Source organism: Elizabethkingia miricola (assembly GCF_001675285.1).
GTDB lineage: Bacteria > Bacteroidota > Bacteroidia > Flavobacteriales > Weeksellaceae > Elizabethkingia > Elizabethkingia miricola.
Genome location: NZ_LSGQ01000029.1, coordinates 1 through 115,343 on the forward strand (window position 1 = coordinate 1; position 115,343 = coordinate 115,343).

96 protein-coding genes and 1 other RNA gene are annotated in these 115,343 nt (G+C 36.1%); 52 read left to right on the top strand and 45 right to left on the bottom strand.

Annotated elements, in window-relative coordinates; translation table 11 throughout:
- Positions 1–30: 30 nt before the first annotated feature.
- Both ATE49_RS13825 and pnuC read right to left on the bottom strand, forming a co-directional pair.
- Positions 31–681, bottom strand: a complete 651-nt coding sequence (locus tag ATE49_RS13825; RefSeq protein ID WP_034871214.1) for a hypothetical protein — start codon at positions 679–681, stop codon at positions 31–33.
- A 7-nt stretch (positions 682–688) separates the two neighbouring features.
- Positions 689–1,378 (bottom strand): nicotinamide riboside transporter PnuC, encoded by a 690-nt coding sequence (gene pnuC, locus ATE49_RS13830; protein ID WP_059156295.1) that lies wholly within the window; start codon positions 1,376–1,378, stop codon positions 689–691.
- Between the two features lie 183 nt (positions 1,379–1,561).
- Between pnuC and ATE49_RS13835 the strand changes: the two genes are divergently transcribed.
- From ATE49_RS13835 to ATE49_RS13845, 3 genes are read left to right on the top strand one after another with little or no spacing between them, the layout of a single operon-like run.
- Complete coding sequence (locus ATE49_RS13835; RefSeq protein ID WP_065082660.1) at positions 1,562–3,076, top strand: amino acid permease; 1,515 nt, start codon at positions 1,562–1,564, stop codon at positions 3,074–3,076.
- A 40-nt stretch (positions 3,077–3,116) separates the two neighbouring features.
- Positions 3,117–4,127 carry a WD40/YVTN/BNR-like repeat-containing protein gene (locus tag ATE49_RS13840; protein WP_065082661.1) on the top strand — a complete coding sequence of 337 codons (1,011 nt, stop codon included), beginning with the start codon at positions 3,117–3,119 and terminating at the stop codon, positions 4,125–4,127.
- Between the two features lie 11 nt (positions 4,128–4,138).
- The gene (locus ATE49_RS13845; protein ID WP_065082662.1) at positions 4,139–5,272 is read left to right on the top strand and encodes a lactonase family protein; all 1,134 of its coding nucleotides are present in this window, start codon (positions 4,139–4,141) and stop codon (positions 5,270–5,272) included.
- A gap of 8 nt (positions 5,273–5,280) precedes the next feature.
- Here ATE49_RS13845 and ATE49_RS13850 read toward each other — a convergent pair whose 3' ends face one another.
- The gene (locus tag ATE49_RS13850; RefSeq protein WP_065082752.1) at positions 5,281–5,763 is read right to left on the bottom strand and encodes a lipocalin-like domain-containing protein; all 483 of its coding nucleotides are present in this window, start codon (positions 5,761–5,763) and stop codon (positions 5,281–5,283) included.
- A gap of 125 nt (positions 5,764–5,888) precedes the next feature.
- Here ATE49_RS13850 and ATE49_RS13855 point away from each other — a divergent pair, with 125 nt between their 5' ends.
- From ATE49_RS13855 to ATE49_RS13870, 3 genes are all read left to right on the top strand, one after another.
- The gene (locus ATE49_RS13855) at positions 5,889–6,725 is read left to right on the top strand and encodes a 1,4-dihydroxy-2-naphthoyl-CoA synthase (RefSeq protein WP_016198645.1); all 837 of its coding nucleotides are present in this window, start codon (positions 5,889–5,891) and stop codon (positions 6,723–6,725) included.
- Positions 6,726–6,797: 72 nt separating this feature from the next.
- The gene (gene menA / locus ATE49_RS13860; RefSeq protein WP_065082663.1) at positions 6,798–7,718 is read left to right on the top strand and encodes a 1,4-dihydroxy-2-naphthoate octaprenyltransferase; all 921 of its coding nucleotides are present in this window, start codon (positions 6,798–6,800) and stop codon (positions 7,716–7,718) included.
- 366 nt (positions 7,719–8,084) lie between these two features.
- Entirely contained in the window at positions 8,085–8,771 is a 687-nt protein-coding gene (locus ATE49_RS13870; protein ID WP_065082665.1) for a metal-dependent hydrolase, read from the top strand.
- 8 nt (positions 8,772–8,779) lie between these two features.
- Here ATE49_RS13870 and ffs read toward each other — a convergent pair.
- An RNA gene (gene ffs, locus ATE49_RS13875) (signal recognition particle sRNA small type) lies at positions 8,780–8,877 on the bottom strand.
- A gap of 157 nt (positions 8,878–9,034) precedes the next feature.
- Here ffs and ATE49_RS13880 point away from each other — a divergent pair.
- The 9 genes from ATE49_RS13880 (at position 9,035) to ATE49_RS13920 (ending at position 16,858) form a co-directional block, all read left to right on the top strand.
- Positions 9,035–9,622, top strand: a complete 588-nt coding sequence (locus ATE49_RS13880) for a DUF4199 domain-containing protein (protein ID WP_059322398.1) — start codon at positions 9,035–9,037, stop codon at positions 9,620–9,622.
- Positions 9,623–9,637: 15 nt separating this feature from the next.
- Entirely contained in the window at positions 9,638–10,588 is a 951-nt protein-coding gene (locus ATE49_RS13885) for a glycosyltransferase family 2 protein (RefSeq protein WP_065082666.1), read from the top strand.
- A gap of 38 nt (positions 10,589–10,626) precedes the next feature.
- Positions 10,627–11,328 (top strand): GIN domain-containing protein, encoded by a 702-nt coding sequence (locus ATE49_RS13890; RefSeq protein ID WP_059345504.1) that lies wholly within the window; start codon positions 10,627–10,629, stop codon positions 11,326–11,328.
- 3 nt (positions 11,329–11,331) lie between these two features.
- Positions 11,332–13,077 carry a phospho-sugar mutase gene (locus ATE49_RS13895; RefSeq protein WP_065082667.1) on the top strand — a complete coding sequence of 582 codons (1,746 nt, stop codon included), beginning with the start codon at positions 11,332–11,334 and terminating at the stop codon, positions 13,075–13,077.
- A 45-nt stretch (positions 13,078–13,122) separates the two neighbouring features.
- Entirely contained in the window at positions 13,123–14,376 is a 1,254-nt protein-coding gene (locus ATE49_RS13900; RefSeq protein ID WP_065082668.1) for a pyridoxal phosphate-dependent aminotransferase, read from the top strand.
- Positions 14,377–14,406: 30 nt separating this feature from the next.
- Complete coding sequence (locus tag ATE49_RS13905; RefSeq protein ID WP_065082669.1) at positions 14,407–14,763, top strand: four helix bundle protein; 357 nt, start codon at positions 14,407–14,409, stop codon at positions 14,761–14,763.
- Positions 14,764–14,793: 30 nt separating this feature from the next.
- Positions 14,794–15,528, top strand: coding sequence for a 3-deoxy-manno-octulosonate cytidylyltransferase (kdsB, locus tag ATE49_RS13910; RefSeq protein ID WP_045178945.1), 735 nt, complete (start codon positions 14,794–14,796; stop codon positions 15,526–15,528).
- Positions 15,529–15,558: 30 nt separating this feature from the next.
- The gene (locus ATE49_RS13915; RefSeq protein WP_034871228.1) at positions 15,559–16,221 is read left to right on the top strand and encodes a hypothetical protein; all 663 of its coding nucleotides are present in this window, start codon (positions 15,559–15,561) and stop codon (positions 16,219–16,221) included.
- 103 nt (positions 16,222–16,324) lie between these two features.
- Positions 16,325–16,858 (top strand): glutathione peroxidase, encoded by a 534-nt coding sequence (locus tag ATE49_RS13920; RefSeq protein WP_034871229.1) that lies wholly within the window; start codon positions 16,325–16,327, stop codon positions 16,856–16,858.
- Positions 16,859–16,964: 106 nt separating this feature from the next.
- On the opposite strand, the gene ATE49_RS13925 is transcribed toward ATE49_RS13920, so the two are convergent.
- Positions 16,965–17,972: an acyl-ACP desaturase gene (locus tag ATE49_RS13925; RefSeq protein WP_045178950.1), complete on the bottom strand. Its 1,008-nt coding sequence runs from the start codon at positions 17,970–17,972 to the stop codon at positions 16,965–16,967.
- Between the two features lie 268 nt (positions 17,973–18,240).
- Here ATE49_RS13925 and ATE49_RS13930 point away from each other — a divergent pair, with 268 nt between their 5' ends.
- Positions 18,241–20,319, top strand: coding sequence for a glycoside hydrolase family 2 protein (locus ATE49_RS13930; RefSeq protein ID WP_065082670.1), 2,079 nt, complete (start codon positions 18,241–18,243; stop codon positions 20,317–20,319).
- Between the two features lie 103 nt (positions 20,320–20,422).
- Positions 20,423–21,928, top strand: a complete 1,506-nt coding sequence (locus ATE49_RS13935) for an alpha-L-fucosidase (RefSeq protein ID WP_065082671.1) — start codon at positions 20,423–20,425, stop codon at positions 21,926–21,928.
- 39 nt (positions 21,929–21,967) lie between these two features.
- Here the strand turns inward: ATE49_RS13935 and ATE49_RS13940 are convergent, their stop codons facing one another.
- Positions 21,968–22,888, bottom strand: a complete 921-nt coding sequence (locus ATE49_RS13940) for a bifunctional riboflavin kinase/FAD synthetase (RefSeq protein ID WP_065082672.1) — start codon at positions 22,886–22,888, stop codon at positions 21,968–21,970.
- Between the two features lie 102 nt (positions 22,889–22,990).
- Here ATE49_RS13940 and atpD point away from each other — a divergent pair, with 102 nt between their 5' ends.
- The 4 genes from atpD to ATE49_RS13960 all read left to right on the top strand — a co-directional run bounded on the left by atpD (position 22,991) and on the right by ATE49_RS13960 (position 29,018).
- Positions 22,991–24,499: a F0F1 ATP synthase subunit beta gene (gene atpD, locus ATE49_RS13945; protein WP_065082673.1), complete on the top strand. Its 1,509-nt coding sequence runs from the start codon at positions 22,991–22,993 to the stop codon at positions 24,497–24,499.
- A gap of 56 nt (positions 24,500–24,555) precedes the next feature.
- A complete protein-coding gene (locus tag ATE49_RS13950) occupies positions 24,556–24,840 on the top strand; it encodes a F0F1 ATP synthase subunit epsilon (RefSeq protein WP_009090662.1) in 285 nt (94 codons plus the stop codon).
- Between the two features lie 169 nt (positions 24,841–25,009).
- Positions 25,010–27,538 carry a DUF5686 family protein gene (locus ATE49_RS13955; protein WP_233174319.1) on the top strand — a complete coding sequence of 843 codons (2,529 nt, stop codon included), beginning with the start codon at positions 25,010–25,012 and terminating at the stop codon, positions 27,536–27,538.
- 166 nt (positions 27,539–27,704) lie between these two features.
- Positions 27,705–29,018: a GDSL-type esterase/lipase family protein gene (locus tag ATE49_RS13960; RefSeq protein WP_065082674.1), complete on the top strand. Its 1,314-nt coding sequence runs from the start codon at positions 27,705–27,707 to the stop codon at positions 29,016–29,018.
- Positions 29,019–29,133: 115 nt separating this feature from the next.
- Here ATE49_RS13960 and ATE49_RS13965 read toward each other — a convergent pair whose 3' ends face one another.
- From ATE49_RS13965 to ATE49_RS13995, 7 genes are all read right to left on the bottom strand, one after another.
- Positions 29,134–29,568, bottom strand: a complete 435-nt coding sequence (locus ATE49_RS13965) for an FKBP-type peptidyl-prolyl cis-trans isomerase (RefSeq protein WP_078764418.1) — start codon at positions 29,566–29,568, stop codon at positions 29,134–29,136.
- A gap of 45 nt (positions 29,569–29,613) precedes the next feature.
- On the bottom strand, positions 29,614–31,269 hold the full coding sequence (locus ATE49_RS13970) for an MBOAT family O-acyltransferase (RefSeq protein WP_034870242.1): 1,656 nt from the start codon (positions 31,267–31,269) through the stop codon (positions 29,614–29,616).
- A 9-nt stretch (positions 31,270–31,278) separates the two neighbouring features.
- Entirely contained in the window at positions 31,279–32,610 is a 1,332-nt protein-coding gene (locus ATE49_RS13975) for an SGNH/GDSL hydrolase family protein (protein WP_065082675.1), read from the bottom strand.
- Between the two features lie 82 nt (positions 32,611–32,692).
- Positions 32,693–33,154: a glucosaminidase domain-containing protein gene (locus tag ATE49_RS13980; RefSeq protein WP_034870244.1), complete on the bottom strand. Its 462-nt coding sequence runs from the start codon at positions 33,152–33,154 to the stop codon at positions 32,693–32,695.
- A 74-nt stretch (positions 33,155–33,228) separates the two neighbouring features.
- Entirely contained in the window at positions 33,229–34,044 is an 816-nt protein-coding gene (locus ATE49_RS13985; RefSeq protein WP_065082676.1) for a hypothetical protein, read from the bottom strand.
- Positions 34,045–34,122: 78 nt separating this feature from the next.
- Positions 34,123–35,394, bottom strand: coding sequence for an aminotransferase class I/II-fold pyridoxal phosphate-dependent enzyme (locus tag ATE49_RS13990; protein ID WP_065082677.1), 1,272 nt, complete (start codon positions 35,392–35,394; stop codon positions 34,123–34,125).
- Positions 35,395–35,468: 74 nt separating this feature from the next.
- Complete coding sequence (locus tag ATE49_RS13995) at positions 35,469–36,506, bottom strand: PLP-dependent cysteine synthase family protein (protein ID WP_059156315.1); 1,038 nt, start codon at positions 36,504–36,506, stop codon at positions 35,469–35,471.
- 242 nt (positions 36,507–36,748) lie between these two features.
- On the opposite strand from ATE49_RS13995, the gene ATE49_RS14000 reads away from it, so the two are divergent.
- The 5 genes from ATE49_RS14000 to kdsA all read left to right on the top strand — a co-directional run bounded on the left by ATE49_RS14000 (position 36,749) and on the right by kdsA (position 42,744).
- Positions 36,749–40,234, top strand: coding sequence for a glycosyltransferase family 117 protein (locus ATE49_RS14000; RefSeq protein ID WP_065082678.1), 3,486 nt, complete (start codon positions 36,749–36,751; stop codon positions 40,232–40,234).
- An 87-nt stretch (positions 40,235–40,321) separates the two neighbouring features.
- Positions 40,322–40,885: a Crp/Fnr family transcriptional regulator gene (locus tag ATE49_RS14005; RefSeq protein WP_065082679.1), complete on the top strand. Its 564-nt coding sequence runs from the start codon at positions 40,322–40,324 to the stop codon at positions 40,883–40,885.
- Between the two features lie 67 nt (positions 40,886–40,952).
- Complete coding sequence (locus tag ATE49_RS14010) at positions 40,953–41,279, top strand: DMT family transporter (protein WP_009085924.1); 327 nt, start codon at positions 40,953–40,955, stop codon at positions 41,277–41,279.
- A gap of 70 nt (positions 41,280–41,349) precedes the next feature.
- On the top strand, positions 41,350–41,883 hold the full coding sequence (locus ATE49_RS14015) for a DUF1697 domain-containing protein (RefSeq protein ID WP_065082680.1): 534 nt from the start codon (positions 41,350–41,352) through the stop codon (positions 41,881–41,883).
- 51 nt (positions 41,884–41,934) lie between these two features.
- Positions 41,935–42,744 (top strand): 3-deoxy-8-phosphooctulonate synthase, encoded by an 810-nt coding sequence (gene kdsA / locus ATE49_RS14020; RefSeq protein ID WP_034870384.1) that lies wholly within the window; start codon positions 41,935–41,937, stop codon positions 42,742–42,744.
- 213 nt (positions 42,745–42,957) lie between these two features.
- On the opposite strand, the gene ATE49_RS14025 is transcribed toward kdsA, so the two are convergent.
- The 4 genes from ATE49_RS14025 to ATE49_RS14040 form a co-directional block, all read right to left on the bottom strand.
- On the bottom strand, positions 42,958–43,599 hold the full coding sequence (locus ATE49_RS14025) for a TetR/AcrR family transcriptional regulator (protein ID WP_065082681.1): 642 nt from the start codon (positions 43,597–43,599) through the stop codon (positions 42,958–42,960).
- A gap of 102 nt (positions 43,600–43,701) precedes the next feature.
- Positions 43,702–45,351, bottom strand: a complete 1,650-nt coding sequence (locus ATE49_RS14030; protein WP_065082682.1) for a M1 family metallopeptidase — start codon at positions 45,349–45,351, stop codon at positions 43,702–43,704.
- Positions 45,352–45,366: 15 nt separating this feature from the next.
- Positions 45,367–46,221, bottom strand: a complete 855-nt coding sequence (gene tatC / locus ATE49_RS14035) for a twin-arginine translocase subunit TatC (RefSeq protein WP_065082683.1) — start codon at positions 46,219–46,221, stop codon at positions 45,367–45,369.
- Between the two features lie 3 nt (positions 46,222–46,224).
- A complete protein-coding gene (locus ATE49_RS14040; RefSeq protein WP_065082684.1) occupies positions 46,225–47,184 on the bottom strand; it encodes a KpsF/GutQ family sugar-phosphate isomerase in 960 nt (319 codons plus the stop codon).
- A 73-nt stretch (positions 47,185–47,257) separates the two neighbouring features.
- Here ATE49_RS14040 and recQ point away from each other — a divergent pair, with 73 nt between their 5' ends.
- From recQ to ATE49_RS14055, 3 genes are all read left to right on the top strand, one after another.
- Positions 47,258–49,465 (top strand): DNA helicase RecQ, encoded by a 2,208-nt coding sequence (gene recQ, locus ATE49_RS14045; RefSeq protein ID WP_059156324.1) that lies wholly within the window; start codon positions 47,258–47,260, stop codon positions 49,463–49,465.
- Between the two features lie 12 nt (positions 49,466–49,477).
- The gene (locus tag ATE49_RS14050) at positions 49,478–50,569 is read left to right on the top strand and encodes a glycosyltransferase (RefSeq protein WP_065082685.1); all 1,092 of its coding nucleotides are present in this window, start codon (positions 49,478–49,480) and stop codon (positions 50,567–50,569) included.
- Positions 50,570–50,674: 105 nt separating this feature from the next.
- A complete protein-coding gene (locus ATE49_RS14055) occupies positions 50,675–50,956 on the top strand; it encodes an RNA recognition motif domain-containing protein (protein WP_009085940.1) in 282 nt (93 codons plus the stop codon).
- A gap of 150 nt (positions 50,957–51,106) precedes the next feature.
- Here the strand turns inward: ATE49_RS14055 and ATE49_RS14060 are convergent, their stop codons facing one another.
- Both ATE49_RS14060 and ATE49_RS14065 read right to left on the bottom strand, forming a co-directional pair.
- Positions 51,107–51,571, bottom strand: a complete 465-nt coding sequence (locus ATE49_RS14060) for a BlaI/MecI/CopY family transcriptional regulator (RefSeq protein WP_065082754.1) — start codon at positions 51,569–51,571, stop codon at positions 51,107–51,109.
- 27 nt (positions 51,572–51,598) lie between these two features.
- On the bottom strand, positions 51,599–52,165 hold the full coding sequence (locus ATE49_RS14065; protein ID WP_065082755.1) for a phosphatase PAP2 family protein: 567 nt from the start codon (positions 52,163–52,165) through the stop codon (positions 51,599–51,601).
- Between the two features lie 233 nt (positions 52,166–52,398).
- Here ATE49_RS14065 and gcvP point away from each other — a divergent pair, with 233 nt between their 5' ends.
- From gcvP to ATE49_RS14080, 3 genes are all read left to right on the top strand, one after another.
- Entirely contained in the window at positions 52,399–55,257 is a 2,859-nt protein-coding gene (gcvP, locus tag ATE49_RS14070; RefSeq protein WP_065082686.1) for an aminomethyl-transferring glycine dehydrogenase, read from the top strand.
- Between the two features lie 483 nt (positions 55,258–55,740).
- Positions 55,741–60,237, top strand: a complete 4,497-nt coding sequence (gltB, locus tag ATE49_RS14075; protein WP_065082687.1) for a glutamate synthase large subunit — start codon at positions 55,741–55,743, stop codon at positions 60,235–60,237.
- A gap of 5 nt (positions 60,238–60,242) precedes the next feature.
- Positions 60,243–61,676, top strand: a complete 1,434-nt coding sequence (locus ATE49_RS14080) for a glutamate synthase subunit beta (protein WP_065082688.1) — start codon at positions 60,243–60,245, stop codon at positions 61,674–61,676.
- A gap of 93 nt (positions 61,677–61,769) precedes the next feature.
- On the opposite strand, the gene ATE49_RS14085 is transcribed toward ATE49_RS14080, so the two are convergent.
- Positions 61,770–62,699, bottom strand: coding sequence for a TIGR01777 family oxidoreductase (locus tag ATE49_RS14085; RefSeq protein WP_065082689.1), 930 nt, complete (start codon positions 62,697–62,699; stop codon positions 61,770–61,772).
- A 350-nt stretch (positions 62,700–63,049) separates the two neighbouring features.
- On the opposite strand from ATE49_RS14085, the gene dgt reads away from it, so the two are divergent.
- Positions 63,050–64,414 (top strand): dGTP triphosphohydrolase, encoded by a 1,365-nt coding sequence (gene dgt, locus ATE49_RS14090; protein WP_065082690.1) that lies wholly within the window; start codon positions 63,050–63,052, stop codon positions 64,412–64,414.
- A 152-nt stretch (positions 64,415–64,566) separates the two neighbouring features.
- Positions 64,567–65,475, top strand: coding sequence for a DUF6268 family outer membrane beta-barrel protein (locus ATE49_RS14095; protein ID WP_065082691.1), 909 nt, complete (start codon positions 64,567–64,569; stop codon positions 65,473–65,475).
- A gap of 8 nt (positions 65,476–65,483) precedes the next feature.
- On the opposite strand, the gene ATE49_RS14100 is transcribed toward ATE49_RS14095, so the two are convergent.
- From ATE49_RS14100 to ATE49_RS14150, 11 genes are all read right to left on the bottom strand, one after another.
- Positions 65,484–66,224: a LytR/AlgR family response regulator transcription factor gene (locus tag ATE49_RS14100; RefSeq protein WP_065082692.1), complete on the bottom strand. Its 741-nt coding sequence runs from the start codon at positions 66,222–66,224 to the stop codon at positions 65,484–65,486.
- On the bottom strand, positions 66,214–67,275 hold the full coding sequence (locus tag ATE49_RS14105) for a sensor histidine kinase (RefSeq protein WP_065082693.1): 1,062 nt from the start codon (positions 67,273–67,275) through the stop codon (positions 66,214–66,216). Before ATE49_RS14105 ends, ATE49_RS14100 begins: the two co-directional genes overlap by 11 nt.
- A gap of 78 nt (positions 67,276–67,353) precedes the next feature.
- Entirely contained in the window at positions 67,354–67,950 is a 597-nt protein-coding gene (locus tag ATE49_RS14110) for a porin family protein (RefSeq protein WP_065082694.1), read from the bottom strand.
- Between the two features lie 123 nt (positions 67,951–68,073).
- The gene (locus ATE49_RS14115; RefSeq protein WP_065082695.1) at positions 68,074–69,126 is read right to left on the bottom strand and encodes a phosphotransferase enzyme family protein; all 1,053 of its coding nucleotides are present in this window, start codon (positions 69,124–69,126) and stop codon (positions 68,074–68,076) included.
- A 3-nt stretch (positions 69,127–69,129) separates the two neighbouring features.
- A complete protein-coding gene (locus ATE49_RS14120; RefSeq protein ID WP_065082696.1) occupies positions 69,130–70,050 on the bottom strand; it encodes a nucleotidyltransferase family protein in 921 nt (306 codons plus the stop codon).
- Positions 70,037–71,425, bottom strand: coding sequence for a Gfo/Idh/MocA family protein (locus ATE49_RS14125; RefSeq protein ID WP_059156338.1), 1,389 nt, complete (start codon positions 71,423–71,425; stop codon positions 70,037–70,039). Before ATE49_RS14125 ends, ATE49_RS14120 begins: the two co-directional genes overlap by 14 nt.
- Before the next feature lie 101 nt (positions 71,426–71,526).
- The gene (rplT, locus tag ATE49_RS14130) at positions 71,527–71,871 is read right to left on the bottom strand and encodes a 50S ribosomal protein L20 (protein ID WP_009085968.1); all 345 of its coding nucleotides are present in this window, start codon (positions 71,869–71,871) and stop codon (positions 71,527–71,529) included.
- Between the two features lie 122 nt (positions 71,872–71,993).
- Positions 71,994–72,191, bottom strand: a complete 198-nt coding sequence (gene rpmI / locus ATE49_RS14135; RefSeq protein WP_009085970.1) for a 50S ribosomal protein L35 — start codon at positions 72,189–72,191, stop codon at positions 71,994–71,996.
- A 119-nt stretch (positions 72,192–72,310) separates the two neighbouring features.
- Entirely contained in the window at positions 72,311–72,835 is a 525-nt protein-coding gene (infC, locus tag ATE49_RS14140; protein WP_009085972.1) for a translation initiation factor IF-3, read from the bottom strand.
- Positions 72,836–72,872: 37 nt separating this feature from the next.
- A complete protein-coding gene (gene thrS, locus ATE49_RS14145) occupies positions 72,873–74,804 on the bottom strand; it encodes a threonine--tRNA ligase (protein WP_065082697.1) in 1,932 nt (643 codons plus the stop codon).
- Positions 74,805–74,850: 46 nt separating this feature from the next.
- A complete protein-coding gene (locus ATE49_RS14150) occupies positions 74,851–76,395 on the bottom strand; it encodes a hypothetical protein (protein ID WP_065082698.1) in 1,545 nt (514 codons plus the stop codon).
- Positions 76,396–76,541: 146 nt separating this feature from the next.
- On the opposite strand from ATE49_RS14150, the gene ATE49_RS14155 reads away from it, so the two are divergent.
- The 4 genes from ATE49_RS14155 to leuB are packed head-to-tail and all read left to right on the top strand — an operon-like array spanning position 76,542 to position 80,802.
- On the top strand, positions 76,542–77,717 hold the full coding sequence (locus ATE49_RS14155) for a 2-isopropylmalate synthase (protein ID WP_065082699.1): 1,176 nt from the start codon (positions 76,542–76,544) through the stop codon (positions 77,715–77,717).
- Entirely contained in the window at positions 77,704–79,086 is a 1,383-nt protein-coding gene (gene leuC / locus ATE49_RS14160) for a 3-isopropylmalate dehydratase large subunit (protein WP_059345646.1), read from the top strand. Before ATE49_RS14155 ends, leuC begins: the two co-directional genes overlap by 14 nt.
- A 4-nt stretch (positions 79,087–79,090) precedes the next feature.
- Positions 79,091–79,681: a 3-isopropylmalate dehydratase small subunit gene (gene leuD / locus ATE49_RS14165; protein ID WP_034870299.1), complete on the top strand. Its 591-nt coding sequence runs from the start codon at positions 79,091–79,093 to the stop codon at positions 79,679–79,681.
- Positions 79,681–80,802 (top strand): 3-isopropylmalate dehydrogenase, encoded by a 1,122-nt coding sequence (gene leuB, locus ATE49_RS14170; RefSeq protein WP_065082700.1) that lies wholly within the window; start codon positions 79,681–79,683, stop codon positions 80,800–80,802. Before leuD ends, leuB begins: the two co-directional genes overlap by 1 nt.
- 447 nt (positions 80,803–81,249) lie before the next feature.
- On the opposite strand, the gene ATE49_RS14175 is transcribed toward leuB, so the two are convergent.
- The 6 genes from ATE49_RS14175 to ATE49_RS14200 form a co-directional block, all read right to left on the bottom strand.
- Positions 81,250–81,858: a DUF4230 domain-containing protein gene (locus ATE49_RS14175; RefSeq protein ID WP_065082701.1), complete on the bottom strand. Its 609-nt coding sequence runs from the start codon at positions 81,856–81,858 to the stop codon at positions 81,250–81,252.
- 36 nt (positions 81,859–81,894) lie between these two features.
- A complete protein-coding gene (locus ATE49_RS14180) occupies positions 81,895–82,431 on the bottom strand; it encodes a TlpA family protein disulfide reductase (RefSeq protein WP_065082702.1) in 537 nt (178 codons plus the stop codon).
- 180 nt (positions 82,432–82,611) lie between these two features.
- On the bottom strand, positions 82,612–83,751 hold the full coding sequence (locus tag ATE49_RS14185; RefSeq protein WP_059156345.1) for an acyl-CoA dehydrogenase family protein: 1,140 nt from the start codon (positions 83,749–83,751) through the stop codon (positions 82,612–82,614).
- A 76-nt stretch (positions 83,752–83,827) separates the two neighbouring features.
- Entirely contained in the window at positions 83,828–85,258 is a 1,431-nt protein-coding gene (locus ATE49_RS14190) for an ATP-binding cassette domain-containing protein (RefSeq protein WP_065082703.1), read from the bottom strand.
- Between the two features lie 73 nt (positions 85,259–85,331).
- A complete protein-coding gene (locus ATE49_RS14195) occupies positions 85,332–86,606 on the bottom strand; it encodes a helix-hairpin-helix domain-containing protein (protein WP_065082704.1) in 1,275 nt (424 codons plus the stop codon).
- A gap of 251 nt (positions 86,607–86,857) precedes the next feature.
- Complete coding sequence (locus tag ATE49_RS14200) at positions 86,858–87,196, bottom strand: MerR family transcriptional regulator (protein ID WP_045179023.1); 339 nt, start codon at positions 87,194–87,196, stop codon at positions 86,858–86,860.
- A 210-nt stretch (positions 87,197–87,406) separates the two neighbouring features.
- Between ATE49_RS14200 and ATE49_RS14205 the strand changes: the two genes are divergently transcribed.
- From ATE49_RS14205 to ATE49_RS14225, 5 genes are all read left to right on the top strand, one after another.
- Positions 87,407–88,123 (top strand): outer membrane beta-barrel protein, encoded by a 717-nt coding sequence (locus ATE49_RS14205; protein ID WP_065082705.1) that lies wholly within the window; start codon positions 87,407–87,409, stop codon positions 88,121–88,123.
- 30 nt (positions 88,124–88,153) lie between these two features.
- Complete coding sequence (locus tag ATE49_RS14210) at positions 88,154–89,821, top strand: S41 family peptidase (protein ID WP_065082706.1); 1,668 nt, start codon at positions 88,154–88,156, stop codon at positions 89,819–89,821.
- A gap of 195 nt (positions 89,822–90,016) precedes the next feature.
- Positions 90,017–91,729 carry a hypothetical protein gene (locus ATE49_RS14215; protein ID WP_065082707.1) on the top strand — a complete coding sequence of 571 codons (1,713 nt, stop codon included), beginning with the start codon at positions 90,017–90,019 and terminating at the stop codon, positions 91,727–91,729.
- Between the two features lie 11 nt (positions 91,730–91,740).
- Positions 91,741–92,142, top strand: a complete 402-nt coding sequence (locus ATE49_RS14220) for a hypothetical protein (protein ID WP_065082708.1) — start codon at positions 91,741–91,743, stop codon at positions 92,140–92,142.
- Complete coding sequence (locus ATE49_RS14225; RefSeq protein WP_065082709.1) at positions 92,139–92,699, top strand: hypothetical protein; 561 nt, start codon at positions 92,139–92,141, stop codon at positions 92,697–92,699. Before ATE49_RS14220 ends, ATE49_RS14225 begins: the two co-directional genes overlap by 4 nt.
- 69 nt (positions 92,700–92,768) lie before the next feature.
- On the opposite strand, the gene ATE49_RS14230 is transcribed toward ATE49_RS14225, so the two are convergent.
- Complete coding sequence (locus ATE49_RS14230; protein WP_065082710.1) at positions 92,769–94,076, bottom strand: DEAD/DEAH box helicase; 1,308 nt, start codon at positions 94,074–94,076, stop codon at positions 92,769–92,771.
- A 328-nt stretch (positions 94,077–94,404) separates the two neighbouring features.
- Between ATE49_RS14230 and rpsA the strand changes: the two genes are divergently transcribed.
- Complete coding sequence (gene rpsA, locus ATE49_RS14235) at positions 94,405–96,189, top strand: 30S ribosomal protein S1 (protein ID WP_034870317.1); 1,785 nt, start codon at positions 94,405–94,407, stop codon at positions 96,187–96,189.
- 329 nt (positions 96,190–96,518) lie between these two features.
- Here rpsA and ATE49_RS14240 read toward each other — a convergent pair whose 3' ends face one another.
- Positions 96,519–98,687, bottom strand: a complete 2,169-nt coding sequence (locus ATE49_RS14240; protein WP_065082711.1) for a M60 family metallopeptidase — start codon at positions 98,685–98,687, stop codon at positions 96,519–96,521.
- Between the two features lie 233 nt (positions 98,688–98,920).
- Between ATE49_RS14240 and ATE49_RS14245 the strand changes: the two genes are divergently transcribed.
- Positions 98,921–99,895, top strand: a complete 975-nt coding sequence (locus tag ATE49_RS14245; RefSeq protein ID WP_065082712.1) for an EamA family transporter — start codon at positions 98,921–98,923, stop codon at positions 99,893–99,895.
- 114 nt (positions 99,896–100,009) lie between these two features.
- Here ATE49_RS14245 and ATE49_RS14250 read toward each other — a convergent pair whose 3' ends face one another.
- Positions 100,010–101,350, bottom strand: coding sequence for an ammonium transporter (locus ATE49_RS14250; protein ID WP_065082756.1), 1,341 nt, complete (start codon positions 101,348–101,350; stop codon positions 100,010–100,012).
- A gap of 315 nt (positions 101,351–101,665) precedes the next feature.
- On the opposite strand from ATE49_RS14250, the gene ATE49_RS14255 reads away from it, so the two are divergent.
- Both ATE49_RS14255 and ATE49_RS14260 read left to right on the top strand, forming a co-directional pair.
- Positions 101,666–102,907 carry an MFS transporter gene (locus ATE49_RS14255; protein WP_065082713.1) on the top strand — a complete coding sequence of 414 codons (1,242 nt, stop codon included), beginning with the start codon at positions 101,666–101,668 and terminating at the stop codon, positions 102,905–102,907.
- A gap of 39 nt (positions 102,908–102,946) precedes the next feature.
- A complete protein-coding gene (locus tag ATE49_RS14260; protein ID WP_065082714.1) occupies positions 102,947–103,945 on the top strand; it encodes an alpha/beta fold hydrolase in 999 nt (332 codons plus the stop codon).
- Positions 103,946–103,959: 14 nt separating this feature from the next.
- Here ATE49_RS14260 and ATE49_RS14265 read toward each other — a convergent pair whose 3' ends face one another.
- A complete protein-coding gene (locus ATE49_RS14265) occupies positions 103,960–105,105 on the bottom strand; it encodes a multidrug effflux MFS transporter (protein ID WP_065082715.1) in 1,146 nt (381 codons plus the stop codon).
- Positions 105,106–105,183: 78 nt separating this feature from the next.
- Between ATE49_RS14265 and ATE49_RS14270 the strand changes: the two genes are divergently transcribed.
- Positions 105,184–105,966, top strand: coding sequence for an AraC family transcriptional regulator (locus ATE49_RS14270; RefSeq protein ID WP_065082716.1), 783 nt, complete (start codon positions 105,184–105,186; stop codon positions 105,964–105,966).
- An 82-nt stretch (positions 105,967–106,048) separates the two neighbouring features.
- Here ATE49_RS14270 and ATE49_RS14275 read toward each other — a convergent pair whose 3' ends face one another.
- A complete protein-coding gene (locus ATE49_RS14275) occupies positions 106,049–106,450 on the bottom strand; it encodes an NUDIX hydrolase (protein ID WP_065082717.1) in 402 nt (133 codons plus the stop codon).
- Between the two features lie 86 nt (positions 106,451–106,536).
- On the bottom strand, positions 106,537–106,893 hold the full coding sequence (rplS, locus tag ATE49_RS14280; protein ID WP_009086043.1) for a 50S ribosomal protein L19: 357 nt from the start codon (positions 106,891–106,893) through the stop codon (positions 106,537–106,539).
- A gap of 347 nt (positions 106,894–107,240) precedes the next feature.
- On the opposite strand from rplS, the gene ATE49_RS14285 reads away from it, so the two are divergent.
- A complete protein-coding gene (locus ATE49_RS14285) occupies positions 107,241–109,295 on the top strand; it encodes a glycosyl hydrolase family 95 catalytic domain-containing protein (RefSeq protein ID WP_065082718.1) in 2,055 nt (684 codons plus the stop codon).
- Positions 109,296–109,408: 113 nt separating this feature from the next.
- On the opposite strand, the gene ATE49_RS14290 is transcribed toward ATE49_RS14285, so the two are convergent.
- Together ATE49_RS14290 and ATE49_RS14295 are read right to left on the bottom strand one after the other, a co-directional pair.
- Complete coding sequence (locus ATE49_RS14290) at positions 109,409–109,957, bottom strand: helix-turn-helix domain-containing protein (protein ID WP_065082719.1); 549 nt, start codon at positions 109,955–109,957, stop codon at positions 109,409–109,411.
- An 816-nt stretch (positions 109,958–110,773) separates the two neighbouring features.
- Positions 110,774–111,856: a TerC/Alx family metal homeostasis membrane protein gene (locus tag ATE49_RS14295; protein ID WP_065082720.1), complete on the bottom strand. Its 1,083-nt coding sequence runs from the start codon at positions 111,854–111,856 to the stop codon at positions 110,774–110,776.
- A 357-nt stretch (positions 111,857–112,213) separates the two neighbouring features.
- Here ATE49_RS14295 and ATE49_RS14300 point away from each other — a divergent pair, with 357 nt between their 5' ends.
- From ATE49_RS14300 to lpdA, 3 genes are read left to right on the top strand one after another with little or no spacing between them, the layout of a single operon-like run.
- The gene (locus ATE49_RS14300; protein WP_065082721.1) at positions 112,214–113,320 is read left to right on the top strand and encodes a M14 family zinc carboxypeptidase; all 1,107 of its coding nucleotides are present in this window, start codon (positions 112,214–112,216) and stop codon (positions 113,318–113,320) included.
- Entirely contained in the window at positions 113,320–113,865 is a 546-nt protein-coding gene (locus ATE49_RS14305) for a shikimate kinase (RefSeq protein ID WP_065082722.1), read from the top strand. The genes ATE49_RS14300 and ATE49_RS14305 overlap by 1 nt, the downstream gene beginning before the upstream one ends.
- A 52-nt stretch (positions 113,866–113,917) precedes the next feature.
- Positions 113,918–115,321: a dihydrolipoyl dehydrogenase gene (lpdA, locus tag ATE49_RS14310; RefSeq protein ID WP_009086051.1), complete on the top strand. Its 1,404-nt coding sequence runs from the start codon at positions 113,918–113,920 to the stop codon at positions 115,319–115,321.
- Positions 115,322–115,343: the final 22 nt, after the last annotated feature.

The window sequence follows — 115,343 nt, forward strand, 5'->3', positions numbered from 1 at the left end:
GTGGCTGTTTTTTGTATAAAAATATTTAAATTATCTTCTTCCTCCGGTATTGGAATTGTTATTCTCATTACTGGATCTTTGTTCTGTAGATCCTGAGTTTCTGAAACCATTATTGTTCATGTTATTATTAGAACGGGTTTCTACACGAGTTTCAGGACGTGGCTGGTAATTGTTGTTATTCTGGAAACCATTGTCTCTTCTTCTGCCATCATTGTTTTCGGCTCTGTAACCCTGGTTATTGTTGTTACCATTTCCGTATTGGCTGTTTCGGAATCCATTATTGTTATTAGTATTACCCCAGCTGTTTCCTCTGTTGTTATTGTTCCATGAATTGTTATTTCGGAATCCATTATTCTGGTCTCTTCCGGAAACAATTCTTTTCTCTACGTATATTTTTCTTCTGTTATTATTATAGAAGTATGGTCTTCCACCATCGTAATAATAGGAAACACCTCTTCTGTAGTAATAACCATCATTTCCCCAGTAGCCGCCAGGACCATAATAATTATAGTTAGGACCACTGTAGTATACGTTATTCATATAATAACCTCCGTCATAATATGGATTTCTATTATTGTTATAATATCCGTCGTTATATCCATATCCGTCTGTATAAACACCACAGGAAGCTAAAGTTCCTATAGTGAAGAGGCTTAGTGCTATTTTTGATAAAAGTTTCATGATGTGTTTAATCTAATTGGTTTGATTTATTTTCTTCTTTCTCTTTAATGCTTTTTGACCAGTCGATGTAACCCTGTATGGAGATTATAGTAAAGACAATATATTGTATTGCTGTTATACCTAGCTCTTTATAAATCATCATAGGAATACATATTAAATCTCCTATAATCCAGAACCACCAGCTCTCTACCTTTTTCTCCGCCATTAGCCACATTCCTGCTAAAAATATAGAAGTCGTTAGAATATCCATATAATTAGCCCAGTCTAAATGACTTAAATCCAAAATGATGCCAATCATTGAAAAACCATTGTTAATGTATGGTTTGTAATAGTAAACAAGTGTTACAAGTGCCATACTAAGGGCAAAAAGAATCGCGCAGATTTTCCATTCTCTTTTTGCAGCGCGGGAAACTTCAACATGAATATGATCTTCCGAGCTCTTGGCCCACTTAATCCACCCATAAATACTCATGCTGGTATAATAAAAGTTGATGAGCATATCCCCCCATAATCCGAAATGATATAGAATATATACGTATATAGTTGTACTGATAATACCAGTAGGATAGACCCAGATATTTTTCTTAGCCGAGAAATAGACACTTAATAAGCCAAATATTGCGGCAATAGATTCCAGTAATATTTGTTGCCATGAATAGCTGAGATAGGGCGCAATAAGATAATTGAGAATGTCCATAATGCCCAAAGATAAAGCTTTTCCGGCCTATTATTTATAGAGGGGATTGAAAAATGAAAATTTACATTTTAGTCTTATGTGAGAGGGGAAAGACAAAAACAATGAGTTTTTATTGCTAAAAAAATGTTAACATATTGTAAAAAATTTCTACTTTCGTAAATCTAAAAAAAACTGAAAAAATATATGGCGAGTATTTGGGCAAAGAAGCCGCTTAGTGCCTACGAGGCAGATATGAAGAAAAGTGGACTGAAAAAAGTCCTTGGAAAATGGAGCTTAACAGCAATAGGGGTTGGCGCTATTATTGGCGGCGGAATCTTTGTTCTTACAGGAACCGGAGCGTATTATCACGCAGGACCTGCACTGGCAATATCCTTTATTATAGCAGGGATTGCCTGTGTTTTTGCTGCATTATGTTATGCAGAATTTGCATCTATAATCCCGGTTGAGGGATCTGCGTATGCTTATGCTTACGGAACTGTAGGTGAAATTTTTGCATGGGCCATGGGATGGTGTCTCATTCTGGAATATGCTATGGCAAGTATGGCCGTGGCAGTAAGCTGGTCCGGGTATTTCACTAAATTTCTAAAGATATTCGGAGTACATCTGCCGGCATATCTTACATCGGATCCGGCAAGTTATACGGGAACAGGCTTCTCTATGAATTTACCGGCATTTATTCTGGTATTATTACTTACAGCACTATTGGTAAAAGGAACTAAAGAAGCTGCGGGAGCAAATAACCTAATTGTATTATTAAAAACGGCAGCTGTAATTTTCGTAATTATTTCCGGAGCTTATATCATCTTCTCTAATACTGATCTTTATAGTGCAGTAGATGGTGTGAAAAACTGGAAACCTTTTATTCCGGATGAAACCCTGATTAAAAACTCTGAAGACAAGATGGTCTCGGCCTACGGTATTAAAGGAATTATTTCCGGAGCTGCAGCAATATTCTTTGCATATATCGGTTTCGATGCCGTTTCTACCCAGGCAGGTGAGGCAATTAATCCTAAAAAGGATGTTCCTTTTGCAATTATCACATCATTATTAATCTGTACAGCATTGTACATTTGTGTGTCTTTAGTACTAACAGGGATGATGAATTATACAGACTTTAATCCAGCAGGAAAATATCCTGAGGCAATTAAAGCTCCTGTAGCATATGCATTCGAAATTGCAGGTAAACACTGGGCTAGTAATATTGTAACGATTGCAGCTACTGTTGGATTGATCTCTGTAGTAATGGTAATGATGATGGGGCAGTCTCGTATCTTTATCGGTATGGCAAAAGACGGATTGATTCCTAAATTCTTCGGAGAACTTCATCCAAAAACAAGAACACCATACAAAGGTATTATCATATTAGGATTCGTTGTAGCTTTTGTAGCAGCACTTACACCAATTTCTACTTTGGCAGATATGACCAGTTTCGGGACCTTGTTTGCCTTTACACTGGTATGTATTGCAGTATGGGTAATGAGAAAGAAAGAACCAAACCTGAACAGACCATTCAAAGTTCCTGCTTACAAATTAGTTGTAGCATTAGGGGTAATTATCAATATCTATCTGATTTTTAATCTTAGTGCCCACGCTTTGGAATTATCTGCAGGATGGTTAGTGCTTGGTATTTTTGTCTATATATTCTATGGTAAAAATAATAGTAAACTAAATAATCCGGATAAAATAACGGAAGACTAATTAACGTAACCCGCTCCGGCGGGTTTTTTATTGAATTATTATGAGAAAAATATTGTCTTTGGGACTATTATCTGTCTCTTTTCTGGGGTTTTCCCAGCAGATTGAATTCACAACTTTACTGAAAGATAAAATCAGTATCCGAGCTCTGGAGGTGTCAAACGGTAAAGTATGGTATTCAGGTACAGGATCTAAGTTTGGTTTTGTAAGCGTAAACGATACATTGGATAAAAAACAAATCAGGCTTTCTGATAAAAATCTTCAGTTTCGCACGCTGGCACAGGATAAAGAGTATTTATATGCTATTAATATTGAAAGTCCGGCTAACTTTTTCAGAATAGAGAAGAAAAGCCTGAAGGCAGAAAATGTTTTTCAGGATAATGTACCAACAGCATTTTATGATGCTCTGCATTTTACAGAAGGCGGAACAGCATATGCATTTAGTGATACTGATGAAAGTCTGAATCTGAAACTGGCGCAGATGGATAAAAAAGGGGTATGGAGTATACCTGATCATAAAATTCAGTTAAATAAGGGAGAAGCAGCATTTGCGGCAAGCAACACCAATATAGCATCTTCTAAAAACTATTTATGGATAGCAACTGGGGGGATGTCTTCCAGAATTTTGAGACAAAATCTAAAGACTCAAAAATGGGAAATCTTTAATACACCTTTTGTACAGGGGAAATCGTCTCAGGGAATGTATTCTGTAGATTTTTATGGAGATAAATTTGGAATTGCTGTTGGTGGAGATTATACAGCGCAGAAAGAAAATCAGAACAATATAGCGACTACAACTGATGGTGGAAAAACCTGGGAAATACAAGCTTCCGGCAAAAATGGAGGCTATATGACTTGTGTTAGAATTAAACCGGGATCGGGAGGTAAAGAAATTGTAGCAGTAGGAGATCAGCATATTAGCTATTCTGCCGATTATGGAAAGACCTGGAAAGTTATTTCTGAAGAAAAAAATCTGTATGTTTGTCAATGGCTGGATAAGAATACTGTAGTTCTTGCGGGAAATAATAAGATTCTGAAAATGAAATTCCAGTAATATATTTAAAAATGAATACAATTTATAAAAGTTTATTGGTACTTACTTCTACTGTTGTAATATGGAGTAATTGTACAGCTCAGAAGACAAAGACAAATAATGAAATGTATATGTTGGCCGGGACATATACAGCAAAAGGAAGCAAAGGTGTTTATGTTTATAAGCTAAATACAGAAACAGGAGCTTCCAAGTATGTAAGTGAAGTTGCTGTGGAAGATCCTTCCTATCTGGCAATTAGTAAAAATGGTAATTATGTATATACGGTTACCGAGAAAGAAGATCAGCAGAATTCTAAGGTCAATGCATTCTCTTTTGATAAAAAAACAGGTAAGCTAAGCTTTATCAATAGTAAGCCTGCTGGCGGCGGAGCACCTTGTCATATTAATATATCGCCGGATGGTAAGCATGTTGTAACGGCTAACTATATGGGCGGAAGTGTTACGGAATATACGATTAATAATAATGGAAGTTTAGGTGATGCTTCACAGAATATTGTGTTTTCCGGAAACGGAACCGATAGAGAACGACAGACCCAGCCTCATCTTCATTATGTAGAGTTTTCACCGGAAGGGAAATATCTGTTTGCTGATGATCTTGGTACGGATAAAGTCTATAAATATCAGGTGAATAAAGATGCTTCAAAGCTTTTGACTTCTGATAACTCGTCTTCGGTTAAAGTAAAAGATGGTTCAGGTCCGCGACATTTAGCATTTCATCCTAATGGAAAATATGCATATCTGATTACTGAAATCTCAGGAGATGTTATTGCTTTTAATTATAAAAACGGTACACTGGAAGAATTTCAGACTGTAAAAGCAGATTCACTTAATGCTAAAGGAAGTGCTGATATTCATATCAGCCCGAACGGAAAATACCTGTATGCTTCCAATAGATTGAAAGGTGATGGAATAGCTGTTTTTTCAATTGATCAGAAAAACGGAAAGCTTACAAAAGTAGGGTATCAGCCAACGGGTATTCATCCGCGTAATTTTGCAATCACCCCCAATGGTAAATTGTTATTGGTAGCTAACAGAGATAGCGACCAGATTCAGGTTTTTAAAATCGATGCTAAAACAGGTTTACTGAATAATACAAATCAGGATATTAAACTCAGTATGCCGGTTTGTATAAAATTTACAAAATAGAAAGAAAATCAGTGGAGTAGCTGTTGTTGCAGCTGCTCTTCTGTTATTTTCTCCAAATTTTCATAGTGTACTGTTTGCAGTATCTTTGCAACAACCTGATCTTTTTCATTAGCGGCATCCATCGGAATAGAGTTGAAAACCATTTTTTGTGAGTCAAAGTTGGTTATTTTTTCCTCCTGATATATTTCATTTCCGATAAAGAAAACTAGTTTGTCATCGGTAATTTTCCAGTATGTTTCTCTGGGCTCACTTTTGTAACAGTTCTCAACAGAGCCTTCGTAGTAATTATAAATTGCGGTTCCATCTGCTTTTATGATGTAATGTCTTTGCAGGCGGCACGCATCAAAATCCTTTTTTACTTTTTTATTATTTTCATAAAATCCAGCTTCTTTAAGTTTCCATATTCCGGTAATAGCTTCAGGGGAAATTACTTGTTGCGCAAAACTAAACAGACTAAATCCGGTAATTAAAAAACTCAAGGTTTTCTTCATAAATTGTGTTTTAAAAAAGGATCTCCAAAAATACATTAATTTTATAAATTACAGTAAATCATTGTGGATGTTCGGCTCTTAAAATTCCTAATTTAACCGTATCTTTGAGGAAAATTTTTCAGACTATGATCGAGTGGAAAACCGCAAAAGAATACGAAGATATTACTTATAAAAAATGTAATGGTGTAGCAAGGATTGCTTTCAACAGACCAGAAATTCGCAACGCTTTCAGGCCAAAAACAACTTCAGAATTATATGATGCTTTTTACGACGCATATGAAGATCCATCAATAGGGGTAGTTTTACTATCCGGTGAAGGTCCGAGTCCAAAAGATGGAGGATGGGCTTTCTGTAGTGGTGGAGATCAAAAGGCACGTGGTCACCAGGGTTATGTTGGAGAAGACGGAAGACATCGTTTGAATATTCTGGAAGTACAGCGTTTAATCCGTTTCATGCCTAAAGTCGTTATTGCGGTTGTTCCGGGATGGGCTGTAGGCGGAGGACACTCACTACACGTTGTATGTGATCTTACTTTAGCAAGTGAAGAACATGCGATTTTCAAACAAACAGATGCCGATGTTACCAGCTTCGATGGTGGTTATGGTTCTGCATACCTGGCTAAAATGGTTGGGCAGAAAAAGGCTCGTGAAATTTTCTTCTTAGGGAGAAATTACTCTGCACAGGAAGCTTTTGAAATGGGAATGGTAAATAAAGTTGTTCCTCATGCCGAGTTAGAAGATACTGCTTATGAATGGGCGCAGGAGATTTTAGCGAAATCACCAACTTCTATTCGTATGCTGAAATTTGCAATGAACCTTACTGATGATGGTATGGTTGGACAGCAGGTTTTTGCAGGTGAGGCTACTCGTTTGGCTTACATGACAGATGAAGCTAAAGAGGGAAGAAATGCCTTCCTTGAAAAAAGAAAACCAGACTTTGGAGAAGATCAATGGATCTCTTAAATAAGAAGTTGGAGGTTAGAAATTGGATTTAAATAACCAGATTCTAACCTCTACCTCTAATATCTAAATATTATGATTGAATGGATAAAAGCAGCTCGTCTGCGAACATTACCACTTTCCCTTAGTGGTATTATTTTAGGCTCCCTTATTGCAAAATGGAAGCTTAATTCTGTAGGAGAAAGCTGGGATGTATGGGTTTTTGTACTGGCTTTAGTGGTGACGCTTTTGTATCAGGTGTTATCTAATTACGCGAATGATTACGGTGATGGTGTAAAAGGTACAGACAAAAAAAGAGCAGGAGAAGCGGAGGCACGTGCAGTGGCTTCGGGGAAAATAACAGCAAAACAAATGCGTAATGCAGTCATTTTGTTTTCCGTATTGTCATTGGCTTTTACTGTTTTATTATTATATAAAGCATTTTTTCCGGGGCATATTCAGGCATTTTATGTTTTCATAGGTTTAGGGATTGCCTGTATTTTTGCAGCAATTGGTTATACAGTAGGAAAAAGACCTTATGGTTACATGGGGCTGGGAGATGTATTTGTATTTATATTTTTCGGACTGGTATCTGTAATGGGCTCATATTATCTGTTTACTAAAACATTCGACTGGCAGATGATTTTACCGGCAACAGCTGTAGGGTTGTTCAGTGTAGCTGTTCTTAACCTGAATAATATGCGGGATATAGAAAGTGATGCAGAGAGCGGAAAGCATACTCTTGCATTAAAAATGGGCTTTAAAAAGGCTATGATTTACGAGATCATCTTGCTACAGTTACCTCTTATTCTGATTTTAACTTATATGATGGTGTATGAAATCAGAAGTTATTATGCCTACATATTTATTATTCTTTTTCTGCCTTTAATGGCCTTAAGAAGAAGGATAATGGAAACTAAGGAACCCAGAAATCTGGATCCTTACCTGAAGCAAGTTGCTATCATGTGTTTTGCAATGAGCCTGCTTACAGGGATAGGTTTGAACCTGATTAGATAAAGAGAAATAGAATGAGCAGAAGGCTTACTATAAAATTAATTTTCTTTCTGTCCGTTCTGGTTGGATTAATTTTCCTTTATTTATTATTAAGGGAATTTATAGAAGGGTTAACAATTTCGGAACTTGAAATTTTCCCTTCTGTTCTAATGTTTGTTGCAATAGGAAATGTGTATGTTTCGGTCTTGCTTTTAAGAAAAAAGATTAATCCATACGCCTGGCTTTTAGTAATACAGATTTTATTGAATATATTTTTTCTGCTTAATTTTTACTATTATTTCTATTACGGAATAAAAGTATGTAGATAATGCAGATTATTTTTTAGTACTCATAAGATCAATATTTGTTTAAATAAAAAAATAAGAGAATATGAAATTCACTTTTTTAGGACAAAACTGTTTTTTGTTCACTTACAAAGGAAAAAATATCCTTTCAGACCCTTTCTATAATTATCAGAAAGAACAGTCTGGATTTGATATTAAAGCACACAAAATTGACTATATTTTGTTAACGCATGCACACGGCGATCATATTGCGGATGTGGAAGAGGTATTGGCTCATTATCCGGAAGCAACTATTATTGGGGTGCCAGAAGTATGCGGTTATTTTAAAAACGCGAAAAATACATGTGATATTAACCTGGGAGGATCTGCAAAAGTTGAAGATCTTAAGATCTCTATGGTGCCTGCTCATCATACCAGTTCTTTTCCGGATGGTACTTATGGCGGTGTACCGGTAGGTTATATTTTCAGACTTCCTGAAGGAAAAAATATGTATTTGGCAGGTGATACTGGAGTAATGGCCGATATGGAATTGTTCCCAAGGCTTTTTGGTAAAATCGATTTATCTATTCTGCCGGTAGGAAGTCACTATACAATGTGTCCGAGAAAAGCTGCATTTGCTGCAGGCGAATTATTGAAATCTCCGAAAGTAATTGGATGTCACTTTGATACTTTTCCTCCAATTGCAATTAATCACGACAGTGCAATGAAGCATTTTGAAGAGAAAAATGTGGAGTTGGTTTTACCGAAACTGGGTGAGGAATTTGAATTTTAAGAAATAAAAAATGGCAAGCTACCTACATCACACCGCTACGACCAATTACCTTTGCTGTGTTCCCACCCTGGAGGATTCTCAGGAGCTGGTTGTGTAGGACTTGCCAGTGCAAATATAGAAATTATTTACGAATCCGGAAGAAAGATCCAAGAAAAAAAGTGTAATGATCCCCGTAAAATGGGGTAAATAGCTGATTTATAAATTAATATTTTTATTATTTTTTTTCTGAAATCGGACTTCCAACATCTATTATTATTAAAAATATGACGAAAAATCCTGTAGCTATCGGGTTAGTGTTGTTCGGAATTACCATGTTGGCGTTCTTTGTAGTGTACTATTTTTTTGCAAATGCCAGTTATTATAGTACCTCTATGAAGGTAAATGCATTTGGAATGCCTTTTTTGTATGCAGTTGGAGGATTTCTCTCTGTATATTGGTATAGAGGAGCTGGGAAAATAACTTATCCACAGGCTTTTAAGCAAGCTTTTGTAACATTATTTATAGGAGGTTTCCTTTCTGTAATGTCCATTTTTGCTTTTCTTAATTATGTAGATACTGATGCCAGAGATTTACTCAATCATCAGTATATTCAGACCGAATTAACCAATCTGGATGAAGCTTATGCTAAGCAAAAGTCTGAAGCAGTACATCTTAAAGATCAGAGTAAAATTGGTGAATTAGACAAAAATTATAACGATGCAAAGCTTGCAAGAGAAGCTGCAATAAAGGAAAATAGAAATTATTTTTCATTTAGTTTTCTTTCTGCCGTTTTTGGAGGCTTTATGTTATTTTATCTACTTTTGTCAATCGTAATAGCAGCGTTTTTGAAGAACAAAAAACGCTACGAATAAAATTAAAAATACTGAATGGATCTTTCTATTATTATCCCGCTTCTTAATGAAGAACAATCTCTTGAAGAGCTTTTTTCCAGAATAGACAATGTATGTAATGAGAATGATTTCTCTTATGAAGTATGGTTTGTGGATGATGGTTCTACCGACAATTCATGGGGCGTTATACAACTACTTTCTGCATCACATCCGCAGGTGCACGCTATAAGATTTACCCGTAATTATGGTAAGTCTCAGGCTTTACATGCTGCTTTTGAAAAAGCTAAAGGCGAAGTTGTAATTACTATGGATGCCGACCTTCAGGACTTCCCGGAAGAAATACCAGGACTTGTAGAAAAATTAAGAGAAGGGAATTACGATATTGTAAGTGGCTGGAAAAAGAAGCGTTTTGATAATGTAATGACTAAGAATATCCCATCCAAATTATTCAATGCTTCGGCAAGGAAAGTTTCGGGTGTTTTCTTACACGATTTCAACTGCGGATTGAAGGCTTACAAAAAACAAGTTGTTAAAACTGTTGATGTATACGGGGATATGCACCGTTATATTCCGGTGTTGGCAGCTCATGCAGGATTTAAAAATATCACTGAAAAAGAAGTAAAACACCAGGCTCGTCCTTATGGTACTTCCAAATTTGGGGCGAACCGTTTTATCAGAGGATTTTTGGATCTGATAACTTTATGGTTCGTAAGCAGATTCGGCGGACGCCCGATGCATTTCTTTGGTGCCGCAGGTACAGTAATGTTTATTATAGGTTTTCTTTCAGCTTTATGGTTGGGGATTTCTAAGCTAATAGATGTTGCAAGAGGAATGTACGGACATCTGATTGCAGATAATCCTTGGTTCTATATCGCATTAACAATGATGGTCCTTGGAACTCAGTTGTTTATTGCAGGATTCCTTGGTGAGATGTTGATCAGAACAAATCGCGAGCGCAAAAATTATCATATTGAAGAGATAATTTAATTAAAAATAGCTAAATTCAAACTTCAATTTTTAAACGGATGAAAAAATTACTTTATATATTTCTTGTCATCGGTTTGGTTTCATGTTCCAAAGTGAGACCAAAGGGAGAGATCGCAACAAAAGATGTGAATATTCAGGATTTTAACAAATTGGATGTCAGTGGGAAATTTAAAATTTTCTATGTACAAAATCCTAAAAATATGGTTTCTGTAGAAACCTATCCGAATGTCTTTGATAATCTTAAAATTGAAGTAAAAGATAAAACGCTTTATATTTCAGAGAAAAGCAAGACAGAAGGTGTGGATATGTACAATATTATGCTATACTCTAAAAATAACTTAGAAAGTATAGCAATGGCAGATTCAACAGATATTACAATTTCCAGCCAGATGTCGGTGCCGGCATTTAAACTGAAGATTAAAGACAATGCTAAATTTATGGGTTCTGTTTTAGCTAATAAAGCAGATGTAACTATGACTAACAAAGCAAAAGCAAATCTTTTAGGCAGAACGCTGGATGCAAATATTGCGATTAGTGACACTGCGAGTATTATTTCTCCTTACTGGTACATTAATAATCTGAATATAACTTCTAAAAATGGAAATTATTCAGAATTTTCAGTGGATGATGAACTAAACGGAAGTTTGGGAAATACTGCAGAATTAGTATACTACGGTAATCCGCAGAAGAAAATTAAAGTAACTGATAAAGCTAAATTAGAACAAAAACAAAAACCTTAATATATGACGTCATTAGATAAAGCAAAATTGTGGCTAGGAGAAGGTTTCGATGATGAAACGAAAAAAGAAGTTCAGGCATTAATAGATAATAATCCAGCTGAACTGGATGATGCTTTTTATAAAAATCTGGAATTCGGAACAGGAGGTATGCGCGGAATCATGGGCGTTGGCACCAACCGTCTGAATAAATATACATTAGGACAGGCTACACAGGGATTAGCAAACTACCTTCATCAACAATTTCCGGGTGAAGAAGCTGCAGATTCGGCGAAGACGGAGGCGAGCCAAATTAAAGTTGCTATCGCTTATGACGTTCGCCACAACTCTCCGGAATTCGGAAAGTTAGTTACAGATGTTTTAACAGCAAATGGTATTAAAGTTTTATTATTTAAAGAACACAGACCAACTCCTGAATTGTCTTTTACTGTAAGAGATAAAAAATGTAATGCTGGGATTGTACTTACAGCCTCACATAACCCACCGGAATATAATGGTTATAAAGTATACTGGAATGACGGAGCACAGGTAGTTCCGCCAAACGATAACGGAATTATTTCTGAAGTAGAAAAAACTCAGTTTAATGAAATTAAATTCGACGGAAACGACGATTTAATTGAATGGATAGGCGCAGATCAGGATGATGTTTATATCGATGCTTGTATTGAAAATTCATTATATCAGAACGTTGGTAGAGATCTGTTGAATATAGTTTTCACTTCTATCCACGGAACAACATATACAACTATTCCTAAAGCTCTAGCAAAAGCGGGCTTTACAAGAGTAGATCTGGTTACGGAGCAAATGATTCCAAGCGGAAACTTCCCGACAGTAGAATCTCCAAATCCTGAAGAACCAGCTGCACTTTCTATGGCAATGGATCTGGCTAAGGTCACCAATGCCGACATTGTAATAGGAACGGACCCGGATGGTGACAGATTGGGAATTGCTGTAAGAAATCTGGATGGAGAAATGCAGTTGTTAAACGGAAATCAGACCAATACATTCCTTACTTATTATATTTTAGATCAGTGGAAAAAACAAGGTAGAATTACCGGAAAAGAATTTATCGGATCTACAATCGTAACTTCTGATATTTTCTATGATATTGCAAAGAAATTCGGCGTTGACTGCAAGGTTGGATTAACCGGATTCAAGTGGATTGGTAAAATGATCCGTGAAGCAGAAGGACAGGAGAAATTTGTTTGCGGTGGTGAAGAGAGCTTTGGATTTATGACCGGAGATTTCGTTCGTGATAAAGACTCTTGCGGAAGTATTCTTTTAGCTTGCGAAATTGCTGCATGGTGCAAAGCCAACGGTAAAACAATCTATGAGTACCTTATCGATATCTACAAAGATCTTGGAATGTACTATGAAGGATTGGTAAATATTACGAAAAAAGGCAAAGATGGTGCAGATCAGATTAAGCAGATGATGACAGATTTCCGTCAGTCTCCACCAAAAACTTTAGCAGGATCGGCTGTAGCAGAAGTAAAAGATTTCCAGGAGCAGACAAGTCTTGTAATTGCTACGAACGAGAAGTCTGTAATGAATGATATTCCGAAATCTAACGTATTAATCTATTATACAGAAGACGGAACAAAAGTATGTATTCGTCCTTCCGGAACAGAACCAAAGATTAAATTCTACGTATCTGTGAAAGAACAAATCTCTTCGGAACAGGATTTTAAAGATAAATTAGTTTCTCTGGAAGCTAAAATCCAGCAGATTAAAACAGACTTGAATTTATAATCAACCAAATAAAAGACCGTTAATCTATAACTGTCCACTAAAAATATGAAAGTATCTAAACTAGCCGCAAATCTTATAGGCTCAGAAATTGTAAAAATAGGAAATGAAGTTAATGATATGAAGGCTAAAGGAGCCGAAATCGCTAACCTTACTATTGGAGATTTGAATTCCAATATTTATCCAATCCCTGCGGGATTAAAAGACGAAATTCAGAAAGCTTATCAGAATAATCTTACCAATTATCCGCCAGCAAACGGATTATTGGGACTAAGAACGGCTGTTTCAAAAGATCTTAAATCAAGATGGGGATTAGATTATGCGGCAGGTGATATTTTAATTACTGCAGGGTCACGCCCCTTAATTTATGCAGTTTATAAAACGATTGTAGATGAAGGTGATAAAGTGATTTATCCTACACCATCTTGGAATAACAATCATTATGCATACCTTACTTCAGCTAATGCAGTAGAAGTAAAAACGACTCAGGAAAACAATTTCCTGCCAACAGCAGATGATTTAAGACCACACTTATCAGGTGCAGTTTTATTAGCTTTATGCTCTCCGCTTAATCCTACAGGGACAATGTTTACCAAAGAGCAGCTTTCCGAAATCTGTGAAATGGTATTGGAGGAAAATAAAAAACGTGGTGCAGGCGAGAAGCCTTTATACCTGATGTATGATCAGATTTATTCTAATCTTACTTTTGAAGCAGAACATTTTAATCCGGTTTCTTTATTCCCGGAAATGAAAGAATATACAATCTATATTGATGGTATTTCTAAATGTCTTGCTGCAACAGGAGTACGTGTAGGATGGGGATTCGGGCCAAGTCTTATTATGGGCAAAATGGCAGCTTTGTTAACGCACGTTGGGGCATGGGCTCCAAAGCCCGAGCAGGAGGCTACAGCTAAGTTTTATGAAAACCAGGAAAATGTAGATCATTTTGTTACGGATTTCAAAGATAAATTACAGGCAAGCTTGAAAGTTCTACACGAAGGAATTCAGGAGATTAAAAATAAAGGATTGGCAGTAGAGAGTATTCAGCCTATGGGTGCTTTATATCTTACAATTAAGCTTGACTTTATTGGTAAAACAAAACCAGACGGAACTAAAATAGAAAACTCTTCAGATTTAGTATTCTATTTAATTCAGGAAGGCGGCGTTGCATTAGTACCATTCTCTGCTTTCGGTTGTGAAGTTACAGAACCATGGTTCCGTGCATCGGTAGGAGGTCTTTCTCTTGATGAGATCAAGAACATGTTACCAAAACTGGAGCAAGCACTTGCTAAATTAGTATAACATTCAGTTATAAGTTATGAATGATGAGTTATGAGTGAAAACAGCATCATTGGACAGAAGAGTTTTGAGTTTGCCATTTGCATTGTAAATTTTTATAAGAAATTTACTGCAGAAAAGAAAGAATTTATAATTTCTAAACAAATTATGCGTTCAGGAACTTCTATAGGTGCAAATGTCAGAGAAGCTCTAAATGGACAAAGTAAAGCTGATTTCATTCATAAACTTTCAATCGCTCAGAAGGAATGTGATGAAACTATTTATTGGCTAGAATTGCTAAAAGCAACCGATTATATAGAAGAATCAGAGTTCACCAATTTACATTCCCGAGCATTGGAATTACTTAAAATTATTAGAAGTATTATTATCACAAGCAAGAAGAACTCATAACTTATAACTCATAATTTATAACTTTAAAACATGAAAGTAATCGCAGTTATTCCTGCACGTTATAATTCTACCAGATTTCCCGGAAAATTAATGGAAATTCTGGAGGATAAAACTGTAATCTCTACAACCTATAAAAATGTTGAAGAAACAGGTTTGTTTGATGATGTTTTTGTAGCTACAGATTCAGAGATTATCTTTGAAGAAGTAACAAGAAACGGAGGCAAGGCTGTAATGACAGGTGAGCATGAAACGGGAAGTGACAGGATAGCAGAGGCGGTTCAGAATATCGATTGCGATATTGTGATTAACGTTCAGGGGGATGAACCTTTTCTGAAAAAAGAACCTCTTGGCCAACTGATAAAAGTATTCGAAAACGATCCTAATGCAGAAATTTCATTAGCTTCGCTGAAAATAAAACTTCATCATTTTGAAGAAGTACAGAATCCTAATAATGTAAAAGTAATTACCGATAACAATGGTTTTGCTCTTTATTTTAGCCGTTCTGTAATTCCTTATCCAAGAGAAGAATCTTTTCAGGCAGAATATTTTAAACATATTGGCGTTTATGCTTTTAGAAAACAGGCATTACTTAATTTTGCCAGACTTCAGCAAAAGCCTTTGGAAATAGCTGAGAAAATTGAATGTATCAGATATCTGGAATACGGGATGAAGATAAAACTTCTCGAAACCGATTTTATCGGCGTAGGTATCGATACTCCGGATGATCTGAAAAAGGCTAAGGAGATTATAGCTAATAAAGGCTAATCTCCGGAAATATTAACTTTAAAAATATTTATGAAGAAACTTATTTTAGTTGTACTTGTTGGTGTCTGCCAAATGTTTTTCTCCCAGACAGCGGAGCAAATTATTGAAAAAAACATTCAGAGTACAGGAGGATTAACACAGTGGAAATTGCTTAACTCTATAATGTTACAGGGGAAAGTAGTTCTGGGTGTTAGTGAAGAATATCCTGTGAAAATATTCCAGCAAAGACCTAATCTGAAAAAAACAAGCTTTACCATAAAGGGAAAAGAATATGCGATTGAAGGTTTTGACGGAGAGAAAGGTTATTCTATGAATTTTGCAACGAATAAGCTGGTAGAAGTAAAAGATTATGTTGCAGAAAGTTTCGATACGGACTTTATAGACTATGATTCTAAAGGGTTTGTAGCAAACTATCTGGGCAAAGAAAAAATAGGTAATGTAGATTGCTTTAAAGTAGAATTGGTAAAGAATGTAAACAAAACTGTTTATTACTTCGATGCCAATACGTATATGCTGGTAAGAGAGATTAACAAAACAGATATTCTTACTTATTATGATTACCGTAAAGTAGGGAATCTGTTAATGCCATTCAGAATTGAATCTTCATCTCAGAAAAAAGAAGGAGATTATGTACTTTTGTTTAGCAAAATAGAAGTGAATAAAGTATTCCCAAATAATACTTTTAAATTCTAATAAAATATAGATATTATAAAACGAGCATGATTCGTTAATAATTTCAAGGATGAAGACTATCATGCGGGTTCCATCCGACCAAATTTTAAAAAAATATTTACAGATGAAAAAGTTCTTATTATTTGCATTGTCTGTGGCAGGAGTTCTTTTTATTGCAGCACAAAGCAAGACTATCTATAGCTATAAAGTGGAAGGACTTACAGGTGACGAAATTGATTTCTCTAAGTTCAAGGGGAAAAAGATTCTTGTGGTAAACACTGCTTCTAAATGTGGTTTCACACCTCAGTATGCAGACCTGGAGAAAATCTACCAGGATTATAAAGATAAACTGGTTATTGTTGGTTTCCCGGCAAATAATTTTGGGCAGCAGGAGCCAGGAACGAATGAAGATATCCATAGCTTCTGTGAGGCTAATTACGGAGTATCTTTCCCTATGGCTGCTAAAGTTTCTGTAAAAGGAGAAGATATTGCACCAATATTTAAATTCCTTACAGAAAAGAAGCTAAATGGAGTAAAAGACACTGATATTGCATGGAACTTCACGAAGTTTTTACTGGATGACAAAGGAAAGTTAATTAATTCATTCCCGAGTAAAGTAAAACCTACAGACGAGGCTATTGTAAAATACCTGAAATAGTAAAAGCAGGGCTTTTAAAAAATTACAAACAGCAGATTCAATTGGTCTGCTGTTTTTTTATTATTAATATGAAAAATGCAGCCCTTAGAGCTGCATTTTGTATTTCTTAGAATGAGAATTTAGGGTTACTTAACCAATGTAAGTTTATTTCCTCCGGAACTTTCATTCTTTCAGCGATCTTTTTATAACGATCAGACAAACGACACAGATAGTCCTGAGCCTTTGTAAATCCATCCTGTAAACCAGTTAAAGTTTCAATTTTCCAATACTTAACAAGGTGGTCTATAATAGCAGCATAATCCCATGTAGTATATACACCAATTTGCTGAGTAATAGCCGAGAAATCGATAAATATATTGCTCTTTGAAGCCTGGTCATCCATTAGCATAGCCGGCATAGAGATCTGCTTACGCATCATTCTTTCAAAAGCGGCAATAGCACCATTAGGATCTTTCTTGAAGATTTCTGTCATAAAAGACTTATAGGCATTTTCATGTCTTGCTTCATCACCTGCAATCTGCTTACAGATTTTTGACAGAACACTATCTCCAGCCTTATCAGCCAGTTTCCCTGTATTTACGTGAGATATTTTTGTAGCTCTTTCCTGGAAAGAAGTATAGATAATAGACTGATATGGATCTTTCTCTGCATCCGGATCGAATCCGTTGTAGATAAGGCGGTGAATTGTTTGCTCTACCTTTTTCATATCACAACGTCCACTCAGGTACAAGTATTTATTCAGAAGATCACCATGACGGTTTTCTTCAGCTGTCCATGCTCTGGACCATCTTGCCCAGCCCTTATCGGAAGTTACTTCTTTATCTTCATTGAAAATTAAACTGAAATAAGTCTGGTAGCTAGGTAATGCCTCTTCAGTGATCATATTTCCTACCAATGAGGTGATTACAGTATTGGGAATGTTAGCCGCTCTTTCGCGTAATTTTTTAATCTCGTCCAATGCATCCTCCCTTTCCATATCTGGTAAAAAGTCATTAGGCTGCCAACAATCATCCGGGTCCATTAATTTATCATCAACGGCCTCTGAAACAAAACTATCCATGGATCTGATCACGTCAAATCTATCATGGTATTCCTGCAATTCTTTCGTATTCATTTTCCTCTTTTCTTTAATGCAAATTTATCTATTATAAATTAATATAGCTATTAAAATTTCCATTATTTGATTGGATATCATTTTTATATTCTGTGTTTAATTTTTATTTTGTTAAAAAAGAAGTCTTATGATTATTTATATTTCAATAATTATGTTTTGCATACAGTTTTTAATTAAAACTTTATAGATATTTATAATATAATTAATTAGCAGAAAATGCTGGATAAAAATTCCTATTTTTGGAAAACTAATAACCAAAACAAACATCATGTTGAATCATTTTAACAAGGCACTGTTGCTTACAATGCTTTCATCTGCCTCTGTAGCTTATGCTCAAAGGGTTACAGAAGATTTCAATAAAGACTGGAAATTCTTTCAGCCCAGAAACGAAACTTTTAATTTTAACTTCGACAATGGACAGGATTTTAAGCCTTCCAATATTGATCTGTGGGAAAGTGTTACACTTCCTCACACTTTCAACAAAGATGATATGCAGCGGGATAATAATTTTTATACAGGAAATGTATTATACCAGAAGAAATTTACAGTAAGCGATGCGCAAAAAAGCAAAAGAACATTTTTGAAGTTTGAAGGAGTAGGGAGCGTTGCAAAGCTTTATATCAACAATAAATTTATTGGTGAGCATAAAGGAGGATATTCTCAGTTTGCCTACGAAATTACCAATTCGGTAAACTATGGTAAAGAAAATGTACTGACAGTTATTGCCAACAACCAGGCTCGTAAAGATGTTATTCCCGTTAATCAGTTTTTATTTCCTATTTATGGTGGTATTTATCGTCCTGTAAGCATGATTACGACTAATAAAACCAATTTTGTGGTAACAGATTATGCTGCACCCGGAATATTTGTTAGTCAGAAAAAAGTTTCCTCCAAGAGCGCAGATATAGAAATAAAAGCAAAACTGGAAACTACTGAAAAAACGGTTCAGAATGCTATACTGGAGACTTCTGTTATTAATAAGGAAGGTAAAGCCGTAGCGGTAGTAAAAAATCCTGTGAACATAAGTCCGCAGGGGACTACTTACATTACCCAGAATATTAATCTGAAGAATCCGCATCTTTGGGATGGTGTGCGCGATCCTTACTTATATACAGTATCTTCCAAAATTATTGTTAATGGTACCGATACAGATGTTCTAAAGCAAAACCTTGGTGTAAGAACTGTAGAGGTGATTCCTGGAAAAGGTTTTTTTCTAAACGGAAAACATTACCCAATGCACGGCGTTTCACGCCATCAGGATGAATGGGGATATGGTTCGGCATTGTCTTACGAACAGCATAAAAGAGATATGGACCTGATGAAAGAAATGGGTGTTACAACTATCCGTTTGGCTCATTACCAGCAAGCTCCGCAGATGTATGAACTGGCAGACCAGTATGGATTTCTTGTATGGGCAGAAATTCCTTTCGTAAATGCTGTTTCTTATCAGGAGAACGACAATGCGAAACAACAAATGACGGAATTGGTGAAGCAAAATTACAATCATCCTTCTATATATATATGGGGTGTACATAATGAGGTCTATTCCAAGACCAAAGACGAACAGGTTCCTGTATTATCGCGCCAGCTAAGTGATATTGCAAAGACAATAGATCCATACCGAATGACAGGAGCTGTAAATGGTTATAATCAGGTAGACAGACCGGAAAACCTGACAACTGATATTCAGGGAATCAACCATTACTTTGGTTGGTATGGCGGTAAAATTGGTGACCTTGAAAACTGGGCACAAGGACTGGAAAAGAATTTTGCACAGTATAAAGTAATCCTTACCGAATATGGGGCAGACGGAAATATGGATATCGGTGCTGAAGAAGTAAAACAACCTGCAGATGTGGTTTCCGGGAAATCATTTCCGGAAAATTATCAGACAGAGACCCATATTCAGCAATGGGCAATTATAGAAAAGCATCCGCAGATTGCCGCTTCTTATGTATGGAACATGTTTGAATTTGCAGTTCCGATGTGGAACCGTGGTGGTGTAAACTCCCGAAATCTGAAAGGGCTGATTACCTTTGACCGCAAACGTAAAAAAGATTCTTTCTATTGGTATAAGGCCAATTGGAACCCGGAACCAATGATATATCTGGCGAACAGAAGAGATAATATGCGTAAGAATCCGGTTTCTAAAATTCAGGTATTTTCTAATCTGAAAGAAGTTAAAATATTGGTTAACGGAAAAGAATATCAGGCTAAAAATGGTGTGAATGCGAAACATTGGGTAATAGAAAACGCTCAGCTTCAAAAAGGAACAAACACCATTAAAGCTATTGGTAAATCCGGTGGAAAAGAACTAACCGATGAAATGACATGGACTTTAGAGTGAGATAATGTAGCAATGTAACAATGTTACAGGACTAGTATATACTCTATTACATTAAAATATTGTCTGACAACCAATAACCAAAAACTAACAACCAACTAATACCATGAGAAAATCAATGTTTAATTTAAGTCTTCTGACCGGGCTTTGTATGAGCGCTATAATGCAGGCTCAGGCATGGACTGGTGAAAAGCAGGAGAAGCCTAAGGAAAGGGTCGCTTTGAAATACGGTCCTATCACACCAGCTCACCGGACAGATGAAGCGATGCAAAAATTCAGAGAATACGGATTAGGGCAGTTCATTCATTGGGGAATTTATGCAATTCCGGGAAACGAATGGAATGGTGTAAGTGCCAGAGGCGGTGCAGCAGCATCTGAATGGATACGTTCCTGGAGTGGGCCAACAGCTCCTAAGGATTGGAAGAATACCTATGATAATCTATATAAACAGTTTAACCCCAAAGATTTTGATGCCAAACGCTGGGCGAAACAGGCTAAAGATATGGGGGCTAAATATGTAATCTTTACAACAAAGCATCACGATGGCTTTGCTTTATGGCCTACAAAGTACTCTGCTTATAATATTACAAAAACACCCTATAAAAAAGATATTGTAAAGCAGATTGTAGATGCTTATGATGCTGAAGGGATAGATGTATTCCTGTATTTTTCTATTTTGGAATGGAACAATCCGGACTACCTATATAAAGCACCCCAAACAGCAGAAGAGAAAGCTAAATATTCTAAATTTCTGAAGTATACGGAAAATCAGCTACTGGAATTGTTGAAGAACTATCCACAGATTAAAGGCTTCTGGTTCGACGGAACATGGGATGCTTCATGGAAAAGTGCGTATGAATTTACCTATAATCTGGAGAAAAAACTTCGCGAAAAACATCCAGGCCTTATTATTGGCAGCCGTTTCCGTAACGACGAAAACCAAAAGCGACACTTTGATACTAACGGAGACTTGCTGGGAGATTATGAACAGGGATGGGAACGCAAGCTTCCAAAAAATTACGAATCCCTTAACGGGAACGACTGGGATTGTGTGATGACTATTCCGCCAAATGGTTGGGGTTACATGAAAGATTGGAATGGAATTTATACCAAAACACCGGATGATCTGATCGAAATGCTGATGCGTTCACGTTCTATGGGAGGTAATTTTGTTATTAATTTCGGACCCGATGGTAACGGAAATTTTCACCCCGAAGAGGATAAAATAATGAAAGAGATAGGTGAGTGGACAAAAGTAAATGCTGAAGCTATTTATAATGTAGAACATTCTCCAATGTCTCTTTACAACTATGGATATTTTACAAAGAAAGGTAATAATACTTACTTAACGGTGTTTAACAGGCCTGTTAATCAGATTGTGAGATTAGCGGTAGAGAAGAAAGCTACAGAAGTTCCGGCATCTGCTTCACTGCTTGTAGGCAACAGAAAACTGGAATTAAAACAAAGCGATATGGGATTGGATTTGGATAAGAATACATACTATGATATTATCCTCCCGAAAGATTACCAGACAGATAAAGCATTTGTTATAAAAATAGAAATGAAACAGGGATCTGTGAAAACAGACAAATTAATGGATGCAAAAATGTAATAAAATAAAAAAGCGAAAACCCAGGTTTTCGCTTTTTTGTTATTTAAAGAAATCTATTGTTAGCTGTTTATCTTCATCCAGTCTTTCAATCAGTTTTTCAAGACTTTCAAACTTTATCTCATCATGAAGATAATCTCTGAAGTAGACGGTAATATTTTCTCCGTATATATCCTGATCAAAATCCAGGATATATACTTCAGTTGTTTTTTTAGTTCCGTTTACTGTAGGATTTGTACCGATGCTCAGCATTCCTTTGTGCATTTGTCCGTTAAGTTCTACATCTACGATATAGGCTCCGTTTTTAGGAAGCAGCTTTATAGGATCTACATCTATATTGGCGGTTGGGTAGCCAATTGTTCTTCCTATTTTTTTACCTGCTACGACTGTACCACTTACAGGGTAGTGGTAACCTAAAAATTCATTAGCTGTTATTATATCTCCTTCAGATAAAGCATTCCTTATTTTTGTTGAGCTTACTGCAAGTCCATTCACAAGAACAGCTTTGGTTTCTTCCACAACAAAATTGTTTTCAGAAGCCATTTTTTCGAGAAGCTCGAAATTTCCGCTTTTATTCTTTCCGAAATGATGATCGTAGCCAATTACAATATGCTTCATATGGAGTTTATCCAGCAGAATATGTTTTACAAAATCCTCTCCGGAAAGATTTCTGAAGTCATCATTGAATTCCTGAAGGAATGTTTTTTGAATTCCAAAACGTTCTAAAAGCTGTAGTTTTTCTTCCAGAGTATTGAGTAATTTTATTTCAACTTCTGGTTGCAAAACCTTTCGGGGATGCGGCCAAAAAGTGAGCAATGCACTCTCCAGCTGGTGGGTTTCACTATGCTTTTTTAGTTTTTTTATAATTTCCTGATGGCCTTTATGTACTCCGTCGAACATTCCCAACGACATTGTAAGTCCCATTGCATCGCTATATTCAGCTATATTTTTTACAATTTTCAAGGTGAAAAATTTTAGGCATTACAAATATGATAAAAATCTTTTTCACAGACAATGCAGATATGAGGAATATCACTATATTTGCACTCAAGAAAAAAATTAGAAATGGCAAACCAAATTCAGGGAAAAATTGCACAGATTATCGGACCGGTAATCGACGTGGTATTTCAGGAAGTAGAGGAACTACCAAACATTTATGACGCACTTGAAGTTGTCAGAGAAGGCCAGAAAGGTCTGATCTTAGAAGTTGAACAACACATCGGTGAGGATACAGTGAGATGTATCGCTATGGATGCAACAGACGGACTTCAAAGAGGACAATCTGTAATAGGACATGGAAGACAAATTACTATGCCTATTGGTGAAGAAGTAAATGGTAGATTGTTCAACGTGGTAGGAGATGCTATCGACGGACTTCAGGAATTATCTAAAGACAATGGTTTGCCAATCCACAGAGAAGCACCTAAATTCGATCAGTTATCAACTTCTGCTGAAGTACTATATACAGGTATCAAAGTAATCGACCTTATCGAGCCTTATGCAAAAGGTGGTAAAATTGGTTTGTTCGGTGGTGCTGGTGTAGGTAAAACAGTATTGATCCAGGAATTGATTAATAACATCGCTAAAGGACACGGTGGTCTTTCTGTATTCGCAGGAGTAGGTGAAAGAACAAGAGAAGGAAATGACCTTCTTCGTGAGATGTTAGAGTCTGGTATTATTAAATATGGTGACGAATTCATGCACTCTATGGAGAACGGTGGATGGGATCTTTCTAAAGTTGACAGCGAGTTGATGAAAGAATCTAAAGCTGCTTTCGTTTTCGGACAGATGAACGAGCCACCAGGTGCAAGAGCACGTGTAGCCCTTTCTGGTCTTACTTTAGCTGAATACTACCGTGATGGTGGTGAAAGCGGACATGGTAGAGACGTTCTTTTCTTCGTAGATAATATCTTCCGTTTTACACAGGCTGGTTCTGAGGTGTCTGCACTTCTTGGTCGTATGCCTTCAGCGGTAGGTTACCAACCAACTCTAGCTTCTGAGATGGGTGCGATGCAGGAGAGAATTACTTCAACTAAAAACGGATCTATTACATCTGTACAGGCGGTTTACGTACCTGCGGATGACTTAACTGACCCGGCTCCGGCTACAACATTTGCTCACTTAGATGCAACAACTGTATTGGATAGAAAAATTGCTTCATTAGGTATTTATCCGGCTGTAGATCCATTAGCATCTACTTCAAGAATCCTTGCTCCGGAAATTATTGGTGAAGAACACTATAACTGTGCTCAGAGAGTAAAAGAAATTCTTCAGAGATATAAAGCTCTTCAGGATATCATTGCTATCCTTGGTATGGAAGAACTTTCTGAAGAGGATAAATTATCAGTTTACCGTGCAAGAAAAGTACAGAGATTCTTATCTCAGCCTTTCCACGTTGCTGAGCAGTTTACAGGTATTCCAGGTGTGTTGGTAGACATCAAAAATACAATCAAAGGATTTAACATGATTATCGATGGTGAGTTAGATCACCTTCCGGAAGCAGCTTTCAACCTTAAAGGTTCTATCGAAGATGCTATCGAAGCCGGAGAGAAAATGTTAGCTGAGAACAAATAGTATTGCTAATTGCTGATAGCCCATAGCTATTAGCTGGTAGCCTAAAGCAATTAAAAATGATTATAAAAATATTAACCCCGGAATCTGTAGTGTTTGAAGGACAAGTAGATTCAGTTCTGGTACCAGGTATCAGTGGTGATTTCCACATCATGAAAAATCACGCATCAATTGTTTCTGCACTGAAGGAAGGTGATGTTAGAATTTTCTCAGCTGGAATTTCAGATAACTATGCTAAGAATTTTGAGACCGTAAGTGCTGACAAAGGTGAGTTTGCTTACAAAATCAAAAGCGGAGTAATAGAGTTTAATAACGACAACGGAATTATTCTTTGTGAATGTTAATTCCCTTGTTTAAGGATAAAAAAATCCCGGATCATCAGTGATTCGGGATTTTTTATTGTTATAAATAGTTAAATGGCACGCCCTTGGCTATAAACACAGGTATTCTTTTATATATTTGCAAAATTATTTTATAAAAGGAATGCTGGTTCTGACGATGTGAAATCTTATGATGAAAAAACTACTATTTTGTTCGTTAACCTGTGTGATGCTCGTGAAGGTAAACGGGCAGCTAAAACTAACAGGTAAAATAACGGACTCCAAATCTAGAAAACCGATTGCTGAAGCCCTGCTTAGTAATCAAAGCAATACTGCAAAAACAGACAGTAACGGACTTTTTGAGCTTGTTGTTCAGGATAGTATCGGTATGATTTCTGTAGAAAAGAAAGACTTTCTATTGCAGGATGTACCTTTTGATTTTCATAAAACATCCATACTGGATATTGCACTGATATCATCTGTGAAAACAGAACAGAAGAATATAGAAGGTGTTGTAATCAGTGGAAAGAAAAAGTATAAGAATAAAAAAGAAAATCCTGCCTACGCAATTCTTAATGAAGTATGGAAGCGCAAATACAGAAATGCTTTTGATTCGTATGATAATTATAAATACGATGAATACCAAAAGCTGGAAGCGTCTCTGAATAATCTTGACAGTACTTTTACCCAGAAAAAGATTTTCAAAGGAATGGAGTTCATGTTCAAAAATGTAGATACAGCTGCCGTTACCGGAAAAGCTTATGTACCGATTTACATGAACGAGCAAATCTCTACCTTTTATAAAAGAAACAAACCATCTTCATCCGAAAAGAAAGTATTGGTAGCTGAAAAAGCTTCAGGCTTTGAAGACTACCAGTTCATGGTTCAGACTATTCAGAACCTTTATAAAGATTTCAATATCTATGACAATACACTAAACTTTTTCGATAAAGGCTTTCCAAGTCCGCTTTCTACAGACGGATTTAGTGTATATGAGTATGAATTGATGCCGGATAATGTTGTAGACGGGGAACCTTGCTTTACTATAAAATACTATCCTAAAAATACAGCCGCACTTGCTTTCAGAGGCGTTATATTTATAGCAAAATCATCTTATGCTGTTAAAAAAGTATCGTTGAATTCTGCAAAGAATATGGACGTAAACTTTGTTCGTGGTGTAAATGCTGAATTAACCTATTATATTATCGATGAAAAGTCTTTCAGACCGGAGAAGTCACATATTATGATAGACATGTCCTTATTGAATAAAAAAGCCGATTCTAAAGGACTTTATGTAGACCGCACTATTTCTTATACAAACTTTGAAGTTAATAAACCTGAAATATCTGCTGAAGTAGATAAGAAAGTTGAAATTGGCAATCCTGAAGTTTATAAGAAAGACGATGCTTTCTGGCAGGCTAACCGCCAGGTTCCATTAACCAAAATGGATTCTGTGACCTATAATAATCTGGAAAAATTATGGCAGGTACCTAAATTTAAAACTGCTATAAAAGTAGCGGAAATGTTAGGCTCTGGTTTTTATAATGTAGGCAAAGCAATTGATATAGGTAATCTTTATTCTGTATACGGGCGTAATGATGTTGAAGGTCCACGTGTAAGATTGGGACTGAGAACTTTCTTCAGTCGTAATGATATGTGGAGACTGGAAGGTTATGGAGCATATGGATTTAAAGATCATAAATTCAAATATGGTATAGGCGGACGCTACATGTTTGATAAAAATAACCGTTTTACAATTGGTTATGGCTTCAAAAACGATATTCAGCAATTGGGTGTAGAAGCAATAGGGGATACCAACAGTAGTGTGGGAATGAGAAGATCATTTGCATCTTCATCTATTGCAAGTACCGGAAGCAATGTCTATCTGAGTAAGGTTGTAGAAAATAACCTCTATTTTTCGATAGAGCCTTTCCGTAATTTCCAGATTACGTTAGACGGAAGTTACAGAGAAATTACAGCCGCAGATCCGCAGCTATTTAAAATTAACTACATTAATAGAAACGGTATAGAAAAAAGTCAGGTAAATGATGCCAGAGCATCGTTAGTACTAACTTACCGTCCGGGAGCCAGATTCGCTGAATACGGGGTAGACAGAAATACAATAAAAACATTATCCCCGACATTTACTTTACGTTATACGAAAGGGATATCCGGATTTTTCAAGTCTGATTTCAACTACGATAAATTACAGTTCTCATACAGACACCCAATTCTTATTGGTAACATGGGACGATCAGACGTTAGTTTTGAAGCAGGTACCATCTTCGGATCTGTACCACTATCTTTAATGAATGTTCTTCCGGGGAACCAGTCTTACTTTAGTATTCCAAATACTTTTGCTCAGCTTAATTTCTATGAATTTGTAACAGATTCTTATTCTACATTATTCTGGGAACACCATTTTAACGGATGGATATTCAACAAAGTTCCATTACTGAAAAAGCTAAAACTTCGTGAAGTAGCTTTCTTTAGAGGTGCATGGGGTAGCCTGAAGCATGATAATGTAGTGATGAACAGATCCAACATTTTTTATACAGCCCCTAAAGATCATATTTATTATGAATATGGTTTCGGAATAGAGAATATTGGTTTCGGTAACTTCCGTATGTTCCGAATAGATTTTAACTGGAGAGGGAACTATCTGGACAGACCTGATGCACGTAAGTTTGGTGTGAAAATCGGAATGCAGTTCGGATTCTAAGATATAAAACGAAAATAATTTTGAGTATATAAACTCGCAGGCTTTCAAAACCTGCGAATTTTTTTATAGACAATGTTGTATTTGGGCATACATGATTTCTTATTGATTTTCCTATTTTTTCAGCCATAGTTCCTATCTTTAAGACTTCAAATTCTGAGAACACATTATGCATCAATATTTAAAAGCAATTTCTTTAGCCGCTTGTATTTCGTTATCTGCACAACAGATTGAAAATCCTGCCGGACTTTCCGGATTTGCACAAAAACTTAAAGCAAATAATAAAGTTACCAATATCTTATTTCTAGGAGATTCGCATATTCAGGCTGGATGGATTCCGGAAGTTTTGAGAGAAAAATTTACCGAAAAATATGGCTATGCCGGAAGAGGACTGGTATTCCCTTATGCAGTAGCCAATTCCAATGGTCCCTTGGATATTACATCAGTCTCTAATCAGGCATGGCAGACATTCCGCCTGGTGTATGATCAGGATGTTTTCAGTCAGATGGGAGCCTTGGGATTTGTTATGGGGAACAATAAAGATTCTTTTATAGAAATAGGCTTTAATAATCCTAATGATGCTTTCGATGAAGTAAGAATACTAAACGATAAGCAAATGGCAGGGGAGAGCTTTACTATTTATGAAACCAATGCTCCTCTTAATTCTTATATTGCTAAAAGAAAGAATATTGTATCATATACTGTTCAGCAGGGAGAAACTTTTCCGGAACTGGCTGCAAAATTTAACACAACAACTACAAGATTGGCCCAGCTAAATGGCAATGGAATTAAATTCCCACAGCCCGGGCAGGTCATAAAAGCGGAACAGGCAGAACCGGATTTTAACCCCGATTTTGAACAAAAGCTTACTATAGCAGGACAGGGGAAGTATGCGGAAGGAGAAACTGTTTTTAATTACCCTAAAGCAACAAGAAACTTTCTGATGCGTACGAATGCTACGAAAGGAAATATTTTATATGGCTTTCAGTTCCTGAAAAAAAATGCAGCTTCAGGTATTGTTTTCAATAGTGTAGGGGTGAATGGAGCTACTTATGCTGACTTTTTAAAATATCCGTTACAGCTGGAAGAGCTGAAACAGGTAAATCCGGATGTAGTTATGATTTCGCTGGGAACAAATGAATCTTTGAGTACTGTTACAAAAGAAGAATTTCAAAAGAGCGCTCAAGACCTGATACAGGCTTTCAGAAAAGATAATCCTACATTACCCATTCTTTTGATTTCTCCTACAGATAATAAACTGAAAGGAGACCGTATACAGGAAATTGTCTCATGGATAAAAGAAATAAGTATGCAGAATAATACTGCTTTTCTGAGTATGTACAATGCTACAGGAGGAAAAGGTTACTTTGTCAGATCATTAGCCAGAAAAGAAGCCAATGGAGATGGGGTTCATTTTCTGAAGCCTGGATATACCCAACAAGCAGAAATGATCTGGAAGGCGCTGAATGATGCCTTAAAATAAGTTAGAAATTAGAAGTACGGTCTATAGATATAAAAACAGCCTGTTTCAAAATGAAACAGGCTGTTTTTATATTTTAAATTCAGAAATGAAAATTTCGTATTTCTAATTTCGTATTTTATTTAATTCCTAAAAGCTCTACTTCGAAGATCAAAGTACTGTTAGGTCCTATTTCTTTTGAAATTTGCTCGTTTCCGTATGCTAAATGTGGTGGAATAACCAGTTTCCATTTGCTGCCAGTAGACATTAGTTGTAAAGCCTCAGTCCATCCTTCGATAACTCTGTTTAAAGGAAACGTAGCTGGCTTTTTTCTTTCTACAGAACTGTCGAAAACCTGACCAGTTATTGTTGTACCATGATAGTGGCAGATAACAGAATCTTTAACACCAGGCTTTTTTCCTTCAGAAGCTTCTAATATTTCATACTGAAGTCCGCTTTCCAAGGTTACAACACCTTCTTTTGCTCCAAATGCAGTCTGGAATTCCTGACCTTCCTTTAGGTTCTTCTCAGCTAAAGCTTTCTTCTTTTTCGATAATAAATCTGCTACGCCCATATTTTATTTTTTAGACTGCGAATTTAGTAAAAAACAATTAATCAATTAGAACTGCAGATAAATTGGCAATACCTGTTCAGATGACTTAAAGTAACCATATAGTATAAGGAAAGCAAAGAAAATAAGAATATAGTATGCTAAAGAAACTTTACCAACTTTATCTATTACTTTATCTGCATAGCCATCCGGTATAAAGTGGATACACATTGCCAGAGCTATCATCCATAATACTTCTTTATAATTGTCGTAGAAAGGTCCCCAAACCCCAGCATCGAAGTTGTAGAAGATCTGATGGATCATAGACATTGCAATATCGAAATTTTCAGCCTTAAAGAAGATCCAGCAGAAACATACAAAGTGGAAGGTTATAACAACCATAATGGCATTGTACCACTTAGAATTGTTAAATCCGGCAAAAGCTTTTCCGGTAAGCATCATCCATATTTTATGAATACCCAATGATACACCATGCATAGCACCCCAGATAATAAAGTTCCAGCTGGCACCATGCCAGAAGCCTCCTAGTAGCATTGTTGTCAGCAAGTTGAAATTGGCAGCAATCCCTTTTGGATTCTTATTAATCAGTGGCGGAAGAACAAAGATTAGCAATAAAATAGCTGAAACTCCACCAGCCCACATATAAGATAGATGGAACAGATTAACAGACATCAGGAAAGTACCTGCCAGGAATAATACAACAAAGATATAAGAACCTACAGTTGCATTTCTGTTACCTCCTAACGGGATATACAAATAATCTCTCAGCCATGAAGACAGGGAAATATGCCATCTTCTCCAGAATTCGGTAATACTCTTACTTTGATAAGGAGAAAGGAAGTTTGTCGGTATTTTAAAGCCTAACCACAATGCAACACCTATTGCAACATCACTATAACCACTAAAGTCACAGTAAATAACCATCGCATAGCCGTATACCGCAAAAAGGTTTTCTACACCGGCATGCAAGGATGGATTATCGAATATATAATTAACAAGGTTAAGCGTAATATAATCCGATATAACAAGCTTTTTTATCAGACCTGAAATAATAAGGTAAAATCCTTTTGCAAAATCCCTTTCTGAAATAACATAAGATTGGTTAATCTGCGGTACAAAGTCATGTGCCCGTACAATTGGCCCCATCACAAGTTTTGGGAAGAAAGAAAGGAATAATAAGTAATCTGAAAACTTAGTGGCAGGTTTAAACTCGCCACGGTATACATCCAGTGTATAACTAAGGTTTTCGAAAGTATAAAAAGAAATCCCTACAGGTAATAAAATATTCAGAGGGTTGAATCCTGTATGGAATAATTCGTTGGATACATTAATAAAGAAATTGGTATACTTAAAATAGAAAAGCATTCCAAGGTTGAAGACTATACTACAGATAAGTAATATGGTCTTTTTCTTCTTATCTGGTGTTTTGTATATCGCATTAGAGAGAACAAAGTCTACAATAGCAGACAGTATTACCAGTAATACAAAGGCTCCACTCGCTTTATAGAAAAAGTAAAGCGAGAAGAAACAAAACATATATCTTCTAGGTTTAGGATATTTTCTAAGAAAATAAAACAGAACAATAAATAAAAAGAAGAAATAAACGAAAAATCCATTGTTAAAGAGCAAAGGATTCTCTTTGTCATATAAAAACTGATGAAGGAAGGCTCCTAAATCGAAATCAGCCAGTAATTTCTCAAACATTTGTAGTGCTTATTTTTTCTTTAAATACTTTTTATAATCATTCTGGATAGCATGGTAGATTTTTTCTGCCAGTATATCAGCTCCTTTACCATTCGGATGGACATAATCTTTATTAGCCAACGGAGGTGTTTCATTTGCCCATTTTACAATAGAATTGGTTCCACCCATAGATTCAAACTGGTTGTAGAATGTAAATCCGTTTTCAATAGCTAATTGTGCCTGTGTCTCCAATAGGTTAGGCAATCCTTTTGCTGTTTTATAAGCACCGTCATATCGGAAAGCTCTGTCCGCAGAACTTACAACAAGGAAATCGGCATCGGAAAAACCATTTTTTAATTTAGCCAGAACCGGCTTCATTAATTTAGCATAGTAGCTATAATCAGTATCATTAGGACGGAAAAGAAGATTCACCCCGTACTGAAGTACAATAAGGTCGTAGTGATTATTTTCCTGGATTGCTTTAATAAAGTCTTCATCCAATTTGTTCAGCTCCACACCGGTAATACCTCTGAAAGAGAAGTTATCTACAAAGATACCTTTCTGGCTTTCGAAGCTTACACCATATATAGGTGTGGATCCCGCATTACCTTTTAGTTTTATCTGGTGGGAAGAATCGGTAACAGATTCTCTATTTACACTTGCGTTTCCACCAAGGCTAAGCTCTGTACCATTTACAGACACACTTCCGCCTCCTCTTCCGTAAATAACAGATTTGGTAATCGGTGTAGCTAAAGAATCATTTTTAATAGTATTGTCGGTATAAGAACCAGAACCATCTCCGGTAAAATAATGCCCGGAGAGGTACATATTGGTAGCTCCTTTGGTCTTAAAGCTGGTATCATTCCATCCGGATGCAGAAGTGGTTGCAGTTTGCCTGAACCCTGCCACATTAGAAGAAATAGGAAGATAACCTACGCCATAACCTCCGTATTCCTGTTGTAAAAGTTTACGTAATGTTTGGGTAAGTAAGTCACCTTCGATCATACTATCTCCAAAATAAGCAATTCGGATTTTTACATTTTCACCCTTTTTCAGCCTGTTCAGCTTTTCCATAAATTTAGGAAGCGAACTATGCTCACCCTTATTAAAATTGGTGATAAATTCAGGTTTTTTGTAAAGATCAAAATCCTGCTCTGTAGTTTCCTTTACATTTATTTTTGGCTGCGAAGCTAAAGAATCAGCTTTTTGTTTTTCCTTATTAGGGAAAACATCAGCAATTAAATTAATGCGGTCGAATGGTTCCCAGCTAAGGCTGAAAACCTTGAAGATTATGGAAACTAGTAGATAAATGAAAAAACATGCAGAGACTAACGCGAGTACTCTTTTATTTTGATTTTTCAAAGAATGTGTTTTTAAATTATTAAATAGTACCTAGCAAACAGATGCCAAATATAAAAATAATTTTACACAAAACAGAGACATATTAGTCTGAAAGTCCGAATTTGTTGATGATTGAGTTGATCCGTTGTTTCCAGGTTTCTGGCTGAGTGGAGTATCCTGCGGATGCGATCGCTTTGACCCAAGCGTTGTGATTGTCTGTCCCTTTTAGTTGGGAGTAGTATTTTTTTCTGGAAAGAAGTTCGCAGAATGCTCTGTAACTTTCTTTTACTGAATTGAAGCTTTTGTACTTAGAACTGTTTACTGTGTTTTTGCCTACAATCCCGAAGTGGTTATTTAAAGCTTTGCTGTTTTTACTTGTTCCGCCTCCCGATTCTACGAAGGCTACTGCTAAAATAATCGAACTGGGTATACCATATTCTTTTGAAAGTGTCGCTGCCATGTCTTTATTCTCTTTTATGTAAGAATTCTGCGCTTTGGCATTGAATGAAATGAAAGTTAATACTAAACTTATGACGACTACTTTAATATTAATAAAATGTTTCATAAATATTAAATTTGAGTGCGAAGGTAGTTTTTCAAGTCTCCGGTCTCAAATTTTTAAGAAATTTTAACATTTTTTCAGGGTTCTTTGTACTCTATTTTCTTTTTTTTGTTAAAAATTTTAACATTTATTTTGTTATGCGGTACATTCAATTCGATAAATGATTGATTATCAAGGCATTTTCGATCTGAGCATCCTGACGTTTTGTACACACCCGGCTCTGCTTGGACGATTGGAGTCTCTTCTCTGAAATTTTTTATGAAGTCAGGATAAGCATCTTTTAATAATTTTTCTAGCCTGTTTTTTATAATTGGGTGATTAAAAAATCCGGCTTCTTTTGGGTACTCATTTTCAAAGTTTTTCAAGAAAAATAGCTCCGGCTTTTTTCCATTTCCAGGTACAGCTGTAAGAATATGTGTGTAGATCTTGGGTAAATGATTTCCTTTGATTCCCAGATTAGAAATAATACTTTTTACATCAGTATCATAATTAATCTTCATTTTTTCTCCGTTGAAGTTTAAATACAGATCATCTTTCTGATGCTCATATTCAAACGGTACTACAAGTACATATCCATTATAAGTTCCTTTGGAAGTTACTGAGTAATAAGCGATTCCGTTTTTGTCATATGCCGAAAAATTAACCTCATAATTCTTGGATCTGTTCAGTTTAGTGATATTGATCTCATGCTGAATATTGAGGTCGTTTTTAGCTACAAACTTTCCGGTAATGATCTGGTCATTAATGCCGTGCACCACATTGTTTCTCAGGAAATCCGCTTCCTGAGGGGCTGTCTTACAGGCAGTGAAAGTTGTACATAAGATAAATGAAAAAGCTATATAGGTAACTTTTCTCATCATTGAGATATATACTGCAATAATAGCATTTTTCATCGAAATAATAATAGTTTTAAGGCATGAAAAAAGCTGAAAGTATACTTTCAGCTTTTTATATTGAATTATAGCTTACTATTAAATAGGCTTGAAACTTAGTCCCTGTTCTTGTAAAAGCTTCTGTTCCTGCTCTTTATAGTGTCCACTAACCAATTTGTCGTGGATAGCTTCAAAAGCAGCAAGAGTTTCGTTGATTTCAGCGTCTGTATGAGATGCGGTAGGAATAAGTCTTAAAAGGATCATTCCTTTAGGAATTACCGGATATACAACCACAGAAGTAAATATACGGTAGTTCTCTCTAAGATCTTTAACCAATAGGGTAGCCTCTACAGGAGTTCCCTGCATCATAACAGGTGTTACACATGTATTGGTATCACCAATGTTAAAACCTCTGTCCTTTAATCCCTTTTGTAATTTATTTACATTTTCCCAAAGCTTAGCTTTTATCTCTGGTCTGGTTCTCAGTAGTTCCAATCTTTTTAACCCTCCAAGTACCATAGGCATTGTAAGAGATTTCGCAAAGATCTGTGAACGAAGATTAAACTTAAGGTAACGGATGATTTCTTTATCCCCCGCTAAGAATGCACCAAAACCAGCCATAGACTTAGCAAAAGTAGAGAAGTATACATCAATCTGATCTTGACATCCCTGTTCTTCACCTGCTCCGGCACCAGTTTTACCTAAAGTACCAAAACCATGAGCATCATCTACTAATAAGCGGAAGTTGTATTTAGATTTTAATTCGCAGATCTCTTTAATCTTTCCCTGCTGTCCTCTCATACCAAAAACCCCCTCAGTAATTACTAAAATACCACCATTGTTTTCCTGTGCTACTTTAGTTGCTCTTTGAAGATTCTTTTCAAGACTTTCCATATCATTGTGCTTGTATGTAAATCTCTTACCAGAATGTAGTCTTACTCCGTCTACAATACAAGCATGAGAATCCATATCATATACAATAACATCATTTCTGTTTACCAGGGCATCTATAGTAGAAACCATTCCCTGATATCCGAAATTCAATAGATATGCGCTTTCTTTTTGAACGAATTCAGCCAGTTCTTTTTCCAGCTGAAGGTGCTGGTCGGTTTCTCCGGACATTGCTCTTGCACCCATAGGATAGAACATTCCATACTCTGCAGCAGCTTTTGCATCAGCTTCTTTTACTTCCGGATGATTACATAATCCTAAATAATCATTAGCACTCCAAAAGATAACCTCTTTTCCCTGGAACTGCATTCTCGGGCCAATAGGTCCTTCTAGTCTTGGGAAAATAAAGTAACCTTCTCCATAATCGGCGAATTGCCCTAATGGACCTGGATTTTGCTTGATTCTTTCAAAAATATCCATTTAATTGTGGTTTTTTATTAAAAAGTCTCCCGATGGAATATCGGGAGAATAGTTATATTAAATTATTACAATAATTATTTGATGTATTCTGTTTTGAAAACCTCTTCGTAGTTGTGCACACAGTTACGGTTAAATCCCTGAGACTCCATCCATCCGTCGTTATATACCTTAGTAATATAACGGGAACCGTGATCCGGGAATATAAGTACAACAAGGTCATCTTTAGAAAATTCATGGGTTTCTGCATATTGTTTCAGAGCCTGAACAACAGCACCTGTAGTATAACCACCCATAATTCCTTCTTTTAAAGCAATATCTCTTGTGGCATATGCTGAATTTTCATCATTTACACGAACAAATTCATCTACCTGATCAAATAATAAAGCCCCGGGAATAAGATTTTTTCCTAAACCTTCTATCTGATAAGAGTGAATTTCATTTTTGTCGATTTCTCCGGTTTCATGGTAAGTCTTCAGAATAGAACCATCTGCATCTACACCAATTACTTTAATATCAGAATTCTTTTCCTTTAAGAATTTTGCAGATCCGGACAAAGTTCCTCCGGTACCACAGCATGCAAAAATGTGAGTTATTTTTCCCTCCGTCTGTTCCCATATTTCAGGACCTGTGTTCTGATAGTGAGCTTCGATGTTTAATTCATTGAAGTATTGGTTAATATAGATTGAGTTTGGAGTTTCCGAAGCGACTTTTTTTGCTACTTCATAATAAGACCTTGGGTCATCTGCCGGTACACTGGCAGGGCAAACATATACTGTAGCTCCCAAAGCTTTTAAGTATGCAATTTTTTCTGGTTTAGTTTTGTCACTAACAGCAAGTATACACTTGTAACCTTTTATAATACTAACCATTGCGATTGAAAAGCCTGTATTTCCCGAAGTGGTTTCTACAATTGTAGCACCTGGCTTTAGGATACCCTTTTTCTCCGCGGCCTCTATAATATGGATCGCAATCCTATCTTTTGTTGAGTGTCCGGGATTATAAGATTCTAGTTTAGCATATACTGTAGCCGGAATGTCGTTCGTTACCCGGTTTAACCTAACCATGGGAGTGTTCCCGATTAAACCAAGAATGTTATCGAATACATTAGTCATTATATATCATTTTTCTCTAATAAAGAACTATCTGCAAAAATATAAAAATATTTGGTTTCAATATGTCAAAATTATGCCAAAATCTACGATTTAAAATCCTGAGATTAAAAAAAACTTAAAAAGCATTAATTTATAGTGATTTATAGAAAGCCTAATTCTTGTCATGTTTTGCCTGAAATGAAAAAAAACTATTAAAAGTATTTTAAAAACCTTAATTTCGCAACACAATTTAAAATTTTAGCATGAAGGAATGGACATTTAGGAAATGGAATACCTTTTTAGGATGGGGAATTTTTGTGGTCGCCGCAATTACTTACCTGTCTACAATTGAGCCGAATCTCAGTTTTTGGGATTGTGGAGAATACATATCTTCTGCGGTAAAACTGCAGGTAACACACGCTCCGGGGGCGGCTCTTTTCCAGTTGATAGGCGCAGTTGTAGCAATGTTTGCATTTGGAGACGGACATCATTACGGAACAGTTATTAATGCTATGTCGGCTTTATGCAGTGCCTTCACTATATTATTTTTATTTTGGACGATTACGCATCTGGTAAGAAGAATTCTGAATAAAGAGATGGATGAACTTACAGGTAATCAAACTGTAGGTGTTCTTTTTTCTGGAGTTATAGGAGCTTTGGCTTTTACATTCAGTGATACATTCTGGTTCTCCGCAGTAGAAGGAGAGGTGTATGCCATGTCCAGTATGTTTATTGCTTTACTTTTATGGTTGATCTGTAAATGGGAAAACGAATTTAATGAAAGCGATAACGAAAGATGGATCATTCTTATCTTCTTTGTAACAGGACTTTCTGTTGGTGTACACATGATGTGTATGCTGGCTGTTCCTGCAATATGTCTTATCTATTATTCAAGAAAATATACTTTTACCTGGAAAAGTTTTATCATAGCTAATGTGGTGACACTTGTTATTTTAGGATTAGTATTCAAAGGAGTATTTCCTTTTATAATGACCATGTTTGCGAAAAGTGAAATAACTTTCGTTAATGGTTTTGGTTTACCATTTAATTCAGGGACAATATTTGCTTTCCTGGTGTTGGCAGGACTTTCTTATCTGGCAATAAGCTATGCAAGAAAGAAGAAAAACAGTATCTTCCAGACGATTGCTCTAAGCCTTGTTTATATGATTATTGGTTTCTCTTGCTGGATGGTTATTCCTATCCGTGCAATGGCTAACCCGGCAATTAACCTAAATGATCCAGACAATGCTATCGGTATGTTGGATTATTATAACCGTGTACAGTATGGTGACTGGCCAACGTCTTATGGTGAGAATTATACAGCTTACCTGGATTATAATGGAATGGAGAAGAATGAAGACGGAAGTTATAAAACAAAGAAAACAGGTGATATTTACGAGAAAGATGATAAAACCGGACGTTATGTTTTAGTTGGACAGAGAGATAACATCGTTTTCAATAAAAACCATGTAGGTTTCTTCCCAAGAATGTTCAATAGTGATAAAGATGTAATGTCTAATTATATCTCCATGTACGGAGCGCCAGACTTTACATTTAATTATAGCAATCCTGATGTTTCCGACGATCCTCAGGCTCATAAAATATTTGATGAACTAAAAAAGAAGTATAACGACGGATCTATAAAGGTAGATGACTATATGCAGGTGAAAAATTACAACCTGATCAACATTCAAAAGCCTTCTTTCAGTCAGAATTTTGATTATTTCATTAGCTTCCAGAATGGTTACTATTTTGTAAGATACCTGATGTGGAATTTTGTCGGAAGACAGAATGATCTGCAGGGGCAGATGGAAAATACAAACGGAAACTGGATCAGTGGTATTTCATTTATTGATAATGCAATGCATGGTGACCAGAGCAAAATGCCTGCTTATTATAAAAACGAATCTACTGTAGTATTCTTTTTCCTTCCGCTTCTTTTAGGTTTAGTAGGGTTCTTCTTCCAGCTAAACAAAGATTTTGGACGTTTTTATGCAATCCTTTCTCTATTTGTTATTACGAGTATAGGTATTGTTTACTATACAGGTGTGAAACCTTTTGAACCACGTGAGCGTGACTATGCAATGGTAGGTTCATTCTATGCTTTTGCAATCTGGATCGGATTAGGAGCTGCGGCAGTTTTCTATTTCCTGGATCAGAAAGTAAAGAATAGTAAAGCTAACTGGGTTGCAGGTATTATCCTTTTAGGAATTCCGTTTATGATGGGCTTCCAGAATTACAGAGTACACGACAGAAGCCATAAATATGCCGCTTATGACTATGCATATTCATTCCTGAAATCTTTGCCAAAAGAAACGATTATGATTTCTTATGGAGATAATGATACGTATCCTGTATGGGGAATTCAGCAGACAGAAGGATTCAGAAATGATGTGAGAGTTGCCCACCAGGCTCTTCTTACAACGCCATGGTTTATCGATCAGATGATGCGTAAGGTGGATAATTCTAATCCTATACCATTATCTATGTCTCATGAAAATTATAAAGAGGGCGTAAATGATCAGGTATATGTAATGTCCAAAGAAGACTGGAATGCTATTTATAAAAACCTTGAATCTCAGGGAGCTCCGGGTACTGTATTGTCATCATTCAGAAAATACCTTGTACAGGATTCCATGACGATGAAGGACGCGGTTAACTTCCTGAAAATGAAATCTGAAGATAAAGACACGGTATTGAAATTTATTTTTGGTGATGATAAATATGAAAAACTAAATTTCCTTCCAGTTGGTAAATTTGTTCTTCCTGTTAATGTAAACAATGCTGTAAAAGCAGGAATTATTAAACCTCAGGAAGCTAGATTGGCAGTAGATCATATCACAATAGATTATGCAAAATCTTCTATTATGAAGAATAATGTATTCTTATTAGACCTATTAGCTACATTTGATTGGAAACGTCCGATTAGCTTCTCTGCCGGAGGGGTATATGATGCTTCAAATATTTTCTTCCTGGGTGATTATTTACAGTTCGACGGATTCTCTTATCGTTTGGTTCCAATTAAAACGGAAACCAATAACAGAGGGGATATGGGAAGAGTAGATGCAGATGACCTTTATAACGTAGTGAAAAGCTACAAGTGGGGGAACTTTAAAGATTTGTATAACCACTATGACGAAACTGCTACCCAGAATATCATCAGTTACAGAATGAGTGCTTCTCGTGCAGCTCAGGAATTAGTAGCAAAAGGTGATAAGAAGAGAGCTTTAGAATTATTAGATCTTGCTTCGGCAGAAATTCCGGTAGCTAAATATAATGATCCACGTTCTTTAGCTGAGATAGTTTACGGTTATATTGTTGCCGGTCAGGAACAGAAAGGTCTTAAACTGGCGGAAGAACTGAAAAAGAATATCTTTAAAGAATACGATTATTTCAGTAGCCTGGATCCGTCACAGCAGAAATTTGTGAGAAAGCAGCTGTCTTTACAGCCATATCTGTATTCTGTTGTTGTAAGTACAGTAAGTGATGCTTACGAAGAAATGGGACAGAAAGATAAAGCTTACCAGTATATTGTAAATTCAATTACACCTGTAGATAAGAGATTCTCAGACTTTGTTAAAGGGCTTCAGGCTATGGGTAAAGAAAAGGCGTACAAAGAATCTGAAAATGTACAGAAGATTACACCTTTCTACGAATACCTGTTCAATGTAATGAAGCCATATGATTCAACTTACTCTAAAGAGAAAATGGATCAGATCACAAGTCAGGTGATTAATGCAACGCAATAAAAAAATAGAATATTCAAATAATAAAAACTACCACATTGTGGTAGTTTTTATTATTTTTAATGATATAAAAGTCCAAAAATATACTGAATGACTTTAAACGAAATTCTGGATCAGATATGGGTAATGCCGGAAGATTCCAGAGAAGAGCTTCAAAAACATATTCATGAAGTTAGCTTTCCGAAAGGTTATAATCTGATGGGGATAGACAAGGTAGAAACCTCTGTTTACTTCGTTAAAAAAGGAATTGTCCGGGCTTATGTGTTGCAGGACGGCAATGAAATTACCTTTTGGTTTGGAAAAGAAGGAAACACCGTGATTTCTATGCGGAGTTATGTTGAAAATAAACCAGGTTATGAGAATATTGAACTTCTGGAGGCCTGTGAGCTATATGAGCTAAAAATAGACAGTTTAAGAAAGCTTTATCAGCAAGACATTCATATCGCCAATTGGGGACGAAGACTTGCAGAACAAGAGCTTATAAAGACAGAGGAAAGGCTTATATCCAGACAAGTTCGGGCGGCTGGTGAACGTTATAAAGATCTGATGAAACAACATCCGGAATTTTTGCAGAGAATACAGCTGGGATATATAGCTTCTTACTTAGGAATTACACAGGTAAGTCTTAGCCGGATTCGGGCAGAGATCAGATGATTTTTTATCATATGTAAATTTTTTTCCGAAATGCATGTATTAATTTTGTGCCGCTAAATTTTAAAAAATGAATTGGATAATTTTAATTATTGCAGGGATCTGTGAAGTTGCATTTGCATCGTGTCTGGGAAAAGCAAAAGAAACAACCGGAGTCGAGTCTTATTGGTGGTATGGCGGATTCTTTGTGACAGTAACTATTAGTATGCTTCTTCTGATGAAAGCAACTCAAACCTTGCCAATTGGTACAGCATATGCAGTGTGGACAGGAATAGGTGCTGTCGGAACAGTGATTGTAGGAATTTTTATTTTTAAAGAGCCCGCAAGCTTCTGGAGAATATTCTTTCTGTTTACCTTAATAGGATCTCTTATCGGATTGAAAGCAGTTTCACACTAATTCTTTTACTAATCATAACAAGCTGTTTATAACAAAATACTTTCGTAAATTTGAGGAAGATTTTGTAAGCATGGAAAAGTACTGCGCATTTCTCCGTGGTGTAAATGTAAAAGGAACTAATATGAAGATGGCGGAAGTCTGTAAAGTCTTTCAGAATGCAGGGGTAAAAGATGTTTCTTCGATTTTGGCATCAGGTAATATTATTTTTTCTTCTGCAGACGCCGTAGAGAGTCTGAAAAGCAAACTGGAAAAAGAACTTTCAGATTATTTCGATTATGAAGCTTTTCTTTTTATCAGAAGTGAAGCTGAAATAAAAGCTATTTTTAGCAGTTCACCTTTTAGTTCTTTACCGGAGTACCATAACTACATTTTCATAACAACAGAAGGAACTGAAGATGTTTTGATGCAGTTTTTTGATGATGCAGTGTATAAGGAAAATGAACAAGCGGAAATTGTCCGTAAAAATTTCTACTGGCAGACTCCTAAAGGAAATACACTGAATTCAGATTTTGGCAAAGTTCTTGGAAAGAAATCGCTGAAAGACAGGCTTACAAGTCGTAACATTAATACGATAGAAAAAATATTAAAAGCTATGAGCAAATAACTGAAATTAGCTTTGATAAACAGGTAATTATAAAAATAAATATTTAATAAAATGATTCAGGCATTAGATAAGATCAAACATAAAGATTCTAAGAACTTCTTTCTTATTGCAGGACCTTGTGCTATTGAAAGCGAAGATCTGGCTATGGAAGTAGCAGAAAAAGTAGTTCAACTTACCAATCAGTTCAATATTCCATATATCTTCAAAGGTTCTTTTAAAAAAGCCAACCGTTCACGTGTTGACAGTTTTACCGGAATAGGAGATATTAAAGCGCTTGAAATCCTGAAAAAAGTAGGAGAGAAGTATGATATTCCTACAACAACTGATATTCATGAAAATGAACATGCAGCATTAGCCGCTCAGTATGTAGATGTATTACAGATTCCTGCTTTCTTAGTGCGCCAGACAGATTTATTGATAGCTGCTGCCGTAACAGGTAAAGCTGTAACACTGAAGAAAGGACAGTTCCTTTCTGCGGAATCTATGAAGTTTGCTGTAGACAAAGTAAAGGATTCAGGAAATGATAAAATAGCACTGATTGAAAGAGGAAATTCTTTTGGTTATACCGATTTGGTTGTAGACTTCCGTGGGATTCCTACAATGCGTCAGTATGCGCCTACAATATTAGATATTACCCACTCATTACAGCAACCTAACCAAAGTTCGGGTGTTACGGGCGGGAGGCCAGAGTTAATTGAAACTATTGCTAAAGCTGGTATTGCTGTTGGTGCAGACGGTATCTTTATTGAAACCCATCCTAACCCTGCTGTGGCAAAATCAGATGGTGCAAACATGCTGAAATTAGATTATCTGGAAGCATTACTGGAAAAACTAACAAGAGTACGCGAAGCAATTTTGTAAAAGCATTCTGAAATAAAAATAAAAAGCCGGAAGTTATCTTCCGGCTTTTTTATAAAGTATTGTTAAGAGCTTGTATAAATTTTATAATTAATACTCTTCGACAGGCTCAGAGTGACATTGCTCGTCTCAAATATCTTCTTTTTAGAATTGTCAGGCTGAGCCTGTCGAAGCCTAACACTTTTTTGAATTAAAATTTAAAAAAGCTCTGAATTTTTATTTTTTATCCAGTTTTTTATACTGATCATCTATAATAGTGGCAATAGCATCTTTTAGAATCTTAGCATCTTCTTCTTTATTAAAATCAAGTCCACAGAAAGTAGAACCATTTACAGTAAAATGCAAATTAAGATAGTAGGCACCTGCCACAAGCATTGCTAATATAGCTCTGTATTCTTTAGATTTTTCTTTAAACAGAGGATCTATAACCTGATCTAACAAAGGATTTCCTACAGCTTCTCTGTCGTCTGCAAGCTTTCTCAGAGATGGTCTGGTTTCTGAGATACCCCATAAGATAACTTTTTGATACTCTTTATTTTTGGCTAAAGTTTCATATTGCTGAAGGATCATGTTGGTTGTGATTTCCTGTCCGCCATCCGAGAAGCCGGAAGTCATGATTTCCTGATCATCTACATTAGCCCAGAAGTCCTGTGATTTTATATACTCATCAATAAGCTTGTCTGTACTTCCAAAATAAGAATAGATTAGTTTTTTATCCAGTCCTGCAACGGTTGCAATCTTGGAAACTTTTAATTCAGAATATCCCTTTGTTGCCAGAATTTTTCCAACAGCATTTAATAATTTTTGTTTTGTTTTTTCCTTATTTCTTATTGGACCGTCTACTACTTTTCTTGCCATATTCTTATTATTCTAAATTATATTCCTGAGTGTAAAAATATGAAAAATAACTTTTTATAATGAATAATATATAAAAAAAACACTCCATATGGAGTGTTTTTTCTATTGTATAAGGGTATAGTCAATGTAATAATTTGTATCCCATTCTACAGGGTTTTTATCCTTTAACTTTACTGTTTTCCATTCCTCAGAAGGCGTTATAACAATTTTGGAATTCTTTAAACGAACAGGTAATTTAAAATCTTTTACAGTATTTACCCACCTGAAAGATAATTTTTTACCATCCTGTTTATATTCCAGTTTCGGAATATTGGTAGTCGTAAGATACTGACTAAACACTGTTGAGAAATCTATACCGGATTTTTGATTGATATAATCCTGTACCTGCTTTCCAGTAACGGTTTGGTGATAAAATTCTTTTCCTAAACCTCTGAGGATCTGACGGAATTTTTCATCATCATTAATCACCTGGCGGATTGTATGAAGCATACTCGCCCCTTTATAATACATATCTCCACTGCCATGTGCTCTCACGCCGTAAGCCGGAATAATTGGTTCATCGTTCTGGATGTTGTGCCTCTGACCGATAAGGTATTTGTTTCCGTCTTCTTTACCGAATACAAAATCCGAATAAAGAGTCTCCGAATAGCATGTGAAACTTTCGTGTACCCACATATCAGCTGTATCCTGTGCTGTAATATTATTTGCAAACCATTCGTGTCCACTTTCATGGATAATAATAAAGTCAAACTTTAATCCGACTCCTGTACCAGAAAGATCCCTTCCCAAATATCCGTTTTGATATTTGTTTCCATAGGCTACAGCACTCTGGTGTTCCATTCCAAGGTGAGGCGTTTCAACAAGTTTGTAGCCATCTTCATAGAAAGGATAAGGACCAAACCAGTGCTCAAAAGCTTTCAGCATAGGTTTTACCTGCTCAAATTGCTTTTTAGCCTTATCCAGATTCTCTTTGATTACATAATAATCTAAAGATAACTTTCCTTTTTCGCCATCAAAACTGTCCCCGAAGTGTACATAATTTCCAACATACGGCGTAATGCTGTAATCGTTAATTGGGTTTTTAACTTCCCAAACCGAAACATTTTTACCATTCTCAGTTCTTTGTTCTATAAGGCGCCCGTTAGATACACCTGTAAGATCCTCAGGGCTTATAACGGTGAAAGTTACACCATTGTCCGGTTCGTCTCCCCAATAGTCTTTTACAGGCAGCCATACGCTTGTACCAATACCTTCGGTAGCTGTGGTCATCCATGGCTTTCCGGAGGCGTCCTTAGTGAAAACCCAGCCTCCATCCCATGGTGCTCTTTTAGCAACAATGGGATTTCCTTCGAAATCCATGCTGATAAAGTGATCATCACCCTTTTTAAAGCTTCCTTTAGCCTGAACGAATAGGAAATTTCCGTCTCTTTTCTGAGAGGTGATTTCAAAATCACTCATTACATTAGAAACCTTCATAGGTTGCTGAATATCTATCTGAAATGTAGGATTATTTACATCTTTTGTAATACTGAAGCTAATTCTGTTACTGCCTTTTACGCTTTTTTGTACGAAATTAGGCTCAGCTTCAATATCATATTTTTTTACATCCCAAAAATCTCTGTATTTTGTATTAGATCCGAACAGAGAATCTTGTTTTGTAAACACATGTTCTTTTTCTCCAAAAGCATTCTTATTTTGAGAATACCCGAGAACTCCTGATAACAGAAGTGCAGAGATTATAATTTTTTTCATAGTGATGTGAGATGTTTAGTTTTCTATCTTAGGCAGATTGGTTTCCGGGGTTTCTTTATTTTTTGTCCTTTTCTTCATTCTCTTTTCCATGAGTCTGGACATAAATATACTTATTTCATATAGTACAAGCAGAGGTAAAGCTGCTGCCATCATACTCAATACGTCTGCAGGTGTAATAATAGCTGCAACAACCATAATAACCACAATTGCATGTCTTCTGTATGTAGTTAAAAATTTAGGCGTAAGAATTCCGATGGATGTAAGCATATATACAACAATAGGGAAAAGGAAAATAACCGCCATCCCTAAAACTACCTGCAAGAAAATAGTAATATAACTGGAAAGGTCAATGTCTACCCGAATTGTGTCTGAAATATGAAAGAAATAACCAAAGTTGATTACAAAAGGCATAACCAGAAAATATCCGCTAAGTGCCCCCAGCATGAACATTAACCATGTACTGTTGATTACAAAAATTGAATTTTTTCTTTCGTTTTCATGTAGACCCGGACTGATGAATTTCCACAATTCCCATACAATATAAGGGAATGCAATCATAATACCTCCAACAATAGAAACGGCCATCATTACATTGAACTGTTCAAATAATCTCCTTACCTGAATTGGGAATTTTTCCGGTAGATCAATTGTATCATGTCCGAATATCATTTGTGAAAAATGGTTAACCACTTTAAAGGTTAAAAAATCTGGTTTTGTTGGACCGAATAAAATATGATCCATAACCCAGTTAATATTGAATCCAATAGCGAAACCACCAATAGCAATAGCCAGGATGGAACGTATTAAATGCCCTCTTAATTCGCCAATATGTCCTAAAAAGGACATCTCTTTTTCTTTAGTTTCGCTCATGGTTTAAATAATACCTTCGTCTAATAATTTATGAATGTCGATAATTCCGGAATATGTTCCGTTTTCTGTTACGACAAGTTGACCAATATTGTTGGATTTTAAAATTTCCATGGCATTTTTTGCCAGAGAGTTTTTGTCAATAGTTTTAGGGTTTTTGCTCATAATTTGCTGAGCTGTAATACCAGAGACATCTTCATTCTGCATCAACATTCTGCGCAAATCTCCATCTGTAATTACACCAATTATATCATTTCCGCTGGTAACCACTGTAATTCCGTGTTTAGAAGCACTGATAGAAATAATGATTTCCCGGATATTGGCGCTCTCATGTACTTCAGGCTTGTTGTCTGAAAGGAACTGAGCAACTGTAGCTGTCAGGTTTTTACCCAATGATCCGCCAGGGTGGTATTTTGCAAAATCAGTATCCTTAAAGTCTCTTAGCTCCATCAGGCAGATTGCCAAAGCATCTCCTAAAGCCATCTGAACAGTGGTACTGCTGGTCGGAGCCAGCTGATTAGGACAGGCTTCCTGCTCAACGGCAGAGCTAATGATAATATCTGAAGATTCGGCTAGCTTACTGCTTAGATTTCCAGTCATACCAATAAGGCATGAAGAATAGTTTTTCAGGAAAGGAGCCAAGGATGCAATTTCGGGAGAATTTCCGGAATTTGATATGCATAAAACAACATCTTCTTTCGCCAGTAAACCAAGGTCTCCATGTATTGCTTCGGCAGCATGCAGAAACTGAGTAGGAGTGCCTGTGGAATTCAGAGTTGCCACTATCTTGTTGGCAACGTGAGCGCTTTTGCCAATGCCTACAACGACAAGCTTGCCTTTGGTTTCATAAATTTTTTCAACAGCCTGAATAAAATTTTCATTTAGTGAATTTTTTGTCTTTTCCAGCTCCTGAATCTCTATGGAAAAGGTCTTTCGAGCAAGGCTTAGAATTTCTTCGGTTTTCAATGTAGATATTGCTTTGTTATATTAATTTCATTATCTTTGATAAGATGCAAATTTAGTAAACTTAAATCAAAGGATGAATACAAAATCTGCGAACATAGCGGAGTCATTGAAAAAGTATTTTGGCTTTACAACATTCAAAGGGTATCAGGAACAGATTATATCTTCACTTTTAGAAGGAAGTGATGTCTTTGTTCTGATGCCAACAGGTGGAGGTAAATCATTATGCTACCAGTTGCCGGCATTAATGAGCGAGGGAACAGCTATTGTGGTTTCACCACTAATAGCACTAATGAAAAATCAGGTAGATGCGGTTAACGGGCTTTCTTCTGAAGAGGGAGTAGCACACGTTCTTAATTCTTCGTTGAACAAAACTCAAACGAAAACCGTGATGGATGATATCCGGAACGGAAGGACAAAGCTGCTTTATGTAGCTCCGGAATCGTTGATTAAAGAGGAATATATAGATTTCTTTAAAGAAGTTCCTATTTCGTTCTTTGCAATAGACGAGGCGCACTGTATTTCAGAATGGGGACATGATTTCCGTCCGGAATACAGAAATTTAAAAAGTATTATCGATAAAATTGCGGATGTTCCTGTTATTGCACTAACGGCTACAGCAACTCCGAAAGTTCAGGATGATATTCAGAAAACACTTGGTATGACGAATGCTCTTGTATATAAAGAATCATTCAACAGACCCAACTTATTTTATGAAGTACGTCCAAAAGTAAACATCGATAAAGAGATTGTTAAATTTATTAAAGCCCAAAATGGTAAATCAGGGATTGTTTACTGTCTCAGCAGAAGAAAAGTAGAAGAATTTGCACAGCTGCTTCAGGTAAACGGTCTTAATGCATTACCATACCATGCTGGTTTAGATGCCAAAACACGTGTTACCAATCAGGATAAATTTCTGATGGAAGAAGTAGATGTTATTGTAGCAACTATAGCATTCGGAATGGGAATTGACAAACCGGATGTAAGATTTGTAATTCATTACGATATACCCAAAAGCTTAGAAAGTTATTATCAGGAAACAGGGCGTGCCGGAAGAGATGGTGGAGAAGGACATTGTATTGCTTTCTACGATCCGAAGGATATTGAAAAGCTTGAAAAGTTTTTGGCTCAGAAACCGGTTTCGGAAAGAGAGATTGGACTACAATTGCTTAATGAAGTAGTGGGCTATGTTGAAACATCCATGAGCCGCCGCCAGTATCTATTGTATTATTTTGGTGAAAAGTTTGATCCGGTAAACGGAGCTGGTGCCAAGATGTGTGATAATTCAGTAAATCCACCTGTATTAAAAGATGCAAGTAAGGATTTGACGAAAATTCTAAGTTTGGTAAATGATCTGGGACAGAAATTCAGAGCAAAAGATCTGGTCGCTGTAATTGCAGGTAAAGAAAATGCCGTAACCAAGTCGTATAAACTTGAAAATAATCATCATTTTGGAAGCGGTAAAGATAAAGAAGATAACTACTGGAAATCTATTATCCGACAGGCTGTAGTTCAGGATTTTTTATTAAAAGATATTGAAACCTACGGTGTACTAAAGCTTACGAAAAAAGGCTTGGATTGTATTGATGGTAAGCTGAAATCGAAGTTTGAAATAGCAGAAGACAGAGTCTATAATCTGGCAGAAACTGCTAAAATATCTTCTGAAGTTACATTAGGAAATACAGCGCGAGGACTGGACGATAAATTGTTCAGCTTACTAAAAGAGGTAAGAAAAAAAGTAGCGCAGAAAAATAATATTCCGCCATATACGGTATTCCAGGATCCAAGTTTGGAGGATATGACAGTACAATATCCTATTAGTATAGATGAGATTTCTAAGATATACGGAGTAGGAGAAGGAAAAGCTAAGAAATTCGGAAAGGAATTTGCGGATTTTATAAAAAAATATGTAGAGGAAAACGATATCGACCGTCCGGACGATATGGTACTAAAGCAGGTAGCAAATAAATCCAGTCATAAAGTTTTTATTATTCAGAATACGGATAAGAAAATTGATTTGGAAGATATTGCTAAAGCTAAAAATCTGACAATGGACGAACTGCTTTCCGAAATGGAGAGTATCGTTTATCAGGGAACGAAACTAAATATCGATTATTATATCGATGAGAATTTTGATGAGGATATCGTAGAAGGGTTTATGGAATTTATGATGGAGTCTGAGAGCGATAGTATGAAGACTTTATGTACTGAATTTTCTGACGAACTTTCCGACGAGGAAATCCGAATGCTGCGTATAAAATTTATTAGCGATGTAGCGAACTAAAAAGCAGGAAAAATGAAACTTATTGAAATTATGTTTATTCTTCCTGATCTCAGACCAGATCAGGAGGAATATACTGTTTCAATGCTGTTGAAATATTTACCAAGAGATGTCTTTCGTCCCTCTGTTCTATTACTAAATAAAGGAAAACATTATTATAACCTGAATACACTTCGGGAGTATGTAGAGGTTATTGATCTGCAGGTAGGAAAGATCAGAAATTCTTTAACTGTTATTCTGAGACAGATTAAAAAACGAAATCCGGACATTGTTTTCTGTAATGCAAAAGAACTGAATGTTTATTTTGCATACTTTTCTTACTTCTTTCCGCATACCAAGTTTATTACAAAAATGACTGAAGGGTTCTCCAGGCAATTGTTCAGGAGGAGTCTGCGTTTTTTCTACAGATTTTATAATAATTATGATAAAATTATTATACCCTCTGAGGATACACGTAACGATCTTATTCAGACTTTTAAAATTGAGCCCCGTAAACTAACGAAAATTCATAATTCTGTAGATTTTGATCAGATGGATCATAAATTCTCTGATGTCCGGAAGCCTCATTTTTTTGACGATGAATACAAGAATATTGTTACAATGGGAGATTCATCATCTACAGAAGGATTCGAGCATTTGTTGCAGGTATTTAAGCATCTTGAAAATGAAAAGGTGAGACTCCATATATTAACAGATGAAATAAGTAAAGAAAAAATTCAGCAGGCAAAAAATAATCTGAATCTGGATAATGTGATTTTTCATAGTACAATGAGTAATTCTTATGCCTGTGTCAAATATTCAGATTTATTTATCCTTTCATCTAAATGTGATGACTCAGTAAATACATTATTGGAAGCCGGATGTTGTGGTACTTATGTTTTAGCAGATAGTAAATTAAACGGTCTTTCGGAAATTATTCAGCCAAAAGTGAACGGAGAAATGTTAAATATTGAGAAACATGAAAGCTTTGCGAAACAAATTTTGGAATCACTGTATAGTGACAAATCCCCTGAATTAATAAGGTATTCCATGGAAAATAGATTTTCTAAAGAAAATATTTTAAAACAATATTTTGATATTTTGGAAGAAACGTACAATATTCGATAAAATTGTTGTACCTTGCCTACATTATTTAACAGAAATCAATAGGATGTTCATTACGTTTTTTGATTACTTTAAATCATATTTTATCAACAATTTTAATTTTTTATAATGAACATTTTTATTTCAAACATTAACTATTCAGTTAAGGAATCTCAATTAGAAGAACTTTTTGCTTCATATGGTGCTATTCAGTCTGCTAAAATTATCATGGACAGAGAGACTGGTCGTTCTCGTGGTTTTGGTTTTGTTGAAATGCCAAACAATGACGAAGCTAACACAGCTATTGAATCTTTAAACGGAGCTTTATTTCAAGGTAAAAACCTTAACGTTTCTGAAGCTAGACCTAAAGAAGAAAAACCTAGAAGATCATTTAATAATAATAGATACTAGTAAAAGACGACAATTGTCGTGTCGTGACCGGAAGAGCAATCTTCCGGTTTTTTTATTTTAAAAACACTGTAACTTTTGTTTTGTAATAATAAAAAACACCCTGAATTTTAAAAATTCAGGGTGTTTTTATATCCTTTTGTAGAAAGAAAGTTATTCTACTGATTTCTTTTCAGCTTTTTTCTTTTTAGATTTCTCTTTCTTCTTTTTCTTTTCTTTCTCAGGTTTTGCTTTTTTAGATTCTTCCTCTTTTATAGCAATAGGCTCAGCAATAACACTTGTGGTATAAGGTTTTAGATGCTGATCGGTTAAAAGCTCTAATCTGATCATCTCAGCTAATAAAAGTTCAGGAGATGCATGGTAATATTCTTCTATAAACAATCTTAGCAGCTGTTGATAGTATTGTTCCTTAGAAACTTTTACTTCGTAACGGTGAAGTCTGCCAAAAGGTTTTACTTTCAAAAATCCTTTTTCAACCAATATTTTCAATACTGTTGCTACTGTATTGTGATGTGGTCTAGGCTCCGGATATGCTTCCATAATATCCTTAAGAAACCCTCTTTCTATTGTCCATAACGCATGCATTAGCGTTTCCTCTGCCGGAGTAAGGCTCTTCATAAAAATTATTTTACCCAAAAGTAGGGATTAATTCCAATAAACAAAAGCTATGGAAAAGATTATTCCGATAACAGCACCTGAAAATACCTCGCTAAGCGTATGTCTTTTCAAGATAAGACGCGTGATAGCAATGATTACAGTAAGTCCGGCCCAGATAAATCCTAAAGTTGGTGAAAGTTGATAAAAAAGCGCCGCGACAAAGAAATTAAGTGCCGTATGCATAGAGCTTTTGATCCAGAAATTACTCAGCATCATTACGCACAAGAGTCCTGTAAGGTAATAAAAGGCAGCAGGTATGGCCTTGTCTGTAATAAGGTTTACTACAATAAATAACAGTAATAAAGCGATGATATAGTAGTAAAGACTGTTTCTTTGTTTTCTGTTGGAAACATCCATGTTCGTAAACTTTCCTTTCTTTACATTATAATAGATATATCCTAATATAGGAACTGCAAAAATGAGGACAGCCTTCCCTATAAATAACCATGCTTCTCCATTTTCCATCGTATTGAAGGCGTAATATAAAAGAAAGAATAAAAACGAAAATACAGGATTAAATAAGTTGGAAATAAAAGAAGAAAGTTTTTCGATCATAGCGTTTTTCATAGACTGTATAAAAAGCAAATGTAATCTTTAATTACGAAATGATAATAATGAAGCAGAAAAAGTGGTGAAAGCTTCCAGTAGGCTGGTGTTATAAACCTGATAAATATCACTAATTGTACTGTGAAAACGGGAATGCATAAGCTGAATTTTATGCATTGAATATCCTTTAAAAATTTGTAAATTTACACTCCAAAATTTCTGAAAAATCTAATAAAAGTTATATGAACACACAACAGTTTGTCAATCGCCATATTAGCATGAGCGAAAAAGACAAATCCGAAATGTTACAAAAAATTGGTGTAGGGAGTGTTGAAGAACTAATTTCACAAACAATTCCGCAGCAGATTCGTTTAAACAAAGATCTGGATATTTCTCCGGCACTTTCAGAATACGAAATGTTGCAGCATTCCAAAGCTCTGGCGAGCCAGAATGCACAATTCGATAACTATATCGGTTACGGATACCATGATACTATTTTACCACCGGCTATTCAGAGAAATATTTTTGAAAATCCAGGTTGGTATACAGCATATACGCCATATCAGGCTGAGATAGCACAGGGACGTCTTGAGGCGCTTCTTAACTATCAGACTGTAATGGCTGAACTAACAGGATTGCCATTGTCCAATGCATCTTTGTTAGATGAAAGTACAGCTGCAGCAGAAGCAATGCACATGTTCTTTGCAAACAGAACAAAAGAACAGAAGAAAGAAGGTGTAAACAAATTCTTTGTTTCGGATCTTGTAATGCCACAAACTATTGCGGTTCTTACAACTAAAGCTTCAGGATTAGATATTGAGATCGTGATAGGAAATCATGAGACAATGCAATTAGATAATACATTCTACGGTGCATTACTTCAGTATCCTGGTAAAAACGGGGTGGTTGTAGATTATACAGATCTTATTTCTACATACAAAACTCTTGCTATACAGGTTGCTGTTGCTTGTGATCCGCTGGCTTTGGTTAAATTGAAATCTCCAGCTGAAATGGGTGCAGATTGTGCTGTTGGTACATCTCAGCGTTTTGGTGTTCCTATGGGATACGGAGGTCCTCATGCAGCTTTCTTTACTTGTAAAGAGGATTATAAGAGAGATATTCCGGGAAGAATTATTGGTGTTTCTCAGGATATGTATGGTAAGCCTGCATTAAGAATGGCTTTACAAACAAGAGAGCAACATATTAAGCGTGAAAGAGCGACATCTAACATTTGTACAGCGCAGGTTTTACTAGCTGTAATGGCAGGTATGTATGCTGTTTATCACGGACCAAAAGGATTAGAATTTATAGCTAATCAGGTACACTACAAAGCAAATACTTTACGTGGAGCTTTAGAGAAATTAGGATATGAGGTTGTAAAACACCCTATTTTTGATACAGTTAAATTTAAATTATCTGAAGAAGATAAACATAAATTAAAAACTCAGTTAGAAGAAGCAGGAATTAACCTGAACTACTTTACACCTGAGTTTGTAAGTGCTTCATTAAACGAAACATCTACTTTGGTTAAATTACAAGCATTAGTAGATGAATTAGCAAAATTCAAAGGTGCTGAGACATTTGTAATTGAAATCAAAGAAGAGTGTTCTATTCCTGAGAACTTGGTAAGAAAGCATGAAGTGCTTAAGGATGAGGTTTTCAATAGCTATCATACAGAAACAGCATTAATGCGTTATATCAAAAAATTAGAAAGAAAAGACCTTTCTTTAACGCATTCTATGATTTCTTTAGGATCTTGTACAATGAAGTTGAATGCAGCGGCAGAAATGCTTCCGCTTTCATGGAGCGAATGGGGATCTGTTCATCCATTTGTACCGAAAGGACAAGCTTTAGGATATCAACAGTTAATTGAAGAGTTGGAAAGAGATCTTGCTGAGATTACAGGATTCGCAGCTACTTCACTTCAGCCAAATTCAGGAGCTCAGGGTGAATATGCAGGATTAATGGTTATCCGCGAATATCACAGATCCAGAGGAGATTTCCACAGAAATGTAGTTGTAATTCCTCAGTCTGCTCATGGTACTAACCCTGCATCTGCAGCTATGGCAGGTATGAAGGTTGTAGTAGTGAAAAATCTTGAAAATGGAGAAATTGATTTCGAAGATCTAAAACTAAAAGTAGAGCAGAATAAAGAGAATTTATCTGCAATTATGATTACATATCCGTCTACTTATGGATTCTTTGATGTAAACGTAAAAGAGATTACACAACTTATTCATGACAATGGAGGTCAGGTATATATGGACGGTGCAAACATGAATGCTCAGGTAGGATTTACAAGTCCAGGAAACATTGGTGCAGACGTTTGCCACTTGAACTTACATAAAACATTTGCTATTCCTCACGGAGGTGGAGGTCCTGGTGTTGGTCCAATCTGTGTGGCTGAACACTTAGTGCCATTCCTTCCTTCTAATCCTAATATTAAAACAGGAGGAGAGAAAGCAATTGATGCAATTTCTGCAGCGCCTTATGGCTCTTCTTTAATTTTGAATATATCTTATGCATATATCAAAATGTTAGGAGCTCATGGACTTAGAAAAGCTACAGAGCATGCAATTCTTAATGCAAACTACCTTAAAAATATTTTAAAGGAGCATTATCCAATCCTTTACAGTAATCAGAACGACAGAGTAGCTCACGAATGTATCGTAGATTTCAGACAGTTCAAGTCTTTAGGGATTGAAGTTGCTGATATTGCGAAACGTCTTATGGATTACGGATTCCATGCGCCTACAGTTTCATTCCCGGTAGCAGGTACTTTAATGATAGAGCCTACTGAGAGTGAGAGTAAAGCTGAGATCGATCGTTTTGCAGAAGCATTAATCTCTATCAGAAAAGAGATTGATGAGATTGCAGAGGGAGTTGCAGATGCTGAAAATAATGTACTGAAAAATGCACCACACACAATGGAGCTTGTTATTTCTGATGCATGGGACAAGCCATATGCAAGAGAAAAAGCAGCATATCCATTAGAATGGGTGAGAGACAATAAATTCTTTGCTACAGTTTCCAGAATTGATGAAGCTTATGGTGACAGAAATTTAATTTGTACATGTACACCAATCGAAGCTTATATGTAATTTATACATAAAAATAATGAAGCCTCAAACTTAGTTTGGGGCTTTTTTATTTGTATTTATATCTTAAAGTAGTGAAAATATCTTTGTTTTTATAATTTATAATCATTCTAAAAACTTTATATTTTTAATGTTTTTTATTTATTTTGCTTATAAAAAATAAATAAAATTATTTGCAGTATGTGAAAATAATTTTAAGACAAATTTGAATATTTGCTTTGTAGTTGATTGTTTTATAATTCTATTTTAAAGAAATTTAAAGTGTTTTAAAACTTATATTTATTGATTCTCAGTTATTTATGGTTTTTATTGTATGGTAATTATATATTGAAATCATTACAATGAAATCGTCTTATATTACATTTTTAATAAAATGATTGTAATTGAATAAAATCAATACTTATTATGCGTTAAAATTATTCAATGTATATGTAAATGTCGTTTTGTGGATATAATTCGTAATTTCGTGTCTGAAAACTGAGGACTATGAAGAACTATGGATTGTACAGACCTGAATTTGAATTTGACTCTTGTGGTGTTGGCTTCGTAGCTAATATTAAGGGAGTTAAGAGTCATAAAGTTGTTGCAGATGCAATAACAATGCTGGAGAATATGGAGCACAGAGGTGCTACCGGTTACGAAAGTAATACTGGGGACGGAGCAGGTATACAAATTCAGATTCCACATGAACTGCTGGAAGAAGAAGCTTCTACTTACGGGATCGACTTACCCCAATTAGGAGACTATGGAGTAGGAATGTTCTTCTTTCCTAAAAATGTGGCACTTATTGATGAATGTAAAAATATTATTCAGCATGCTGCAGACAGGCTGGAACTAAATATTTTAGGGTATAGACCTGTCCCTGTAAACAATATTGAGCTTGGTGAACTTGCGAAGAAAGTGGAACCTGTAATGGAAATGATGTTCATTGAAAAACCTTTCGGAGTTGATAATGAAAATGATTTTGAACGAAAACTCTTCGTTTTCCGTAATTATATCAGTAATCAGATTAATAATGTTCTGCAAAATGATCCTATTGGTTTTTATGTTGCCTCACTTTCATGTAGAAAGCTTGTTTACAAAGGACAATTGAGAAGTATACAGATCAGACACTATTTCAGAGATTTAACCAATCCCAAACTTACTTCTGCTTTTGGTATGGTGCATTCCCGTTTTGCAACCAATACTTCGCCTACATGGAGTCTTGCACAACCTTTTAGATATTTGGCACATAACGGGGAGATTAATACTGTGCAGGGAAATCTTAATTGGTTAAAATCGTCTCAGAAAACTTTTACAAGCCCTTATTTTACTGCTCAGGAAATAGATATGCTTCTGCCATTAGTTACTCCTGATCAGTCAGATTCAGCATATCTGGATAATATGGTAGAAATGTTGGTACATGCCGGAAGATCTTTACCGCACGTTATGATGATGCTTATCCCAGAAGCATGGGATGGCAATGAGATCATGGAAGATTACAAAAAGCATTTCTATGAATTCCATGCCTGTGTAATGGAGCCATGGGATGGACCAGCTTCTATCTCATTTACAGATGGAAAAATTATTGGGGCAACTTTGGACAGAAACGGATTACGACCGTCCAGATTCTGTGTTACTTCCGATGATATGGTAGTTATGGCATCAGAGTCTGGTGCATTGCCTGTGGATCCTGCTAAAATTATAAAAAGCGGACGTCTTCAGCCCGGAAAAATGTTTCTGGTAGACCTTGCCAAAGGTAAAATTATAAGTGACGAGGAGCTTAAAAAAGAAATCTGTAGTTCTCAACCTTACAAAGAATGGCTGGACAGCCAAAAAATACGTTTAGAAGAACTACCGGCACCAAGAATACGTTTTACCATGCTACAGGCAGATGATATTTTTAAATATCAACAGGCATTTGGTTATACACGTGAAGATGTAGACCAGATTATTAAACCTATGGCACTTACCGGAAAAGAACCTATTGGTTCTATGGGATTCGATGCTCCTCTAGCTGTACTTAGCGAAAAACCACAGCATTTAAGCTCGTATTTCAAACAGCTATTTGCACAGGTGACCAATCCGCCAATCGATCCTATCCGAGAGCGAATGGTGATGTCTCTTGCTACAATTATTGGAGGAAATGGAAATGTCCTTTCTGAAGATAAAAACTTTGCGCATTCTATAACGCTAAAACAGCCTATTCTGAATAATGAGCAATTGGAAAAGCTTAGGAGTATAGACACCGGGAATTTTCAGGCGAAAACAATTCATACTTATTTCAAAGCTGACGGAAATCCTGGTAGCCTTAAGCGAGGGATAGACCGCATCTGCAGATACGCTATGGATGCAGTGGAAGATGGTTTCGATGTTCTGATTCTTTCAGACAGAGCTATAGATTCCGACCATGTTGCAATTCCAACATTGCTGGCTTGTTCTGCAATACATCATCACCTGGTAAGAAAAGGAGCCCGACGAAAAATAGGTATTGTAATAGAAGCCGGAGATATATGGGAAGTGCATCATTTTGCAGCCTTATTAGGTTTTGGCGCTACAGCGATTAATCCATATTTGGCTTTAGCTTCCATCAGACAGCTGCATTTAGCCGGAGAGATTGAAGGCGATCTGGAACAGCTGAAAAAGAATTATTTAAAATCTGTCGGAGATGGATTGCTAAAGATCTTTTCTAAAATGGGAATTTCAACTTTACAGTCTTATCAGGGATCTCAGATATTTGAAATTGTAGGTATCAATAAAATGGTTGTGAATAGCTGTTTTACAGGAGCTATTTCAAGAATTGAGGGTATTGGATTTGATGAGATAGCCAAAGAAGCTCTTATTAAACATAACAATGCTTTCCGTCCGGTAATGAAGCAGGAGGTTCTGCAGGAAGGCGGAGTTTATCAATGGAAAAAAACAGGAGAATCTCACCAATATAATCCGAATACGGTTCATTTACTACAGCAAGCCACATGGAAAAATGATTATGAAATTTTCAAAAAATATTCCAGAGCGGTCAATATAGGAAATGATGCACCTGTAAGCTTAAGAGCATTACTGGAGCTTAAAAATGATCGAGAAGCAATAGCTATTGAAGAAGTAGAGCCTATAGAAAACATACTAAAACGTTTTGCTACAGGAGCGATGTCTTTTGGTTCTATTTCCTGGGAAGCTCATACAACATTAGCAATTGCAATGAATCGCATCGGGGCGAAAAGTAATACCGGAGAGGGAGGAGAAGATGAACAGCGTTACGATTTGTTACAAAATGGAGATAGTATGCGTTCCGCTATTAAGCAGGTTGCCTCAGGGCGGTTCGGTGTAACCAGTAGATATCTTGCTGAAGCAGAAGAAATCCAGATAAAAATGGCGCAGGGTGCTAAGCCTGGAGAAGGAGGACAGTTACCCGGAGATAAAGTAGACAATTGGATTGGGAAAACCCGTCATGCTACTCCGGGAGTAGGCTTAATTTCTCCGCCGCCGCACCACGATATTTATTCAATAGAAGACTTGGCGCAGCTGATCTTTGATTTGAAGAATGCAAACAGACATGCCCGAATTAGTGTTAAACTTGTTTCAAAAGCAGGGGTTGGAACTATTGCGTCTGGTGTAGCAAAAGCGAAAGCAGATCATATTTTAATATCAGGCTATGATGGTGGTACCGGTGCATCTCCGGTGAGTTCTGTAAGACATGCGGGACTGCCATGGGAACTTGGGCTGGCAGAGACACATCAAACCTTAATTAAAAATAAACTAAGACAACGGGTAACAATTCAAACAGATGGTCAGATAAAGACAGGTAGAGATATTGTTATTGCCACATTACTAGGTGCTGAAGAATGGGGAATAGCAACATCGGCACTTATTGTACAGGGGTGTATTCTGATGCGTAAATGTCATCTAAATACATGTCCTGTAGGTATTGCTACGCAAAACCCTGATTTAAGAGCAAAATTTTCTGGTAGTGCAGATCATTTGGTTAACTATTTCAAATTTCTGGCTACGGAAGTAAGAGAGCTAATGGCGGCTTTAGGATTCAGAACAATAGATGAAATGGTAGGGCAGTATCAATGTCTGACAAAAAAAGAAAAACTAAAACATTGGAAGCATCAGAATATAAATCTTAATGATTTCCTGCAAAAAGTTGAAAATGATTTACCATTGGTAAAATCAGAAGATCAGGATAATGAATTGGATGATTCTATATCCTGGAAGATGCTCGAAGCAGCAGAGGAAGCATTGCAAAACACATCTAATGTCAGAGCTTTCTTTGAGGTTAAAAATACAGACAGAGCGATTGGTACTATATTATCTCATGAAATTACCAAGAAGTATAAATCCGGAGGGATGAAGGAAGATTCACTGGTATTCGATTTCAAAGGAACTGCAGGACAAAGCTATGGTGCGTTCTGCAATAAGGGACTTACAATGATTTTGGAAGGAGATGCCAATGACTATTTTGGTAAAGGTCTTTCTGGTGCGAAGCTGGCTGTGAAACTGCCTGAAGAATCTAAAATTAAAGCACATGAAAATAGTATTATCGGTAATGTGGCTTTATATGGAGCAACAAGCGGAAAAGCTTTTATCAACGGAATGGCTGGAGAGCGTTTTTGTGTCCGAAACTCTGGAGCAACAGCTGTAGTAGAAGGAGTGGGTGATCACGGGTGTGAATATATGACAGGAGGAACGGTTGTTATTTTGGGTGATGTTGGAAGAAATTTTGGAGCAGGAATGAGTGGCGGAATCGCGTATGTGTGGGATATTAATAAATCTCTGGATAAGAATTTTAACCCGGATATGGCAGATCTGGAGTCTTTGGAAGAGCCTGATGTACAGTTAATCAAACAATTAATAGAGGAACATGTTGCCATTACAGGAAGTGAAATAGGTCAGTATTTACTGAGTGATTTTGAACAAGCATTGGGATACTTTGTAAAGGTATATCCGAGAGATTATAAAAAAGCTTTACTAAAGCAAAAAGAAAACAAAGAAACTAATTAGCAGCCATGGGAAAGACAGACGGATTTTTATTATATGAGAGAGAGTTGCCGGTAAAAGAACTGGCAGAAAGCAGAGTGAAACACTATCAGGAATTCCAGCACTTGCCATCTGCTGAATTATTAAATAACCAGGCGGCCCGTTGCATGAATTGCGGAATACCTTTTTGTCAGAGTGGTTGCCCGTTGGGAAATGTAATTCCGGAGTTTAATGATGCAGTATACAATAACCAATGGAAGAAAGCATATGATATACTTTCTACAACCAATAACTTTCCTGAATTTACCGGAAGAATTTGTCCGGCGCCTTGTGAAGGATCATGTGTGCTTGGAATAAATGAATTACCGGTTACCATAGAAGAGATTGAAAAAAATATTATAGAAACAGCATTCAGAGAAGGCTATGTAAAACCTCAGATTGCAATTAACAGAACGGGAAAAAAGGTAGCTGTAGTAGGATCAGGTCCATCCGGGCTGGCTGCTGCAGATCAGCTAAATAAGATGGGGCATCTTGTAACTGTTTTCGAAAGGGATTCGGAAGCAGGAGGATTGTTGAGGTTTGGAATTCCAGACTTTAAACTTGATAAGAAAATTGTTGAGAGGAGAATCAGATTAATGGAGCAGGAAGGTATTGTTTTCAAAACCAATACCAATGTTGGGACAGATTATTCTGCAGAAGAACTTGACCGTAATTTTGATGCTGTTGTATTGGCATTGGGTAGTACAATTCCAAGAGATTTGCCTATTCCGAACAGAGAAGCAAAAGGTATTTATTTTGCCATGGAGTTTCTGAAGCAAAGTAACAAAAGAGTTAGTAATATAGGATTCCATGAAGAAGAAATTAATGTCCAGGGAAAAAAGGTGGTGGTAATAGGTGGTGGAGATACAGGTTCAGACTGCATTGGTACCTCCAACAGACAGGGGGCGGAGCAGATTCTGCAGATTGAGATTATGCCAATGCCACCAATACAAAGGGATGAAACAATGCCTTGGCCGATGTTCCCAATGGTTCTGAAAACAACAACCTCTCATGATGAAGGTTGTGATAGGAAATGGATGATTAACTGTAAAGAATTTTTAAAAGATGAACATGGGAATCTGAAAGGTGTAAGAGCTACAGAAGTTGAGTGGGCGAAAGATCCTGTAACAAAACGTTATACATCTTTTGTAGAAAAGCCTGGAACAGAGTTTATTATTGACTGTGATTACGCTTTTCTGGCAATGGGTTTTTTACATGTACAGCATAAAGGATTGGTTGAGGCTTTGGATATTCAGTTAGACCCAAGGCTCAATCTGATTGGTAATGATACTGAATATAAAACTAATCAGGATAAAATTTTTACTTGCGGTGATGCCAGAAGAGGACAGTCTTTAGTGGTATGGGCTATTACCGAAGGACGAAAATGCGCAGAGAAGGTGAATATATATATGAAGGATGAATAAACTATTTTTCACACAAACGAGGCCGTATCCCATTGGTAATACGGCCTTTTTTTTGCTTTTTCGGTTTTTTAATATTTGATTGTGATATATTTGTTATTTAGCCAGCAAGTCCTTTATACAGTCTCTGTTGAATATAGGAAACAAAAACTGAAATCCTGTATTGGTGAATTTAGCAGAATTTGTTGTAATACCTGTTAAAACTGTTCCTTCTGCCATTTCACCTTTCATCATCTTTAAAATAAATGCAGGAATTTTGAACGGTATAAAAATAGTTCTGTATTTAGTTTTCGCAATCTTAATGATGGCCTGATGATACGAAATAGCATGTGGAGCTGTAATGTTATAAGTTCCTTCTACAGATTTGTTTTTTATGGCATGGAGATAAGCTCGTGTAATATCGTCTAGGTGCAACCAGCTCATTCTTTGTTTGCCATTTCCGAGGATAGGAGCTATTCTAAAGCTTAATGGCTTCAAAAACTCTTTTAAAGCTCCTTCTTTAGGAGACATGACAACACCGGTTCTCATAATCACCAACCTTTTCCCCATATCGACAACAGGCTTTATACTATCTTCCCATTTTTGACAGACATCGGCAAGAAATCCCTTTCCTTTAGGAGCGGTTTCATCAAAGGTCATACGGTTGTCATAATCACCACCATAATAATTAATACCGGAAGCTGAAATTACAGCTTTAACATTATTGGGGATTTCTTTAAGGCTTTTACATAATAGTTCAGAACTCTTTATTCTGCTATTTTCTATTTCTTTCTTTCTGGAGTTTGTCCATTTTTTTTTGCCAATATTTTCTCCAGCCAGATGTACAATATAGTCGGCTTCTTCAATAGCTTTTTTATCAATTTCTCCTGTGGAGGGATTCCAGCCTGCAAATCGAATATTAGTGCTTCCTTTGTTTTTGTCGGGGGTCCGGGAAAGAAGAATTACGTTATAATCTTCTTCCACGAGAAGCTGAGCGAGATGATTTCCAATCAAACCGCTTCCGCCCGTAATTACTACAGTCTCCATTAAATTTCTTTTTTTATTCAGATTATATAACGGAATAAATCCAAAAACATTGAGTTATAATCCGTTACAGTTAGTGAAGTTAGTGAAAAAATAAATACATATTTGTTGTGAATATTAATTTTATTTAATGGTTTTTATGAATGAATGTTAATGTGTAAGGGTGTGATTTTTATTAAATACAACTAATGAAAGAATTAAAATAAGAGATGAGAATCTGATTGGTTTATTTTTTTACTAAATAGATTGTTTATTTGATAAAAGCTATAAACACATAATGGAAAAGGAATAGGTGCAATTTTCCGGATTAAAAATTCTTTTTCTTTAAAATTAGATTTAATTTTGGTACCGCAATGAATTTGAATACAATTTTTACAACCAAGAGGGCAGGAGTACAGGAAAGCACAATGGCATCCAGAAGTGCTTATCAAAGAGATTTTGACAGAATTATTTTTTCTTCAGCATTTAGAAGGCTTCAGAATAAGACGCAAGTTTTCCCGTTGCCCGGAAGTGTTTTTGTACATAACAGATTAACTCATTCCCTGGAAGTAGCTTCTGTAGGGCGTTCTTTGGGTAGTATAATAGGAGAACATATTGCTGAAAATTTTGCGGTTGATCTGGAGGAAGAAAGTAGTCTGTTTTATCAGTATAACCTGAATAATGTTATCGCTGCAGCTTGCCTTTGTCATGATATTGGTAATCCTGCATTTGGGCATTCAGGAGAAGATGCTATTGCAAGTTATTTTGAAAGAAATGAAAGTTCTCTGAAACCACATTTTTCTGAGAGAGAATGGAATGACCTGATTAATTTTGAAGGAAATGCAAATGCGATAAGAGTTTTAACTCAGCAGCAGATAGGCAAAAGTGAGGGCGGACTAATGCTGACAAATACAACACTAGCTTCTATTGCTAAATATCCTTGTGAATCATCTGCTAAAGATTTTAGCAAAAAGGATCTTCAACGTAAGAAGTTTGGATTTTTCCAGAGTGAAGAAAAAACTTTCGAAGATATTGCCTCATCTGTTAATCTGATTCAGACTTCAGAATCTCCGGTAATCTATAAAAGGCATCCTTTTGTATGGTTGGTAGAGGCGGCAGATGATATTTGTTATAATATCATAGATATGGAAGATGCACATCGCCTGGGAATTGTAAAAACAGAACCTTGTGAGGAACTTTTTACCAGCCTCATAGAGTCTGTAAACGCAGATGATATGCCAAGGGTCAGGAAAAACCTTGAACAGATCACCAATGAGAACGAAAGAATTTCTTATTTACGAGCCAAAGTAATAAACTCTCTGATTTCGAAAACAAAAGAAATTTATATTAAGAATATTCCGCAAATTCTGGATGGAAGTCTAAACAAATCGCTTTTAGGAATTTTTGGAGAAGAGTGTGATGCCCTAGAGAAAATAGAGAAATATTCTATAGAAAATATCTACCGCCATCGGGCAGTCGTAGAAATTGAAAATGCAGGTTATAATGTAATGTACGAATTGCTCAATCACTTTATTCCCTCCATTCTGAAAGATAAATCAGCCAGAAAGAATTATGATAAAATGGCCTTACAACTTCTGCCTAAACAATTTGTATATGAGGGAGTTTCCGATTATCAGAAAGTGCTCGGAATCATAGATTATATATCAGGTATGACGGATAATTATGCAACTGATATTTACCGTAAAATTAAAGGTATTGATATCGGAATGACTGTATAATTTTTAAATGAAATATCAATAATAAGATCAGAGTACATTCTCTGATCTTTTTTATCCGGTTATGTCACCATTTCGTCATAACATAAATGCAACTAATCAAGTAATTTTTGTATCAGACTATCAAAGACCTCTCTTTGCAGAAAATTTAAGCTATGAGAAAAGGTCTTTTGATCACTTTTTATTGTATGACCCATTTTTTTTATTGGGCAAACGCACAATCCGGAATATCCGGAGAACTGAAAACGGAATACATACCTTATTCCAATTATATCCGTCCGGAGGACAGCACTAAAACTAATTCAAAAAGCAACTTTCGCCGAATACAAATGAATCTTAGTATTCCTTTGTCTGTAAAGAAAACAGAGGATGGAAAAGTAAAAGCATGGTCATTATTAGTAAGTGGCTCTTATGCTAAGCTGTCTCACAAAGATTACGCTACGCAACTATTCCCGGATCAGATGCTGAATGCTCAGATTGGACTGCAGCATATAAGACCATTAGGAGGGAAATGGAGCATGATGATTATGGGAACTGTTGGTGTCTATACTGATTTGGAAAATGTAGACAAGAATGATATCCTGGGGCAGGGTGGTGTAGTATTTATAAAACAGTTTAACCCTAATTTAGCCTTTGGATTTGGACCAGGAATAACAACAGCTTTCGGTGTCCCGATGATTATGCCTTTTATTTATCTGGACTGGAAAACAGGTACAAAATTTAAGGTTAGTGTCAAATTCCCGGAAGAAGCTACTGTTGGTTATCAGTTCTCTGATATGTTTGCTTTAAAAGCTGTAGTGGGATTAGACGGTATGGTAGTAGAGAGAAAGAAAGAAGATAAATCAATACTATTGGGCTATCAACAGATAACAGCAGGATTAAGACCCGAAGTAAAGATCGGAAAATCATTAAGCCTGCGTATTACCGGCGGTAGTGTACTTGTAAGGTCTTTTAGTGAGAATGACCGTAGTCTTAAAAGTTTCTTTAAAGAGAAAAAGCAAAAAGATCCAAGTTTCACCAACTCATTCTATGCAGCTGTAGCGCTGCGTTGGAATCTGCCATAGACAGATTCCTATTTACTAATGAGCTTCTTATAAACAACCTGATTAAGTAATTCTTCTTTACGGGTTCTGGATATAGGAAGCTCAGTTTTATTAATATATAAGCGCCCTCCGGAAATCATTTCTATGTGGGTAATATTAATTAAAAACGATTTATGAATCCTGAAAAAATGCTCAGCAGAAAGCGATTCTTCAATAGCTTTCATTGTCTGATGGATTACAATAGATTTTTCTTTAAAATGCAGTTTGGTATAGTTCTGCATGCTTTCAACATAAAGGATATCGACCCAGGAAACCTTTATAAAAGTATCTCCCTGGCGGACATATAAAAAAGGATCTTCCAGCTGAACATTTTTTTTCATTTTTTCAGCCATAATAAATTGCTGCTGAGCTTTATTTACAGCCTGATAAAAACGGTTAAAAGTTATAGGCTTCAGAAGATAATCGACTACTTGTAGTCTATAGCCTTCCAGCGCATATTCTGAATAAGCTGTGGTAAGAATACATAATGGTGGATTTTCCAGTTGTTCTAAAAATTCAAGTCCCGTTAAATAGGGCATATTGATGTCCAGAAAAATAAGATCAATCTGGTTTTCCTGCATTTTAGTATTTGCTTCCAACGCTGTTGCGCAGGTAGCTGTAACTTCTAAAAATTCTATCTGATCTGCCATATCTTTAAGATGAAATCTTGCCAATGGTTCATCATCTATAATCAGGCATTTCATTTTAGGTAAAGTATAATTATTGGTCATTTTCGTTGGATAATTTTAGTTTTAAGGATACTTTATAGACGTTTCCTTCTGATTCAATTTTAAGGTCATGAGTGTCCGGATACTGAAGCTTTAATCGTTTTTTTACATTTTGCAAACCAATTCCGTGAGCTCCGTCTTTCTTTCTGCTCACCACTAAATCCGAATAAGAGTTTTCTATATAAAAGCTAAGCAGACCTTCTTTTTCTATACAGGAAATATTTATATAGCCAGTCTGCCCCGGAAGTCTGCAGACATATTTAAAGGCATTTTCAATAAACGGAACAAGAAGAAGGGGTACAATAAGTGCTTTTTTATTTTCAATCAACCATTCTGCTTTTACATCCAATTCATTTCCCCATCTTAGTTTTTCTACTTCCACTAAATCCTGTAGATACTGAATTTCCCTGTCTAATACTACTAAATTCTGATTGCAGTGATAGAGCTGGTACCTAAGTATATCTGAAAATTTTAATAAAAGAAAAGAAGCCAATTCAGTATTGCTTTTCATAAGAATATGAATATGATTCAGAATATTGAACATTACATGCGGATTGATCTGATCCTGTAATAGCTTTAACTGATTTTCTAGATGTGCCTGTTGAAGAAGGATATGATCCCGTTCTATTTTTCCGTGTTCCTGATAGAATTTTATTCCGCAGGCTGTACCATTTATAAGAAGTGATGCAGAAATAGAGAGATAAAAACCTTTCCAGAGGATAGGAATTTGATCTGAAAAATTTGCAGGTAAAGGAGTATTTGTATCGACATGAATGTACGTGAAAATTAAAGAAAATAGAATGCTAAGTGAAAGAATAATCAGGATTGCCTGTATAAGGAACCATTTCATTCTTTTAGATCTCAAAGCTTTTGGAAGAAGCCTGACAGTTAAAAGTTGAGTAAAAGCAAAAGAACTAACTAAAATAGCACAGGTTTGAAATAAAGCATTTAATTTTCCGTCTGTTGCCTGGAAATTTAACCAAAGGAAAACACCAAAAGCAAGCCAGAATATTATGGTAAATATGTATCTTCTTACAGTAAAAATTTTTATCATAAATAATGCATAGTAGATTTATAAAAAATTAGAAACTACAAATCCGTAGTTTCTAATTGGTAAAGATAATTTAAGTTTTTAGAATAAGAAGTAGCCAATGCCAAGGGAGAAACTATGAGGCTTGGATTTAAATTCTTTGCTAACATTGGAAAGTCCAGTTTCATATCTCAGGTCTATTGTAAAGTTTTTATAATCCAGCCCTATACCTCCGGTAATTCCGATATTGGATTTGTCAAATTTCCTAAAACTTTCCTGTAATGCTTTAGAAGCAGAAAGATTATCACTAAATGCATAACTATATACACCTCCTGCAAATACTCTTACATTATAGTCTTTATCATTAATGACTTTGTAACCAATTACTACAGGAATATCGATTGAATTCCATTTTAGCTTTTGAGAACCTTCGCTAGCAGTATCATAGGATGTTCTTTTTTGATTATATAAAGCTTCCCCCTGTACATACAAGCTTCCAAGATCAACCCGAGCCATAGCTCCCAGATGATAGCCATAATCATATTTTCCGGTTAAACCTGATGATGTGGATACTTTAGTGAAGTTCCCGCCTCCTTTTGCTCCTAAATGGAAAATAGAAGGTTGTTGTTGTGCGCTTACTTCTACAGAGCAGGTAATACATGCTAATAATACAGTGAGTCCTAAAATTCGTTGTTTCATTGTAAATGTTGTTTAAATCTGACGCAAAACAACGAAGATGGCTATTGATACTAAACTTTATTTGATGAATGGTAAAGGTAAAAGGATAAATTGATGTTTTTGATTGAAAATAAAAAAACCGGCTTAGGATGCCGGTTCTATTTTTAATAATTCTTTTAATAAATTGATCTGATTTTTTGTCCTGTCCAGATTATGGTTAGGGTATTTTGTTTTGTAATAAGTATCTCCATTCAGGTAATCACCTAAAAAACGAATCACCTGAATAAATACAACCACCTGGCCCGCATAATCCAGATTATCTCTTTCAGCATTAGTTAATGAATCTGATGTATGAGAAAGAAAACCTTCTTTTACAGCATCATAATATTCTCTGCTGAATACATTCTCAGGATTAGGGTCATCCTCTTCTTTTAGGTTGGTATATGACCTTACCATATCACCAAAATCATACAGAATAGTTGCTGGCATTAGTGTATCCAGATCTATTACACTGCGTCCCTTATGAGTATTATTATCAAAGAGTATATTACTGATTTTAGGATCTGCATGTACAATTCGCAATGGGAAACTTCCATTTTTCTGATTCTGAATAAATAGCTCCGGAAGATTCAGGTATTGATTGACAAAATTTATTTCTTCAGAAGCTTCATTTTTTCTTTCCTCAGAAGCTTTTTCCAAAGAAATTTTGTAATCATTAATTCTTTTTTCAAAGTCTATAAATCCGGGAATCGATGATTCAATCAGATTTGGATCGAGATCCAGAATTTTAGAATAAAAAACACTTAATGTTTTCGCAGCCTCATAAGCCTGATCTCTATCTTTTACTTTTGTAACACAATAAGTATTAGGAATAAACTTCGTCATTCTCCAGTAATCCTCATTATCATCTATAGTTAGAAATTCTCCCTTTATATTAGGGACAGTTTCAAGAATTTCATATTCATATCCTGCTGACTGGAGATGCTTGTTTACAACATCTATAGAATGCATAATTACTTCCGGTTTACGAAAGATATGATGATTTATTTTCTGTAAAATATACTGTTGCGTATCGTTGTCATTAATATCTACACGCAATGTAGTATTAATGTGTCCATCATTAATAGGAATGATGGACACTTTATTTTCATCTTTTATAGATATAAAAGACTGTAAAATCTTAATGTAGTTGTTCATAGTTTACCATAGCGAAGCCGGGTAGTAGCCGTTATCCACCATTTCCTGAACGGATTTGATAACGAAGTCTTTGTCTTCAGGATAGGTTACACCAAACCATTTATCCTGTGAAGATTCAACAACAACTTTTAAGCCCTCATTATGGATCATATCGTCGATAACAAAAGGAATGAAAAGTTCTGCTTTCTCCGAGCTTAGGTTAGTTAAAAATTGATCGAATTCAGTTTCTAAAACCTGAAATACTGAAGTATCCAGAATCCAGAAATTCATGGAAACCTGTGTGTCAGGAGCTAATTCTGTTTTGTTTCCGGCATCATCTGTGTGGATGATTTTCCCGTTTTCTTCAGAAATATTGGTATGTTCTACTACCTTTTTCAGTAAACCATTTTCGGTTGTACAAACACCGCGAGATACACTTCCGTTATCACTTAGTGTTGCTGAAAGAGGGTAGGCTACCATTCCGTACTGATGCTCATTAATTTGTCCTGAATTGATCAGTTGATAAGCTTTTTCAAAGGCCTTTCTGTTGTAATAGTCATCGGCATTAATTACTACAAAAGGATTCTTAATAACATCCTTAGCAGTTAAAATAGCGTGACCAGTACCCCAAGGTTTTACTCTGTTTTCCAGTCTGTTTTTATGTTTCTCCGGTAAAAGAGAGTCAAGAGCCTGGATCACAAAATCCAGTTTTATACCAGCCTTGCCAGCTATAGTCTGGAAATGATCTTTGGTTTCCTGATTAAAGTAATCGTTGATGATAAGGACTAGCTGATCAAAACCAGCGTTCTTAGCATCATAAATAGAATATTCCATTAGGCACTCACCTGAAGGACCCATTGGATCTACTTGTTTTTTTCCTTTGTATCTGCTGCCCAGGCCACCTGCCAGGACAAGTAAAGTTGCATTAGTTTTAGTAGTCGTCATTTATTGCAAATGTATTTTTAGCATTCTTCCATTTACCGTTTGTAAAATCAGGAATTTCCTGAACGGCACCGTTTTCAGCGATAGACTTTTCACTAAGAGGAGTAATGGAATACCATGTAGCTAGATCATAAACGTCTAGTGGGAATGCTTCATTTCTTTTAATACATTCTACGAACGTATTATCTAAGAAGTAATCCATACCGCCATGACCAGCACCAACAGCTTTCTGCTCATGCTTTTTCCACATAGGGTGATCGTATTCTTTAATCCATTTTTCAGAACTATCCCATCTGTGAGAATGGTTCATAATCTTCTCGAAGTAAATAAATCCTTGCGCTGCTTCTCCCCAGCCAAAATCTTCCCAAAGACCTTCTGTTCCTTGAACTTTGAATCCTAAGTTATATGGTCTTTGTAAGCTGGTATCGTGAGTTAATACAATAGTTTCCCCGTTGTGACACTGGATCTGAGTGGTAACAATATCTCCTTGTTTCCATTCTACTTTTGCATTAGGATGGCTTTCTCCGCCTTTATCCACGATGTATTTATGTAATCCTCTTGCTTTGGATGCAAAAGATGATAATCTTAATAATCTGTTCCCACGGTTAATATCCATCATCGTATGTAATGGACCAACACCATGAGTAGGGTAAAGTTCCCCGTTTCTGTTTTTATAGTGATTAGTTCTCCATTTGGCTTCACTAAATGCTTTTTCTCCGAATTCAACACCATCTCCGTTTTTACCATTGATACCACTGTTGAATAAAACTGGTCTTAAATCGTGTTGGTAACCTCCTGTTCCATGAACAAGTTCGCCGAACATTCCTTTTCTTACCATATTCAGAATGGCCATTACATCGCGTCTGTAGCATACATTTTCTAATGCCATTAACGGAACTCCAGTCTGTTCAGATACTTTTACATAATCCCAACATTCATCCAGTGTTATAGCACCGGAAACCTCCATTCCAACAATTTTACCAGCTTTCATAGCTGCTACGCCATGTTCGTGGTGCCATTCCCATGGAGAGGATACAAAAACAGCATCGATATTTTTATCCTTAAGCATGTTTTTGTAATCGTAATTACCATTTCCAAAAACTTTAGCAGGCTTCTTACCATTCTTTTTCAGAATTTCCTGTGCACGTCCAACCATGTAAGGATCCGGATCTGCAAATGCTACGATCTCCACATCATCACGTCTTGCCATGTTTTCTACGTGAGTTTGTCCACGTAAACCAACAGCGATAAAAGCTATCCTTACCTTTTTAGGATTAAAATCGAAGATGTTGAATAAAGTGCTCGAGGGAATTAAGGCGCCCATTCCTGCCATAGAACTGGTCTTGATAAAATCTCTTCTGTTAAATGAGTTATTCATATTTATGAGTTATTAGTTCTTCTTAGTTTTTAAAGGCATAAATATATAAAAAAACTCCCAGAAAAACTGGGAGTTTCTATATTGATAACAGAAATTATTAATTATTTTACTTGATCTACAACAGCTTTGAAAGCTTCAGGGTGGTTCATTGCTAAGTCAGCAAGAACTTTTCTGTTAAGCTCGATGTTGTTTCTCTTAAGATCCCCCATAAATTTGGAGTAAGAAACACCGTGCTCTCTACATCCAGCGTTGATTCTGGTAATCCATAGGGAACGGAAATTTCTTTTCTTTTCTTTTCTACCACGGTAAGCATATTGCATTGCTTTTTCTACCGCGTTTTTAGCTACAGTCCAAACGTTCTTTCTTCTACCGAAAAAACCTTTAGCCTGCTTCATGATTTTTTTTCTGCGTGCTCTACTGGCAACCGCGTTTACTGATCTAGGCATAATTTTAATTGTTTTTTTGAAGAGGGCGGTAACATTATGTTACTCTTAATGTGCTCCGCTTCAGGGTTAACTTGTTTTGAATTTGTTAGAATTCTTATAAACCGATATTAGATTTATAAAAACTACTTGATTGCTAATTGTCTAAGTACGCTTTTTGTATCCACTGCACTAACTAGACCTGTTTGCGTAAGATTTCTCTTTTGCTTAGTTTCTTTTTTAGTCAAGATGTGGCTTTTATAAGCGTGCTTTCTTTTGATCTTTCCAGAACCGGTAAGAACAAAACGCTTCTTAGCTCCTGATTTAGTTTTTAATTTAGGCATTGTTTTGCTTTTTTATATTTTGTTATCAATATCTTTTTATCAATGTAGCAATGTAATAACTTATCAACGTAACAATGATTATTGGTACATCGTTGTATTACTATACTGATACACTATCCTTATTTTGCAGGTTTCTTTGGACTCATCATCATGATCATCCTTTTACCTTCAAGTTTAGGAAGCTGGTCTACCTTTCCAACATGCTCTAGTTCCTGAGCAAGTTTAAGAAGAAGGATTTCTCCTTGATCTTTGAAGATAATAGATCTCCCTTTGAAGAATACGTAAGTCTTAAGCTTAGCACCCTCTTCAAGGAATTTCTCAGCATGTTTCTTCTTGAATTCGTAATCGTGATCATCAGTCTGAGGGCCGAAACGAATCTCCTTTACAACAACTTTAACTTGCTTAGCCTTTAGTTCTTTTTGTTTTTTCTTTTGTTCATATAAGAATTTCTTATAGTCCAAAATACGACAAATATAAGGCTCTGCTTTATCAGAGATTGCCACAAGATCCAATTCCTGCTCTTCAGCCATTTTACGTGCAACAGCAGTTGGATATACTCCCGGCTCTACATTGTCACCCACCAAGCGGACTTCTCTCACTTTGATATTTTCGTTAATCATATGCGCATCTTCCTTTTTGCGCATCGGTGGTCTGTTGTTTGGTCTTCTTAGTGCTATGGTCTTATTTATTTAAATGGTTAGCTATTTCTTTCTTTACGTGTAGTACAAAATCGTCTACCGACATGACACCCAAATCTCCTTCGCCTCTTCTTCTTACAGAAACGCTTCCGTCTTGAGCTTCATTTTCGCCTACAACAAGCATATATGGGATTTTCTTAAGTTCTGCATCACGGATTTTCTTACCCGTTTTCTCATTCCTTTCGTCAATCAGACCGCAAATATCGTGAATTTCTAACAATTGCGAAACTTTTTTTGCATAATCTACATATTTTTCGCTGATTGGTAAAATGATAAATTGCTCAGGACTAAGCCATAACGGGAAATCTCCGGCTGTATTCTCTATAAGGATTGCAATGAATCTTTCCATAGATCCAAACGGAGCACGGTGAATCATTACCGGTCTGTGCTTGTCATTATCAGAACCTGTATACCAAAGATCAAAACGCTCAGGCAAGTTATAGTCTACCTGAATGGTTCCAAGCTGCCAGCTTCTGCCTAGGGCATCTTTCACCATAAAGTCTAGTTTTGGTCCGTAGAATGCAGCTTCACCGTATTCTATAACTGTTTTTAATCCTTTCTGGTTTGCAGCATTGATGATGGCATGTTCTGCTTTTTCCCAATTTTCTTCAGAACCGATATATTTTTCTCTGTTTTCTTTATCTCTTAAAGAAATCTGAGCTGTAAAATCAGCAAATCCTAAAGAAGAGAAAACATAAAGTACTAAATCAATTACTTTTTCGAATTCCTCCAATAACTGATCCGGAGTACAGAAAAGGTGAGCATCATCCTGAGTAAATCCTCTAACTCTGGTTAAGCCGTGAAGTTCTCCACTTTGCTCATATCTGTAAACTGTGCCAAACTCAGCATAACGCTTTGGAAGGTCTTTATAAGACCATTGCTGTGCTTTATAGATCTCACAGTGGTGAGGACAGTTCATTGGTTTTAATAAAAACTCTTCTCCTTCATGCGGAGTTTTAATTGGCTGGAAACTATCTGCTCCGTATTTCTCCCAGTGACCGGAAGTTACATATAAGTCTTTGTGACCAATATGTGGAGAGATAACGAACTCATATCCTTGCTTTTTCTGTGCAGCAGAAAGGAAGTTCTCTAGTTTTTTTCTAAGAGCAGCTCCTTTTGGTAACCATAGTGGTAAACCTGCACCTACTTTTTCTGAAAAAGCGAAAATTCCTAATTCTTTACCTAGTTTACGGTGGTCACGACGCTTCGCCTCCTCCAGACGCTCCAGATATTCTGTTAAGTCTTTCTGTTTAGGGAAAGTAATTCCGTATACACGAGTTAGCTGTTTGTTCTTTTCGTCACCACGCCAGTAAGCACCAGCAGCGTTTAGAATTTTTGCTGCCTTTACAATTCCGGTTGCCGGGATGTGGCCACCACGACATAAGTCGAAGAAATTATCGTGAGAGCATAAAGTAATTTCGCCATCAGTTAAATTTTCGATTAACTCGGTTTTGTAAGGGTTATCTTTATAAGTTTCTAATGCTTCAGCCTTGGAAACCGGATATAGATTGAAGGTTGAGTTCTTTTTTGCATTCTCCAGCATTTTCTTTTCGACTTTTTCGAAATCTTTTTCGGAGAAAGTCTGGTCACCAAAGTCCACATCGTAGTAGAACCCGTTTTCAATTGCAGGCCCAATAGTTAGCTTCGCATCCGGATAAAAATCCAGAATAGCCTGAGCTAAAAGGTGAGCAGAGGAATGCCAGAAAGCTTTTTTACCCATATCATCGTTCCAGGTAAAAAGCTGAACCGTGGCATCTTCCGTTATTGGCGTGGTCACTTCTGTCTGTGTCCCGTTTACCAATGCCGAAATAGTGTTACGTGCCAATCCTTCACTAATGGATTGCGCGACCTGTAGCGGAGTTACCGCTGCCTCGAATTCTTTAATGCTTCCGTCCGGAAGTGTGATCTTTATCATAGTAAAAAAATGTACGCAAAATTACAAAAAAATGAGAAAAAATCAGCTACAGTTTTCTATTCTTTACTTTTTGTCTGATAATTTCTACAACATCTATGTGTGTAGCCTTGGCTTCAGCCCAGCTCTGAATGTCAATATAGACCAAAGTACGCTTATGGAAAGGGTTCTGGTTGTATATGTTAAGGGTGTTATAAAACTCCATGAAAATTTTCTCCTGATCTGAAAAGAAAACTTCATTCAGTTTCTGGAAAAACTCACTGATACTAAAGTGAATTTCACTTGCATTCTTCATTTTAGCCACAAAACGATGGGTTTGTTTTGCAAATTCATCGTAATCCTCATCCATTCCGGATTCGTATTTTGCCATCAGAATCAATACTCTTGTATGAAATGCCAAATCTTCCTGTATACTGGAGCCTTTGGCCTGAAGAATTCTTTGTCCGTATTCTATAGTCTCTTTGTATTTTTTAGAACCAAAGTAAAGGGCTGCAATTTTCAGATATAGTATAAGAAGATGATGATCATCTATCTTATCCCGGAATTTCTCCATCTTCAATTCTACTTCAGGAATAAGTTTGGTGCCAATGAAAAATTCTCCTTTTATAAAATGAATGTTCATTTGAGTATTATAAACATTCAGAAAAGTAAGAGACTGCAGGTTTTCATTAGTTGTAAAATACCCAGAGCTGGTTGTTTCTCTAAATTTTTCAAACCAGTCTTCCAATTTATTTACCTGTCCGTTTAGGAAGAGGATCTTCATAAGGTTAGTATTCCCTTTAATATACCATACCGGGTGGTTAATTATCATTTCAGGATTTTCATAGAATAATTCCACCCATTTCTGAGAGTATTTGTAGGCATGTTTGTAATCCTGGAGCAGAAGATGTTTCCATACATGGGCTTTATAGAACCACAGTTTTTCCCTGAAATTCAGTCTGGAAAAGCTTATTTTCCGAATTTGTTCGTTAAACTGATGAATAATACTTTCTTTATCAGTATCATTCTGAGCATAACCGTTTTTTAGCATTTCACTGTACAGCTTCAATGATAGATTGGAGAGTTCTGTGGAATAGGAATTCTGAATGCTGAGTTCATGTGACTGGGCAATAAGCTCATCAGCACGTCCTTCTATACTTCGTGTAATATATTGGGATTCTATAACTTTTTCCAGATCTATAATATCTATGGCCAATGTTTTTTCATCCAGATCGAATGCTGTTTGTTTTGCTTTATCCAATATCTTCAATGCCTGACGGTGAAGACCTTTCTGGTACAGAATGGTGGCGAAATCCAGTTGCTCCCGCAGCTGTATCCTGTTGTTCTGAAGACTTGGATTCATGCGCAGACTCACCAATATTTGTTTATACAAGTGTGCTTTAAGATTAGAAAGCTGCTGTTTAGTAGATATTTTTTTTGAAATGATAATGTCTTCATCATATTCTTTCATTTTTTCCATTTCAGAAAACAGGAGCAGAAATTTAGCATCTACATTTATTCCTAAACGGTTAACATAAAGCTTAAATTGTCTTTTTTCTGATGTAGAAAGCGACTTTATCAGTACGAAAAGAAAATCTTTTTGCAAATCTGCCATTGTAAAAAGTGAAAGTTTATTTAGTTGATAATCAATTTTTTATAAAAAGTTTTCAATGAAATGGATATTGTAGTTTTTAGTGGATCTGAAAAACCGGTAATAGTGAATTCATCTACTTTTGAGTCAAAATTAAATAAAACTTCATTATGAAAGCCGAGAAGATTGAAATTTTTGACACTACCTTACGTGATGGGGAACAAGTCCCGGGTTGTAAATTGAATGTAGAACAAAAGTTAGTTATCGCAGAAAAACTCGATGAGCTCGGTGTAGATATTATCGAAGCAGGTTTTCCTATTTCCAGTCCCGGTGATTTTCATTCTGTAACCGAGATTGCAAAGTTAGTAAGAAATGCTAAAGTATGTGCACTTTCCCGTGCTCATAAAAAAGATATAGAATCTGCTGCTCAGGCACTGAAATTTGCTAAAAGGCCAAGAATTCATACAGGTATTGGGGTTTCGGAATCTCATCTTAGATATAAATTCAATATTACTCTGGAGCAGGCTATCGAGCGTGCTGTTGGAGCAGTAAGTTTTGCTAAAAGCTTTGTAGAAGATGTGGAATTTTTTGCTGAAGATGCCGGAAGAACAGATAATGCCCACTTGGCACGTGTATGTGAAGCCGTAATTAAAGCAGGAGCTACGGTATTAAATATCCCGGACACAACAGGGTATTGCCTGCCGGAAGAATATGGAGCCAAAATAAAGTACCTGAAAGAAAATGTAAAGGGTATTGAAAATGTAATTATCTCTTGCCACTGTCACAATGATCTTGGATTGGCTACAGCCAATTCTATCGCCGGAGCAATAAACGGAGCAAGACAAATTGAATGTACCATCAACGGAATAGGGGAAAGAGCTGGAAATACCGCTCTTGAAGAAGTGGTGATGATCTTGCAACAACATAGAGACCTTCATTTAGCTACAGATATTAATTCAAAAATGCTAACTGAACTTAGTCAGCTGACTTCAGATATGATGGGGATGGTTGTACAGCCTAATAAAGCAATTGTTGGTGCCAATGCCTTTGCGCACAGTTCCGGAATTCACCAGGATGGTGTGATTAAAAATCGTGAGACTTACGAAATTATTAATCCGGAAGATGTTGGAGTAACTGAATCTTCAATTGTTCTTACAGCCAGAAGCGGGCGTTCTGCATTGGCATACAGATATAAAAATATTGGTTTTGATATTACTAAAAACGAATTGGATGTTTTATACTCTGAATTCTTAAAAGTTGCCGACAGCAAGAAAGAAGTAAATGATGAAGATTTGAATGTTATAATGAATGTATATAGCCAAAGTGCCAATTATGAACGCAGATAAGAAGACATTATTCGATAAAGTCTGGGATGCCCATGTTGTAGATACGGTACCAGACGGACCTCAGATTATTTATATCGACAGACACCTGATCCACGAAGTAACAAGTCCGCAGGCTTTTGCAGAGTTGGAAGCTAAAGGAGTACAGGTATTCCGTCCTAAACAAATTACAGCGACAGCTGACCATAATGTACCTACACTAGATCAGGATCAGCCAATAAAGGATGATCTTTCCAGAACTCAGGTAGAACAACTGACGGAGAATTGCAAAAAAAATAATGTAGAGTTATACGGCTTAGGCCACCCATATCAAGGAATTGTACACATTATTGCTCCTGAACTGGGAATTACCCAGCCAGGGATGAGCATTGTATGTGGAGACAGCCATACGTCTACGCATGGAGCCTTCGGAGCTATTGCTTTCGGTATTGGTACCAGTCAGGTAGCGCAGGTTTTTGCCAGTCAGTGTTTGCTACTGAATAAACCTAAATCTATGCGTGTTACCGTAAACGGTAAACTGAATAAAGATGTACAGCCAAAAGATGTAATTCTTTATATCATTTCTAAAATAGGAACAGATGCAGGAACAGGCTATTTCTGTGAATATGCCGGAAATGTTTTTGAGGAAATGTCTATGGAAGGGCGTATGACGGTATGTAACATGAGTATAGAAATGGGAGCCCGTGGTGGAATGATTGCGCCGGATGAAACTACTTTCGCTTACGTAAAAGGCCGCAAATTTGCACCTGAAGGGGAAGAATGGGAGAAGAAAGTAGCCTATTGGAAAACTTTGAAATCTGATGAAGGAGCGGCATTCGATGAAGAATTCCATTTCAATGCAGAAGATATTCATCCAATGATTACTTACGGAACGAACCCAGGAATGGGAATTTCAGTAAATGAAAGTGTTCCGACCCCCGTAACTGAATCTGAAGCGAAAGCTCTTAAATATATGGGGTTACAGGCGGGGCAGTCTGCCAGCGATATTCCTGTTAATTATGTATTTATCGGTAGCTGTACCAATGCAAGAATCGAAGATTTCCGTTCAGTTGCAGAATATATTAAAGGAAAGAGAAAAGCCGAAAATATTAATGCACTTATTGTTCCGGGATCACAACAGGTTGTAACACAGATTTATGATGAAGGACTGGATAAAGTATTTACAGAAGCTGGTTTCCAAATTCGTCAGCCTGGTTGTTCAGCATGTCTGGCAATGAACGATGATAAAATCCCTGAAGGTGAGTATTGTGTTTCTACGTCGAACAGAAACTTTGAAGGAAGACAGGGACAAGGTGCCAGAACTATCCTGGCGAGTCCGCTAACTGCAGCTAAGGTAGCAGTAGAAGGGAGAATTTTAATTTCTAAAAATTAAGAAAATGCAGAAGCTTACACATATTACTTCAACAGCCATTCCTTTACCAACGGAAAATATAGATACAGACCAGATTATTCCTGCAAGATTCCTGAAAAGTATTGACAAGAATGGTTTTGGACAAAATGTTTTCAGAGACTGGAGATTTGATAAAGAAAATAATCCGAATACAGATTTTGTCCTTAATAATCCAAAATATTCCGGAGAAATACTGGTAGCAGGTAACAATTTTGGTTGTGGTAGCAGCCGAGAGCATGCTGCATGGGCGTTAACAGGATACGGATTTAAAGTAGTTGTATCCAGCTATTTTGCCGATATCTTCAGAGGTAATGCACTGAATAACGGACTGCTGCCTGTAAAAGTATCCGAAGAATTTCTGAAAGAATTATTACAAACCATAACTAATAACCCTGAAACCGAAATTTCAGTGGACGTAGAGAAGCAAACTATAACCTTTAACCATAAATCCGAAAGCTTCGATCTAGACTCTTACAAAAAGATATGTTTGATGAATGGCTATGACGATATTGATTTCTTGATCAGTAAAAGAGATAAGATCGACGCTTTCGAAAAAAACTTACAAAACACATTCTAATGAGCGAAATGAAAATTGCTGTACTTGCTGGTGATGGAATAGGACCGGAAGTAGTAAATGAAAGTATTAAAGTATTAAATGCCATTTCTGAAGTATATGGTTGCAAATTTCAGTTTCAGGAGGCTATAGTTGGCGCTGAAGCCATTTTCCAGACGGGAAATCCTTTACCGGATGCAACACTGGATATCTGCAAAAACTCAGATGCAGTATTGTTTGGTGCAATTGGCGATCCGCATTTTGATAACAATCCGGAAGCTAAGGTACGTCCAGAGCAGGGATTGTTAAAACTAAGAAAAGAATTGGGACTATTCGCTAACCTGCGGCCTGTAAAAATTTTTGATAAGGTAGCAGAAAGCAGCCCATTGAAAAAAGAGATTATCGACGGAACAGATATGGTAATTTACCGTGAGCTGATCAGCGGTATCTATTTTGGTGAAAAATTCACAGAAGAGAATGGTGAATATGCATATGATGTTTGCCAATACAATAGAGCGGATATTGAAAGAATTGCACACCTTGCATTTCAGGCCGCTCAGAAGCGTCGTAAGAAGCTTACATTAATCGATAAAGCAAATGTATTGGATACGTCCAGATTGTGGCGTAAAGTATGTCAGGAGATCGCTCCTCAGTATGAAGATGTTGCTTTAGATTACATTTTTGTGGACAATGCAGCAATGCAAATGATCCTGAATCCGAAGCAATTTGACGTTATTCTGACGGAAAATATGTTCGGAGATATTATCTCGGACGAAGCAAGTGTTATTGGTGGATCTATTGGCCTAATGCCATCCGCATCGGTAGGAGAGTCTAACTCTATGTTTGAGCCGATTCACGGATCTTATCCGCAAGCTAAAGGGAAAGGAATTGCCAATCCGTTAGCATCTATTCTAAGTGCAGCAATGATGCTGGACCACCTTGGGTGGGATGTTGCTGCCAGAACGATTGAGAAAGCTGTAGAAAAAGCTATAGCAGAAGGTTTTGTAACCCAGGATCTCAATACGACAAAATCTTATTCTACCTCAGAAGTAGGAAGTTTTGTAGCGGAGTTTATCCGTAACACACAGCATGGTAGTTATTACAACTACGAAAACATTCAAATTGGAAAATCTACGATAGTTTAAATATTAAAGTTGATTTATTATTAGGGTTTATTTTTTGAAAGGCCTCCGACATGTTCGGGGGTCTTTCTATTTTTAACAGACCTTTATATTAAGATAGCGTTCCTCTGGAACGCCCTAAATTTTCATAATTATAATCTATATAGATAAAGCTCCTGACGGAGCTCTTATTCATTATAATGAATTTTATTTATATAAATCATGATCTAAGAAATCAGTAAAATGCTCCGGAGGAGCCTTATCTGTGTAAAAAAAGGTGTATCAAGAAGTAGGTATTCCGGAGGAATACTATCTGCCAATAGCAATGTTTTTCTCTGTATTTCTCTGGGATTTGTATCTGATATTAGTTATCATGAATTTAAAAATAAAAACCTCATAGGTATCTGAGGCCTATGAGGTTTTATTAGCAAGATCATTTTCAGGGCTTGAAGCCTTAAAAAGGATGTGTTTTTAAAGAATAATTCCCTTTAATTCTCCAGTTTTATCCTCTATTTTATAGTTCAGAGCTTTAGCCAGAACAAAAATATCATTCAGGTTATGAACCAACTGTTCATGTCCTTCCTGCTCCAGTTTCTTTTGGTCAACGCTTTTTACCATGTTTTGTTTAGCCGATTCCATAATGCCATTAATGCTTTTCTGATCAAATCTGTTCATGGCATAATCATCCATAAAATGAATTTTTACATCCGGATAAATTTTAATTTCAGCTCTTGGAAGCTCTGTAATTACCAGTTTTTTGTTAATGGTATCTACATCTATCTTCATTTGCTTCAGATCATAGGTTACCTGCGCTTTAGCGGTTGTATACAATACCATTTCCTTAGGAAGAATGTCATAGCCTCCAAATTTAAAAGCAGCACTTTTATGTGTTTGAAAGCTTGAGAAATTCTGCTCTAAAACCACCATTTTATTCATTTTACTTATCTGATTAGTGATCAGATAATAATCCTGGTTAATAGCTTCAGCTTTTTTCTCTTTACATCCGCGCCATACAGACACAACAAGAAGAGTAGAGAGTATACCGATTAAAATACCTATGTAAGTTGGAGTTCTTCTCAAAGAAAAAATGTTTTAATGATTATTGATGAATAGAGTTTAAGAAGAAGATTTTGCTTTGTTTATAATATTCAGCAAATCTTTTTCCAAGAATCCGGTTTCCGGAGCTTCAGTAATTCGTCCGATTTCTTTACCATCTTTTTTTATAATAAAAGTAGGAACATGGGTAACATTATAAAGTTTCTCATCTTCATGCGGGCTTTTTTTCTGACGGTCTAAAGCAAAAATCTGCACTTTGTCTACAGGGTATTTCAGCTCCTGCAGGATTTTAATAAATCTTGGAAATTCTCGGTGGCTATCCGGACACCATGAACCAATAAATATGGTGATGTCGTAAGAAGATATGTTTTCTTTTTCCAGTTTCTTTATAGAAGGCTGATCGACAACATAAGGTGTGTATTCTTCATCATACCATGCTTTAAATGGTTTTTTGTTGAATGGTTCCATATTCTGTTGCCCGATGAGTAATATACCTCTTTCATTTTTAATACGCTGATTGATTTCGTTTGTCTGAGCATTTACATAATATGTAGATAAAGCCATAAAGGCCAAAGTTGCTATGAATACTTTTTTCATTGGTGAGATAGATTATTAAACAAATATAAGCAATGTCTTATGTTAAAGTATGAAGAGTGAATTACGAATTTTGAAATATATTGATATAGAATCCAAACTTCAAATACTTCCGATATATAGAATATTTCGTGCCAAACTTTTGGTCAATAAAAAAGCCTGAAAAAATCAGGCTTTATTTTTTTATCTGGTAATGTCTCTTCCGATAACAAGTTTCTGTATTTCAGATGTTCCTTCACCTATCGTACAAAGCTTGGAGTCTCTGTAGTATTTCTCAGCAGGGAAGTCTTTGGTATAGCCATAGCCTCCAAATATCTGTACAGCCTCGTTTGCTATTTTTACGCAAGCCTCAGAAGCGTATAGCTTAGCCATAGCTCCTTCACGAGTCATTTTTTGTTTATTGTTTTTCAAATATGCAGCACGTTGAATCAATAATTCTGAGGCATCGATTTCAGTAACCATATCTGCCAGTTTGAAGTTTATTGCCTGGAAATCGGCAATAGCCTGACCGAATTGCTTTCTCTCTTTAGCGTATTTTAATGCTGCTTTATAAGCTCCTTTAGCAATTCCTAAGCTAAGCGCTGCAATAGAAATTCTTCCGCCATCTAGTATTTTCAGAGCCTGCTTGAAGCCTTCACCAACTTCACCTAAACGGTGGCTGTCTGGTACTCTTACATTATCGAAGATTAATTCGGCCGTTTCAGAGGCACGCATTCCCAGTTTATTTTCCTTTTTACCAGAGGTGAAGCCTGGCATTCCTTTTTCTAAAACAAAAGCAGTTGCATTGTTAGGAGCACCTTTCTCTCCGGTACGCGTCATTACAACAGCAATGTCACCTGAAATAGCATGAGTGATAAAATTTTTTGCACCATTAATAATCCAGTCGTCACCATCTCTTACAGCTGTAGTGGACATTCCTCCGGCGTCAGAGCCTGTATTGTGTTCCGTAAGTCCCCAAGCTCCGATTACTTTTCCGGAAGCGAGTTGAGGTAACCATTTCATTCTTTGTTCTTCGTTTGCAAATTCATATATATGGTTAGTACAAAGTGAATTATGAGCAGCAACAGAAAGTCCTATAGAAGGGTCTACCTGAGAAATTTCGTCTACAATAGCTACGTATTCATCATAAGAAAGTCCGGAACCTCCATATTTTTCAGGAACTACAATTCCCATAAAGCCCATTTCACCAAGCTGATGAAATAAATCTTTTGGAAAATGCTGGGATTCATCCCAATCCATAATATGTGGGCGGATATTTTTTTCAGCAAAATCACGTGCCGTTTCAGCAATCATTTTCAGGTTTTCTGAAGTTTCGAAATTCATAGGTGTCTATTTTTCTCAAATATAATGAAAAACATAAGAAATTTGTATTTTTTTAATATGCCTGATATTCAGTGAATTATTTTCTTTCGCTAATAGTGGGAACACCTTTATTTAGTTCCAGTATATGTTTTACACAAGAAGGTATCTCATCATCATAATGGCTAATGAAGAGCATGCTGATATCGCTGTTTTGATGAATTTGTTCCAGAAGATTAATAATTGTACTGATCTGAGAATCATCTAAACCCTGAAAAGGTTCATCCAGAGCAAGCATAACTGGGTCTTTTATAAGGGCTCTTGCGATCAGTACCAACCGCTGTTCCCCGCCAAACAGAAATGACAGTAGTTTTGTTGCTTTATCTTCCAGTGAAAAGAAGCTGAGCCATTCTTTTACTTTCAATGCCTGTTGCTCATTTAGTTTTCTGAACAGGCCAATAGTATCAAAGAAGCCCGACCCTATAGCTTGTTCAACAGTTGTGTTACGGTCAAAAAAGTTATACAGTTCCGGTGATACAAATCCAATTTTCTTTTTAATATCCCAAATGCTTTCCCCACTTCCTCTTTTTTTACCAAACAGATAGATCTGCTGAGAGTAGGCTTGTGGATTATCACCATTGATAAGGCTAAGTAAAGTAGATTTCCCGGCTCCGTTATGTCCTTTTATCTGCCAACATTCACCAGGGTTTACCTGCCAATTGATATTGTTTAGGATAATATTATTGTTGTATTGTATTGTTACATTTTCCATTCGGATTAAAGGGCTGTCAATGGATGAGCTGTTAATAACAGGAATAGGTTTGTCGAATCCGGTTTGGTGTATTTCAGTAAAGCTAAGTTGATTTATGGTGTTGTATTCAGTAATGTTTCCATCGGACATCTCTGCAAAATGAGTGATACAGTCCGGAATGTTATGGTGGTCTGTAATCAATATAATTCTCACGTTTTCATCTGCCAGCTGATTGATAATTGCATGTAATTCTTTTCTGCTCTGGGTGTCAAGTCCTGTGAATACTTTGTCCAGAATCAGAATCTCAGGATTGCCAAGGAGATGGCTAATCAGTTGCATTTTTTTTAGTTCTCCGTTAGACAGTTGTATCAAAGGAGCTTGTGCTCTGTGTGTTAGCTGGAACCTCCCCAGCCAGTTATTTACAGATTCAATATTGCCTTTTTTCAATAATTCGTCTGTAAGCGTTGCCGAATCTTCTGCATCACTGGTATTGAACCGCTGCTGATAATAGAAATCAGAAACATTGGATTTATTTTTCAATGCATATGTGGTAGTAATATATGCGATATTAGGTTTTTTCAGCTCATTGTTGCGTCTGTATTCAATAGTTCCGGTGTGCAGGAGCTGTCCTTTCAATGCCTTTGCTAAAAGAGATTTTCCGCTTCCTCCAGGACCTAATATAGCAAGGTGTTCTCCCGGATTTAAAGTAAAGCTGATATTGTTTAACAGATTGTCGCTGCCCCTTTTAACGGACACGTTTTTTAGTGTGATACTGTTCATTAGTCGTTGGTTATTAGTTGATTGCTTAAGTATATAAGCGATACTTATACGAATTTACGCATTTGTAACCGTATTACTTCAGATACCACTGTATTTTTTCGAGATCTTTTGGCTTTGCATTTAATTTTTTTAGGATATCATTTTTACCGGAAACAGAGGTGCGGTAAAAAATTATCTTATCTGTATAATATCGGAAGTAAGGGTGTTCTTTTAATACAACTTCATCGGCTGTCAGTATATCTATTTTGATAACCTTACTGATGTCTAATTGGGCTTCCTGAATAAGTTTTAATGCTAAATCTTTGTCGATGTTATAGGTATCCAGTATTTGCTCTTTTTGAGCAAAGCCTCCTAATTTTTTCCTGAATCCCAAAAGGCTGGCAGCGGCTTTATCTTCAAAACCGAAATCGCGGAGTTGCCGGAAAGATATAGTATTAAGATCCAGTTCTGTAATTTGTGATGAAATAGGTGTTGTTACAGGCTGAGTAATGCGGATCCAAGGTTTTAATTCTTCAAATTTTTCAGCAGAAATCATATAGCACTTTTGTAAGTCTGCGAGAGTTTTAAAACTTCCTTTTAAAATCTTTTCTTTATAATTCAGTATACCCTGTACCTGCCTTTCCGAGAAGCCAAGGTCTTTCCATTCCTGTGTGGTTAGTGTATTAGGATCGAATGTGTTTTTAGGTTTTAATCCCTTTATCAAGGTCTTATCTGTAACTTTTTGTTGAGGAAGAAGGAGGAAAGGAGCAAGTTGTATGTACTGTTCTTCACTGATGATAAAGCATTCTTTGAACTTTTCTTTAGACTGAAAACTACCTCCCAAATACTTTTTATATTTCAAAATAGATTCTGACTGGCGTTCCGAAAATCCTAAGTTAACCCAATCCTGCAGGATATAGCTGTCAGGATTAAATTTTCCACTGATTGTAAGTTTTTTATTTTTCTTCCGGTATTCCGGAGTTTTGTTAACAGCTGTTTCTGGAAGTAAGATATAGGGGCTAAGCTCAGCGAATTTGTCTTTACTAATCGCAAAGCATTCGGATAATTGCTCTTTGGAAGTAAAGGTTCCGTTGCAGATTTTTTCTTTATAATTCAGAATAGTTTTGGCCTGTTTAGGTGTGAATCCTAGATTTTCCCATTGTCTAGCACTAAGGTCATTAGGGTTGAATTTAGTGAAAGCAGGATTGAATTTGTCAGAAGAAATGAATTCTACGGTATCGGATGGCTGCTGAGTTTTATATTTTTTATAGAAATGGAAAGATGTTTCTAAAATAAGCACCAGAAATCCTAAAACAGTTAGCCCGATAAACTGTTTCTTTCTCATATGAAATGAGAGTTGAGATTTCATGTTTCATTATTTAATATTACATTTCTTTAAATATAACTATTTTTTTTATTAAATAAATTAATTTTATTAAAAATAATATGTGATTAATTATTTTTAATGTAAAAAATACTTTTGAGTTGTCTTTTGACTATGCTATACTCAGGCTTATGATAAAACCATGAGGCTATAAAATAAAAAGCCTGCCGTAGAAAGCAGGATGTTTTTATTATTCAAAAAATCTTTTTTAATTAATACAAATAGTCTTTTCTACTTTATTCATTTTCAGTTAAAGATTCCTTTAGTTTTAGTAGCTCCGCTTTTACAAACTCCAATCGGTCTATCAACTCAACTGTTTTCTCAACTTTAGGAGAAGTGCTTAGTGCTGTTTTAGCACCTTCCAGCGTATAACCTTTTTCCTTTACTAAATGATAAATAATTTTCAGATTTTTAATATCCTCGGGAGTAAAATAACGGTTTCCTTTTTTGTTTTTTTTGGGTTTTATAATAGTAAACTCTTGCTCCCAGTAACGGATAAGAGAGGTGTTTACATTAAAGGCTTTGGCTACTTCGCCAATTGAATAATATAGTTTTTCCGGTAGTTCTACTTTCATAATTTCTTGTTATAGCAAAGGTAAATATTTTTTCGTGACTGAATACTTTTCTAATGATTTATAGTTTATGTAATAGTTTAAGTTTTTGAGTACTGAAACATTTAATTTTTATTGATTTTTTTGGTCGAAGAATATTTAATTATGTTAAATTGTTGTAATAATAATATTTTGTATATTGCCCCTGTGTAATTAACCAAATCAAAAAAATCTATGAAAAAAAGTTTATGCAAGACTTTATGTCTTTGCCTATTACCCGTAGGCGCAAGTCTGTTCGCACAGAACAAATTTAAAATTGGCCTGGATGCCGGATATACGTACAGTGTATTAAATGGCAATGTTTCAAATTTAGTAGATACAAAATACTCTGGCCGCTATGGTTTTGGAGTAAATCTTTCCGGAGAATATATGATCTGGAAGTCTATTTTTATGTCTACAGGGGTTTCCTTCCTGCAAAAGAATTATAAATATGAAAGAACAGGAACCCGCTCCGGACAGTACACCGATTACAAGAACAATTTCCTTTCTTTCCCTTTGTTAGTTGGGGCTTATATTCTAAATAATCCACATGAAAGTAAAGGTGTATGGATTAAAGTAGCAGGTGGTATGTATACGGAATATTGGCTTAATATGAAGAGAGAAGGTCAATATCCTGTTTTTGGAGGATTGCAGCCTGATGGTACCTTTCCTTACGTAAAAGTATCAGATACTTATGATTTTAAAAAGAATGAAAACCAATTGAATCGTTTTGGCTATGGGCTTCAGGGGCAGGCGCAATTGGGGTATTCTTTTGATAAGTTCGATGTATATGGAGCTTATAATTATCAATATGGTTTATCGGATATCAGCAAAACCAACACAGATAAAGATCAGAAGGCAACGACCCGTTCTTATATGATTTCTGTAGGTGTATCTTACAAATTCGACTAATCACTTATCAACTCAATAACTATTTAAATTATGAAAAGAAATTTTATAAAAATACCAGTTTTTGCTTTAGGATTAGCTCTGTCAGCAATGACGCTAAACTCCTGTGTAAAAGATGAAGAAACCTCTATAACAGAGCCTACAAGATATACCAGTAGTGATGTGAAATCTTATGCGGATCTTTTTAAAGTGTTCTGGACAGTAATGGATCAGCGATATAACTACTTCTATGAGCAGAAAAGAGCTGATGGAATGGATTGGAATGCTATTTACCGTGAATATTATCCAAAGTTTGCCGCATTGAAAACATTCGGTAAGAGTACAGATAACGATAAGGATATTAATGATGACAAGCTAAAAGCCGTACAGTACTTTACCGAAATTGTTGATCCTATTATAGACCGACATTTTAATGTAAAAGTCGCGATGCCAGCTTCTAATAATAGTGTCATTAGCTCCTATACATTTTGGGGAGGGATGAAAACTAAAGGTAATAACATCTATCCTTTTAGTGCGAAGTATGGCTATATGAAGAATAGGCTTACAGGAAATGTATTGCTCCAAGATAATTTTTTATTGGCAGGGAATTTAAAATCTAATCCAGATATTTATTATTTCAGTTTTGCTCAGTTTGCTTTAGCATCAAATTTTAAAATAGATCTTTTAGATAAATATTTGACTCCTGATACGGGCAATGGATTATTATTAACTCCTGCGGATATAGATGCTTCAAAAGAACTCAATGCAATTAAAGATGCAACTTTTAGAAAAAAAGTAAGGGATTTTACGGTAAATGTCCTAAATCAGTGGAATTCTTTCCCGGCTTCAGCAGAAGTAAAAGCATTTAATGATCAGATTGCTGCTTTTAAAAGTACCGAAATTATCTCAAGTGCTTTTCTGGATGCTACACAAAAGGCTTTAGCGAAATCAAAAAATTTGGTAGCGTATACTAGTAGCGCAACTTATGCACCTGTTTTAACAGCAGAGAGTCTTCCTTATATTCAATGGTTTGTGTCTAAGATGGGGACGCATGTGCAATGGGGGTATAGATTGCCTCAGTTTCAAACGGCTGCTCAAGATATTCTGGATAATGAACCGCTTTACACAGGGTTTTTCAATCCTTTACGTAAAGGAAGTATTAAAAAAATTATTATAGACCTTAGAGGTAATGGTGGTGGAGCTATTGTTGATGCCCGATTCTTTACAGATCGTTTTATTACGAAACCTGCGGTTTGGGGATATCAAAGAACAAAAGAAGGAAATGGCCAATTTAATTATACACCATGGGTTCCGATGCAGGCTAATCCTCATCAGTTTGGGCTCCCTTCTAATATTCCAATTGTAATCCTAACCGATAAAGGAAGCGCGAGTATGTCTGAAATGTCAACTATGATGATTAAAACTCAGGGAAGCCAAGTGATATCAGTAGGTGATTATAGTGCCGGAGCTACTGCTGGTTTGGGGTCTCCGGACGATTTCAATGGTGGGACAAGAGATCAAATTGCGGGCTATCTTACTTTCTATATGCCACTAATGGCAGCTAAAGATGCTAGTGGGCAAGTTATAGAAGGTGTTGGAGTGAAACCTGATATTTTTGTTGAACCACCTACAGATGCCGAAGTAGCAGCTATGCAAAGTTCTCCGAATACTTTTGTGGACAGGGTGCTGAATGAGGCTGTGAAATATTTGTCAGGAAAGTAAACTTATATAAATGCAACATTAGCTATTTTAATATAGTTAGCCGGAATTTTTATTTTCCGGCTTTTTTTTATTTTCATTTATTGTTTATTTTTAAATTTATATTAAATAATTATTTTTATTATATTTATTTTTTTATGTTAAATTGTCTTTTGTCATTTATTTTTTATATTTGAAAAACACTAAAAAATAAATTATATGAAAAAAATCTATTTTACTATGGGAGTCTTAACCTTATTAAGTGTAAATTATAGCTGTAGACAGGAAATGGTTGCTTTAGAGCAATCAACTTCAAGTAATATTCAAGTCATAGATGGATATGTAAAAGACGGACGGCTTTATTTTGCAAATAAAGAATCTCTTCAACATTATTATGATAACATAAAAAACGAAAATGAAGAAATAATTGCGAAATATATTGATAATAAAGGCCTTATTTCTCTTAGACCTATTGTGACTGAGCAAAATGAAAAGTTGATTCTAACACAGATCCAAGCTCGTATAAATTCTCTAAAAGAGGATAGATTAAAACTGATTGGAAAAGTGGCTGGAGTAAAGAATGCAACGGCTGTTGTTAATGATGAGCAAATTAAAGATGATATTGATGATTTAGAAGATGTAATCGGAGACGATGCTTTCGCTGCATTTTTAAATAATAATGGTGAAATACAAGTAGGCAATAAGATTTACAAATACACTGATGTAGGGTTATTTATTGTGCCTGATAATAAATACCCAGTTCTTCAACAATATTTAGCTGTAAATAATATTTCTAATAATTTACTCACGCCAACAGACTCAGATATAAAAAATGGCTTTATAGGAGAACATAAACCCATTAATCCATATGATTATGGAAACGATCCCAATAGATTTTATCCGGATGAAAAACCAATAATTGTAGAAGTATTTCCAGGGATAGATTATTTTATACCATACAGACCTCCTGCTCAACCATCAATTCCTCCAGTCAATAATCCACCTAGGCAGCCTCTTCCATCGATTGATCCAGAGGATGAAGTAAACAAATATGTGAATTCTTTGCCAAATTGTGATACATATCGTACATGGTTGCAAAGCTTATTTGGAGATTCGGATATGTGTGTAGATAAATATGAAGGACGTAGAAGGGTTAAGACAAAAGCCTATAATCAAAACTATCTTCTTGTTTATAATATGGGAGTAAAAGTTAAACATCAGTATAGAGGATGGACCGGGTTATGGAGAAAAGAAAAGGCTGATGAAATAAGATTGGGGGTAATTGAAGGCCATTTCTATTATGATACAAACTTTTTAACACCATCTAATCCTAATAGAACGACAAATATTTATAGTGGTGGTAATAGGATGTTCTTTGATGCTGCAACTTTTTGGACATCTGGATATTATCCCGGGACTTATACAATATCTGGTTACAGTCTTCAGGGTTATCCTAAAGTTTTTCAAGATGATATTTATATAGAAGATGTATTGCCATTTATTGGAAATGGCTCTAATATAGATTTGATTGATGGAGGTTTGTATGCAGCAATAAAAGCAGGTAATAATGCTTTGTCGAATGAGAAGCTTAATCGTTTATTCTGGGATAAAGCGTTTAAAAATCTTGGTACTCTATGGGAGTCACAAGGAAAAGCTAAACCAAATAATAATATTACCTATTCTTATAATGCTCCTGAATTTGGAAAGCTAAAAGTATTCAAAACTTTTTACAGAAAAGCCTCTAATGCGGATAATTTAGAAAAGACTTTTGATTGGGGATTTCAGATAGGATTTACAATGGGAGATGATGGGAGAATAAATCCTTCCTATGGAGGGATGAAAAGACCAAAAGAATTTAAAGTTGTTATGTATGGTATTGCTAAAAAGAATGGTGCTTGGCATGGTAGTAGGATAAAAACAACGCCTAATTAACTTAATTATAGATGTTATATAAAAACATTAAAATAATATTTATTGCTCTTTGCTCTTCTATATTGGTTTCTTGTGATCAGATCATTGATTTTTATAATGAGAGATCCAAGGATGAGGCAAGTAAAAAATATACATCTCCTTATATGGGAATGTATGTAGGAAGTTTTTCTGGCGGAATGTCCGGTGATTTAGTACTTAATGTAAGTAAAGACGGTTATGTCAGAGGAACCAGAACATCAATGAATATTACAGATAACTTTTTAGGCGGGGTTGGAGATGCAGGGGCGCTACAAAGTGTAATTTCTACTCAAACAGGTTTTACTTTATATGGGAATCTAAGTTCAATGTCGGGTACGTGGAAGCAGGGTAATTGGAGTGGAACATGGACAGTAATAAAAAATAAAAAACAATGAATAATCTTAAAAGAATAATACTGTTAGTAATGTTTAGTTTTTTAGGTTTTATAAGCTTTTCACAATTGAGAGAAGCTAAGGCTATGAAAAACTTAATAGGAGTACAGTTGGGATTTACCAATTCAGGTATTTATGATGAATTGCGGATTACTAATGATTTTGTATTACGTGGAGACTTTATGTTTAATTCAGCATTGTGGGGTGGTTCTTTTTATCCGAAGACAGGATTTGCTTTATATCCGGCTATAGGAGTTACTCCAAAATATTATTACAGTTTTAACAGAAGATTAGACAAAGGAAAAAATATTTATAATAATTCAGCTAATTATATAGCTCTTGGTTTTTCTTATACACCAGATTGGTTCATCATATCTAATGAGAAAAACATTGAGGTAAGTAATTTTATTACAATAATACCTTCTTATGGTATTCGCAGAAATTTTGCTCAAAACTTTAATTATGAAGCTAAATTTGGACTGGGGTACGGAAAGAATCTGGATACTCATGAATCTTCTGCAATTCTACAGTTAGGGATTAGTATTGGATATGATTTTTAATAATCTCTGTGTAGTTTATAATAAAAACAAGCCTCAATTTGGGGCTTGTTTTGTATATTTTTCGAAAGCTTAGTAAGCAACTTCCATTTTAACCTTTTTACCTTTTAGCTTTTCGGTAGCCAGCTTTTTTAACAGCTCTGGTATTTTTTTTCTGGCCACGGCAACGTAAGAAGTAGTGTCTTTCACTTCGATTAATCCGATATCATCTTTTCCTAATTCCCCTTTTTTGATGAGGTATCCGACAATGTCTACTTTGTTTACCTTATCTTTCTTACCGGCACTGATGTAAATGGTTTGAAAAGCGGTTTGTTGGGGGATTTTATTTTCTCCCTCCACGTTTTCAACTGGGATATCATTTTTTAAAAAAGGAAAATTATCATCTTCTTTCATAATAAGATAAGCAAATCCTTTGGCATTCATTCTCGCTGTGCGTCCGTTTCTGTGAATAAAAGCATCTTCTTTTGGAGGAAGCTGGTAGTGTACAATAGATTCAACCTCTGGAATGTCAAGACCTCGTGCTGCTAAATCGGTTGTAATCAGAATTTTTGCAGAATCATTACGGAATTTTAGCAATGCCCGTTCTCTTTCATCCTGTTCCATACCGCCGTGGAAAGTTTCTTTTTCAATTCCTTTATCTTTTAAAAGCTCTGATATCCTATCAACAGCCTCTCTGTGGTTGCAAAATATCAATGTTCTTTTATTGCCTATTTTACATATTAGATGGAAAAGAGCATCTAGCTTTTCTTCAGCGGTAGTAATTACTTTTTTAAACTGAATATCAGGCTTTACCTCACTTAGTTTTAGAAAATCGATTGTCTTTTCATTTTTTAATCCTGTAAAAGCAGGAATTTCTTCCATTGCAGTAGCAGAAGTTAAAATCCTTTGTGACAGGTTTTTCATTGATTCTATAATGAAGCTCATTTCTTCCTGAAAGCCAAATTCAAGAGATTTGTCAAATTCATCCAGAATCAAAGTGCTAATTGTTGAAGGATTAAAACTGTTGTTTCTAAGATGGTCCGCAATTCTTCCAGGCGTTCCGATTAATAAAGCCGGAGCTTCAGTCAAGCTGTTGATCTCAATTTTTTTATCATGGCCGCCATAACATACGGTGACTTTGTAATCAGTCTTCATAGCTTTGAAAACCTGTTCTATCTGCAGAGCTAATTCTCTTGCAGGAACCAATACTAAAGCCTGAATCCCGGATTTGTCTTTCTTCAGATTGCGAAGTACCGGAAACAGGAAAGCTAGCGTTTTTCCTGAACCTGTAGGGGAGAGTAAAACTACATCATTTTTGTTTTCTGTAGCTTTGTATGTAGATTTTTGCATCTGATTCATGTCCTGAATCTGCAATTTTTTATAAATCGATTCTAAATTCATGTTGCAAAGATAGGTTTTTGAATACTCAGATTTCAGATCATTTATAATAATGAATATTTTTCAAACTATCAGAGTTCGTTATTTTGCAGTCACCATAAGTGTTATGACGATTTTCTTATGTTTTTATAGGGTTGTAAATCAGTAGACTTCTATCATATAAAAAAACTTTGAAATACAAGGTTATGTCATAAAAAAGTTGTATTTTTGCACCACTTTTTGTGAGTACATTTTTGGCGAAGTAAATATTTAATAATTAACATCTTCCGGAATTTCTGCCATCACATTAGGCCAAGAGCAGGAAAGGACGGAATACAAAATTTTTTAGAAAATGTCAAAAGAGACAAATTCAGCAGAGGTTCTATTGAACCAAAACGTAGCACCAGAACAATTTGACTGGGAATCTTTCGAAAGTGGATTAAATGCAGAGGACAGAAAAGAAAAGAACGAACTAGAAGAAATCTACAAAGGATCTCTTAACGATCTTGAAGATAATGACGTTCTTGTAGGTAAAGTAGTAAGATTAACAGACAAAGAAGCGATTGTTGACATCAACTTCAAATCTGAAGGTGTTATCTCTCTTAACGAATTCCGTTACAACCAAGGTTTACAAGTAGGTGACGAGGTTGAAGTAATGGTTGACAGAAGAGAAGACAAGTCTGGACAGTTACAACTTTCTCACAAGAAAGCTAGAACTCTTAGAGCTTGGGATAAAGTAAATGAATACCACGAGTCTGGAGAAATCGTTAACGGTTTCGTTAAATCTAGAACTAAAGGTGGTATGATTGTAGATGTATTCGGTATCGAAGCATTCTTACCAGGTTCTCAGATCGATGTTAAGCCTATTAAAGATTACGATCAGTTTGTAGGTAAAACAATGGAATTCAAAATTGTTAAGATCAACCACGAATTCAAAAACGTTGTTGTTTCTCATAAAGCACTTATCGAAGCTGATATCGAAGGTCAGAAAAAAGAGATCATCGCTCAACTTGAAAAAGGTCAGGTACTTGAAGGTACTGTTAAGAACATTACTTCTTACGGTGTATTCATTGACCTTGGAGGTGTTGACGGTCTTATCCACATTACAGACCTTTCTTGGTCTAGAGTTAACCATCCTTCAGAAATTCTTGAAGATGGACAAACTGTTAAAGTGGTTATCCTTGACTTCGATGATGAGAAAACAAGAATTCAGTTAGGTATGAAGCAACTTGAAGCACACCCTTGGGATGCTTTAGATGCTAACCTGAAAGTTGGAGATAAAGTAAAAGGTAAAGTAGTAGTTCTTGCTGACTACGGTGCTTTCGTTGAAATCGCTCCAGGTGTAGAAGGTCTTATCCACGTATCTGAAATGTCATGGTCTACTCACTTAAGAAGTGCAGGTGATTTCGTGAAAATCGGTGACGAGGTTGAAGCTGAAGTATTAACTATCGACAGAGAAGACAGAAAAATTTCTTTAGGTATCAAGCAATTAACTCAGGATCCATGGGCTAACATCCAGGAAAAATACCCTGTAGGTTCTCAGCATAAAGGTACTGTAAGAAACTTCACTAACTTTGGTGTATTCGTAGAGTTAGAAGAAGGTATCGACGGTCTAATCTACATCTCTGATCTTTCTTGGACTAAGAAAATCAAGCATCCATCTGAGTTCTGCAACGTAGGAGATACTCTAGATGTTGTAGTATTAGAACTTGACTTAGATAACAGAAGAATTTCTTTAGGTCACAAGCAATTACAAGAAAATCCTTGGGATAAATTCGAAACTAAATATGCTGAAGGAACTGTACATGCAGGTAAAGCAGTAGATGTATTCGATAAAGGAGCTAATGTACAGTTTGAAGATGCTGAAGTTGAAGCTTTCGCTCCAGCAAGACTTTTAGAGAAAGAAGATGGTTCTAAGATCAAAAAAGGTGAAGAAGCTGAATTCAAAGTAATTGAATTCAACAAAGAATTCAAGAGAGTTGTAGTTTCTCACACTGGTATCTTCAGAGAAGAGGAAAGAAAGAACGTAAAAGAGTCTAAGACTATTTCTTCAAACAATAACAACGAAGAAAAAGCAACTCTTGGTGACATCGATGCTCTTGCAGAATTGAAAAGAAAAATGGAAGAAGGTAAATAATCCTGAATTCATTTCTTAATTATAACCCGCCTCTTTAAGAGGCGGGTTTTTTATTTTTGTAAAGTTTAAAGTAAATAGGTAGAAATATAAAAAATATTATTCCAGAGGAATACTTACTTTTTGATACAGATTATGCTCCTCAAGAGCATTTTTCTAATCTTTCTTATTCCTCGTATCATGAAATTTATGCAAAAAATAGAATGCATTATAATAAAGAGAAGTTTCTTTAGGGACTTTATTTTAATACCGGTATGGAAAAGAATATGATTCTAAAAATAAAAACCGCCTGAATTCAGGCGGTTTCGTTGTTGAAATAATAAATTTATTAATTATTGTGCTGGTCTCACGCATCTTATAGAGGCATTATGTACCGAGTTTCTGTTTGTTTTAGTCCAGGAATCACTGCCATTGGTTAGTACCTGATGGTACCATGTTCCTTCCGGCATGTGGAAGCTGGCTTTGGTTCCCGGATTATCATTAGCATCATATTCCATAGTTCCGGAGTTGAGTACACCTGCCGGCAAAGCATTAAAGCCTACCTGATTGGCTTTAGGATTATCAATTTTACCACGTCCCATAGCCCATAACCCATCGGCTTTATTGTCTCTGTCTTCACCGCACTTCATCACACTCCCGAGCAAAGCAGAGCTTACCTGGTATTCAGAAGTTATAGCATTGAAAAGACTGGTCCAATTGGCATCGCTTGCCGCATTCCATCCTGCAGGGCACCATGTTTGTGCCTGAGTTGCTTTATTGGTTGGATAATATCTGCCGTAAATAACACCTGTAGGGTCGTTCGGGTTGGCTATTCCTATGGTATTTCTTGTGTTTTCATTTACGCCATCGTATCCGTCCCAGTTAAGGTTTTCTATAAACCATTCGCTGTTTCCGTATTTCTTATAAGCATAAGATTTTCCGTCACGAGGATCGGTAAAGGTTCCTGTTTTTGTACTGTAATCACAGTACTGATTTTTAGAAGCTAATTGATTGGCAGGCATAAGATCCGGTTGTGGGGAAGAAGTGTTTATTCCTTTCAGTGGCAGAGGTAAAGTAAGGTCCGGACATGGCTTGCTGAAGGGAGTAACGAGATAAAGATTGTCGTTGCAGGGTGGAGTTTGGTAATTCCCATTATTAATCATACTGTCTAATTTCTGCTGGTAATATGAATCTAAAACCAGTCCCCATTTCGAATATAAATTGCGTAGGTCATAACCAGATATCTGCACTATTTTCTGTAAGAAATAGAACTTTCTGGCTTCGTTGTCACCTCCGCTTTCTTTTTCTTCTCTTGTTATTCTGTGAAGCGTCTTAATAAGATCGTCTCCAAAGAGAACTCTTAATTGCTCTAAAAAGAACAGGCGGCTTTCGTTTACATTTTGGTATACAGTTCCGATATCTGCGCTCCAGTAATCCCTGCTTGAACGCTTAAACCAATCATTGTGGAATTTGTCTACCCATATATTTTCTGTCCATTTCTGCCAGTTGCTCCCCTGAAAATGACGTACAGATGCGAAGGTATAAAAGTTAACAGTGGTTTCTGTGTATTCCGTTGGTTTGTATGCTCCCTGCTGGTTTTGGTGTCCAATTTCATGGGATATTCCCCAACCGTTATTGATGAGGTTGTTTTCCATAAGTAAGCGGTCCATAGCAGCTTCATCATTACCATTGAAGCCTGTTCCCCAGTCGGTAGCATACATGTATCCGGTGCCTACCTGCGTCATCAGATATTTTACTCCATTGCTCATGGGTTGGTGAAGAGGATTTGGGTCGTTGACACTCAGTCCGCTGATCTGAATTTCAGCATCGAGTATCCCGTCGAAGGCTGTAAGCCAGTTGGGTATAGAAACAGGATAGCCTTTATATGCGTCCGGCATTAGGTATTTCTCTACTTTATCCTTATTCACAACTACAATAATATCTTTGGATTTAAACATAACATCCTGAATAGTTGATTGGGCAACCTGATTTTTGAAGTCGGTAATATTTGTTGCACCCAGTTCGTAGTAAGGATGGTTGATGTAGCCACTGGCAGGATCTAATGTTATTTTTACCTTTCCTGTGGTATTGCCTTTTTCAGATACATAACGAAGATAAATAATACCACCTTTGTGTTGTGTAGGGGCGATTATATTCTCTCCGGCTTTAAGAGGGATTTCAGCAACATTGCTCCCGTCTTTTACTCTGGTTCCTATAACAACACTTGGCATAGCACCGTCTGAGGCAGGGAGAGTATTTTCCAGCGTTAGTTTTAGGGTTTTGTCGGCAGGAAGATAATAGCCTGTTGTAGTGTGGTCAAATTTTAACTGAACCTGCCTTAATCTTGTTCTTTCATAATTAGAACTTCCAATTTGCAAAAGGTCAAAGACATTGGGAGGGTTGTTGTTCTGAAGTGTGGCTTCCGGATTTAGTTCATTGCTCATAAAATGGTCGGCAGACCTGCAGCTGTAACAGAATGCTAAGAGCCATAGCATTGCTACTGCAGTAGAAATGTTTCTCATATTAATATAATTTGGTGGTTATTAGTTGTTTATGCTAATATAAATGTTTTTTATTTAATGACAATGGATTTTTTTTATGAAAATGATTTTTTAATTGATGTATTGTTTTATTTTCTATATGATATTCTCATAAATATGAGTGATAATGCAAATTGATAGAAAAATGATAATAAGCATATTGATATTTCTTTGGTACTAAATGCGTAAATTTGCGCCCGCGTAACGAAAAAATTATGGAGAAGAAAAATATACTGAAGGGTGTTTTATTTGTCGGAATAGGAGCGAGTATCTACGGAATGCTGGCAACTTTTGTTAAACTGGCATATAATGATGGTTATACAACAGCAGAAGTAACTACTTCACAGTTTATGTGGGGGATTATCGGGCTTCTGATTCTGAATGTTATTCAGACTGTAGCGTCAAAGAAAGAGCTTCCGGCGCCTAAAAAGGGAGATATAAGAAAACTAATGCTTGCCGGAACTTCTCTGGGAGGGACTAGTCTTTTCTATTATCTTTCAGTACAATATATTAATGTTTCTATCGCAATTGTATTATTAATGCAATCGGTGTGGTTTAGTGTAGTTGTAGAGAGTTTTATAAATAAGAAATTACCGACAGCCCGTAAGGTGTTGGCAACTGTTATTGTACTTGTGGGAACTGTTTTGGCTACCAATCTTATCAATATGGATGTAAAGCTGGATGTAAGAGGTGTGTTTTGGGGGCTTATGGCAGCTGCGTCTTATACGCTGACTATGTTTACTTCTAACACAATCGCAACATATCTGCCTGCGTTTCGTAAGAGTTTTATACAGTTGTTAGGAGGTGCAGTTATTGTTTTTATTTTCCTGTTCTTCTCCCAGATAGGGCCATTGCATTTTGACGCTTTAAAGGGTGTTTATACGCATTTTAGCAGTAATATGGAAGGGATTCGTCCATTCGATTATTCTATATTATGGACTTATGGGCTGTTTTTAGCTGTTTTCGGAACCATTTTGCCACCTATTTTATTTAATATAGGCTTCCCGAATTCGGGACTGGGATTAGGAAGTATTGTGTCCTCTCTGGAGCTTCCTGTTTCTGTTACTATGGCTTTTGTTTTATTAGGCGAAGAGGTATTGCTTATTCAATGGACAGGTATTGCACTTATACTTTTTGCAATCGTACTGATGAATTTGCCTTCTCGTAAAAAAGAAGAGGTATTGGCGTAGTTCAACGATCAAAGAATCTAAATATAGAAGACACCTAAGCTTTACGCTTAGGTGTCTTTATTTTAATAGTGTTTTTGGGATTGCTAAAGAGAGATTTTTTTATGTTGTTTTAAATTAGCAAAGTTGTTCATCGTGTTGTGAGAGGTCCAGGCCAATTTTTTCTGACTCCTCAGACACCCTTAACGGTATTATAGCATTTGATATTTTGTACAGTAAAAGAGAGCCAAAGAAAGAGAATAGGGATACAAGTATTAGAGCTGCCATATGATGCAGGAAAACGCTGATTCCACCATGTAATAAACTTGCGCTTTCTCCATGTGCGAAAATAGCAGTGAGTATCATTCCCATAATTCCGCCAATACCGTGGCAGGCAAATACATCGAGTGTATCGTCAATTTGTTTTAGCTTGCTCCAGTTAACCATAGTATTAGATACTATTGCTGTAATAAAGCCTATAAATAAGCTTTCACGGATGCTCACAAAGCCAGCAGCAGGTGTTATGGCTACCAGTCCTACAACAGCCCCGATACAAGCTCCTAATACAGATACTTTTCTTCCGTTAATGCGGTCAAAGAATATCCAGGTCATCATTGCAGATGCGGAGGCAATAGTCGTAGTGCCAAAAGCTAAAGCTGCAGTCGCATTAGCGGCCAATGCAGATCCGGCATTGAAGCCAAACCAGCCAAACCATAACATTCCTGTTCCAAGTAATACAAAAGCAGTATTGGAAGGCTCGTGATGTGGTCTTTTTCTTTTTCCTAAAACCATTGCGCCGGCAAGGGCTGCGAAGCCCGCGCTCATATGGACAACAGTGCCTCCGGCAAAGTCTTTTACACCAAAGTATTTGTTCAGTAGTCCATCCGGATACCAGATCATGTGACATAATGGTGTGTAGATGAATAAGCTGAAAAGGACAATGAAGAGTAAATATGAAATGAAACGAACTCTTTCTGCAAAAGATCCGGTAATCAATGCAGGAGTGATAACGGCAAATTTCATCTGGAATAATGCAAATAACAGAAACGGAATTGTGGAGGCCAGGCTTTTATGCGGTAAAGTGCTTACACCATCAAAGAAAAAGTACTCGAAAGGGTTTCCTATGATGCCGTATTTTATACCATTAATTTCAAAACCTATAGAGTCACCGAAAGATAGGGAAAATCCTACCACAATCCAGATAAGTGATACTACTCCAAGAGAAATAAAACTTTGCAGCATAGTGGAAAGTATATTTTTTCTGCCCACCATACCGCCATAGAAGAAAGAAAGTCCGGGTGTCATTAACAGAACTAACCCTGATGCGGTTAGTATCCATGCAGTATCTGCACTATTAATATTGCTTTCCGGTAAAAAGTTTTGCATATTAATGTGGTCTGTATTACTTCCGACTAATGCGCCTAACGAAATAATACAGATAATAACAAAAGAAATGATCCAGCGTTTCTCAATTTTCATATTCATAAGTATTTGGTGTGTCAAATATAGGGGTAAAAATTAAAATATTACATTTATTTTTAATTATACCCTGTATTTTTAATAGTGTAAATTATTTTATTTGTATTTTTAATTGTTGTATGTGTGTTTTTGCTGGGGTGTTTAGTTTTTTTTATCTGTTTTTTATAAAATAACCCGAGTTAATATGCTGTGCCGGATTTACTGAATATTCCCAAAATCGGGTTGTATGTTGTGTATTTGTATTTTATTTCGGAATTTTTTTATTATAATTATTTCACAAATCAATAGTTTTTATATTTTTATTAAAATTTAATCATGCAGCAACTTCCGCTATCCTCTAAGTTGAAATACATCTTTTCTATTCCGGTTATCATATCAGCATTAGGTTATTTTGTCGATATATACGATTTATTGCTTTTTGGCATTGTAAGGATTCCCAGCTTAAAAGATTTGGGGCTGAATCCGGATGCAGACGGAACCTTTATTCTGAATTGTCAGATGATAGGATTGTTAATTGGAGGTGTTTTTTGGGGTATTTTTGGAGATAAAAAAGGAAGACTTTCCGTTTTATTTGGTTCTATTCTGGTATATTCACTGGCTAATATTGCCTGTGGATTTCTTCCGTATTTTCCTAAGACTAATCTGGTATATACTTATGCATTACTGCGTTTTATTGCAGGTGTAGGGCTTGCAGGCGAATTAGGAGCCGGAATTACATTGGTATCAGAGAGTCTGCCTAAGGAATTACGTGCTATAGGAACCTCTGTAGTTGCCGGGTTTGGTTTAATGGGTGCTGTTGTTGCTCAGTTAACGGTTGAGCTGTCCGGAGGATGGAATATCTCTTATATTATTGGAGGCGGTTTGGGAATTCTGCTTTTGTTTTTAAGAATTAGTGTTTCTGAATCGGGGATTTATAAAAATATTAAACATCAGTCTGTATCAAAGGGAAATTTTCTATCCTTTTTCACAAGCAAAGACAGATTGATAAGATATCTGAAATGTATAGCTGTAGGACTGCCAACATGGTATTGTATCGGTATTCTAGCCGTACTGGCCAATCAGTTTGCTCCGGAGTTAGGGATTAAGGATATTAATCCCGGAAAAGCAATTATGTGGGGGTATGTAGGGATTTCGGTCGGAGATCTGATGAGCGGATTTATTTCACAAATGCTGAAGTCTCGTAAAAAAGCTATTTTTTATATGTTGCTTTTCACTATTGTAGGGGTCGGAATAATGTTATTCGGGAATACAAATACAGAAACAAAATATTATGCATTTTGTGTGTGGTTGGGACTTGGAACAGGTTATTGGGCAATGTTTGTTACACTGGCTGCGGAGCAGTTTGGTACCAATATCCGAAATACAGCAACCACTACAGTGCCTAATATGGTGAGAGGTTTGGTTCCGGTAATGATATTGGCTTTTGATTTTTTCAAAAAAGATTTCTCAGTCATTCTAAGTGCGGCTATTGTAGGTATTATAGTCTTTGGTCTGGCATTTTACTCAACGCTTACTATATCGGAAACCCATAATAAAGATTTAGATTTTACAGAATAATTTATACTTATCTTTTTCATTTTTTATAATTTTATATCTATGAAAAAGATTAGAATTGGTTTTATGGCTATGGGTTTAATGCTGTGTTTATCCGTTACTGCACAGGAGCTGAAACCTTTGGATGCTTATCTCACAACGGTAAACTATCCATATCCTGAGAATTATATAAAGTTTGAATCCCAGGGACAGAATCTGGAAATGGTGTACATGGATGTAAAGCCGGTAACAGCCAACGGTAAAACAATTATGCTGTTGCATGGCAAAAATTTTAATGCTGCCTATTGGAAGAAAACTGCAGACGTTTTACTGAAAGAGGGTTTCAGAGTAATAATGCCGGATCAGATAGGCTTTGGGAAATCCAGTAAACCTCACGATTATCAGTTTTCCTTTTCGCAACTTGCTTATAATACCAGACTTATTTTAGATAAACTGAAGATAGATAAGGCGATTATCCTTGGCCACTCTATGGGGGGAATGATCGCAACAAGGTTTACTTTGCAATATCCGGAACGTGTCGAAAAGCTGGTATTGGAAAATCCAATAGGATTGGAAGATTACAAGACCTTTGCCGGTTATGAAACCATAGATGAAGCATATCAGGGAGAGTTGAAGAATACCGTAGAGACTTACAGAAATTATCAGCTGAAATTCTATTATGACAATAAATGGAAAGAAGAATATCAGCCATGGCTGAATATGCTGGCAGGATGGACATTGCATAAAGATTACCCTAAAGTAGCCTGGGATGCTGCATTAACAACGGATATGATCTATAATCAGCCGGTATGTTATGAATTTCAGAATATCAAAAGACCTACGCTGCTTATTATTGGTACCAGAGATAGAACAGCAATAGGGAAAAACCGTGCACCAAAAGAATTGCAGGATAAAATGGGATTGTATAATGAACTGGGTAAGAAAACTCAGGAAAAAATTCCGGGTTCAAAACTTGTAGAATTAGATAATGTCGGACATCTCCCACATATTGAAGTTTTCGATCAGTTTGTAGGGGCATTGTTGCCTTTTATAAAAGAATAAACATAACAGCCACTTTACAAAGTGGCTGTATTTTTTTTAAGAAGCAGAATCGCGCCCAGGGCAATCCCTGAAAAAATGCTAAGTGAGAGTCCAAGATGTTGAATAGCGCCGGTAATCAGAAGCCCAAGACCTATTAAAATATAATAGATAAGCCCGAAAACAGCGCCTGCTGATCCTGTTTCGCTTTTATACCTGAATAGTGCTGTGCTTAATATATTCGGGATAGCTATTCCGTATGCCATGACAATAAAACAAAATGGAATCAGAAACCATATCTTTTCTCCTGAAGCCGCAACGACAATAGCTGCAACAAAAGAGGTAACGCCTCCAATTCTGATAAGTGTTTCAGATTCAAATCCTTTTTTAATCAGTCTTTTATTTGTTAAAGCACCTGTAAGTGTCCCTATAGCCAGGATAAAGCCGCTATAACCAAAATCAGTAGTACTAAAACCTTCTTTTTTGAAGATAAAAGGCGCTAATGAATAATAGGAAAACAACATCACATTAAAGCTCATTACTAAAATGCTGTCTCTCCAGATATAACGGTCATTCAGCATCTTTTTTAATAAGTTAAGAGACGATTTAATATTTATATTCCTGTTTGGTGTAATGGTCTCTTTAAGGTTCTTTTGTGTCAAAAAGATGAGTATAATGGCTAAAATAAATAGTAATCCGAAAATACCCAGATATCCAAGGTTAGAAGAGATTACGGCACCTGTAAGCATCCCGATAACCGGACTGATTGAAAGTCCGATACCTACAAAAGAGAAAGCCTTTCCGATTTGTTCCTTATCATAAAGGTCACGTAATATCGTCTGGGTAACAACAGAACCAACTGCGATACCGAAGGCAGAAATAATCCTCGCCAGAAGCAGTATTTCAAAATTTCTGGCAAGGAGGGCAATAATAGCTCCGGTACTATAGGTAAATAATCCGGATAGCATAGATTTTTTACGACCGATACGATCGCATTGTACGCCCCAGAATATAACTCCGGCAGCGAAGGCTATAAAATAAAAACTGATCGTAAGTGTTGCTGTTTCCTCGCTTACCCCAAATTCTTTTGCAATTAGTGGCAATGCAGGGCTGTAAATGGTTTCTACAAACTGGGGAAACATGACCAGTAAAATCAGTATCCAGAGAGCATTTGTCTTTTTCATTATTTTTTTTTGCAAATTTCTTTCTATATTTTACTATCTTTATAATGATATAAAAACTAAAAATATCAAAATAAGGACATGGCTTTTTTACATCAGAATGATGAATTTAATGCGGATAACAGGCCTGAAAATATAACGGGTATCGCTTCGGATATGGTGATGCATGATTCAGGATTTCATAGTCATCAGAAAAAAGTACAGCTGTTGTATGCGCCTTCGGGGTGTATGACGGTTGTTACTCCGGAAAAACAGCTTATTCTGCCACCATCCAAATTATTGTGGATACCAGCGGGAGAGGAGCATAGAGTTACTTTTCGCAATGTAGTAGCTTACAGATCCGTTTATTTTTCGTTGAAGTATGTGACGGAAAATCATCTTCCGGAAAGTATACAAGTGCTGAGCGTGAATCCGTTGCTAAGGGAAATTATAGAAAGAATCTGTTTCTGGCCATGGGATATGGAAGAAAAGGAGCAAAGAAATATTCTCTCTGTATTTAAGGAAGAGCTTAGAACAGCCCCAAAAGAGTCTTTAGTTTTTTCTATGCCTAAAGATGTGAGATTACAGAAGAAAGTGGAAGAATGGATATTAAGAATCTCTCAGCCGCCCTTTCTGAATGTTTTATCTGGTGAAGTAGGAGCTGGTGAAAAAACTATTAGCAGAATTTTTATAAAAGAAACCGGTTTATCTTATCAGGAATGGAGATTGCAATGGCGTTTGCACAGATCTATAGAGCTGCTTTCGGAAGGTAAAACTGTGGGAGAAACAGCTTTTGAGCTTAGTTTTTCATCGGATAGTGCTTTTGTCGATTTTTTTAAGAAGCAGACAGGAGCGACTCCATTACAATATATGCTGCAGCAATAAGATACAAGACTTTAGACACAAGACATAGGATACTAGATGTATTTATTAATCTTTGTCGTGGTTATTTAAAGGGAATAGGTTATTAAATAAGCTCTTGTTTTTCAAGCTCAGCAAAGGCTATTAAAACACCGGCTACCTGAATATTTTCTTTTTTATATTCTTCCAGGCTAAAATATTTAACAGCCTCGATTTCAGCACTTGGATGTATTGTTTTATTCAAATGAACCAAAAAGCAGTCCTGTTCCATTAGTAAGTTGTCTTCACCGTATGCCGGAGCCGAAATATGGGTGAAAAAGTTTAATTCTTCTGCATTTAAAACCAGATTAAGTTCCTCATGTATTTCACGGATCAAAGCTTCTTCCGGACTTTCGCCTGCATCTATTTTCCCGCCAGGGAGATACCAGGCTTGTTTATTCTTGCTGAAAGCCAGCAACAGCTTCTTGTCTTTTAAGGTAATTAATCCAGCAGTATGAAGTTGTTTCATATTTTAATAATTAATGATTGTGGTTCTGTTTACAAAGAAAAAACCTTCCCAAAATTGAGAAGGTTTTATATTGTAGTAAGCAAAGATTATCTAGCGCCGTGAGCTCTATCTTTAATTCTTGCTTTCTTACCTCTAAGGTCACGGAAGTAGTAGATTCTAGCTCTTCTAACTTTACCTTTTCTGTTAACTTCAATTTTCTGAAGTGCAGGCATGTTAATAGGGAATACTCTTTCAACACCTACATCTCCGCTCATTTTACGGATAGTAAAAGTTTTAGTAGCACCTGTTCCTCTTAACTGAATAACAACACCTTTAAAGAACTGAGTTCTGGTTTTGTTACCTTCCTTAATTTCGTAATACACAGTAATGGTATCACCAGCTTTGAATTCAGGGAATTCTTTTTTTGTAATGTACTTGTCTTGTACGTACTTAATTAAATCCATTGTTAATTAAAAATAAATAATTACATCAAACAACATACACGTCTATCGTCAGAGGTTGATTAACAGGTTGCAAATTTAGAATAATTTTTCAAATCTGCAAAATAAATTGTGAATGATTTATAATTGTATAGTAAAAAAAAGTATAATTATAAAATGCTGTTAGATAATATTTTACGCAACCATTTTATAAATGTGATCATGATAGAATAGAATAACAATAATATAAATAGCACTGTTACTTTTATGGTTTCGCCGCATATTCTGATTTAAAATTTATCAATTTGAAGAATTTCTCTGGTAAAAGGCATTATAGGTTTATATATTTGTTACTAAAGAATAATAACAGCATGCATCATTTTTCTACTATATATATAAGGATACAAATTTTATTACTTTTCAGCTTTTTCAGTTCTCTTTTCGGTCAGAATTCATGGGTTATTGAAGCTGAAAATGTTGACCCGAAGCGTTACACCGGTATTAGTGTCTCCAACGGAATGATAGGTGTGGTTTCTTCTCCGGAACCTTTGAAAGTGAGCCAGACAATCCTGGCCGGAGTTTATGATCAGTATGGACGTGGAAGAACCAGTAATTTTCTTTCCGGTTTCAATTTACTGGACCTTAACCTTACAATTGACGGAGTACCTGTAAATCTGGATAATATATCTAATTATAAACAAAAACTGGACATGAAAAAGGCATCTTTTGCAGGGAGTTTTGATTATAAGGATATTGCAACAGTGGCATATAATTATATAGCCATCCGTAACCTTCCCAACAATGTGATGCTGAATATAAGCATTAAAGCGAAAAAGAATATCACTTTTAGAGCCGAAAATCTATTAAAACAGCCTCCGGGATTTAAAGACAATCAGCAATTTTACACGGAAATTACACCACCACATGCTAAAATTCGGCTTCTGACATCTCTTGCTAAAAGTCCTACCGGAAGTATTATAATGGCAGCAAGTAATACATTTGTATTTCCCGAAAAACATGGTGAACAGCCTAAAATTATATATAATAAGAAAGATAATGAACAGCATACAATGGCTTTTTCCCAGGAATTACAAACGTCACAGACGTATACTTTTTCGCTTGTGGGGACGCTTATTTCTTCTGCTCAGGTAAAAGATCCTTTAAATTATGCAGAGCGGCTCAGTATATATGCCGGATTGCAGGGGATTGAAAAAATAAAAACAAAGCATGAAGCAGAATGGGAAAAACTGTGGGAAGGGGATATCCAAATAGAAGGAGACCCGCAGGTACAACAGGACGTACATAATATGATGTACCATTTGTATTCTTTTTCACGTGAAGGGAGTGATACATCGTTATCGCCTGTGGGATTGAGTGGTGTTGGATATAACGGGCATATCTTTTGGGATACTGAATTATTTATGTTCAAACCCTTGTTATTTTTTAAACCGGAAATAGCTAAAAGTCTTGTAGATTATAGGTTTAACAGACTAAAAGCTGCTGAAGAAAATGCCGGAATATATGGTTACAAAGGTGCCATGTATCCTTGGGAAAGTGCTGTTTCTGGAGAAGAAGAAACGCCTGTATGGGCACTTACAGGAACCTATGAACACCACATTACAGGAGATGTAGCTTTTGCAGCATGGCATTATTATTTGTTTACAAAAGATGTGCAGTGGCTGAAAGAAAAAGGATGGCCTATACTGAAGAAAACGGCAGAATTCTGGGAGAGCAGAATAGAGAAAAAGGGTGATAAATACCATATTCTGAATGTAGTAGCAGCAGATGAATGGGCGGAGAATGTAGATAATAATGCTTATACCAACGCTATTGCGAAACTCAACTTTGAATATGCTAATGAAGCCGCAAAAATACTGAACCTGCCAGTGAATAATACATGGAAAAATATAGCTGATAACCTGATATTCTCTAAAATGGAAAACGGGATTACGAGGGAACACGATAGTTATACCGGACAAAAAATAAAACAGGCAGATGTTAATCTGCTGGCTTATCCTTTGGGTATTATCAATTCTAAAGAGCAGATTCTTAAAGACTTGCTGTATTATCAGGAGAAGGTTCCGCAAGAAAAAACACCAGCCATGACGAAATCGTTTTTTGCATTGTTACACAGTAGATTAGGAAACGGGAAAGAAGCCTATAAATGGTTTAAAGAGTCCTATGAACCCAATCTTCTGCATCCGTTCAGGGTATTGGCAGAAACAGCTGAAGGTGATAATCCTTATTTTATAACCGGTGCTGGCGGAAGTTTGCAAGCTGTAATTATGGGATTTGCAGGAGTTGATTTTGGTTCGGACGGAAACATTATACAGACCAAAAATGCATTACCCCCACACTGGAAAAAAATTACGGTAAAAGGAATCGGAATGCAAAAACAAACTTATTCCAATGTCTCTTTAAGATAAGAAAAGAAGCTGTCTCAAAAATCATAAGCATCACACTTTGTCATAGAAATCGACATAACATTTTTTTAGACAGCCCCTGTATTTGGATTTTATCAATTCTTTCAGATAGAATTTTAAGGTGTAAAAACTTCAAATTTTCCGTCTTCAAAAAAGAAAACAATTCGTTTTATAGCTCTTTCCTGATTTCCAGTACTTTGCATTGGCGCGAAAATTTCCTCAATAGCTAATCGCTGAGAATCGCCTGGAATACTTTCCTCTGTATCTTTTATCGGTATATCCGATTCTCCGGAAGATGGGATTTCAGGCTCTTCGGGTTCTTCAATTATTGGAGATGAAAAATCGGGAGCCAAAGTAAATAAATCGAGTGGGGAAGAAGACTCTTCTTCCTCTTCCGGAATATTAATTTCCTCAACAGAATTATCAATTTCTTCAGGTTCCTGAACAGCCTGTTTCGTCATATCGCCCTGCCCGTCGATTAACCAGTCCCATTGTATCTCGGGAAATCTGTTTTTAATCTTGACAATGAAATCCAGAGAAGCTTTATTTCTTCCTGAAGTGATATGCGAAATACTGGAACGGGGTACTTCGATCGTGTCGGCAAATTCTGATGGAGAATAGCCATAATGATCGATGATTTTTTTAATTCTGTCTGAAATTTCCATAATTACAAATGTAAAACAAATTTTAGAATTGTAAAATACAAATGTAAATAAATTTAGAATATTGAAATTTATAATTGTAAATAGAAATTAAATTATTGATTTGCAATAGTTTAAACTATGTTATTTACAATAATCAACAGTTTTAATCACTAAACAACAGTTTTTTAGTCAAATTTCTCGAAATATTAATTTCCAATATATTTTTATTGAATTCACGTTTTGCTTTTGTAAAATTTAATATTTTAACTTAAACTTTAATAAATAGGCGTAAGTATATTGTAAATTAGTTAGTTGTATGTCTTTAATAATGTAAGTTTTAGATATGCATTTCTGTTAATTAGCCGTTTTGCAATAGAAAATTGCCATATTTTCCAGATAATATCAATCAGATAAACAACATTATTGAGCTTTATACTGCTAATTGCTATTTCTTTTTCAGACTATGGACTTTCTTCGGGTAAAACAGGTTGATAAGCCTCTGTATTATGCTAATATACTTTCGAAAAGCAGAACAAGGGATATACCTTGTGTTTAATACTCTGTATGATTGCAATAACAAGCAGAATTAGCCTAACCGATCCAAAACCTCATAATTGGATATGGACAAGAATTTAAGGCTTTAAACGGGCTTATTTTGGAATCTTCCAGATATCTTTGTGTTCCTGTATGCATTTATATTGTTAAATGCCAGATAAGCATAGTATAGCCAGCATCTCCCGTGATATAAGAGACAATCGGTTATACACCAATATCTACTGCAATACAGAGTGATTGCTGATGTTAGTATGGAACGCTTAAATATGGCTGATAAATACCTTAATGATTGATCTTGGCTCGTTTTCCGCCTGTTGAGGATGAGATTAAAGATGCAGCAATACTAACGCCTAGAATACCTAAGATAATCAACAGGGAATGGGTTGTTTTAAAGCCCCAGTCTTCCAGTTGGTGATGGAAGATCATTTTTAATCCGATAAACGTCAATAAGAAAGCCAGTCCGGTTTTTAAATATTTGAATTTGTCTACAATATTAGCCAGCAGGAAGAACATAGATCTAAGCCCTATAATGGCAAATATGTTGGAAAAGAATACAATATAAGGGTCTTTAGTTACTGAAAAAATCGCCGGAATAGAATCCACTGCAAAAATAAGGTCGGTGAACTCTATAATTAACAGTACCAGAAACAAAGGTGTCATTTTTTTAATTCCGTCTACTACTACAAAGAACTTGTTTCCTTCGAATTTGTTATGGACTTTAAAGTATTTATTGGCAAACTTTACTACCGGATGCTTTTCTGTATCTATATGCTCTTCTTCTTTGCTAAAGAACATTCTGATACCGGTAAAGACCAGAAATGCTCCAAATACGTACATAATCCACTCGAATCGACTGATAAGAGATGCTCCCACGAATATAAAAATGAAACGCATGATAATAGCACCCAATATTCCCCATATAAGTACCTTGTGATAATTCTTTTCGGCAACCTTAAAGGAACCGAATATAAGGAGTATAACGAAAATATTGTCGATAGATAAGGCATATTCTACAATATAACCTGTGATATATTCTAGGGCAAGGTTCTTGTCATAAAGCTCTAAGCTGGTTTCAAAATCACCTGGGATTATCTTGACAGGGTGGTGGTGCTTGGCTATAACCTGCTGCAATCTTTCCATACTGTCTATATTGTGCAGGAAGTGCCCGAACTGCATTAGGAAAAAATAGAACCCAAGAGCCACACAGATAACAAATATACTCATCAGTATTGCCTGTTTCAGTGATACTGATTTGTTGTTATTTTCTTTGTTTTTGCTCTTTTTACTGAATAATCCCAGATCGATAACCAGGATTAATAATACGATGGCCAAAAAGCCTATGATAAATAAAAGTTCTCCACTCATTTCTTTAGTACAATGTAATGCGCAAAGATAGTCTAAAAACCAATAATTTAGACGATTTTACAAATGTAAACTTAAGTTTTTTTTAAGGAAATTAAAAACGTTGTTTGTTTAACTAAAATATCCACATTTATAGAGATTTGTCTTTAAAATAGGCTTAAAGTAAATATAAAAAAAGACTTTATATAAATATTTTTAAAAACTGATTGTTAGTAAGTTACATTTTTTTATTATTTTTTTGTTAACGAGAAAAGTTATCAACAGACATTTTGTCAAATCAAAGTGTTTAATAATTCTCAGATGTAAATTTTAATAAGAGATAAAAATAAGCTAAATTTGGAACGTAAAATAAAAATGTAAATGGCATCAGTTTTTGAATACTTCACAAATGTAAACTTCTCAAATCGCTATATTTTGCCTCAAAAATTATTTTCCTACCTGCAGGAGAATTACAGCGATTATATATCAGAGGTAGGCAAGTCGGTTTTAGGACAACCTGTCTATCAATTTTCAATAGGTAACGGCCCTGTTAATGTCCTTGCCTGGTCACAGATGCACGGAAACGAATCTACTGCAACACTGGCAATGCTGGACCTGCTTTATTCACTGGATAAGAATACTGAACTAAAGGACAGGCTTTTTAGTAAAATAACATTGGACTTTATCTTTATGCTGAATCCGGATGGTTCGGAAAAATGGACCAGACGTAATGCATTGGATATCGATATGAACAGAGATTTCCTGAAAGAGTCGAGTCCGGAAATTAAGATTCTGAAAAATATAGCTAAAGAGAAGAAATACGATTATGCATTAAATCTGCATGATCAGAGAACCATCTTTACAACTGACGGAGTACATCCGGCAACTTTGTCTTTCCTGGCCCCTTCTTTTGATCAGGATCGGACGCTGAATGAAAATCGAAAAAAGAGTATGGCAATTATTGCACATATTTACTCGGATCTTAAAAACAAAATACCCAACCGTATCGGACGTTATACGGATGAATTTTATCCGACGTCAACCGGTGATAATTTTATGCTGGCAGGTATTCCGACAGTATTGTTTGAAGGTGGACATTCGGAAGACGATTACCTGAGAAAAGAAACCCGTAAATATTATACTCTGGCATTGTATGATGCATTGGCAGCAATGTCAATTATTCCCGGACAGACATTGGGGTATGAAACTTACTTTGACATTCCGGAAAATCAGCAAACCCATTATGATGTCATTTACAGAAATGTAAAACTCAATACAGATTTCGATTGTGTACTGGACGTTGCAGTGCAGTATAAAGAAGTAATTAATGAAGGCGCTGATGAGATTTCCTTTGTTCCTTTTGTAGCTGAAGTCGGAGACATAGGCAAGAAGAAAGCCTGGAAAGAAATCGATGCGACCGGGAAAAAATTTATATCAGATAAAAAATATCCAAAGCTGGATGAGGAAGTAAACTTCAGTCTGGGGTAATGATTATTCATATTTTTGGGGCTTCAGGTTCCGGAGTTACAACGCTGGGAAATTATATCAGCAAGAAACTAGGGTGGAAATATCTGGATTCAGATGATTTTTTCTGGGAAAAGACAGAGACACTTTATACGGTAAAAAGAGATCCTAAAAGCAGAGATGCGGAAATTTTGAAATTGTTAAAAAGCGGGGAGTCCATAATTTTCGGTGGCAGTTGTATTAGCTGGTCACCGGAAATTCATTCCTGTTTCGATAAAATTGTGTTTTTATTTGTGCCGCCGGAAAACAGAATGCTTAGGGTAAAAAAACGAGAAGCGGAGAGATATGGTGAAAAGCTTTTCACAGATCCGGTGACCCGGAAGATGCATGATGATTTCATAGCATTCTGCAAAGATTATGATGAAATGAAAGGAATTGCAAACCGTACTATAAAAGCACACCGCAAATGGCTGGAAAATCAGACTGTTGAAATTACTGAAATTTACGGAGACTTTTCGACCATAGAAATCACAGAAAAATTACTTTCCAAATGGCAGTTACTTCATTAAAAAGCCGTAATTTAGTGCCTTAAAATAATTTTGTCAATCTAAAAACTAAAATATGAATCAATTCGATGTAGCCGTTATTGGCTCAGGTCCCGGTGGATACGTTGCAGCAATCAGATGTGCGCAATTAGGTTTCAAAACCGTAATTATTGAAAAATATTCTACCCTGGGCGGGACTTGCCTAAACGTTGGATGTATTCCGTCTAAAGCATTACTAGATTCTTCTGAGCATTTTGAAAATGCAAAACACACTTTCGCTACCCACGGTATTCTTATCGATGAGCCAAAAGTAGACATTGCACAAATGATCAGTCGTAAAAATGATGTTGTAGACCAAACAACCAAAGGGATTAACTTCCTAATGGATAAAAATAAAATCACTGTTCTACAAGGTGTAGGGAGTTTTGAATCTGCAACTCAGATTAAAGTAACGAAAGCTGACGGATCTTCTGAGGTTATCGAAGCTAAAAATACAATCATTGCAACAGGTTCCAAGCCTTCTTCATTACCTTTCATTACATTGGATAAAGAAAGAGTGATTACTTCTACAGAAGCATTAAACCTTAAAGAAGTACCTAAGCACCTTATCGTAATCGGTGGAGGAGTTATTGGTCTTGAATTAGGTTCTGTATACCTTCGTTTAGGAAGTGATGTTACTGTAGTAGAATACCTGGATAAAATTATCCCGGGAATGGATGGTACATTATCTAAAGAATTACAGAAAACTCTGAAAAAGCAGGGTATGAAGTTTATGCTTTCTACTGCTGTTTCGGGAGTTGAAAGAAACGGAGATACTGTAAAAGTTACAGCTAAAGATAAAAAAGGAGAAGATGTAGTTGTTGAAGGTGACTACTGTCTTGTATCTGTAGGACGTCGTCCATATACAGATGGTCTGGGTCTTGAGAAAGCAGGTGTAGAACTTGACGAAAGAGGAAGAGTAAAGACTAACGATCATTTACAGACAAACGTACCGAACATCTACGCTATTGGAGATGTTGTAAAAGGAGCAATGCTTGCTCATAAAGCTGAAGAAGAAGGTGTTTTTGTAGCTGAAACTTTAGCAGGAGAAAAACCTCACGTTAACTACAACCTTATTCCGGGTGTTGTTTATACATGGCCTGAAGTTGCAGGTGTAGGTAAAACTGAAGAGCAGCTAAAAGAAGCTGGTGTAGCTTACAAAACCGGATCTTTCCCAATGCGTGCATTAGGCCGTTCCAGAGCGAGTATGGATACTGATGGTGTAATCAAGATTCTTGCTGACGAGAAGACTGATGAAATCCTTGGTGTACATATGATAGGAGCAAGAGCTGCAGATATGATTGCTGAAGCTGTAGTAGCAATGGAGTTCCGTGCTTCTGCTGAAGATATCGCAAGAATCTCTCACGCACACCCTACCTATACTGAAGCTATTAAAGAAGCAGCTTTAGATGCTACAGGTAAGCGTGCAATTCACATGTAAGATTATAATTAATCATAAAATG

Coding starts and splice junctions, on each gene's coding strand:
- ATE49_RS14255 (WP_065082713.1), top strand. CDS start 101,666: ATGCAGCAACTTCCGCTATCCTCTAAGTTGAAATACATCTTTTCTATT.
- ATE49_RS14220 (WP_065082708.1), top strand. CDS start 91,741: ATGTTATATAAAAACATTAAAATAATATTTATTGCTCTTTGCTCTTCT.
- ATE49_RS13855 (WP_016198645.1), top strand. CDS start 5,889: ATGATCGAGTGGAAAACCGCAAAAGAATACGAAGATATTACTTATAAA.
- ATE49_RS14295 (WP_065082720.1), bottom strand. CDS start 111,856: ATGAGTGGAGAACTTTTATTTATCATAGGCTTTTTGGCCATCGTATTA.
- ATE49_RS14050 (WP_065082685.1), top strand. CDS start 49,478: ATGAAACTTATTGAAATTATGTTTATTCTTCCTGATCTCAGACCAGAT.
- ATE49_RS13880 (WP_059322398.1), top strand. CDS start 9,035: ATGACGAAAAATCCTGTAGCTATCGGGTTAGTGTTGTTCGGAATTACC.
- ATE49_RS14095 (WP_065082691.1), top strand. CDS start 64,567: ATGAGAAAAGGTCTTTTGATCACTTTTTATTGTATGACCCATTTTTTT.
- menA (WP_065082663.1), top strand. CDS start 6,798: ATGATTGAATGGATAAAAGCAGCTCGTCTGCGAACATTACCACTTTCC.
- ATE49_RS13840 (WP_065082661.1), top strand. CDS start 3,117: ATGAGAAAAATATTGTCTTTGGGACTATTATCTGTCTCTTTTCTGGGG.
- ATE49_RS13835 (WP_065082660.1), top strand. CDS start 1,562: ATGGCGAGTATTTGGGCAAAGAAGCCGCTTAGTGCCTACGAGGCAGAT.
- ATE49_RS14250 (WP_065082756.1), bottom strand. CDS start 101,350: ATGAAAATTGAGAAACGCTGGATCATTTCTTTTGTTATTATCTGTATT.
- ATE49_RS14305 (WP_065082722.1), top strand. CDS start 113,320: ATGATTATTCATATTTTTGGGGCTTCAGGTTCCGGAGTTACAACGCTG.
- ATE49_RS14290 (WP_065082719.1), bottom strand. CDS start 109,957: ATGGAAATTTCAGACAGAATTAAAAAAATCATCGATCATTATGGCTAT.
- ATE49_RS13870 (WP_065082665.1), top strand. CDS start 8,085: ATGAAATTCACTTTTTTAGGACAAAACTGTTTTTTGTTCACTTACAAA.
- ATE49_RS14100 (WP_065082692.1), bottom strand. CDS start 66,224: ATGACCAATAATTATACTTTACCTAAAATGAAATGCCTGATTATAGAT.
- ATE49_RS14005 (WP_065082679.1), top strand. CDS start 40,322: ATGACTTTAAACGAAATTCTGGATCAGATATGGGTAATGCCGGAAGAT.
- ATE49_RS13970 (WP_034870242.1), bottom strand. CDS start 31,269: ATGTTTGAGAAATTACTGGCTGATTTCGATTTAGGAGCCTTCCTTCAT.
- ATE49_RS13895 (WP_065082667.1), top strand. CDS start 11,332: ATGACGTCATTAGATAAAGCAAAATTGTGGCTAGGAGAAGGTTTCGAT.
- atpD (WP_065082673.1), top strand. CDS start 22,991: ATGGCAAACCAAATTCAGGGAAAAATTGCACAGATTATCGGACCGGTA.
- ATE49_RS14105 (WP_065082693.1), bottom strand. CDS start 67,275: ATGATAAAAATTTTTACTGTAAGAAGATACATATTTACCATAATATTC.
- rplT (WP_009085968.1), bottom strand. CDS start 71,871: ATGCCTAGATCAGTAAACGCGGTTGCCAGTAGAGCACGCAGAAAAAAA.
- ATE49_RS14065 (WP_065082755.1), bottom strand. CDS start 52,165: ATGATCGAAAAACTTTCTTCTTTTATTTCCAACTTATTTAATCCTGTA.
- ATE49_RS14240 (WP_065082711.1), bottom strand. CDS start 98,687: ATGAGAAACATTTCTACTGCAGTAGCAATGCTATGGCTCTTAGCATTC.
- ATE49_RS14150 (WP_065082698.1), bottom strand. CDS start 76,395: ATGGCAGATTTGCAAAAAGATTTTCTTTTCGTACTGATAAAGTCGCTT.
- rpmI (WP_009085970.1), bottom strand. CDS start 72,191: ATGCCTAAATTAAAAACTAAATCAGGAGCTAAGAAGCGTTTTGTTCTT.
- ATE49_RS14200 (WP_045179023.1), bottom strand. CDS start 87,196: ATGAAAGTAGAACTACCGGAAAAACTATATTATTCAATTGGCGAAGTA.
- ATE49_RS13960 (WP_065082674.1), top strand. CDS start 27,705: ATGCATCAATATTTAAAAGCAATTTCTTTAGCCGCTTGTATTTCGTTA.
- ATE49_RS14010 (WP_009085924.1), top strand. CDS start 40,953: ATGAATTGGATAATTTTAATTATTGCAGGGATCTGTGAAGTTGCATTT.
- ATE49_RS13955 (WP_233174319.1), top strand. CDS start 25,010: ATGAAAAAACTACTATTTTGTTCGTTAACCTGTGTGATGCTCGTGAAG.
- ATE49_RS14210 (WP_065082706.1), top strand. CDS start 88,154: ATGAAAAGAAATTTTATAAAAATACCAGTTTTTGCTTTAGGATTAGCT.
- ATE49_RS14205 (WP_065082705.1), top strand. CDS start 87,407: ATGAAAAAAAGTTTATGCAAGACTTTATGTCTTTGCCTATTACCCGTA.
- pnuC (WP_059156295.1), bottom strand. CDS start 1,378: ATGGACATTCTCAATTATCTTATTGCGCCCTATCTCAGCTATTCATGG.
- kdsB (WP_045178945.1), top strand. CDS start 14,794: ATGAAAGTAATCGCAGTTATTCCTGCACGTTATAATTCTACCAGATTT.
- ATE49_RS13885 (WP_065082666.1), top strand. CDS start 9,638: ATGGATCTTTCTATTATTATCCCGCTTCTTAATGAAGAACAATCTCTT.
- ATE49_RS14155 (WP_065082699.1), top strand. CDS start 76,542: ATGAAAGCCGAGAAGATTGAAATTTTTGACACTACCTTACGTGATGGG.
- ATE49_RS14185 (WP_059156345.1), bottom strand. CDS start 83,751: ATGAATTTCGAAACTTCAGAAAACCTGAAAATGATTGCTGAAACGGCA.
- ATE49_RS13850 (WP_065082752.1), bottom strand. CDS start 5,763: ATGAAGAAAACCTTGAGTTTTTTAATTACCGGATTTAGTCTGTTTAGT.
- thrS (WP_065082697.1), bottom strand. CDS start 74,804: ATGATAAAGATCACACTTCCGGACGGAAGCATTAAAGAATTCGAGGCA.
- infC (WP_009085972.1), bottom strand. CDS start 72,835: ATGCGCAAAAAGGAAGATGCGCATATGATTAACGAAAATATCAAAGTG.
- ATE49_RS13925 (WP_045178950.1), bottom strand. CDS start 17,972: ATGAATACGAAAGAATTGCAGGAATACCATGATAGATTTGACGTGATC.
- tatC (WP_065082683.1), bottom strand. CDS start 46,221: ATGAGCGAAACTAAAGAAAAAGAGATGTCCTTTTTAGGACATATTGGC.
- ATE49_RS14270 (WP_065082716.1), top strand. CDS start 105,184: ATGGCTTTTTTACATCAGAATGATGAATTTAATGCGGATAACAGGCCT.
- ATE49_RS13935 (WP_065082671.1), top strand. CDS start 20,423: ATGAGAAAATCAATGTTTAATTTAAGTCTTCTGACCGGGCTTTGTATG.
- ATE49_RS13980 (WP_034870244.1), bottom strand. CDS start 33,154: ATGAAACATTTTATTAATATTAAAGTAGTCGTCATAAGTTTAGTATTA.
- ATE49_RS14225 (WP_065082709.1), top strand. CDS start 92,139: ATGAATAATCTTAAAAGAATAATACTGTTAGTAATGTTTAGTTTTTTA.
- ATE49_RS14085 (WP_065082689.1), bottom strand. CDS start 62,699: ATGGAGACTGTAGTAATTACGGGCGGAAGCGGTTTGATTGGAAATCAT.
- gltB (WP_065082687.1), top strand. CDS start 55,741: ATGAAGAACTATGGATTGTACAGACCTGAATTTGAATTTGACTCTTGT.
- ATE49_RS14055 (WP_009085940.1), top strand. CDS start 50,675: ATGAACATTTTTATTTCAAACATTAACTATTCAGTTAAGGAATCTCAA.
- ATE49_RS14260 (WP_065082714.1), top strand. CDS start 102,947: ATGAAAAAGATTAGAATTGGTTTTATGGCTATGGGTTTAATGCTGTGT.
- ATE49_RS14300 (WP_065082721.1), top strand. CDS start 112,214: ATGGCATCAGTTTTTGAATACTTCACAAATGTAAACTTCTCAAATCGC.
- ATE49_RS14245 (WP_065082712.1), top strand. CDS start 98,921: ATGGAGAAGAAAAATATACTGAAGGGTGTTTTATTTGTCGGAATAGGA.
- ATE49_RS14000 (WP_065082678.1), top strand. CDS start 36,749: ATGAAGGAATGGACATTTAGGAAATGGAATACCTTTTTAGGATGGGGA.
- ATE49_RS13930 (WP_065082670.1), top strand. CDS start 18,241: ATGTTGAATCATTTTAACAAGGCACTGTTGCTTACAATGCTTTCATCT.
- ATE49_RS14125 (WP_059156338.1), bottom strand. CDS start 71,425: ATGAATAACTCATTTAACAGAAGAGATTTTATCAAGACCAGTTCTATG.
- ATE49_RS14110 (WP_065082694.1), bottom strand. CDS start 67,950: ATGAAACAACGAATTTTAGGACTCACTGTATTATTAGCATGTATTACC.
- recQ (WP_059156324.1), top strand. CDS start 47,258: ATGAATACAAAATCTGCGAACATAGCGGAGTCATTGAAAAAGTATTTT.
- rplS (WP_009086043.1), bottom strand. CDS start 106,893: ATGGATTTAATTAAGTACGTACAAGACAAGTACATTACAAAAAAAGAA.
- ATE49_RS14080 (WP_065082688.1), top strand. CDS start 60,243: ATGGGAAAGACAGACGGATTTTTATTATATGAGAGAGAGTTGCCGGTA.
- leuD (WP_034870299.1), top strand. CDS start 79,091: ATGCAGAAGCTTACACATATTACTTCAACAGCCATTCCTTTACCAACG.
- ATE49_RS13995 (WP_059156315.1), bottom strand. CDS start 36,506: ATGACTAATGTATTCGATAACATTCTTGGTTTAATCGGGAACACTCCC.
- ATE49_RS14285 (WP_065082718.1), top strand. CDS start 107,241: ATGCATCATTTTTCTACTATATATATAAGGATACAAATTTTATTACTT.
- ATE49_RS13905 (WP_065082669.1), top strand. CDS start 14,407: ATGAGTGAAAACAGCATCATTGGACAGAAGAGTTTTGAGTTTGCCATT.
- ATE49_RS13845 (WP_065082662.1), top strand. CDS start 4,139: ATGAATACAATTTATAAAAGTTTATTGGTACTTACTTCTACTGTTGTA.
- ATE49_RS13890 (WP_059345504.1), top strand. CDS start 10,627: ATGAAAAAATTACTTTATATATTTCTTGTCATCGGTTTGGTTTCATGT.
- ATE49_RS14180 (WP_065082702.1), bottom strand. CDS start 82,431: ATGAAAAAAGTATTCATAGCAACTTTGGCCTTTATGGCTTTATCTACA.
- ATE49_RS13920 (WP_034871229.1), top strand. CDS start 16,325: ATGAAAAAGTTCTTATTATTTGCATTGTCTGTGGCAGGAGTTCTTTTT.
- ATE49_RS13825 (WP_034871214.1), bottom strand. CDS start 681: ATGAAACTTTTATCAAAAATAGCACTAAGCCTCTTCACTATAGGAACT.
- ATE49_RS14195 (WP_065082704.1), bottom strand. CDS start 86,606: ATGAAATCTCAACTCTCATTTCATATGAGAAAGAAACAGTTTATCGGG.
- ATE49_RS13985 (WP_065082676.1), bottom strand. CDS start 34,044: ATGAAAAATGCTATTATTGCAGTATATATCTCAATGATGAGAAAAGTT.
- ATE49_RS13900 (WP_065082668.1), top strand. CDS start 13,123: ATGAAAGTATCTAAACTAGCCGCAAATCTTATAGGCTCAGAAATTGTA.
- ATE49_RS13965 (WP_078764418.1), bottom strand. CDS start 29,568: ATGGGCGTAGCAGATTTATTATCGAAAAAGAAGAAAGCTTTAGCTGAG.
- ATE49_RS13990 (WP_065082677.1), bottom strand. CDS start 35,394: ATGGATATTTTTGAAAGAATCAAGCAAAATCCAGGTCCATTAGGGCAA.
- ATE49_RS14015 (WP_065082680.1), top strand. CDS start 41,350: ATGGAAAAGTACTGCGCATTTCTCCGTGGTGTAAATGTAAAAGGAACT.
- gcvP (WP_065082686.1), top strand. CDS start 52,399: ATGAACACACAACAGTTTGTCAATCGCCATATTAGCATGAGCGAAAAA.
- ATE49_RS14275 (WP_065082717.1), bottom strand. CDS start 106,450: ATGAAACAACTTCATACTGCTGGATTAATTACCTTAAAAGACAAGAAG.
- ATE49_RS14060 (WP_065082754.1), bottom strand. CDS start 51,571: ATGAAGAGCCTTACTCCGGCAGAGGAAACGCTAATGCATGCGTTATGG.
- ATE49_RS14115 (WP_065082695.1), bottom strand. CDS start 69,126: ATGAACAACTACATTAAGATTTTACAGTCTTTTATATCTATAAAAGAT.
- ATE49_RS14215 (WP_065082707.1), top strand. CDS start 90,017: ATGAAAAAAATCTATTTTACTATGGGAGTCTTAACCTTATTAAGTGTA.
- leuB (WP_065082700.1), top strand. CDS start 79,681: ATGAGCGAAATGAAAATTGCTGTACTTGCTGGTGATGGAATAGGACCG.
- ATE49_RS14025 (WP_065082681.1), bottom strand. CDS start 43,599: ATGGCAAGAAAAGTAGTAGACGGTCCAATAAGAAATAAGGAAAAAACA.
- ATE49_RS14190 (WP_065082703.1), bottom strand. CDS start 85,258: ATGAACAGTATCACACTAAAAAACGTGTCCGTTAAAAGGGGCAGCGAC.
- ATE49_RS14230 (WP_065082710.1), bottom strand. CDS start 94,076: ATGAATTTAGAATCGATTTATAAAAAATTGCAGATTCAGGACATGAAT.
- lpdA (WP_009086051.1), top strand. CDS start 113,918: ATGAATCAATTCGATGTAGCCGTTATTGGCTCAGGTCCCGGTGGATAC.
- ATE49_RS14120 (WP_065082696.1), bottom strand. CDS start 70,050: ATGACGACTACTAAAACTAATGCAACTTTACTTGTCCTGGCAGGTGGC.
- kdsA (WP_034870384.1), top strand. CDS start 41,935: ATGATTCAGGCATTAGATAAGATCAAACATAAAGATTCTAAGAACTTC.
- ATE49_RS13915 (WP_034871228.1), top strand. CDS start 15,559: ATGAAGAAACTTATTTTAGTTGTACTTGTTGGTGTCTGCCAAATGTTT.
- leuC (WP_059345646.1), top strand. CDS start 77,704: ATGAACGCAGATAAGAAGACATTATTCGATAAAGTCTGGGATGCCCAT.
- ATE49_RS14030 (WP_065082682.1), bottom strand. CDS start 45,351: ATGAAAAAAATTATAATCTCTGCACTTCTGTTATCAGGAGTTCTCGGG.
- dgt (WP_065082690.1), top strand. CDS start 63,050: ATGAATTTGAATACAATTTTTACAACCAAGAGGGCAGGAGTACAGGAA.
- ATE49_RS13950 (WP_009090662.1), top strand. CDS start 24,556: ATGATTATAAAAATATTAACCCCGGAATCTGTAGTGTTTGAAGGACAA.
- rpsA (WP_034870317.1), top strand. CDS start 94,405: ATGTCAAAAGAGACAAATTCAGCAGAGGTTCTATTGAACCAAAACGTA.
- ATE49_RS14265 (WP_065082715.1), bottom strand. CDS start 105,105: ATGAAAAAGACAAATGCTCTCTGGATACTGATTTTACTGGTCATGTTT.